At 50.5% G+C, this 115,343-nt stretch carries 104 protein-coding genes and 1 riboswitch (2 of these 105 cut by a window edge); of the genes, 52 read left to right on the top strand and 52 right to left on the bottom strand.

What is annotated here, in order from left to right; all coding sequences use genetic code 11:
* The 3 genes from H9Q13_RS14285 to H9Q13_RS14275 form a co-directional block, all read right to left on the bottom strand.
* Nucleotides 1–848 carry the 5' portion of a GWxTD domain-containing protein gene (locus tag H9Q13_RS14285; protein WP_224744299.1) on the bottom strand. It extends 409 nt beyond the left edge of the window, so only the first 848 of its 1,257 coding nucleotides appear in the window; the start codon lies at nucleotides 846–848; the stop codon falls past the left edge of the window.
* A 90-nt stretch (nucleotides 849–938) separates the two neighbouring features.
* On the bottom strand, nucleotides 939–3,893 hold the full coding sequence (locus H9Q13_RS14280; protein ID WP_191184477.1) for a glycosyltransferase family 117 protein: 2,955 nt from the start codon (nucleotides 3,891–3,893) through the stop codon (nucleotides 939–941).
* A 128-nt stretch (nucleotides 3,894–4,021) separates the two neighbouring features.
* Complete coding sequence (locus tag H9Q13_RS14275) at nucleotides 4,022–4,534, bottom strand: T9SS type A sorting domain-containing protein (protein WP_224744298.1); 513 nt, start codon at nucleotides 4,532–4,534, stop codon at nucleotides 4,022–4,024.
* An 804-nt stretch (nucleotides 4,535–5,338) separates the two neighbouring features.
* On the opposite strand from H9Q13_RS14275, the gene H9Q13_RS14270 reads away from it, so the two are divergent.
* Entirely contained in the window at nucleotides 5,339–5,935 is a 597-nt protein-coding gene (locus H9Q13_RS14270; RefSeq protein ID WP_191184475.1) for a YceI family protein, read from the top strand.
* Here the strand turns inward: H9Q13_RS14270 and H9Q13_RS14265 are convergent.
* Entirely contained in the window at nucleotides 5,928–6,677 is a 750-nt protein-coding gene (locus tag H9Q13_RS14265) for a biotin--[acetyl-CoA-carboxylase] ligase (protein ID WP_191184474.1), read from the bottom strand. The genes H9Q13_RS14270 and H9Q13_RS14265 overlap by 8 nt on opposite strands.
* A 49-nt stretch (nucleotides 6,678–6,726) precedes the next feature.
* Here H9Q13_RS14265 and rsfS point away from each other — a divergent pair, with 49 nt between their 5' ends.
* From rsfS to H9Q13_RS14240, 5 genes are all read left to right on the top strand, one after another.
* The gene (gene rsfS / locus H9Q13_RS14260) at nucleotides 6,727–7,101 is read left to right on the top strand and encodes a ribosome silencing factor (protein WP_191184473.1); all 375 of its coding nucleotides are present in this window, start codon (nucleotides 6,727–6,729) and stop codon (nucleotides 7,099–7,101) included.
* Nucleotides 7,102–7,169: 68 nt separating this feature from the next.
* Complete coding sequence (gene ftsH / locus H9Q13_RS14255; protein WP_191184472.1) at nucleotides 7,170–9,299, top strand: ATP-dependent zinc metalloprotease FtsH; 2,130 nt, start codon at nucleotides 7,170–7,172, stop codon at nucleotides 9,297–9,299.
* A gap of 41 nt (nucleotides 9,300–9,340) precedes the next feature.
* A complete protein-coding gene (locus H9Q13_RS14250; protein ID WP_224744297.1) occupies nucleotides 9,341–9,961 on the top strand; it encodes a LutC/YkgG family protein in 621 nt (206 codons plus the stop codon).
* Complete coding sequence (locus H9Q13_RS14245) at nucleotides 9,945–10,715, top strand: UDP-2,3-diacylglucosamine diphosphatase (protein WP_191184470.1); 771 nt, start codon at nucleotides 9,945–9,947, stop codon at nucleotides 10,713–10,715. The genes H9Q13_RS14250 and H9Q13_RS14245 overlap by 17 nt, the downstream gene beginning before the upstream one ends.
* Nucleotides 10,678–11,541 carry a hypothetical protein gene (locus tag H9Q13_RS14240; RefSeq protein ID WP_224744296.1) on the top strand — a complete coding sequence of 288 codons (864 nt, stop codon included), beginning with the start codon at nucleotides 10,678–10,680 and terminating at the stop codon, nucleotides 11,539–11,541. The genes H9Q13_RS14245 and H9Q13_RS14240 overlap by 38 nt, the downstream gene beginning before the upstream one ends.
* On the opposite strand, the gene H9Q13_RS14235 is transcribed toward H9Q13_RS14240, so the two are convergent.
* Both H9Q13_RS14235 and H9Q13_RS14230 read right to left on the bottom strand, forming a co-directional pair.
* Nucleotides 11,538–11,867, bottom strand: coding sequence for a DMT family transporter (locus H9Q13_RS14235; protein ID WP_191184469.1), 330 nt, complete (start codon nucleotides 11,865–11,867; stop codon nucleotides 11,538–11,540). The two genes, H9Q13_RS14240 and H9Q13_RS14235, sit on opposite strands and share 4 nt — an antisense overlap.
* Before the next feature lie 116 nt (nucleotides 11,868–11,983).
* Nucleotides 11,984–12,856 (bottom strand): GNAT family N-acetyltransferase, encoded by an 873-nt coding sequence (locus tag H9Q13_RS14230; protein WP_191184468.1) that lies wholly within the window; start codon nucleotides 12,854–12,856, stop codon nucleotides 11,984–11,986.
* A gap of 156 nt (nucleotides 12,857–13,012) precedes the next feature.
* Between H9Q13_RS14230 and H9Q13_RS14225 the strand changes: the two genes are divergently transcribed.
* Nucleotides 13,013–14,176 (top strand): zinc-dependent alcohol dehydrogenase, encoded by a 1,164-nt coding sequence (locus tag H9Q13_RS14225; RefSeq protein ID WP_191184467.1) that lies wholly within the window; start codon nucleotides 13,013–13,015, stop codon nucleotides 14,174–14,176.
* Nucleotides 14,177–14,237: 61 nt separating this feature from the next.
* Here H9Q13_RS14225 and H9Q13_RS14220 read toward each other — a convergent pair whose 3' ends face one another.
* On the bottom strand, nucleotides 14,238–15,659 hold the full coding sequence (locus tag H9Q13_RS14220) for a lipopolysaccharide biosynthesis protein (protein ID WP_191184466.1): 1,422 nt from the start codon (nucleotides 15,657–15,659) through the stop codon (nucleotides 14,238–14,240).
* A gap of 360 nt (nucleotides 15,660–16,019) precedes the next feature.
* Here H9Q13_RS14220 and ricT point away from each other — a divergent pair, with 360 nt between their 5' ends.
* The 3 genes from ricT to H9Q13_RS14205 all read left to right on the top strand — a co-directional run bounded on the left by ricT (nucleotide 16,020) and on the right by H9Q13_RS14205 (nucleotide 19,259).
* Entirely contained in the window at nucleotides 16,020–17,495 is a 1,476-nt protein-coding gene (gene ricT / locus H9Q13_RS14215; RefSeq protein ID WP_224744295.1) for a regulatory iron-sulfur-containing complex subunit RicT, read from the top strand.
* Nucleotides 17,488–17,964 (top strand): gliding motility lipoprotein GldH, encoded by a 477-nt coding sequence (locus H9Q13_RS14210; RefSeq protein ID WP_191184464.1) that lies wholly within the window; start codon nucleotides 17,488–17,490, stop codon nucleotides 17,962–17,964. Before ricT ends, H9Q13_RS14210 begins: the two co-directional genes overlap by 8 nt.
* Before the next feature lie 203 nt (nucleotides 17,965–18,167).
* Nucleotides 18,168–19,259 carry an endonuclease/exonuclease/phosphatase family protein gene (locus H9Q13_RS14205; protein ID WP_191184463.1) on the top strand — a complete coding sequence of 364 codons (1,092 nt, stop codon included), beginning with the start codon at nucleotides 18,168–18,170 and terminating at the stop codon, nucleotides 19,257–19,259.
* Between the two features lie 90 nt (nucleotides 19,260–19,349).
* Here the strand turns inward: H9Q13_RS14205 and H9Q13_RS14200 are convergent, their stop codons facing one another.
* Together H9Q13_RS14200 and H9Q13_RS14195 are read right to left on the bottom strand one after the other, a co-directional pair.
* Nucleotides 19,350–19,541, bottom strand: a complete 192-nt coding sequence (locus H9Q13_RS14200; protein ID WP_191184462.1) for a cold-shock protein — start codon at nucleotides 19,539–19,541, stop codon at nucleotides 19,350–19,352.
* A 479-nt stretch (nucleotides 19,542–20,020) separates the two neighbouring features.
* A complete protein-coding gene (locus H9Q13_RS14195; RefSeq protein WP_191184461.1) occupies nucleotides 20,021–20,335 on the bottom strand; it encodes a hypothetical protein in 315 nt (104 codons plus the stop codon).
* Here H9Q13_RS14195 and H9Q13_RS14190 point away from each other — a divergent pair.
* Nucleotides 20,328–21,767: a hypothetical protein gene (locus tag H9Q13_RS14190; RefSeq protein ID WP_191184460.1), complete on the top strand. Its 1,440-nt coding sequence runs from the start codon at nucleotides 20,328–20,330 to the stop codon at nucleotides 21,765–21,767. The genes H9Q13_RS14195 and H9Q13_RS14190 overlap by 8 nt on opposite strands.
* 167 nt (nucleotides 21,768–21,934) lie before the next feature.
* Here the strand turns inward: H9Q13_RS14190 and H9Q13_RS14185 are convergent, their stop codons facing one another.
* From H9Q13_RS14185 to H9Q13_RS14175, 3 genes are all read right to left on the bottom strand, one after another.
* Nucleotides 21,935–22,801: an SDR family oxidoreductase gene (locus H9Q13_RS14185; protein WP_191184459.1), complete on the bottom strand. Its 867-nt coding sequence runs from the start codon at nucleotides 22,799–22,801 to the stop codon at nucleotides 21,935–21,937.
* Nucleotides 22,802–22,909: 108 nt separating this feature from the next.
* Nucleotides 22,910–23,770 (bottom strand): hypothetical protein, encoded by an 861-nt coding sequence (locus tag H9Q13_RS14180; protein ID WP_191184458.1) that lies wholly within the window; start codon nucleotides 23,768–23,770, stop codon nucleotides 22,910–22,912.
* Nucleotides 23,771–23,896: 126 nt separating this feature from the next.
* Nucleotides 23,897–27,850, bottom strand: a complete 3,954-nt coding sequence (locus tag H9Q13_RS14175; protein ID WP_191184457.1) for an AAA domain-containing protein — start codon at nucleotides 27,848–27,850, stop codon at nucleotides 23,897–23,899.
* A gap of 257 nt (nucleotides 27,851–28,107) precedes the next feature.
* Here H9Q13_RS14175 and H9Q13_RS14170 point away from each other — a divergent pair, with 257 nt between their 5' ends.
* Nucleotides 28,108–28,839 (top strand): hypothetical protein, encoded by a 732-nt coding sequence (locus H9Q13_RS14170; RefSeq protein WP_191184456.1) that lies wholly within the window; start codon nucleotides 28,108–28,110, stop codon nucleotides 28,837–28,839.
* A 176-nt stretch (nucleotides 28,840–29,015) separates the two neighbouring features.
* A complete protein-coding gene (locus H9Q13_RS14165) occupies nucleotides 29,016–30,107 on the top strand; it encodes an alpha/beta hydrolase family protein (RefSeq protein ID WP_191184455.1) in 1,092 nt (363 codons plus the stop codon).
* 19 nt (nucleotides 30,108–30,126) lie between these two features.
* On the opposite strand, the gene H9Q13_RS14160 is transcribed toward H9Q13_RS14165, so the two are convergent.
* The 5 genes from H9Q13_RS14160 to H9Q13_RS14140 all read right to left on the bottom strand — a co-directional run bounded on the left by H9Q13_RS14160 (nucleotide 30,127) and on the right by H9Q13_RS14140 (nucleotide 34,644).
* Nucleotides 30,127–31,080 (bottom strand): ComEA family DNA-binding protein, encoded by a 954-nt coding sequence (locus tag H9Q13_RS14160; RefSeq protein WP_191184454.1) that lies wholly within the window; start codon nucleotides 31,078–31,080, stop codon nucleotides 30,127–30,129.
* A 7-nt stretch (nucleotides 31,081–31,087) separates the two neighbouring features.
* Nucleotides 31,088–31,249: a hypothetical protein gene (locus tag H9Q13_RS14155; RefSeq protein ID WP_191184453.1), complete on the bottom strand. Its 162-nt coding sequence runs from the start codon at nucleotides 31,247–31,249 to the stop codon at nucleotides 31,088–31,090.
* 6 nt (nucleotides 31,250–31,255) lie between these two features.
* A complete protein-coding gene (locus H9Q13_RS14150; RefSeq protein WP_191184452.1) occupies nucleotides 31,256–32,911 on the bottom strand; it encodes a sodium-dependent transporter in 1,656 nt (551 codons plus the stop codon).
* A gap of 185 nt (nucleotides 32,912–33,096) precedes the next feature.
* Nucleotides 33,097–34,008 carry an SDR family oxidoreductase gene (locus tag H9Q13_RS14145; protein WP_191184451.1) on the bottom strand — a complete coding sequence of 304 codons (912 nt, stop codon included), beginning with the start codon at nucleotides 34,006–34,008 and terminating at the stop codon, nucleotides 33,097–33,099.
* 12 nt (nucleotides 34,009–34,020) lie between these two features.
* Nucleotides 34,021–34,644, bottom strand: coding sequence for a peptidylprolyl isomerase (locus tag H9Q13_RS14140; protein WP_191184450.1), 624 nt, complete (start codon nucleotides 34,642–34,644; stop codon nucleotides 34,021–34,023).
* Nucleotides 34,645–34,939: 295 nt separating this feature from the next.
* On the opposite strand from H9Q13_RS14140, the gene H9Q13_RS14135 reads away from it, so the two are divergent.
* On the top strand, nucleotides 34,940–36,490 hold the full coding sequence (locus H9Q13_RS14135) for an alanine/glycine:cation symporter family protein (RefSeq protein ID WP_191184449.1): 1,551 nt from the start codon (nucleotides 34,940–34,942) through the stop codon (nucleotides 36,488–36,490).
* 79 nt (nucleotides 36,491–36,569) lie between these two features.
* On the opposite strand, the gene hemC is transcribed toward H9Q13_RS14135, so the two are convergent.
* The 5 genes from hemC to H9Q13_RS14110 form a co-directional block, all read right to left on the bottom strand.
* Nucleotides 36,570–37,523 (bottom strand): hydroxymethylbilane synthase, encoded by a 954-nt coding sequence (hemC, locus tag H9Q13_RS14130; RefSeq protein ID WP_191184448.1) that lies wholly within the window; start codon nucleotides 37,521–37,523, stop codon nucleotides 36,570–36,572.
* 12 nt (nucleotides 37,524–37,535) lie between these two features.
* Entirely contained in the window at nucleotides 37,536–38,663 is a 1,128-nt protein-coding gene (locus H9Q13_RS14125; RefSeq protein ID WP_191184447.1) for a DNA polymerase III subunit, read from the bottom strand.
* Between the two features lie 88 nt (nucleotides 38,664–38,751).
* Nucleotides 38,752–39,957 carry a GlmU family protein gene (locus H9Q13_RS14120; RefSeq protein ID WP_191184446.1) on the bottom strand — a complete coding sequence of 402 codons (1,206 nt, stop codon included), beginning with the start codon at nucleotides 39,955–39,957 and terminating at the stop codon, nucleotides 38,752–38,754.
* A gap of 70 nt (nucleotides 39,958–40,027) precedes the next feature.
* Entirely contained in the window at nucleotides 40,028–40,468 is a 441-nt protein-coding gene (locus tag H9Q13_RS14115; RefSeq protein WP_191184445.1) for a hypothetical protein, read from the bottom strand.
* A gap of 147 nt (nucleotides 40,469–40,615) precedes the next feature.
* Complete coding sequence (locus H9Q13_RS14110; protein ID WP_076420761.1) at nucleotides 40,616–40,861, bottom strand: type B 50S ribosomal protein L31; 246 nt, start codon at nucleotides 40,859–40,861, stop codon at nucleotides 40,616–40,618.
* A gap of 177 nt (nucleotides 40,862–41,038) precedes the next feature.
* On the opposite strand from H9Q13_RS14110, the gene H9Q13_RS14105 reads away from it, so the two are divergent.
* From H9Q13_RS14105 to secDF, 7 genes are all read left to right on the top strand, one after another.
* Entirely contained in the window at nucleotides 41,039–41,548 is a 510-nt protein-coding gene (locus H9Q13_RS14105) for a phosphoribosyltransferase family protein (RefSeq protein WP_191184444.1), read from the top strand.
* Nucleotides 41,549–41,568: 20 nt separating this feature from the next.
* Complete coding sequence (locus H9Q13_RS14100; RefSeq protein ID WP_191184443.1) at nucleotides 41,569–41,907, top strand: hypothetical protein; 339 nt, start codon at nucleotides 41,569–41,571, stop codon at nucleotides 41,905–41,907.
* Nucleotides 41,908–42,028: 121 nt separating this feature from the next.
* Entirely contained in the window at nucleotides 42,029–42,607 is a 579-nt protein-coding gene (locus tag H9Q13_RS14095) for a non-canonical purine NTP diphosphatase (protein ID WP_191184442.1), read from the top strand.
* Nucleotides 42,608–42,692: 85 nt separating this feature from the next.
* Nucleotides 42,693–43,310, top strand: coding sequence for a uridine kinase (gene udk, locus H9Q13_RS14090; protein WP_191184441.1), 618 nt, complete (start codon nucleotides 42,693–42,695; stop codon nucleotides 43,308–43,310).
* Nucleotides 43,310–44,002, top strand: coding sequence for a potassium channel family protein (locus H9Q13_RS14085; RefSeq protein WP_191184440.1), 693 nt, complete (start codon nucleotides 43,310–43,312; stop codon nucleotides 44,000–44,002). The genes udk and H9Q13_RS14085 overlap by 1 nt, the downstream gene beginning before the upstream one ends.
* 43 nt (nucleotides 44,003–44,045) lie before the next feature.
* Nucleotides 44,046–44,417 (top strand): RNA methyltransferase, encoded by a 372-nt coding sequence (locus H9Q13_RS14080; RefSeq protein ID WP_224744294.1) that lies wholly within the window; start codon nucleotides 44,046–44,048, stop codon nucleotides 44,415–44,417.
* Nucleotides 44,418–44,587: 170 nt separating this feature from the next.
* Entirely contained in the window at nucleotides 44,588–47,587 is a 3,000-nt protein-coding gene (gene secDF, locus H9Q13_RS14075) for a protein translocase subunit SecDF (RefSeq protein WP_191184439.1), read from the top strand.
* A gap of 197 nt (nucleotides 47,588–47,784) precedes the next feature.
* Here secDF and H9Q13_RS14070 read toward each other — a convergent pair whose 3' ends face one another.
* Nucleotides 47,785–48,399, bottom strand: coding sequence for a NifU family protein (locus tag H9Q13_RS14070; RefSeq protein ID WP_191184438.1), 615 nt, complete (start codon nucleotides 48,397–48,399; stop codon nucleotides 47,785–47,787).
* A 264-nt stretch (nucleotides 48,400–48,663) separates the two neighbouring features.
* Between H9Q13_RS14070 and H9Q13_RS14065 the strand changes: the two genes are divergently transcribed.
* Nucleotides 48,664–50,055 carry a sodium:proton antiporter gene (locus H9Q13_RS14065; RefSeq protein WP_191184437.1) on the top strand — a complete coding sequence of 464 codons (1,392 nt, stop codon included), beginning with the start codon at nucleotides 48,664–48,666 and terminating at the stop codon, nucleotides 50,053–50,055.
* 86 nt (nucleotides 50,056–50,141) lie between these two features.
* Here the strand turns inward: H9Q13_RS14065 and aroC are convergent, their stop codons facing one another.
* The gene (gene aroC, locus H9Q13_RS14060) at nucleotides 50,142–51,221 is read right to left on the bottom strand and encodes a chorismate synthase (protein WP_191184436.1); all 1,080 of its coding nucleotides are present in this window, start codon (nucleotides 51,219–51,221) and stop codon (nucleotides 50,142–50,144) included.
* Nucleotides 51,218–52,666, bottom strand: a complete 1,449-nt coding sequence (locus H9Q13_RS14055; protein WP_191184435.1) for a BatD family protein — start codon at nucleotides 52,664–52,666, stop codon at nucleotides 51,218–51,220. Before H9Q13_RS14055 ends, aroC begins: the two co-directional genes overlap by 4 nt.
* A 309-nt stretch (nucleotides 52,667–52,975) precedes the next feature.
* Here H9Q13_RS14055 and H9Q13_RS18060 point away from each other — a divergent pair, with 309 nt between their 5' ends.
* Nucleotides 52,976–53,167 carry a hypothetical protein gene (locus H9Q13_RS18060; protein ID WP_224744293.1) on the top strand — a complete coding sequence of 64 codons (192 nt, stop codon included), beginning with the start codon at nucleotides 52,976–52,978 and terminating at the stop codon, nucleotides 53,165–53,167.
* Here H9Q13_RS18060 and queG read toward each other — a convergent pair.
* Entirely contained in the window at nucleotides 53,158–54,105 is a 948-nt protein-coding gene (gene queG, locus H9Q13_RS14050) for a tRNA epoxyqueuosine(34) reductase QueG (RefSeq protein ID WP_224744292.1), read from the bottom strand. The genes H9Q13_RS18060 and queG overlap by 10 nt on opposite strands.
* A gap of 424 nt (nucleotides 54,106–54,529) precedes the next feature.
* Between queG and H9Q13_RS14045 the strand changes: the two genes are divergently transcribed.
* Nucleotides 54,530–55,306: an antA/AntB antirepressor family protein gene (locus H9Q13_RS14045; RefSeq protein ID WP_191184434.1), complete on the top strand. Its 777-nt coding sequence runs from the start codon at nucleotides 54,530–54,532 to the stop codon at nucleotides 55,304–55,306.
* An 81-nt stretch (nucleotides 55,307–55,387) separates the two neighbouring features.
* On the opposite strand, the gene ruvB is transcribed toward H9Q13_RS14045, so the two are convergent.
* The 3 genes from ruvB to H9Q13_RS14030 all read right to left on the bottom strand — a co-directional run bounded on the left by ruvB (nucleotide 55,388) and on the right by H9Q13_RS14030 (nucleotide 60,964).
* Nucleotides 55,388–56,431 (bottom strand): Holliday junction branch migration DNA helicase RuvB, encoded by a 1,044-nt coding sequence (gene ruvB, locus H9Q13_RS14040; protein WP_191184433.1) that lies wholly within the window; start codon nucleotides 56,429–56,431, stop codon nucleotides 55,388–55,390.
* A gap of 397 nt (nucleotides 56,432–56,828) precedes the next feature.
* Nucleotides 56,829–58,007 (bottom strand): acyl-CoA dehydrogenase family protein, encoded by a 1,179-nt coding sequence (locus H9Q13_RS14035; RefSeq protein WP_191184432.1) that lies wholly within the window; start codon nucleotides 58,005–58,007, stop codon nucleotides 56,829–56,831.
* Nucleotides 58,008–58,489: 482 nt separating this feature from the next.
* Nucleotides 58,490–60,964: a TonB-dependent receptor gene (locus H9Q13_RS14030; RefSeq protein ID WP_191184431.1), complete on the bottom strand. Its 2,475-nt coding sequence runs from the start codon at nucleotides 60,962–60,964 to the stop codon at nucleotides 58,490–58,492.
* A gap of 62 nt (nucleotides 60,965–61,026) precedes the next feature.
* Nucleotides 61,027–61,124: riboswitch (TPP riboswitch) on the bottom strand.
* 231 nt (nucleotides 61,125–61,355) lie between these two features.
* On the opposite strand from H9Q13_RS14030, the gene H9Q13_RS14025 reads away from it, so the two are divergent.
* Entirely contained in the window at nucleotides 61,356–61,604 is a 249-nt protein-coding gene (locus tag H9Q13_RS14025; RefSeq protein ID WP_191184430.1) for a hypothetical protein, read from the top strand.
* Between the two features lie 64 nt (nucleotides 61,605–61,668).
* Here the strand turns inward: H9Q13_RS14025 and H9Q13_RS14020 are convergent, their stop codons facing one another.
* From H9Q13_RS14020 to pnuC, 4 genes are all read right to left on the bottom strand, one after another.
* Nucleotides 61,669–62,544: an aldose 1-epimerase family protein gene (locus tag H9Q13_RS14020; protein ID WP_191184429.1), complete on the bottom strand. Its 876-nt coding sequence runs from the start codon at nucleotides 62,542–62,544 to the stop codon at nucleotides 61,669–61,671.
* A gap of 14 nt (nucleotides 62,545–62,558) precedes the next feature.
* The gene (locus H9Q13_RS14015) at nucleotides 62,559–63,080 is read right to left on the bottom strand and encodes an AAA family ATPase (RefSeq protein WP_191184428.1); all 522 of its coding nucleotides are present in this window, start codon (nucleotides 63,078–63,080) and stop codon (nucleotides 62,559–62,561) included.
* A gap of 382 nt (nucleotides 63,081–63,462) precedes the next feature.
* Nucleotides 63,463–63,639 carry a hypothetical protein gene (locus H9Q13_RS14010; RefSeq protein ID WP_191184427.1) on the bottom strand — a complete coding sequence of 59 codons (177 nt, stop codon included), beginning with the start codon at nucleotides 63,637–63,639 and terminating at the stop codon, nucleotides 63,463–63,465.
* A gap of 147 nt (nucleotides 63,640–63,786) precedes the next feature.
* Nucleotides 63,787–64,410: a nicotinamide riboside transporter PnuC gene (gene pnuC / locus H9Q13_RS14005; RefSeq protein WP_191184426.1), complete on the bottom strand. Its 624-nt coding sequence runs from the start codon at nucleotides 64,408–64,410 to the stop codon at nucleotides 63,787–63,789.
* A gap of 109 nt (nucleotides 64,411–64,519) precedes the next feature.
* On the opposite strand from pnuC, the gene H9Q13_RS14000 reads away from it, so the two are divergent.
* The 10 genes from H9Q13_RS14000 (at nucleotide 64,520) to H9Q13_RS13955 (ending at nucleotide 76,155) form a co-directional block, all read left to right on the top strand.
* Entirely contained in the window at nucleotides 64,520–64,837 is a 318-nt protein-coding gene (locus H9Q13_RS14000; protein WP_191184425.1) for a rhodanese-like domain-containing protein, read from the top strand.
* Between the two features lie 238 nt (nucleotides 64,838–65,075).
* The gene (gene guaB / locus H9Q13_RS13995) at nucleotides 65,076–66,545 is read left to right on the top strand and encodes an IMP dehydrogenase (RefSeq protein ID WP_191184424.1); all 1,470 of its coding nucleotides are present in this window, start codon (nucleotides 65,076–65,078) and stop codon (nucleotides 66,543–66,545) included.
* 206 nt (nucleotides 66,546–66,751) lie between these two features.
* Nucleotides 66,752–68,818: a PP2C family protein-serine/threonine phosphatase gene (locus tag H9Q13_RS13990; protein WP_224744291.1), complete on the top strand. Its 2,067-nt coding sequence runs from the start codon at nucleotides 66,752–66,754 to the stop codon at nucleotides 68,816–68,818.
* Between the two features lie 19 nt (nucleotides 68,819–68,837).
* Nucleotides 68,838–69,176, top strand: coding sequence for an STAS domain-containing protein (locus H9Q13_RS13985; RefSeq protein WP_191184422.1), 339 nt, complete (start codon nucleotides 68,838–68,840; stop codon nucleotides 69,174–69,176).
* A complete protein-coding gene (locus H9Q13_RS13980; RefSeq protein WP_191184421.1) occupies nucleotides 69,169–69,579 on the top strand; it encodes an ATP-binding protein in 411 nt (136 codons plus the stop codon). The genes H9Q13_RS13985 and H9Q13_RS13980 overlap by 8 nt, the downstream gene beginning before the upstream one ends.
* Nucleotides 69,580–69,746: 167 nt before the next feature.
* Complete coding sequence (locus H9Q13_RS13975; RefSeq protein ID WP_191184420.1) at nucleotides 69,747–72,056, top strand: peptidylprolyl isomerase; 2,310 nt, start codon at nucleotides 69,747–69,749, stop codon at nucleotides 72,054–72,056.
* A gap of 118 nt (nucleotides 72,057–72,174) precedes the next feature.
* Nucleotides 72,175–73,560 carry a peptidylprolyl isomerase gene (locus tag H9Q13_RS13970; protein WP_191184419.1) on the top strand — a complete coding sequence of 462 codons (1,386 nt, stop codon included), beginning with the start codon at nucleotides 72,175–72,177 and terminating at the stop codon, nucleotides 73,558–73,560.
* A 10-nt stretch (nucleotides 73,561–73,570) separates the two neighbouring features.
* Nucleotides 73,571–74,533, top strand: a complete 963-nt coding sequence (locus tag H9Q13_RS13965; RefSeq protein ID WP_191184488.1) for an AAA family ATPase — start codon at nucleotides 73,571–73,573, stop codon at nucleotides 74,531–74,533.
* A 261-nt stretch (nucleotides 74,534–74,794) separates the two neighbouring features.
* Nucleotides 74,795–75,226 carry a hypothetical protein gene (locus H9Q13_RS13960; RefSeq protein WP_191184418.1) on the top strand — a complete coding sequence of 144 codons (432 nt, stop codon included), beginning with the start codon at nucleotides 74,795–74,797 and terminating at the stop codon, nucleotides 75,224–75,226.
* A gap of 296 nt (nucleotides 75,227–75,522) precedes the next feature.
* The gene (locus H9Q13_RS13955) at nucleotides 75,523–76,155 is read left to right on the top strand and encodes a GNAT family N-acetyltransferase (protein WP_191184417.1); all 633 of its coding nucleotides are present in this window, start codon (nucleotides 75,523–75,525) and stop codon (nucleotides 76,153–76,155) included.
* 5 nt (nucleotides 76,156–76,160) lie between these two features.
* Here the strand turns inward: H9Q13_RS13955 and H9Q13_RS13950 are convergent, their stop codons facing one another.
* The gene (locus H9Q13_RS13950) at nucleotides 76,161–77,273 is read right to left on the bottom strand and encodes a hypothetical protein (protein ID WP_191184416.1); all 1,113 of its coding nucleotides are present in this window, start codon (nucleotides 77,271–77,273) and stop codon (nucleotides 76,161–76,163) included.
* Nucleotides 77,274–77,470: 197 nt separating this feature from the next.
* Between H9Q13_RS13950 and recA the strand changes: the two genes are divergently transcribed.
* The 5 genes from recA to H9Q13_RS13925 all read left to right on the top strand — a co-directional run bounded on the left by recA (nucleotide 77,471) and on the right by H9Q13_RS13925 (nucleotide 82,396).
* Nucleotides 77,471–78,514, top strand: a complete 1,044-nt coding sequence (gene recA, locus H9Q13_RS13945; protein WP_191184415.1) for a recombinase RecA — start codon at nucleotides 77,471–77,473, stop codon at nucleotides 78,512–78,514.
* A 172-nt stretch (nucleotides 78,515–78,686) separates the two neighbouring features.
* The gene (locus tag H9Q13_RS13940) at nucleotides 78,687–79,499 is read left to right on the top strand and encodes a DUF3108 domain-containing protein (RefSeq protein WP_191184414.1); all 813 of its coding nucleotides are present in this window, start codon (nucleotides 78,687–78,689) and stop codon (nucleotides 79,497–79,499) included.
* A 150-nt stretch (nucleotides 79,500–79,649) separates the two neighbouring features.
* Nucleotides 79,650–80,393, top strand: a complete 744-nt coding sequence (locus tag H9Q13_RS13935) for a response regulator transcription factor (protein ID WP_224744290.1) — start codon at nucleotides 79,650–79,652, stop codon at nucleotides 80,391–80,393.
* Between the two features lie 3 nt (nucleotides 80,394–80,396).
* The gene (locus H9Q13_RS13930) at nucleotides 80,397–81,437 is read left to right on the top strand and encodes a sensor histidine kinase (RefSeq protein WP_191184413.1); all 1,041 of its coding nucleotides are present in this window, start codon (nucleotides 80,397–80,399) and stop codon (nucleotides 81,435–81,437) included.
* A 245-nt stretch (nucleotides 81,438–81,682) separates the two neighbouring features.
* The gene (locus tag H9Q13_RS13925) at nucleotides 81,683–82,396 is read left to right on the top strand and encodes an RluA family pseudouridine synthase (RefSeq protein WP_191184412.1); all 714 of its coding nucleotides are present in this window, start codon (nucleotides 81,683–81,685) and stop codon (nucleotides 82,394–82,396) included.
* Between the two features lie 66 nt (nucleotides 82,397–82,462).
* Here the strand turns inward: H9Q13_RS13925 and H9Q13_RS13920 are convergent, their stop codons facing one another.
* Nucleotides 82,463–83,443 carry an NAD(P)H-quinone oxidoreductase gene (locus H9Q13_RS13920; protein WP_191184411.1) on the bottom strand — a complete coding sequence of 327 codons (981 nt, stop codon included), beginning with the start codon at nucleotides 83,441–83,443 and terminating at the stop codon, nucleotides 82,463–82,465.
* Nucleotides 83,444–83,643: 200 nt separating this feature from the next.
* Here H9Q13_RS13920 and H9Q13_RS13915 point away from each other — a divergent pair, with 200 nt between their 5' ends.
* The 6 genes from H9Q13_RS13915 (at nucleotide 83,644) to tsf (ending at nucleotide 88,481) form a co-directional block, all read left to right on the top strand.
* Entirely contained in the window at nucleotides 83,644–84,009 is a 366-nt protein-coding gene (locus H9Q13_RS13915) for a BlaI/MecI/CopY family transcriptional regulator (RefSeq protein ID WP_191184410.1), read from the top strand.
* Between the two features lies 1 nt (nucleotide 84,010).
* Nucleotides 84,011–85,564, top strand: a complete 1,554-nt coding sequence (locus H9Q13_RS13910; RefSeq protein WP_191184409.1) for a M56 family metallopeptidase — start codon at nucleotides 84,011–84,013, stop codon at nucleotides 85,562–85,564.
* A gap of 230 nt (nucleotides 85,565–85,794) precedes the next feature.
* Nucleotides 85,795–86,244 carry a 50S ribosomal protein L13 gene (gene rplM, locus H9Q13_RS13905; protein ID WP_191184408.1) on the top strand — a complete coding sequence of 150 codons (450 nt, stop codon included), beginning with the start codon at nucleotides 85,795–85,797 and terminating at the stop codon, nucleotides 86,242–86,244.
* A gap of 6 nt (nucleotides 86,245–86,250) precedes the next feature.
* Nucleotides 86,251–86,637 (top strand): 30S ribosomal protein S9, encoded by a 387-nt coding sequence (rpsI, locus tag H9Q13_RS13900; protein WP_018476900.1) that lies wholly within the window; start codon nucleotides 86,251–86,253, stop codon nucleotides 86,635–86,637.
* 21 nt (nucleotides 86,638–86,658) lie between these two features.
* The gene (gene rpsB / locus H9Q13_RS13895) at nucleotides 86,659–87,426 is read left to right on the top strand and encodes a 30S ribosomal protein S2 (protein WP_191184407.1); all 768 of its coding nucleotides are present in this window, start codon (nucleotides 86,659–86,661) and stop codon (nucleotides 87,424–87,426) included.
* A gap of 221 nt (nucleotides 87,427–87,647) precedes the next feature.
* The gene (gene tsf, locus H9Q13_RS13890; protein WP_191184406.1) at nucleotides 87,648–88,481 is read left to right on the top strand and encodes a translation elongation factor Ts; all 834 of its coding nucleotides are present in this window, start codon (nucleotides 87,648–87,650) and stop codon (nucleotides 88,479–88,481) included.
* A gap of 68 nt (nucleotides 88,482–88,549) precedes the next feature.
* Here tsf and H9Q13_RS13885 read toward each other — a convergent pair whose 3' ends face one another.
* The 3 genes from H9Q13_RS13885 to H9Q13_RS13875 form a co-directional block, all read right to left on the bottom strand.
* Complete coding sequence (locus tag H9Q13_RS13885; RefSeq protein WP_191184405.1) at nucleotides 88,550–88,792, bottom strand: hypothetical protein; 243 nt, start codon at nucleotides 88,790–88,792, stop codon at nucleotides 88,550–88,552.
* Between the two features lie 66 nt (nucleotides 88,793–88,858).
* Entirely contained in the window at nucleotides 88,859–90,679 is a 1,821-nt protein-coding gene (locus H9Q13_RS13880) for a MutS-related protein (RefSeq protein WP_191184404.1), read from the bottom strand.
* A 30-nt stretch (nucleotides 90,680–90,709) separates the two neighbouring features.
* The gene (locus H9Q13_RS13875; protein WP_191184403.1) at nucleotides 90,710–91,135 is read right to left on the bottom strand and encodes a RidA family protein; all 426 of its coding nucleotides are present in this window, start codon (nucleotides 91,133–91,135) and stop codon (nucleotides 90,710–90,712) included.
* Between the two features lie 159 nt (nucleotides 91,136–91,294).
* On the opposite strand from H9Q13_RS13875, the gene H9Q13_RS13870 reads away from it, so the two are divergent.
* Nucleotides 91,295–92,380, top strand: a complete 1,086-nt coding sequence (locus tag H9Q13_RS13870; protein ID WP_191184402.1) for an acyltransferase family protein — start codon at nucleotides 91,295–91,297, stop codon at nucleotides 92,378–92,380.
* A gap of 142 nt (nucleotides 92,381–92,522) precedes the next feature.
* A complete protein-coding gene (locus H9Q13_RS13865) occupies nucleotides 92,523–94,022 on the top strand; it encodes a sulfatase-like hydrolase/transferase (protein ID WP_191184401.1) in 1,500 nt (499 codons plus the stop codon).
* 91 nt (nucleotides 94,023–94,113) lie between these two features.
* Here the strand turns inward: H9Q13_RS13865 and H9Q13_RS13860 are convergent, their stop codons facing one another.
* The 13 genes from H9Q13_RS13860 to dapF all read right to left on the bottom strand — a co-directional run bounded on the left by H9Q13_RS13860 (nucleotide 94,114) and on the right by dapF (nucleotide 109,628).
* The gene (locus tag H9Q13_RS13860) at nucleotides 94,114–95,274 is read right to left on the bottom strand and encodes a DUF4097 family beta strand repeat-containing protein (protein ID WP_224744289.1); all 1,161 of its coding nucleotides are present in this window, start codon (nucleotides 95,272–95,274) and stop codon (nucleotides 94,114–94,116) included.
* Nucleotides 95,255–95,911, bottom strand: a complete 657-nt coding sequence (locus H9Q13_RS13855; RefSeq protein WP_191184400.1) for a hypothetical protein — start codon at nucleotides 95,909–95,911, stop codon at nucleotides 95,255–95,257. Before H9Q13_RS13855 ends, H9Q13_RS13860 begins: the two co-directional genes overlap by 20 nt.
* A gap of 25 nt (nucleotides 95,912–95,936) precedes the next feature.
* A complete protein-coding gene (locus tag H9Q13_RS13850) occupies nucleotides 95,937–96,494 on the bottom strand; it encodes an RNA polymerase sigma factor (protein ID WP_191184399.1) in 558 nt (185 codons plus the stop codon).
* Nucleotides 96,495–96,833: 339 nt separating this feature from the next.
* Nucleotides 96,834–98,408 carry an L-piperidine-6-carboxylate dehydrogenase gene (gene amaB, locus H9Q13_RS13845; protein WP_191184398.1) on the bottom strand — a complete coding sequence of 525 codons (1,575 nt, stop codon included), beginning with the start codon at nucleotides 98,406–98,408 and terminating at the stop codon, nucleotides 96,834–96,836.
* A 166-nt stretch (nucleotides 98,409–98,574) separates the two neighbouring features.
* Nucleotides 98,575–100,068 carry a Do family serine endopeptidase gene (locus H9Q13_RS13840; protein ID WP_191184397.1) on the bottom strand — a complete coding sequence of 498 codons (1,494 nt, stop codon included), beginning with the start codon at nucleotides 100,066–100,068 and terminating at the stop codon, nucleotides 98,575–98,577.
* Between the two features lie 169 nt (nucleotides 100,069–100,237).
* On the bottom strand, nucleotides 100,238–100,741 hold the full coding sequence (locus H9Q13_RS13835; RefSeq protein WP_191184396.1) for an Hsp20/alpha crystallin family protein: 504 nt from the start codon (nucleotides 100,739–100,741) through the stop codon (nucleotides 100,238–100,240).
* Nucleotides 100,742–100,890: 149 nt separating this feature from the next.
* On the bottom strand, nucleotides 100,891–101,676 hold the full coding sequence (locus H9Q13_RS13830; protein ID WP_191184395.1) for a DUF2490 domain-containing protein: 786 nt from the start codon (nucleotides 101,674–101,676) through the stop codon (nucleotides 100,891–100,893).
* 11 nt (nucleotides 101,677–101,687) lie between these two features.
* A complete protein-coding gene (locus H9Q13_RS13825; protein ID WP_191184394.1) occupies nucleotides 101,688–102,884 on the bottom strand; it encodes a M20 metallopeptidase family protein in 1,197 nt (398 codons plus the stop codon).
* Between the two features lie 124 nt (nucleotides 102,885–103,008).
* On the bottom strand, nucleotides 103,009–103,524 hold the full coding sequence (locus H9Q13_RS13820) for a sporulation protein (RefSeq protein ID WP_191184393.1): 516 nt from the start codon (nucleotides 103,522–103,524) through the stop codon (nucleotides 103,009–103,011).
* The gene (deoC, locus tag H9Q13_RS13815) at nucleotides 103,508–104,179 is read right to left on the bottom strand and encodes a deoxyribose-phosphate aldolase (RefSeq protein WP_191184392.1); all 672 of its coding nucleotides are present in this window, start codon (nucleotides 104,177–104,179) and stop codon (nucleotides 103,508–103,510) included. The genes H9Q13_RS13820 and deoC overlap by 17 nt, the downstream gene beginning before the upstream one ends.
* A 129-nt stretch (nucleotides 104,180–104,308) precedes the next feature.
* Nucleotides 104,309–107,680, bottom strand: a complete 3,372-nt coding sequence (gene secA, locus H9Q13_RS13810) for a preprotein translocase subunit SecA (protein WP_191184391.1) — start codon at nucleotides 107,678–107,680, stop codon at nucleotides 104,309–104,311.
* A gap of 631 nt (nucleotides 107,681–108,311) precedes the next feature.
* The gene (locus H9Q13_RS13805; RefSeq protein WP_191184390.1) at nucleotides 108,312–108,833 is read right to left on the bottom strand and encodes a GNAT family N-acetyltransferase; all 522 of its coding nucleotides are present in this window, start codon (nucleotides 108,831–108,833) and stop codon (nucleotides 108,312–108,314) included.
* A 9-nt stretch (nucleotides 108,834–108,842) separates the two neighbouring features.
* Nucleotides 108,843–109,628 carry a diaminopimelate epimerase gene (gene dapF, locus H9Q13_RS13800; RefSeq protein ID WP_191184389.1) on the bottom strand — a complete coding sequence of 262 codons (786 nt, stop codon included), beginning with the start codon at nucleotides 109,626–109,628 and terminating at the stop codon, nucleotides 108,843–108,845.
* Between the two features lie 102 nt (nucleotides 109,629–109,730).
* On the opposite strand from dapF, the gene H9Q13_RS13795 reads away from it, so the two are divergent.
* The 3 genes from H9Q13_RS13795 to H9Q13_RS13785 all read left to right on the top strand — a co-directional run bounded on the left by H9Q13_RS13795 (nucleotide 109,731) and on the right by H9Q13_RS13785 (nucleotide 112,642).
* The gene (locus H9Q13_RS13795; RefSeq protein ID WP_191184388.1) at nucleotides 109,731–110,624 is read left to right on the top strand and encodes a class I SAM-dependent methyltransferase; all 894 of its coding nucleotides are present in this window, start codon (nucleotides 109,731–109,733) and stop codon (nucleotides 110,622–110,624) included.
* Nucleotides 110,625–110,640: 16 nt separating this feature from the next.
* The gene (locus tag H9Q13_RS13790; protein ID WP_191184387.1) at nucleotides 110,641–111,261 is read left to right on the top strand and encodes a toxin-antitoxin system YwqK family antitoxin; all 621 of its coding nucleotides are present in this window, start codon (nucleotides 110,641–110,643) and stop codon (nucleotides 111,259–111,261) included.
* Between the two features lie 439 nt (nucleotides 111,262–111,700).
* Nucleotides 111,701–112,642 (top strand): Ppx/GppA phosphatase family protein, encoded by a 942-nt coding sequence (locus H9Q13_RS13785; RefSeq protein WP_191184386.1) that lies wholly within the window; start codon nucleotides 111,701–111,703, stop codon nucleotides 112,640–112,642.
* A gap of 75 nt (nucleotides 112,643–112,717) precedes the next feature.
* Here the strand turns inward: H9Q13_RS13785 and H9Q13_RS13780 are convergent, their stop codons facing one another.
* Nucleotides 112,718–115,105 (bottom strand): tetratricopeptide repeat protein, encoded by a 2,388-nt coding sequence (locus tag H9Q13_RS13780; protein WP_224744288.1) that lies wholly within the window; start codon nucleotides 115,103–115,105, stop codon nucleotides 112,718–112,720.
* A gap of 188 nt (nucleotides 115,106–115,293) precedes the next feature.
* Between H9Q13_RS13780 and H9Q13_RS13775 the strand changes: the two genes are divergently transcribed.
* On the top strand, nucleotides 115,294–115,343 hold the start of the coding sequence (locus H9Q13_RS13775) for an Ldh family oxidoreductase (RefSeq protein WP_191184385.1). The gene runs 1,018 nt beyond the window's last position; the window shows 50 of its 1,068 coding nt (coding positions 1–50); the start codon lies at nucleotides 115,294–115,296; its stop codon lies beyond the right edge, outside the window.

Raw genomic sequence — 115,343 nt, 5'->3', positions numbered from 1 at the left:
GTGGTCAGGTATATGAGTGGGGGGATGAGGTCCTGGACTCTAGTCACAAGCGGATAAGCGCCTTCCTGCACCAACAAACCGGATTGGCCCGGCATATCTGCTCCAAACAGGTATAAGCCCTCCTGCTGCAGCCGGATGGTATCGCCGGTTTGCAGGCGAATCGTATCAGCTACGGGGAGTTGCGATGCAGGGGCTGGCTCCTGTTTGGCAGACATAGGAGGCAATGCGGGTTGGAATGCCGGGTTGAAGAGTCGGATGGGGAGTGGCTGTGCCGTTGTGTCGTTGCTGCGCCAAAGCACAAGCTTGTCCGCCGTAGTAGCGAATCCTCTGAATACTGGCCTGCCACTGTTTGCCCGTACCATCAGGTAGTCTTTCTGCAGCATCTCAGGATTCAGGTATAGCCGATGGGAAGTGCCAAGTCGTTCCTGCCCGGCCAGCTTTAGCCATAGCCTTACCTGCATGGAATTTCCGGCGGTTACATGGTTGGCCGGAATTTTCACCGGAACTTCCAGACTTCCCTCGCCCTGCACCTTATGGCTAGCCGTTATCTGCACGGTGTCGCGCAGCAACAGCATGTCCCGCTCCGTGTTGCCAGCCCTGATCACAAAGTCGATGCGGGTAGCACTCTGCTGCAGGTCCAGCAACTGTTTCAGGTCCTCAAACCGGAAAATCAGGTAGAGGCTATCGTGGGCAGCATAATGGGCATGGTGCATGACCACTTCGGGTTGGTCGGGCCTGGTAGTAGCAGCGGGCTCCCGGTACACAGGGGCATAAGATGGGTTAGAGCCGCCGCACGAGGACAACAGCATCATGAAAAAAAAGCAGGAGAAGAGACAGATCTGTTTCATTTACTTGAAAGTAATGCAACAACCACAAAAATGCAAAAGCCGGACATAATGGGTAGTCCGGCTTTTGTACTGTTTAATGCGCTATTTTGTTTAACGGCGCGCGCGCTGCAGATATTGCATGAACACCTGCTGCAGCTCGCCTGCGCGTTCCTCTTCTCCAATTTCCTGCGCCTCGCCTATCAGTTGCTGCATGATGAACAGGTTGGTCTGGATTTCCATTTCGAACAACGGACCTTTAGCCATGTAGTATTCTATCGACTCGCGCGAGCTTTTGGCCATGGACTCCAGCAGGTCTTTGGCGCGTTTTTCGTCGCCCAGGTCGGCCATGAGCGAGATGAACTGCGGCGTGTAATAATCGTATGGCACAGTGCTCGGCGGCAGCTTTTCAAAACAGTAATCCACGATTTCCTTGGCACGGGCATTGTCGCCGCTTTGCATATAGGCCGCAGCCAGCTTACCGAATTTATCACGCGCATTGGCAGCGAAGCGGAAGTAATTCTCATCGTAGAAAACCCCTGGATCGTTGAAATTCCGGAAGCTGAACTTCTTCATCAAGTTCTCATACATCTTCTCTTTGTTCAGGAACCCTGCTTCATCTTCATTGGAGACCTTAACAGGAACCACACGGTAAGCCAGGCCCTCCAGCTGGAAGTAGTCTGACAAGCCCATGAAGTCGGCGCTGTTCACGGTGGTAGAGAAGTAAACCGGGCGCTCCCAATTATTAGTGGCCAGCAGATCCAGTATGATCATGTGCTTCTTCTCGAGCAAAGACTTGTTGATGGTCCACTGCATACGGTCCGTGATCTGATCTTTGTAATCGTTTGCTACAAAACCGGCTTGCTGCACTTTTGCCTTGTCCACGTTCAGGAAGAAATTTTTGGTAGGGAAGCTCATCAAGGTAGACCCATTGCCTGCCTGCACCTGCAAAGCCGGATGGTTCTGGCGCACCAGCCCCACGAATTGTTTTAGGTCTATACCTGCTGCGACCTGCGCTCGTTCCACATACGGCAGGTAATCATTCGTGCCTTGGCGGTAGTTCTCTTTCTCCAACGTTAGTGGCCATGGATCAGAAGCATAGGCCTGGCGCTTCATCTGATCGATGTACCAGTCGGTGTTCAGGTAGCTTAATACAGCCACCCGTACGTCCGTTCTGTAACCTTCCACTTCCTGGGCGTACCAGAGCGGGAAGGTATCGTTGTCGCCGTTGGTGAACAGGATGCCGTTTGGTGCTACAGAGTCGAGCAGGTTTTTGGCTGAATCCACGGAGTGGTAGCGATTTGAGCGATCGTGGTCGTCCCACCCTTCAGCAGCCAGTATAGCCGGCACAGAAAGGCAAACAACTGTTGCGATGGCGGCACTGGTAGTCACGTTGCGAAGCGCCCTATTGAGCAACTCCGCCACACCCAGCACACCCAGTCCAATCCAGATAGAGAAGGCGTAGAAAGATCCTGCAAAGGTATAGTCCCGCTCACGCGGCTCGATTGGCGGCTGGTTCAGGTATAGGGCAATGGCTATACCTGTGAAGAAGAACAACAGGCCCACGATGAAGGCGTCGCGCTCGTTCTTCCGGATCTGGTAGATCAGACCGATAATTCCTATAATTAAGGGCAGCAGGTAGAAACAGTTGCGAGCCATGCTGGTTACCACGCGCTCCGGCACGCCATCGGTTGGCTTGCCAAACCAAAGCACACCGGCCTGCTGCACATCACTCTCGCGCCCTACAAAGTTCCAGAGGAAATAGCGCCAGTACATATGCCCCAGTTGGTAGCGCAGCAGGAAGCTCATGTTCTGCCCGAATGTCGGTGCCTGGCCTTCCTTTAGATCAATCCACTTCTTATACTCTTGCAGGTGCTGCGGCTGATCGCTGTAGACACGCGGCAAAATGGTTTTGTCTTTGCTGTCGTAGATGGTCTCTAGCTTACGACCCATTACGACATACTTTTCATCCCCTTTAACGTAGCGCGGAGCGCCTTCCTCCTGGGCAACCGGCTGCGCATTGTACTGCGGACCGTACAGCAACGGACGGTCGCCGTACTGCTCACGCTTCAGGTAGGAAACAAAACTCAGGATATCCTGGGGATCATTTTCGTCGATAGTCGGGTTGTAAGCAGATCGGATCGGTATGATCATGTAAGAAGAATATCCGATCAGAATAAATATAAAGCACAGGATGACCGTGTTCAGGATTCTGATGTTGTGCTGAATGGAGTAGCGTATGCCGTAGAAAATAGCGACTACTAACAAGAACACAAAGAAGATGATGCCAGAGCCAAATGGTAGGCCAAATGTATTGACAAAGAGGACCTCCACATTACCTGCCAGCGAAGGCAAGCCAGGTATAATGCCCCAAAGAATAGCCATCACAATCACCGCACTGATCAGGAAAGCGATAAGTCCGCCTTTCCAGGTCGGCTGGTACAGTCTGAAGTAGTAAATGAATGCCAGGGCAGGTATAGCCACCAGGTTGAGCAAGTGAGCACCAATGGAAAGACCAATCAGATAGGCGATCAGGATCAGCCACTTATCAGAAAGTGACTCTCCTACCTTAGACTCCCAGCGCAGCATGGCCCAGAACACGATCGCCGTGAAGAAAGAAGACATAGCGTATACCTCTGCCTCCACTGCTGAGAACCAAGCCGAGTCCGTGAAGGTATAGGCAAGCGCGCCAGCTGCACCGGCTCCCATGATCAGCACGAGGTTGCCATTGGTTGGGGCCTCGCCCTCTTTCACCAACAATCTGCGCGAAAGGATGGTGATGGACCAGAACAGGAACAGCACCGTGAAGGAACTGGAGAGGGCCGAAAGCAGATTCACCCACCAGGCTACCTGGGTCGGGTCACTGGCAAACATCGAGAAGATGCGGCCTACCAGCAGGTAGAACGGGGCTCCCGGAGGGTGTGGCACCAATAGTTTGTAAGAACACGCAATAAACTCGCCTGCATCCCAATAGCTGGCTGTAGGCTCTAGAGTAAGCACATAAACTGTCGTCGCGATCAAAAACACGACCCAGCCCACCAAGTTGTTTATCTTCCGATAATCCGTCATAGCAATTTGAAAATATTCAGCTTCGAAAATACTAAATATCTTTGGTGCAGATGCACATTTGGCCAAACTGAAGCAAAAAAAAGCCGGCTGCAAGGCCGGCTTTCATGTTGTCTGAAGTGTGAACACCCTTATCGTTGCAGGATTAACCGCTTCGTTTCCACTGTTTTGTCATTCACAAGCAGGCTGTAGAAGTATACGCCTGCCGGGTATCCGGTCATATCCAGCACAAACACATTGGAGTGCGTAACCGGGAGCTCATGCGTTTCCATCACTTTACCGATCGTGTTTGAGATCTTCAACTTGTAGCTCTCAGACATGCCTACCTGCGACAAGGACACACGGGTGATGCCACGGGAAGGATTCGGATAAGCGTTGATGGAAGGATTGGTTCTGCTTTCGATCGCGGGCATAAAGGCCTGGTAAGAGCTGATCACGTAGTTAGCCGAACTGGCATAGGCCACTTCCGTCAGGTATAGGCTTTTGCCTGCAGCCTCACGGTAGATTTTTGTTCTGGATTTTGTTGGAGCATTCTCAGCCTGCACAATGGTTAGTGCCCGTTTCTCAGGCATTGCTTTCCAGGCAGATGCCCCCCCGGCATTTGGAGGAACTACCCCTGCATCCTTTGCGCGGCCGTCTGCCATAACTGTATATCCCGCTAAATGAGAAAATACGAATACAGCAATTATTATCAATCTGGTAAAAGTACTCATATGTCGCGCCTCAAAATTTTAAATTCTATCTATCATCTGACAGGAAGTCAAAGATATAGCAAAATGCCATTAAATAGAAACCGTTCAATTAAAAATATATCTGCCTTGCAGCAATAAATTGGATCAGACAATCCGGTTACATGGGTGTGCTTTAATTTCCTGTTTCGCTATTACAAGAACCATGCCTGCCAGGGTTTGTTTTTTTAACAGGACCCTAATATACCGTCCCGGGTTGCAAGCGTTGCCAAATAAAATTCAACTAAATCGCAGAGCCCCGGCCACCAAAATTGAACTATTGGATAAACTTCCGTGGGCGGCACTACACATAAAACAACTCGCTAAGTTGAAAATTTTATAAATTCTAAATATTCTTACTCTTCCTCTCCTGGTTCACATCTCTTCACCCATGCCGCTATACACAGCCCAAACAACACTTTTCGGGGTATAACTAAAGCAAGAATATAATAGAACTATAGCCCCATAGATAAAAATCATACAACTTGCTTATTTGCACCCCGTTACACCAAAAAGGCTTCATAAATAGCATTCTACAAATCAGTCCATTTATAAAAAATTATGGAGCCGCTTTTTAAGGTTAGGGCATGCCGTTGCAAACGACAGCCGATCACAGCATAAGTCAAGGCAATTTCTGACGCGTTTACCCAACTAATATGACATCAAAACAGTTAAATTAAATAGAAGGAAAGCTTAAAAAAAGAAGAAGGCGAGGCATGTATGAAGAAGCTACTCCTATTATTAACCTGCCTGTACTGGAACTGCCAGGATGGCGCAGCCCAATCAGGGATTTACAAAGGCATTGGTACGGTTGTATTTGAAGCTGGGGTACCGCTCAGCCTAATCAAAGGAACATCAGAAGCAGCCAAGGGCACCATAGACCTGGAATCCGGCAAATTCCGTTTCGACGTTCCGATCACCTCTTTCCGGTTTTTGAATTCACTCATGCACGAACGTTTCAACGACAAATACATGCAGAGCCACCGCTTTCAAAAAGCCACCTTCACCGGGCAGATCATAGAGAAAAAGCCTTCCGGGACAAACGGCGAGACAAAAGTAACGGCAGTCGGCCTGCTCACCATTCACGGTGTTTCCAAAAAAAGAACAATCACAGGCCTGATCACCCAGGACGCTGGCAGCAACTGGCAACTGGCTTCCGATTTTGCTGTAGAATTGGAGGATCATCACATTAAGGTGCCCCAATTGAGCTCGGGTTACGGGGCCAATACCATGCAGGTATCGCTCCAGATGCCCCTTAAACCTGTCGGGTCAGCCGTTCCCCAAATCGCCGACGCCAAAAAGCTCAGCCTTAAATAATGTAGGCAATTTCCTTGAAGGCAAAGTACCGCAGTTCCCCGTTTATCTCAACAGCCAGCCTACCGTCCTCATCCACGCCCACTATTCGACCTGTCACCCGCTCATTCCCGACGCTGAATGCATGCGCCTCCTGATAGCGGTAAAGCACCTGCAGGTACTCGTGCCGGAGTTTACCCAGCTTGCCACTGCGCAACTCCAGGTATCTTTTTTCCATCATTTCCATCAGCCTGGCCACTAATCTTTTCAGGTCAAGTTGCGTACCTACCACGGCGGCCACCGAAGTGGCTGTATCGATTCCGAAGTGAAGCTGGTTAATGTTTAAACCAATCCCCACGATACTGTGTTGTATGGACAGGCTGTTAACTGTGTTTTCAATCAGAATCCCTCCAAGTTTTTTATCTTCAAAGTACAGATCGTTGGGCCATTTTACTTGCGCCTGCTCCAGCCCCTGCTCGCGCAGCAGGTCGAGGACCGCCAGCGAAACGGCCATATTGAGGTAAAACTGGTGCCTGACAGCCAGAAAGACGGGTGACAGAATTACAGAGAGGGTAATATTTTTGCCTGGGGCTGCCTCCCAGAAGTTACCACGCTGCCCCCTGCCCCGTGTTTGTTCGTCAGTCAGGACCACACAGCCCTCTGTGGCTTTATTTTTGAGGAGTAGCTGCTGGGCCTCTGAGTTGGTGGATTCACAAACCGGCAGAAAAAACAGTTGCTGACCCATAAACAGCGTATTAGGCACCATACATTAAACAGAATTTAGTACTTTTGTAAATCAAATTTAAGTAGTACAAATGAAAGAAACCAAGGCTGAGGCCAATTCAGACATATTGGCAGAGCTTGTAGTAAAAGGCATGCAGGAAAAGAAAGCCAGCGATATTGTCGTTCTTAACCTAAAATCACTCAAAAACGCCGTATCCGATTACTTCGTGATAGCGTCCGCCTCATCTGACACACAGCTTGACGCCATCGCTTCCTCCATCGAAGAAGAAATATACAAAGCCACCCGCCAGAACCCCTGGCAGAGCGAAGGCCGCACCAACAAGGAGTGGGTTTTGCTGGACTATGTAGATGTAGTGGCACACGTGTTTTTGAAAGATAAACGTGAATTTTATGCGTTGGAGGAGCTCTGGGGCGACGCTAACATCAAGCATATAGAATCTGTCTAATCCATTTAAGGAATCCTGAACAAATCAGGATTCCTACCAGTTTTTCATGTAATTGAGACAAAACATTCATGGCAGAAAAAAATAATAAAGGAAACAATAAAAAGAAAAAGCCGATGATCCCGGCCACGCCTCCACGCCCTACCATGCAGCTGTGGATGCTGGCGGTGCTCATTCTGCTTATCTTCGGGCTTACCTGGCTCAACAAAAGCAACGCCTCTGTTGAGACGACGCAACAGGAGTTCGAGGAAATGCTGCTAAGCAACGATGTTCAGAAACTGACCATCGTGAACGGCAAGATGGTGGAGGTATACCTGAAAGAGGAGGCCCTGCAGAACGAAAAATACAGCAAAGACCTTTCGAACCGTGGTACATTCACCATGGACCAAGGCCCGCAATACCATTTCACGATCATCACAGCTGAGTCTTTCAAAGAAGATTATGAAAAGCTTCAGGCCAATATCCCGCGCGAGCAACGTGTACCTTACACGATTGACACCCGCACCGGCTTTGCCGATTTCTTCTTCCAGTGGGGCTTTCTGATCCTGTTGCTGTTCGGTTTCTGGTTCCTGATGCGCCGCGTAACAGCAGGCGGGGCAGGCGGCCAGATTTTCAACATTGGCAAGTCTAAGGCTGCCCTTTTTGACGCCGAGAACAAGGTAAAGATCACGTTTAAAGATGTGGCGGGCCTGGAAGAAGCGAAAGAAGAGATTCAGGAGATTGTTGAATTTTTGAAAAACCCAAGCAAGTTTACAATTCTGGGTGGCAAGATACCGAAAGGCGCTTTGCTGGTAGGCCCTCCGGGAACAGGTAAAACCCTTTTGGCCAAAGCAGTGGCAGGTGAAGCTGATGTACCTTTCTTCTCTTTGTCGGGTTCTGACTTTGTGGAGATGTTTGTAGGTGTGGGCGCTGCCCGTGTGCGTGACTTGTTTAAGCAAGCAAAAGCCAAAGCGCCTTGTATTATCTTCATTGACGAGATTGACGCAATTGGCCGTCACCGAAGCCGTGGTGCTACACCAGGCGGTAACGACGAGCGCGAGAATACCTTGAACTCCCTGTTAGTAGAGATGGATGGTTTCGCAACTGATTCTGGTGTGATTATTCTGGCAGCTACCAACCGCCCTGACACGCTGGACTCAGCCTTGCTCCGTCCGGGACGTTTCGATCGCCAGATCAGCATTGATAAGCCAGACATCAACGGCCGTACCGAGATTTTCGAGGTGCACTTGAAGCCCCTTACCCTGTCTACTGACGTGGATGCCCGTAAGCTGGCGGCCCAAACACCTGGTTTTGCTGGTGCTGAGATCGCTAACGTTTGTAACGAGGCCGCTTTGATCGCCGCCCGCCGCAACAAGAAGGCAGTGGACCAGCAGGACTTCAATGACGCCATCGACCGTGTGATCGGTGGTTTGGAGAAGAAAAATAAGATCATCTCTCCTGAAGAAAAGAAAATAGTAGCCTACCACGAAGCTGGTCATGCGATTGCAGGGTGGTTCCTGGAGCATGCTGATCCGTTGGTAAAAGTAAGCATTGTTCCACGTGGGGTTGCCGCACTGGGTTATGCGCAGTACCTCCCAAAAGAGCAGTTCCTGTATACCACAGAGCAGTTGATCGACGAGATGTGCATGGCTTTAGGTGGACGTGCCGCCGAGGAGCTGGTATTTGGCAAGATATCGACAGGGGCCTTGAGTGACCTGGAGCGTATTACCAAAATGGCTTACAGCATTGTGACGATGTATGGCATGAACTCAAAGATTGGCAATGTCTCCTTCTACGATTCGAAGCAGACGGACATGGCGTTTAATAAGCCGTACTCCGAAGCTACTGCCGAAACAATCGACAACGAAGTGCGCAACATCATTGAGACAGCTTATATCCGCACAAAGGATCTGCTACTTGACAAGCGCCACGAGCTTGAGATTGTAGCCCAGGAACTGCTGCAGAAAGAAATTCTGTTCCAGAGCGATCTGGAGCGATTGGTAGGCAAGCGCCCGTTTGAGGCCCTGACTACTTACCAGGCGCATACAGCAGGCACTGACCGCAGCAAGACCAAGAGCGAGGTAGAGAAGGAACAACATCCGATTGATCTCGGAAAGACAAGTCATCCGGAGCAGAACGGGAATGGCCATGTGCCAGGCACGCCGCTGCAAAATGATGCACCTGCCGATCCGAACGATTCTATCAACTCTAAAACAGCTTGATAACACCAGGCATGTACGAAGCAAAATCGAAAGAAATAGTTTTGAGAAGAGTAAGAGAGGCGCTGGCTAAGTCGGCGCCTTTTCTGCCTCCTACCCCTGACTTCACCTCCCCCCTGCATCAGCGACCTTCCGATGATCTTTCGGTAGAGTTTGCGAAGGCTTTTATCGCCAACAGTGGGCTTTTCGTGTACTGCGAAAACGAGGAGGACTTTTTTGACCAGCTTTTTGCGCTGAAGCGAGAACAAAACATAGAGCACCTGTATGTATGGGAGTCTAACGTGCAGAAGATCCTGTACCATGCAGGTATAGATTTTATAGCAGGGGACGAAGACTTCGTTCAGAAAGCACAGGCCAGCCTGACGACCTGCGAAGCGCTCATCACCCGCACCGGCAGCATATTGGTGAGTTCGGCCAACGCTGGTGGCAGGCGCCTGGGCATTTACCCGGAAACCCACATGGTGGTGGCCAAAGCCAGCCAGTTGGTGCCCGACATCAGAGACGGTCTGCAAAAGGTACGCGACAAGTATAAGGAGAACTTCCCTTCTATGGTATCGCTGGTGAGTGGCCCGAGTCGCACGGCCGACATCGAAAAAACATTGGTAATGGGCGCACACGGCCCGAAACAGTTAGTACTTTTCCTGATAGATGACCTTCCGCATTGACGAGCTAGCCCCTGGCAAAAAAGTCTACTTCGCATCTGATTTTCACCTGGGCGTGCCTGACGCTGAGAGCAGCCGTGCCCGTGAGAAAAAGATCGTGCGCTGGCTGGACTCTGTGAAGCACGACGCGGCGGCTATCCTGCTGCTGGGCGACATCTTCGACTTCTGGTTCGAGTATCGCCATGCGATACCGAAGGGATTTATCAGGCTGCAGGGCAAACTGGCCGAGCTGACTGACGCAGGTATACCGGTGCTTTTTTTCACGGGGAACCACGACATGTGGATGTTCGATTATTTCCCGGAGGAACTCAACATTCCCATCATTCGCGAACCTATTTCCACCACATTCGGGTCTAAACGCTTTTATATCGGGCACGGCGATGGCCTTGGTCCAGGCGACCATACCTACAAAGTGCTGAAAAAGGTATTTAATAATAAAGTCTGCCAGTGGATGTTTGCCCGCCTGCACCCGAACGCAGGTATAGGTCTGGCCAACATGTGGTCGCGCAGAAGCCGCATCAGCAACACAAAAGACGATGAGAAGTTTTTTGGGGAGGATGAATGGCTGGTGCAGTACAGCAAAGAAGTGGAAGCAAGCCAGCACCACGATTTTTACGTGTTCGGGCACCGCCACCTACCGCTCGATATGAATATAAACGACAGCAGCCGCTACGTGAACCTGGGAGAGTGGGTCAATTTTTGCTCTTATGGCGTATACGATGGCAACGACCTTAAACTGGAATACTTTGAGCAATAGGCTATACCTGAGTATGCTATACCTACTGCTGGCGACTTGGGCTATACCTGCCTTTGCCCAGCAGCCGGATTCGACTTTATCGCTCACATTCAGCCACAGCTTGGCAATTTCATCCCCTTCCGCCATCTCCGTTGACCGCAACGGTAGCGTATACCTGCTGGACCAGAAACGCAACCTGCTGATGGTTGACTCGCTGGGAAAACCTGTCAATATCTTCTCTCCGCCAAGCCGTGGTAGAATCACCGCTATAGAGGCCTGGAACCCGATGAAAGTTTTCCTGTTTTACGAAGACCGGCAAGAATTCATGCTGCTCGACCGCTTTATGCGCCCCATCGCCAGCACGCGCCTCTCAGATTTAGGTTTTATGGGTAACGTGCGGGCTGCCACCCTCACTTCAGACGACAGCTTTTGGCTTTTCAATGAGTCGGATTTCACGCTGAGTAAGATAGACTTGCGCTACCAGAAACCCATTGTGGAAACACCCTTGGACCTGATACTGGATAAGGCACGCTTTGATGTACGCTTCCTGCGGGAGTACCAGAACATGGTATACCTGCTGGATTACAATAGCGGCATATACGTGTTCGATAATCTAGGGAATTACAAGAAGAAGCTTCCCTTTACAGGCCTTTCCTATATCGGATTCAAGGGTAACGAGCTCTACTTCGTAAAGGATAACCAACTGCATTTCTTTGATCTTTACAAGCTGCAGGACCGCGCTATACCTTTGCCGGCCGATAAGCCATACCTCTCGGCGCTGGTTAGTTCCGGTATGGTATACCTGTTTAAGAAAGACAGTGCCGATGTGTACCGGCTAAGTCGCTAGTTGCTCTCTGCAAAAAACTTCAGCCCAACCACACCGGCTACAATCATCATGAGGCAGACAATCCGCATCAGTTCTTTGGGTTCGTTTAGAAAGAACATCCCCAACACAGCCGTACCGGCCGCTCCTATACCTGTCCAGATCGCATAAGCTGTGCCAAGCGGCAGGGTTTTCATGGCCTGCGCCAACAGTACAAAACTCAGGATCATCACGATTACCGTCACGATACTCACCACCGGCTTGGTGAAGCCTTCGCTGTATTTCAGTCCGAAGGCCCAGCCGATTTCACATATACCTGCCAAAATCAGGTAAAGCCACGCAGTATTCATTAGTGTATTGGTTTCATGAATGGCCTTTCTCAAAATCATGCCTTTCACCAAAGAGAAGGCCATCAAGCAAAAGGTACCGCAAAGGTAGCAATATACGGGCATAGTAAGTTTATACCTCAATACAGGCGCAACAGCATTTCATACTGGCTCAAGATTCGGTTGAAATGGCTTCGCTCGAAAAATTCCAGCATTATGCGGCAGGTTGTATCGATGTTGGTAGCCATTAAGGCAGGTGCTTCCGTCTGGCCTACCACTTCTCTGAGCAGCGCAGTGGCCACTCCTATGTTGCGGTAGTTTTGCAACACGCCCAACTGGGCAATAGAACCCGTCTTCGGGAAAAACGCCACATACCCTACCAGCAAGTTTTCCTCAAAATATGCTTCCAGCGTTACCTTTTTATCCGGGCTTTTCCGGAAAGCATGTTTCGTATTTTGCCAGGAAGGGCCGATATCGCAGAACTCCGCGTAAGCTTCCCAGTTGGGCCGCATGGTTTTCCGGATCGTGATGTCCTTAGGCTCCTCTCCTGTTAGCAGCAAGTTTTGCTTGGGGCTTCTGAAGCAGTCCAGAGTGCGGGTTGTCTCGAAACCGACGGCTTCATAGGCTTTGATGGCTACCTGGTTCTGATCAATCACCTCCAGCAGGCATTGCTCTATACCGCTTTCTCTGAGTTTGGGAAGCAGAAACTCATAGAGGCGCTGCGTCAGCCGGTTTCCCCTGTGCGCTGGCAGCACGCCAGTGCCGGCATTGTAGGCGGTAGGCTTTCCCTGCCACTCCCCCAGCCCCGTCAGGATAAAACCCACCAGTTTATGATTGTGAAAGACACCGGCACAGAAGGTCGGCTCCACACCTTCCCGCTTGAATTTTATCGCAAATTCCTCCCGCGTCATTTTAATGGGCACCACATAGTCTGCGAATGCAGCCAGAAAGGTATCGTAGAGATCAGGTATATTCTGTTCTTTCAGGAACGAGAAGGTATAGGCAGCTTCCATATGTCAGATGTTCAGTGGCAATCACAGCTATACGTCTTGTACCAACAACGGATGGCAGGTTTCATAAAATAACCCGCCGTGGACGCTTGTCGTTAAACTTGAGTACTGTAAAGTACAAACTTTACCAGGCGCATAAAACAACCTAAAAAATAAACTATGAAAGCAGCAGTATTTCACAAAATGAAGGATATCCAGGTGGAGACGATCGAAGACCCGAAAATCGAGGACGCCCGCGACTGTATCCTTCGTGTTACCTCCACGGCTATTTGTGGCTCTGACCTGCACATCTACAATGGCATGGTGCCCCAACTGAGAGACATGGTCATGGGTCATGAGTTCATGGGCATTGTAGAGGAAACAGGACCCAATGTAAAGAACCTGAAAAAAGGCGATCGTGTGGTAGTGCCTTTTCCGATATCTTGTGGCACCTGCCATTTCTGTAACATGCAGCTGCCTACCCATTGCGAAAACTCAAACCCTGACCACTATGGCCCTGAAGGCGAGATTGTTATGGCGAAGGGTGCCGGTGCCGCTTTGTTTGGCTACACAGATATCTACGGTGGTTACAATGGCGGACAGGCCGAGTACGTGCGCGTACCTTACGCCGACTACGGTCCTCGCAAAGTGCCCGATAACCTTACCGATGAACAAGTCCTTTTTCTCACAGACATCTTCCCCACCGGTTGGGCAGCCATCGACTGGGCGCAGCTGAAAGGCGGCGAAACCGTGGCCGTGTGGGGTTGTGGACCGGTTGGTATCATGGCCATGAAATCGGCCTGGCTGCAGGGTGCCAAACGCGTGATCGGTATAGACATTCAGCCTTACCGCCTGGAAATGGCCCGCAAATCGGCCAACGTTGAAGTGATAAATGCCTCTGAGGTAGATGCTGTGGCTATGATACGCGATATGACGGGCGGCTACGGAGCTGACGTTTGCGTGGACGCCGTAGGGATGGAAGCCGACAGAACCGTGCTCGAAAAAGCCATGAACGTAGTGCAGATGGAGAAAGGCTCCATGAAAGTACTTGAGAAATGCATGGACGCCGTACGGCGCTCCGGCACCGTGACCGTGGTTGGCGTTTACGGCTCGCCTTACAACAATTTCCCGCTCTACAAGTGGTTCGACAAAGGCCTTACCATGCGTGGTGGCCAGGCCTGGGTACACCGCTACATCGACCACCTCATCTCACTGGTGAAGGAAAACAAAGTGGTACTAGACGATATCATTACGCACACCGTGCCGCTGGCTGATGCCTCCAGGATGTACGACATCTTCAACAAGAAAGAAGACAACTGCGTGAAGGTGGTGCTAAAACCATAACAGGTCGGGTTAATACCAAGAAAAGCCGTGAGAAAAATTTCATAAATTTCTCACGGCTTTTTTATACCTGCCATTTCGCCTTCGTCCGGTACTGCATGTAAAGCGCTATACCTGCCAGCAAGGTTAGGAATGTAATACCTGCTTTAACCAACATATGCACCTCTCTTAACTGATAGGCCAGCAGCAACAGCATCATAGTGGCCAACAGCCATGCCATCGGGTAATACGGCAGCTGCGCCAGCTCTTTGTAGGCTTTCAGAAAATACCCTGAGTAGCCCATATACATCAGTGCGGCAAAAGTAGTATAAGCGGCCATTTCAAAACCGTATAGCGGCACCAGGATAAAATTCAGCACAATGTTGCCTATACCTGCCACGCCGGAAATACGCCATAGCTTATTCGTGTGCTCATGGTATGTCAGCAAATTGCCTACCGCCAGGTACATCGGCCTGAAGTTATAGCCCATCAGGATGATAATCGCCAGAGGGTAGGCTTGCTGCAGTTCTTCGTTTCGGATGAGCAGGGAAAACACCTCCTTCATCCAAAGGCTGCCCAGGAAGGTAGCGGCAAAGAAAAGCAGCTGCAGCGAATAGGTGATGGAGCGCATCTGCAGCGCAGCTTCCGGGCTTTTCTCCTGTGCCAACAGCTTCATGTAAACAGGCGTGGCCGCCTGCACCACCGCAAAACTGGCCGACATAAAATATATCCCGAAACTGGAGGCCACATTGTACAAACCAATTCTTCTGATCGGCACTCCTACCGTATCCAGCACCAGCCGGTCGGAAGTGTCGAGCATGAAGTTGGCGAAATGATGGGGCACGACCGGAAGCGACACCCGGAGCGTATGCAGAATGCGCTGCCGCTTATACCTGAGGATAGGCCAAAGCTTTTGCTCAAAAACGATGTAGAAACTAAAGATAAACCCAATCAGCGCTGAAATGAAAGCAGAATAAAACCAGCCCATGTACCCTAGGTGCAGGTATGCGATGAAATAAATATTCAGGAGAACGTGCGCAGTGCCGACAATGAAAGAGCGCAGTGCGATTGGCAAAGGCCGCTGCGCAAGTTGGCAGTACATACCGCTCACCAGGTCGGTGGTTGAAAACAAAAGGATCGGCAGCGCATTTAGCACGGCTATAGCCAACCGGTCATGATGCGCCTCGGCGGGCACCACAAAGTAGAATACCCCCATGACCAGCAGTCCAAAGAATACAGACCAGCCTGTCAGGAAACCGTAGAGCTGGCGCCAAATCCATTGATATCGCGCTGGATATTTCACAAAGCTGTTGCCCAGTACAATCGAGAAACCCAGGGAATGCAGAAAGACAAAAGCAGCGAAATAAGCGGTGACCACCCCGGCAACGCCATAATCAGTGGGCGTGAGGTATTGGGTGATGAGCGGGAGGGCCAGTACGCCTGCCAAACGGGGCACCTGGGCAGCTAGCCCATAGATTGCAGCATGTGACAGAAGTTTTCGAAGCATCCCCTAAAATTAGGTATATTCCATTCACGGCCATACCTGCCTGAGGTCATTTTGATAATTACACGCTCCGTGCCAGGTATAATTCACGTAAAAGCACTAATTTATGCACCCGGTCACATAGCCACACGGGTACAAATGCCGGGGACTTGAGCATAAGCTCAAAAAATTAGTATATTTGTTAATTCAGACAATAAGAAAACAAGAAGCCTCACGGCTATATAGGAGATATAAATAGTGGGATGTAGTTCATGTTCTAGTGGCGGATGCGGAACCAGCGAAAAACCTGGTGGCTGCAAAAGCAACGGCGGCTGTAGCACCGGAGGCTGCAACCGTTTAAACGTGTTCGACTGGCTCAGCGATATGGAAATACCAACCGCGTTTGAGGAGTTCGACATCGTTGAAATAAGATTCAAGGGAGGGCGCAAAGACTTCTTCCGCAACATAAACAGACTCGACCTGACCACCGGCGACCCCGTGGTGGTGGACGTGCCAAACGGGCATCACATAGGTACCGTTTCGCTAAAGGGCGAACTCGTGCGCTTGCAGATGCTCAAAAAGAAGGTAGATAACAATGAGGAGATCCGCACCATCTACCGCATCGCCAACGAGCGCGATCTGGAGAAGCTGCGCGAGGTACAGGAGCAGGAAGCTGCCACGATGTACCGTTCCCGCGAGATCATTCAGCAAACCGGTCTCCGCATGAAGCTGTCGGATGTGGAGTACCAGGCAGACCGCTCTAAAGCGACGTTCTATTACTCCGCCGACGACCGCGTTGATTTCCGTGACCTGATCAAAAAGCTGGCCGAGGAGTTTAAGGTACGCATTGAGATGCGCCAGATCAGCCTGCGCCACGAGGCTGGCCGACTGGGAGGTATAGGCTCCTGCGGACGGGAACTGTGCTGCTCTACCTGGCTCACCGATTTCAAAAGTGTGTCTACCACGGCTGCCCGCTACCAAAACCTGTCGCTCAACCCAAGTAAACTGTCAGGCCAGTGCGGGCGCCTCAAATGCTGCCTCAACTACGAACTGGAAACTTACATGGAGGCACTCAAGGATATACCTACCGTGTCACGTCCATTGCAGACCAAACAGGGCGACGCCATGTTGCAGAAAACGGACATCTTCAAGAAGATGATGTGGTTCGGCTACAGAGGCGACAACAACTGGTACCCGGTTCCGGTGGAGCGCGTGCAGGAAATCCTGAAGATGAACAGCCAGGGCCTGGTGCCCGACATGCTGGTGGAAGAACCCGTAAACGAGCCGAAACAGAACGAGTTTGTGGCACAGGTAGAAGGCAGTCTGGAGCGTCTTGACGACAAATTCAAGAATAAGAAAAAGAAAAAAAAGAAGAAAAAGCCAGGTGCTGAAGGTACTGAGTCCAGGCAAAACGCGCCGGGCCGGGAGCCACGCGAGGGCCGGGAACCTAAGGACCAACGAGGTCCTCGGGAGCCAAGGGAGCATCGGGAAGGCCGCGGGCCACGCGAGAACAGAGGCTCGCGTGAACCAAGAAACGACGCCCAGCCACAGCAAAGAACAACCTCGGGAACTGGTGAGGCACAACAGCCTGCCGAACAGGGTCAGCGCCCTAAAAAGCAGCGCCCACCACGCAACAGAGGCAACAGAGAAGGCCGTGAGAACCGGGATGCAAGGCCGCCCCGTGAAGAGAGGCCTGCCCGCGAAGGAGAGACCAACAGACCTCCACGCGCAGACGTAGCCAAGCCATCCGGACAGCCACAGGCCGAAGGTTCTTCGCAACAGCCTAGAAGGCAGAAATCGCGCAGACCAAACCGAGGGCCAAAGCCAAACCAGCCTAAACCACCGCGTACCGATGCATAAAACGATAGCTTATCTGGCCGCAGCGCTTCTGCTTATGCTGAGCGCCTGCGACCCTGCCAGGGTGTATGAGCAGAACACCGAGATTCCGGATAGTAACTGGACCGTAGACAATGCGCCTGTTTTCCAGTTTGAGATCAAGGACACGACGAAACAGTATAATGTGTACTTCAACGTGCGCTACTCACTGGCCTATGACTATTACAACCTGTATGTCCGTCACCAGTTGACTGCCCCGGACAGCGCCGAGCTCTCCTCTGCCCTGCACGAGCTGCACCTGATGGACTCTAAAACCGGAAAACCTGCTGGCAAAGGCTCCAGCGACACCTATGATTTGCAGATGCTCGCCTTGAAGGGTATAGCGTTTCCGCAGACTGGTACCTACAGCCTCAAGCTGACGCAGTACATGCGGCGCGACCCGCTTCCCAATGTCAAAGCAATCGGCATTCGGGTGGAGGAAAGTGCTGACTAACGATAACAGCTTCACATTTTCAGAGAGAGTCCCGGGCTATACCTTAGCCCGGGACTCTTTTTTTGAGAAAATTACTTGCACGCTCTACTTTTAGGAGATCGTTTAACAACTAACCAAGATTAAGTGCACCCTTTACAACAAAAAACAGCCCGTGCAGGTATGCTGTATATCTTGCTGATATAAAGTTATACCTTGATAGTTGTATGAAACTCGCCCTTCAGATAGCAGGATTTGTCCTGACGCTTTTTTCCTTCCTGCCACTAATAAAATCGCCGCTGTGGTGGATTAGAATCCTTGATTTCCCCAGGTTCCACATCGCTATCTTTCTGACAGCGACTTTGGCGGCCTACCTGGTGCTGTATGGTGCGTCAGGCTTTCTGGAAATTGGGATGTTAGTTATATGGGCGTTGGCTATACTCAACGAGATGCGCTATGTCTATTTCTTCACGCCACTAGCACCCAGAGAGGCGCTCCGCACGGAGGTGGAGACACCGGCCAATACTGTCAGCCTGATGATCTCCAATGTGCGGATGGCCAATAAGAGGTATGAGAAGTTTCTGCAGCTTGTGCTTCGCACTGACCCGGACATTGTGCTCATCAACGAACCTAACCATGCCTGGCATGAGCACCTGCGACCCGAACTGGACAAACGGTATCCTTACGCAATTAAGAAGCCGCTTGAGAATACCTATGGCATGCTCCTGTACAGCAAGTTCAAACTACATGATAGCGATGTCCGGTTTATGGTAGAGGACGACATCCCTTCTTTTTACACCGTGGTGGAGCTTCCTTCGGGTTTACTGTTCGATCTGTATACCGTACACCCCCAGCCTCCGCGCCTGCTCCAAAACACGGAGACCAGAGAAGCCGAGTTGCTCATCGCAGCAAAATTTGTCAAAAAGTCCCCTCACCCGTCGGTAGTGGCTGGCGACCTCAACGATGTGGCGTGGTCTAGTACGACCAAGCTGTTTAAGCAGATAAGCGGGTTACTGGACCCCCGGGTGGGCCGTGGTTTTTTCAATACCTACAACGCCTTCGTGCCTTTGTTTCGTTACCCCCTGGACCATGTTTTCTATGACCCTTCTTTCAGGCTGGTGCACATGCGCCGACTCTCTAAATTCGGGTCCGACCACTTCCCGATTCTGATTACCCTGAACTATGAACCACAGCATCAGGAGGAACAACCCCAGCCCAAGGCCGACAAGGAAGATCACCGGGAAGCCAACGAGTTGATTCAAGAGGGTGTGGAGAAAGGTGAGGAACGAAACGGCGAGAAAAAGGAAGCGAAAGAATAGCCGAACGGGCAAAATAAAAAACCCGCTCAGCAAGCTGAGCGGGTCAAAATAGATGAATGCCCTGCCTAAAGGGCTATATCACTTATTAACTTAGATTTTCTCTACGTTAATTGCATTCAATCCTTTTTTGCCATCTTTCAATTCGAAAGAAACACGGTCATTCTCACGGATCTCGTGGATCAGACCTGTCTGGTGAACGAAGATGTCTTGGTTTGTATCGTCTGCGATGATGAAGCCAAAGCCTTTAGATACGTTGTAGAATTTTACTTTACCTGTTTGCATGATAATGAATTTATAATAATAGAAGCAAAGGTAAAGAATTACTTCAGATAAAATACCAAATTCAAAAAAATATTAACCCTGTCTGAGACAGAAACATAACCTCCTTTTACCGCTGCTATCACCCATGCGCTTCTCCTGTTTCACCAATGGCCGATGTGACCGGGGCATTCTGAAAACTTTTCCTGCCCGCCAGCACTTTGCTTGCTCACCCCTCCCATAAATACCTCGCTGTCCATCCATCAGGCGCTGTTTCTGCAATAACCCTCTATCACAAGGTTCGTATAGCTAAAACGTTCTGTTACACTAAGAAAACAGGTATAACTACTAAATTCTGAAGGTGACAATACGACAATCGCTTGAGTCTGGTCGAGTGGCATCAGTCACGCCAGGATCAAGCACGCAATACATCGCATTACCATTCTATTAATTCTATAACTATAAACTGAGGAGATCAGAACTATGAAAGAAAACGAAAAAAATCAGTCCTCCAGCCAATCCGGCAATATGTCGAGTGGTCTATCATCCGGTACTTCGAGCCAGAGTGGTTCAGAAATGAGTTCATCTAGCCAAGGCAGCATGGGCTCCGGCACCTCTGCTTCTTTAGGCTCCTCATCTTCAAAGAGCGGCAGCAAGACTTCTGGCTCTGATTCTTTATCTTCGTCAGCCAAGGCAAAGTCAGGCTCTAAAACCACTGGCAAAACCTCTGACACTAAATCAGCTAAATCATCTTCATCCTCTTCGAAAGGAAGCAAAAGCAAATCTCCGTCTGGCAGCACAGGCACTTCGATGAGCACTTCGCAGGATAGCGACCAAAATTATGGCAATGTGAGTGGCTCCCAGCAGAGTGGCCAGCAGTATGGCAGCTCGCAGGGCGGCTACGGATCCCAGCAGGGCGGCCAGGACTACGGCAGCCAGCAGGGCTACGGCTCGCAAGGCGGCTATGGGTATGGCTCCCAGCACGGGGGCTATGGTGGCCAGAGTGGCTATGGCTATCAGGGCGACTATGGCTCATCACAGCAAAGTGGTAGCATGCAGCGCGGTTACGGCGATAGCAGCGGCTACGGCTCCTCTTCACAGGGCAGCTATGGCTCGTCTCAGTCTGACTACGGTTCGCAGGGTGGCTATAACTATGGCAACCAAGGTGGCATGGAAGGCAACCGCACCCGTTACCAGGATCAGGACTACGGTGCCTCGAGAGGTGGCATGCAGGGCGGTATGCAAAACAGAGAAGGTGATAATATAGGTGGCCAGAGTTACGGCGGCTCACAGGGCGGTTTCGGCATGCAGGGAAACGCTTCCGGACAAGGCGGCTACGGCAGCTACGATAGCGGCCGTGGTGGTTATGACCAAGGCAGTGGCTACAGAAGCAGTGGCCAGCAAGGCTCGTCGCAAGGCGGCTATGGCAGCCAGGGCGGTTACCAGCAAAGCTATGGACAGGGCGATTATGGCCAGCGTGGCGGACAAGGCGGTTATGGTTCCTCTTCACAAGGTAGCTACGGCTCACAAAGTGGCAGCGGCATGCAGCGCGGCTACGGCGACAGCAGCGGCTACGGCTCCTCTTCACAGGGCAGCTATGGTTCGTCCAGATCATCAGGTATGCAGGGTGGTGGCTACGGCGACCGCGACCGTTATGGCTCTATGGGCTACGGTTCTTCCAGAGGCATGAGCGAGTACGACAGAGATGACTATGGCTCATCCAGAGGTTATGACTCACAGCGTTCTATGCAGGGTGGGTATGGCTCACAGGGCGGCTACGGTTCCCGTGGCGGTTCCTATAACGACGAGTATCGCTCTTCTCGCGACAGAGACAGAAGCAGCAGCCGTTACGACGAAGGACATGGTTCGCAAAGTGGCTATGGCTCTTCACAAAGAGGCTACGGCGGCTCTCATAGTGGATCAGGCTCCGAAAGAGGGTATGGTTCTATGAGCAGCGGTGGCCAAGGTAGCTCTCGCGTAAGCGGTATGGGCGACGGTGGCTATGGTCAGAGTGGCTACAGAGAAGGTGGTTATGGCCAGGGTGGCCGTGGTGGTGACCAAAGCCGATACGGCTCTATGGACAGCGGCACTTCTTACTACAGCGATAACCAGGGCTCTTCATCTCGCGAGAACTATCGCAGTGGAATGGGCAACCAGGATTACTCGCAGCGAGGCCGTTCGCAGTACGATGATGATGATAGCAACCGCTACGAGTCAAGACGCAGCAACCGTTATCGTGACATCGACTAACCAGCATAAAACGCATTAATGCAAGAGCGCCTCTCCTGATTCAGGGGAGGCGCTCTTTTTATACCTGCCGGTACGCCAATTTAGGGATCAAGGAGAATCAGTTGGCCCCTTTTCAATGTTTAAAAGTGTTCGTTTCCAATCATCCAATAAATCAAAGCTTTAGATTCTCAGAAGCACTCGTGATAATCCTTGGCAAACTGTTGAAAGGTATGCGGAGGTCGTCCTGTTACCTCTTGCACGGTGTTGGTGACCGATGATGACTTGCCAGACTTGTGCGCGACGTACAGTTCTAGCATGGCATCCACGATCTGCTCGGGCATGTGCTGCGAGCGCATAGCCTGCCGGGCCTTTTCTTCGGGTATATCCACGAACTGTATCTCCTTGCCTGTTTGTTCACTTAAGTGTGCGGCCATCTCGCTATGTGAAATCGCCTCGGGCCCAGTCAGGTCGTAGATTCTCCCTGCATGCCCATCTGTAGTAAGTGCCTCAATGGCAACAGCCGCAATGTCACGTGTGTCTATGTAACTTACCTTGCCCTCACCGACCGGCATGTAAAATTTTCCTTCGCTGATGATGCTCTCTGTATGATAATTTACCAGATTCTGCATAAAGCTAGCCGACCGCAGAAAGGTATAAGGTATCCCACTTTCTTCTATGTAGCGCTCGATTTCGCGGTGCCATTGTCCGAGTTTTATACCTGGCGAAGCACCGGCACCCAAGGCTGATAATTTAACGATGTGCTTTACCTGCTGCTTTTTCGCTTCATCGACCAGGTTCTTTGCCATTTCGAGTTGGCCCTCCGACAAAGGCGTGATGAGCATTAGCCGATCGATGTGGGTGAAGGCCGCATGCAGCGACTCCGGTTTTTTGAAGTCTATCTCTACAATATCCACATCGGGCAACCGCTTCAGATTTTCCCCTTTAATAATGGAGTGCACACCTGCCCGAACATTCACATCCTGCATGGCGAGTTGCTTCACTATTTCATGTCCGACCGTGCCCGTGGCACCAGTTACCAGTATCGTCTCTTGCATAGTTCTGTAGGTTAAGGGGTTTGTTAGCTATACGTTGCTGCGTCCAAAAACAGTAATTTCTTACTATAACTGAAAAGCTGGCGAATAGGTTAAAGGCAGATATAGCGGCTAGTTCCGGGGTTCGAAGCTGACCAGGTATAGCTTGCCCTTTTCGTTGGTAATGAGCAGCTGTGTGGCAGACAGGTATAGCAACGCCTCCGCCTGCCCGGTGCGTCCCAGCGGCAGGCAGTAGCGCTTGCCAGCGAAGGAGACCCTCTCCTGCTCCGGCTGAAACAGGTATAGGCGCCCATAGCCCAGCAGGGCGAACTCCCGTCCATTGGGCGCTCCATCGGCCGCCGTGATCGCTGACTTCACCCGAATTTCCTCCTGCGGCAGCAAGGTATAGCGCCCATTTTGGGCAGGCAAGGTATAGCGCCGGGTTATCCCCTGGCGGGCTCGGCTTTTTGTAAAAAGGTAAAGGCTGTCGGATCGGTGAAAAAATGCTTCCAGGTCGTAGTGACGGTCATTGCTGTCGAGTGGAGGAAATTCGGTTTGGTCTGCGAAACCAAAGTGCATGGTGTCCTGCAAGGCCATCGTCTCGGATGATAATTTAAATACCCGCAGGTCCCGGCGTGCATTGGCGTTGTTTCCGAAATCTCCGATATACAGGTTGCCTTCCTGATCCTGGGCCAGGTCCTCCCAGTCGCGGTTGGGCAATGGCAAAGGCACCGTTTGCAAAAGCGCTCCTTTCAGATTGAACAGGTATAGCGCTGCTGGCAAATTGCTGTCCGGATGCGTCCAGTAAGTGCTGTCGGTGGCGTGAGCCAGGCCAGAGCTTTCCATGATGCGGCTATCGAGGCGGCCAATGCGCTGCACCTTCACCTTGTAGTCCTTGCGCATCCTTACAAAGTCGCCATTGCGCATGTCAGATGCGCAGCCGCAGAAGGCCGTTTGCAGGTATACATACAGGGTGAACAGTTTGATGAGCATGTTGTTTCGTTATTCGTTGGTCGTTGTTCGTTAATGGTTTCAAGGTTAAATTGTCAAATGTCTAAATTGTTGATTTTCTGTTGCACGAACCAGACAAGTCGCGACCTATTCCCAAGAGGATACTTTCTAACTTTCTAACTCTCTAACTCCCAAACTCACCAACTCTCTAACTATTTTCTCCCGGTCAGCCCAATATTGCCGGCTGTATACCCGCTTGTATGGCCATTGGCGCTGTTGCAGAAGCCGTGGCACATCAGCGTGGGCGTGGCGCACGGAGAGTTGGCTGTAGTAAAGGTCATCGTCCGTGAGCACCACACCTCTGTATGCGCCGGCCTGCACCAAGGTGAGGTCGGCAAAGGGAAGCTCGGTTTGCAACTGCGGCACTTCCTGCATCAAAAGCTCTTTTAGCAGCGGCACCTGCGATGGCATGAGTTCCTGCCTGGGTTTGTACTCGAAGTAACGGCGGCTTACCTGCTGAGCATAGTGCAGGTACTCCCGCAGAAGCTTTGGCCCCGGATGCAGGGTGTTTTCTACTTGCAATTGCTCGGCCCGGATGCTGCTCACAACGATCACCTGCTGCTTTGCCCGCGTGATGGCTACATTCAGACGGTTCTCCCCTCCTGCCTGGTTCAGGCTACCGAATTGCATGGCCATTTTGCCTTTAGCGTCCGGAGCATAGCCCACCGACAGCATGATCACCTCTTTCTCATCACCCTGCATGTTTTCGATGTTCTTGACCAGCACGGTGGGCGGCACAGCTATACCTAGTTCCTGCGCACGCTCCTCCAACAGGTCCTGCACCAACATTTGCTGACTGTAGTTGAAGGTAATCACGCCCACTTCCTCCTGACCCGCCTGCAGCATTTGGAACAGCAACTCCAGTACTTTCTCTGCTTCGGGCAGGTTGGTATTGTCCTGCCACAGCCCCTGCACTTTGATAAACTGAATGGCTGGCTGCCGGGCATTGGCAGCGTGCAACTCCGGTATAAGCTCCAGTCGGTTTCGGTAGAAGTAACGGTTGGAGAAATCGATCAGCTCCGGGTAGCGGCTACGGTAGTGCTGCGTGAGCATGGCCTGAGGCAGGTATAGGCTGCAAAGCTGCAACAGCGACTCCGCCGAGAGCTCTTCCACTTCCTCGTCGCCGGTTCCGCTCCAACGGGCACGGTACAGGTCCGATGGACGGAGCTGTTGCTCGTCGCCGGCCACCACCACCTGTTTCCCGCGCAACATGGCAGGTATACCTGACTCGGCGAAACATTGCGAAGCTTCATCGAAGATCACCAGGTCGAAACAGCGCTCCAACGGCAGCACCGCCGACACTGTTTCGGGAGAGGCCAGCCAGCAGGGTGCCAGGTTCAGAATCTCCTCCCGGAAAAGCGCAAAAAGCTTTCGGATTGGGTACAGACTGCGTTTTTTGCTGACCTGCGCATGCAACCGACGGTAAGTCACGGCATTGCCGAGGCGGTTGAACTCCATGTATCGGTAGGTCTGTTCCCGTAGTCGCGACAACACAATCTCCTGACTCAGTTCCTGCTTTTGCCCAAGGAGTTGCTGCAGTTCGGTTTCCAGTCGGTCCATTTCGCTGCTGTCGGGCATGCGCAGTTCCGGGCTTTGTGCTTCCAGTTCTTGCAGCCAGGCCAGGTACAGGCTGTTCAGGAAAAGCTGCTCCCCTTCTTGGGCAGAGCCTATCCCTTCCTGCAAGAGCTGACGTGCCACTTCCAACTCAGCTTTGGTGAAGGAGGCCTGCAGGGTATCGTGGGCTACCATCGGCTCAAATTGCTGACGGAGTGTTTCCAGCAGTTTTGCCCCATGCGCCTCGTTTATAATCAGTTGCTCTAACTGGGATTTTGGCAGCCACTTTTCCCACTGGCTATACCGCCCATCGAACAGGAGCACGGCCTGCGACAAAGCCTGAAGATGTTCTGATAACTTGGGTTCCAGATGAAGTTTCTCGTGAAACACTTTCTCCCGATGCAGTTGCTTGAGCAGCTTATGAGCAAGCAGCGCCTGTTCTACCGCCTCCAGTTTCCGCAGCATGGGGGTTGGGTTATCCTCCAGGCGTAAGGTATGGCCGATGCTTTTGTTGATGGTTTTGATCAGCTCCATGGCCTGTTCCCGGAGCTGCAGTCGGCGTTGCAGTGCGCCTACGCCCGCTTCCGTGAGCTCCAGTTTATACTTGCCCAAAGTCTCTTTCAGCACTTTTTTGTGCTGCGAAAAGTACCAGCCTAACCCTTTGATGTAGTCGCCGCGCTGCTGTTCAAAAGCGGTGATGGCCGATCTCACCAAAGTCAGCTGCTCTACAGGTATAGCTGCGTCGGGGGTGGGGCAAACCAGGTATAGCTCCTTCAACTGCCGGGCCTGCTGTTTCAGTTCGGCTGCTTTGGCCTGCTTGCGCAGCAGCGGTTGCAGCACCTCCTGCACGCCCTCCTGCTCCAACAAAGTCTGCAGTGCCTCCAAGGTTGGCAGCGCATAGCTATACCGCTCCTGGTTCTCTAGTGTGAAGGCATAACCGCTGAGGTCACTGATGCCTTGCTGCAGTTGCTGGTACTGTTCCCGAAATTCCCGGATGACTTCTTCCTGTTCCTGACGTTGCGGCCACCCGAAGCCCTGCATGCAGTGGCGCTCCTTCCATACAAAGTCAGCATGATCTAGCACAAGGGCCTGTTGCAAATAGGTGCGCAGCCGGGGCAGAAAATCTGCTACAGTTTGGGCTGTAAAATGCTTGAATGTTGCCAGTAGCGCCACATAAGGCCGTTGCAGGCTGCTGCGCAGGTATAGCTCCTTAGGCGTCCAGCCACAGCGGCTGCTGTCAAACAGGGCAAACCGAAAGTTCTCCAGTTTTTGCAGGCACATGTTGATGCCGCGGCTCACCTCCAAAAAGGTGCGGTCGGTATATATGCTGTTGAGCGCCAGGTTCTGTTTTTTGTAAGCGTCGAGTTGCTCTATCTGCAAGAGCAGTTGCTGGTAAATGCTTTTGCGGTCGGCGTTGATGTCGTGCACCAGGGCGGCGAAAGCGCCAAGCCCTTTGGAGGAAAGGCGCTGGTGCACCACGTCGAGCGCAGCCCTTTTCTGGCTCACAACCAGCACCCGTTTCCCCCGTGCCGTGAAATCCGACACCAGGTTACAAATGAGTTGCGATTTTCCGGTGCCCGGAGGCCCCTGCACCACCATGGACCTGCCCTGCTTTACCTGCTGCAGCGCCGCTTCCTGCGATGCGTCCATGGCAAAGGCCGTGAAGGTATGCTGCGCCTGTGCCATCTGGCTTATACCTGCCTCAGCTGCCGCAAACAAATCTTCCATCTCCCGGAGTTCGTCCTGCTCCAGCAGTTCGTCGTAGTCGGCCATCAGGAAGGAGGTGGCCTGCGGGTACAGGCCCAGCACGGCCTCCTGCTCCAGGTATAGCTGGCCGGGTTTCAGGTCTGCCTCGTAATCGGCCTTTTTGTAGTCGCGGAAGGGTTTGAGTTTATCCCTGAAGAACTCCCGCCCCGCATGCACAACCAGCTGCTGCTCTTTTAACAATTCGTATACCTGCGTGCGGAACTCCAGGGGGTGTGCAGGCAGGGTACTCAGGTCCAGTTCCAGCAAGGGCTCGGCCAGCGGCGTGCCCGTATAGTGGGCATAGGCCAGCACAAAACTCTGGTTAAACTGCGGCGGCTGTGCTTCGTCAGGCATGAGCTCCCACTCCTGGGCGGCATTCACCTGCAACTTCACCGGAAAGAAGAGCAAAGGGCAGCGCACTGTTGTGCCGTCCGAGAATTTCCCGTGCACGAAAGGCCAGCCCAGGTATAGCTCTTGGGTTCCGCGTTCTTCAAACACCAGGTCGGACTTTCGCCTGATGTAGCGCAACTGTTTACTGATGGGTGTCACCGGTGCATAGCGACTGTCAGCGAAAGGAGCCAGCACCGCTTTTTTTCCGGCAATGAGTTTTTCCAAAACCGAAAATGCAGGCTTATTATTGATGAAATCCAGCTTCTCTACATCCAGGTGCAGTTCCCGCGACAGGCGCAGCAGCAACAGGGCTCTGTTTCCAGTGCTCAGGTTGACGAGTCGGTGTCGGTAGCTTTTGAGAATGGATTTCATAAAGTGCAATGCTCCCAAAACGGATATCGTTTTGGAATAGTCTGTAGCTATACGGCAAGTTAGCACGAATTGGGCGCACTTGGAACCCCAATCAATTTGTATTTAAGGCATACAGCTAGATGAGCTGGCATCAAACAAGGAACATAAAATATTGTGAGTCAGTTAAATAAATAACAAAGCAATCTAATTACTGACAGAAAATTACCTTATATGCCCTGGTCTGCACACTTCGCCTAAAAATACCGATACACTTACCCATGGATTTAATCAGAAGACTTATTCCGTTCCACTTATACTTCTCGCATTCCGCTTCTAATCTAAAGTATGCAAAGTCAGATAACACAGAAGGGCTGGCCGCTTTCCTCTATACCTTCACGGTGAGCCATGTCATACTTGGAGTTGGATTTTTTTACCTGAGCCTGGACCTCTTTCATCTGTACACTCAAGAAGACGGGTATGTTGAGTACTTAACCGCGTTTCTCCTGCTTTTCACCTCAATATTGTGCTTGTACAAGGCCTTGCAGCAAAAAAACAGACTCCCGAAAATGTTTTTCCTCGTGTCGGCTTTTCTCCTGTTTTTTGGTTTTGGGGAAGAGATATCGTGGGCGCAGCGGATCATCGGATTCGAAACGCCTGATAACCTCGGGAAAGTAAATGCCCAGCAGGAGTTTAACCTGCACAATATCCATCTCTCGGGCGTAAACCTGAACAAGCTGATATTCGGCAAGATACTTTACACAGGAATTTTCATCTACTTTCTGGCTTTTCCGGTGTTCTACCGGCGCAATAAGTGGTTCAGCTCTTTTTTAGACAGGTTCAGTGTGCCGCTGCCAAGCCCCTTGCACAGTTTACTGTATATGCTTTGCTTCTCAACCGCACTTCTGATTCGGAATGGTGAGGTTTGGGAAATACAGGAGTTTATTCTGGCTAGCTTTATCTTTGCAGTATACCTAATGCCTGACAATGAGACTGTACATAGACATGCGTAATTAAAATGGCTTTATTTTGCAATCGCAGTTTTTTTGATTAACCAATAGCAAGCCTCTATCCGTAAGGTATAGCAGCATTTCCTATAGCTGTTTTTATGTCGAACAATTATCGGTATCTGGTAGTTGTATATGGCCCGCTTGCTATAGCTTGCAAATTTTCGCAATATTATTACCCTATGAAGAAGCACCTCATTATTGCGCTTTACTTGCTGTGCGCTATTGTCGCTTTCAGTTCCTGCCGCAAAGACCGCCAGGAAAAGCCGGTCGACCGCATGGACGAATACACGACTTCCAAAAAGTACCCCGCCAAGTTTGCTGATGAAAGCTTGGAAAAATGGCAAGAGCAGATCCCTGAAATTCAGAAGGTCAAAATAAAGTCCACGATCGATGGCAATGAGCAGCCTGCCCTTTTTTACAGCTCAGAAACCGTTGGAAAACGGCCACTACTGGTGATGCTGCACAGTTGGAGCAGCGAGTACCTGCAGCAGGTAAGCATCCCGTTCGCGCTCTGGTCAAAGGAGTATGATTGGGCCTTTATCCACCCGAATTACCGGGGAAAGTTCGATAACCCAGATGCCATGGCCTCCGACCTTGCCATACAGGATATCGTAGATGCCGTGAACTATGCCAAGGCAAATGCCGAGATCGATGAGTCCCGCATTTACATTTTGGGCTCTTCTGGCGGCGCAATGACCGCACTGGTGGCAGCAGGCAAACATCCCGAAATCTGGGCGGGTGTAGTGGCCTGGGTACCCGTATTCGATTTGGTAGACTGGTATGCTTTCAGTCAGAATTACCCCCACCGCGACTATAACCGGCACGTGGCAGCAGCCTGTGGCGGAGAACCGCTGCCTGGCACGCCCGCTGCTGAGGAATGCAAACGACGCAGCCCGAGCACCTACATTCACAACGCAAAAGACGTCCCGATCTTCCTGGCCCATGGCACGGTGGATGTGCTGGTACCCCCGGATCATTCCATCAGGGCATTCAACATACTCGCCAACCCGGAAGACACCATTTCGCAGAAGCAAATAGATTACATCCTGGAAAAACAGGAATTGCCCGAGGGGATCAGAGGCGCCACCAACCGCGATAAGTATTTCGGTACCAAAGACCCCCAAATTGTGTTTATGCGGGAGTCCGCCAATGTGAGGCTGGTGCTGTTTGTGGGCGTGCACGATATGGCCTACAACCCGGGCCTGCTTTGGCTGAACGAGCAGCAGAAGAAGATGCCTGAGACAGCCGAAGTTCCTACGGCGGGTCAGTAATTGACCTCTAGCTCTTTCTTTATATAGTCAGGTACGGGCTGATCTTCTCAAACAACTCCGCCGTTACGATCTTGATCTGTCGGATCTCTGATACCTGCCGGAAAGCACCATGCTGTTCGCGGTAGGCCACAATCGCCCGCGCCACATTGGAACTGATGTAGGGGTGTGCCTTGAGTTCATCGGCGTTGGCCTGGTTAAGCGAGAGTTGCTTTATCGTGACGGACTTCGGCACGAAGGTATACTTCTGCAGGCTGTCCACCGTGGCGGTTGGCAAGCCATACACTTCCTGCACCTGCGCCATGCTGTGAAAACCTCCCAAACCGTCGCGGTACTTTACAATCCTGGCCGAAAGCTTGCTGCCTATCCCTCTGATTTGCTTGAGTGCTGTGGTATCGGCGGTGTTAATATTGAAAGGCGCTAATATAAATCGCTCGCGTGGGCGTGGGTTGCTTGTCCAGTTCGGGTTTGGTGCTGTCCGGTTAACGGCTATATCTTGGTTGCGGCTATACCTACTGGGCCTGGTTTCGGGCAGTTGGATGTGCGGGTATAGCTGCTGAAAAACAGAATCGGGCAGGCCGTAAATTTTGCCCAACTCGGCTTTGTAAGTGAAGTCGCCTACTTTGTTGCGGTAATTGAGAATGCGCCGTGCCATAAATTGGGGCAGGCCAAGCTCCTGCCATTGCGCCTCGCTGAGGTGGTTCGGGTTGAAGGGCTGCAGCGCCACGGGCATTTGGTATACCTGTTTCCTGCCTGGCTTCTCGGGTTGCTTCGCTTCGAGTTGTGCGACCAGGCTATCGAGCAGTTGCCTGTCGGAGGCACTGCCTACTGTTCCAATCTCTGGTTTGGCAAACCACTTAAATAGCAATGGTGCTGCCGTAAGCAGCACCATTATACCTATCAGTACTAAAAAGCCGTTTACTTCACGCTGCGAAAAGCCAAAGTTGCGTCGAATCCAGTACTTTATTTTTCTCATTTCAGTGTTATGCCCGTGGGGCCTGTCGCTCTATCTCGTCGTCGTTGTCGAGGTAAGAGTCCGGCTCCGGTTTAGGGGGTGCATTCAACACCCGGTAGAAAAAGTAAGACATTAAGCCAGTTACCAGAATAATGGTACTGAGCATGACAACAAGTGCAGATGTATTCATAGTTTCCTAAATTCTTCCTTCTCTAACTCTTTTTTTGTACGCGATGTAAACCAGCAGCGCAATGCTCAGGAACACGGCCACCAACAGGGTGCGCGAAGCATTCACAAAGAACAACGTGTCCTGTAACTGCTGAATCACCTCCGGATCGGTTGCCTCGGCGAGTTGGCGCTTCAGGCTACTGTTCTTGATTTTGTTGATGATCGAGCTATCGTCCAGTTCCCATCCGTTGGAAAGGGCACCGGTCCAGTCGCCGCCCTTCGGCGTGATGAGTGAACCGATAAATACCCAAAGCAACAGCAGTGGTGTGATAAACTTGATGATGAACTTATAGAAGTTAGGCACTTTGATATCGGCACCGGAAGTGATTTCTCTCCAACCCTTGTTCATACCAAACACCCACGCAAACAGAATAGATTCAAACAAAGCGAAAACTACCAGCGACACAGTACCTGCCCAGTAGTCGTACTCATCGAACACGCCATACTTAAAGAACAGCACCGTTGGCATACCAAGCAATAATACGATCAGGCCGAAAGACCAGGCGGCAGGCTTGCGTCTCCAGTTAAACTCGTCCTGCAGGAAGCCAATCCAAGGCGTACCCATGGCAAGCGAGGAAGTGATACCGGCAAAGAACAGGAGGCCGAACCACATCACACCGGCTACAGCACCCAGCACATCGCCCCACTGGTAGAACAGGTATGGCAACGTACGGAAGCCAAGCCCCAGACCACCCTGGCTGTTCACCAGTTCTGTCACACCGTCCACGCCCAGGTAACCGATCGAGATCGGGATCAGGATCGCAGCGCCCAGCACCACTTCTACGAATTCGTTCATCCAACCGGCAGACATCGCATTAAGAGCAATATCGTCTTTGGAGCGCACATAAGAAGCGTAGCAGTGGATTGTGCCCATACCTACCGACAGGGTAAAGAAGATCTGACCGGCAGCAGCCAACCATACACTTGGTGACCACAGTTCGTCAAAATTCGGAGTCCAAAGGAAGTTAAGGCCAACAGAACTGTCGTTGATAGCACCGTTTTCGCCTGCTGTAATGGTGAAACCCTTGTAAGCCAGGAATATACCGAACAAAATCAGCAAAGGCATACCGATTTTGGCTACACGCTCCACGCCCTTAGCCAGTCCCTGAGAAAGAATCCAGGTGTTGAGCAGCAAGCAGATCACGAAGAAAACGATTGGCTCGTACGGTATGCCGAAGGTAGATTCGCCCAGGCTCACATACTCGTTGAAGAAGGCTGAAACGCCGTTCTGGTCAAGTCCGGCAAAAGTGCCCCCGATGGAGTGGAAAACGTAAGAGAGCGTCCAGGACTCCAGGTAGCAATAGTAAGAGGCTACCGCGATGTTAGTCCAGATACCGAATACGCCGATGTATTTCCAGAGACGGTTGCGGTGCATGGTGTCCACGATGAAGGGGGTGGAGTGGTGACCGAACTTGCCACCGAAACGCCCCATAGACCATTCAATCCAGAGAAGCGGGATACCCATCACCAGAAAGCATACCAGGTAGGGAATAATAAATGCGCCGCCGCCATTTTGCACAGCCTGCACCGGAAAACGCAGGAAGTTTCCAAGCCCTACTGCGTTGCCGGCCATGGCCAGAATGAGACCCACCCGGGAGCCCCATGATTCTTTGTTAGCACTCATAAAAAGGGGTAAAAGTTGGTTGGTTTAGATTAGTTGGTTAGGTAATTAATGGTCGTGTATTCACTTATTAAAGGCAAATACTGATCGCGCACCAAGGTTAAAGTTCGCAAAATCAGGATTTAAAGCTTACAATTTAAACAATGCTTCTGATTGCACCATATTAAATTCGATATTTTTAATACTCGCTATACCTGAAAATCAGCCTGGCTGGCAACAATGGCTATACCTTCCAGGAAAGTGTGCGGTTTGTAACCTAGTTCTTTTTCGGCTTTGGTGATGATAAAACCGGTGCGGGGCGGGCGTTTGGCAGTTTGCGAAAAGGTACTGGCATCAGCCTTGTCTATCAGCGACTTGTCCAGCTGGAAGTAATCGGCCACGATCAGGGCCATATCGTAAGGCGTGTACATTTCTTTTCCGGAGATGTTATAAATTCCTTCGGCATCGTGCTCAACGGCTAGCCAGCAGCCCATCGCCAGGTCCTCGGCCAGGGTTGGCGTCCGGAACTGGTCATTGACCACCTTAATGACTTTGCCGGCCTGCAGGCTGTCGCGCACCCACAGTACAATGTTGGTACGGCCATAGTCGTTGACCACACCGTACACGAGCACCGTGCGCAAAATGGCCCATTTGCAAGTGGCAGCCTTCACTATCTCCTCGGCCATCAGTTTGGTCTCGCCATAGAAGCTGATCGGGTTGGCTTCCGCCTCTTCGTCGTAAGGTCCGTTCTCGCCGTCGAAAATAAAGTCAGTGGAAAGGTGGATGAGGTGCACGTTATGTTTTTCGCAGGCCTCTACCACATAAGCCACAGCGTCGCGGTTAAGTCTCAAGGCTCCGGCCTGGTCGGTTTCGCACTGGTCCACGTTGGTCATGGCGGCGGTATGGATAAGGTGTGTTGGCTGGAAGTCAGCCACTACTTTTTCTACCTCCTCCCGGTTGGTCACATCCATGGACGCGAAAGGCAAAGTAGGGAAAACCTCAGCCAGTTTGTTGTCGCCACGGCTGGTTGCGAGCAGCGTCACATCGGTACGGGGCAATAGCAATGACGCCAATTTTTGGCCTAACAGGCCGTTGGAGCCTGTAATCAGTATTCTCTTCATCAATAGGGTGAATTAGTGCTGGCTGTAATCGTAGCCGTATTTCTTAGCGATTTTCTTCTTTTTCACTTCCTCTACTTTCACTGTCATGCGGATATCAGAAAGTGGACGGTCGCGGCCGTCCTTGGGCTGCTCAGCAATTTTGTCGATCACGTCCAGCCCGTCTACCACCTGCCCAAACACCGAGTAGGCTTCGTCGAGTTGCGGAGTACCGTGGTGGTTTTCTACGATATAAAACTGGGAGCCACTGGAGGCACGCTGAGGGTTCACGTGGTCGCCCAGTCTGGCACCGGCTACCGCCCCGCGCTTGTGCTTATACTTGGGCAGTATCTCTGCCGGCACGCTGTAGTCTATACCTGCCGGGTTACCCTCCTTTGTTTTCAAATCGCCTCCCTGGATCATAAACCCGTCGACTACGCGGTGAAACGTAGTGCCATTGTAGGCTCCCTCCCGGGCTAGTTTCAGGAAGTTTTCTTTGTGCCTGGGCGTGTTGTCGAACAGAATCAGCTTCATGTCTCCCATTGGGGTAGAAATGGTTACCAGTTGGTCTTTCCCTTTTGGAGCTTTCTGGGCAAATGAAGTGAGCGGCCATAGCGCCAGCAGGAATAGGAGAAGTGTTGTCTTTCTTAGCGGATCCATGTTTCAGGTTTAAATATAAGGTATAAAAATCAGGTCTGAATTTCAAATTTAAGCCTTTTTGGCTCCTTTTCATGTTTTGCCTTCATTTTCTGCAAGCTTATTCAAAAACTTCAATTCTAAGGTATAGCCATTGGGTATTGACTTTTATAAGGCCAAAGCCCAACAAGTCTGTCTAATGCTTGCACTTTTTTAACTTTATGCTGCACCTGCAGAAGCAATTTGGCAGCTTATTTCCTATTTCCGTTAAGTAAAGTTATATTAATGCATGCTGACTAAACTCACCCATCCTTATTTAATGAAAAGAATCCTACTTTTTACCTGTCTTGGCCTCGCTGCTTCCGGCAGTGCGCAGGCACAGGCCACACCAACTACTACCATCGACGAAAAAATTGAAGCAGCCGTAGCCCCTACCGCGCAGTTTATCTCCGATATCATCTTTTATGAAGTAGAGGTAGCGGGCACGGGCATTCCGCTTATTCTGGTCTGGTTGCTGGCAGGAGCGCTGTTCTTTACCGTATACCTAGGCTTTATCAATATTCGGGGCTTCAAGCATGCCATAGACATTGTGCGGGGCAAGTACAACCAGCCCGGGGCTCCAGGTGAGGTATCGCACTTTCAGGCGCTGACGGCAGCCGTGTCGGGCACAGTGGGTCTGGGCAATATTGCGGGGGTGGCTATCGCTATTTCGCTGGGCGGGCCGGGTGCCACGTTCTGGATGATCATGGCCGGGCTCTTCGGTATGTCAACCAAATTCGCGTCGTGTACGCTGGGCGTGAAGTACCGCGATGTGCATACCGACGGCACTGTTTCGGGCGGCCCCATGCATTACCTGAAAAAGGGCTTGCAGGAACGCGGCATGGAAGGACTCGGAAAATTTCTGGCGGCATTCTTTGCCGTGATGTGTATCGGCGGTGCGCTGGGAGCTGGCAACATGTTCCAGATCAACCAGGCAACGCAGCAGTTCATTACCGTGACAGGCGGCGCAGAAGCCTCTTTCTTCGGTGGCGGCAATGCCTGGATGTTTGGCCTGATCATGGCAGTGCTGGTCGGCCTGGTCATTATCGGCGGCATGAAGAGCATCGCTAGCGTAACCGAGAAGGTAGTCCCTTTGATGTGCGGTGTTTACATTCTGGCGGCTATCGTGGTGCTGGCGGCTAATTTCACTCAGATTCCGGCGGCTTTTGTTGCTATTTTTGATGGTGCCTTTAATGCCACGGCCATTGGCGGCGGTGTCGTGGGGGTGATGATACAGGGCCTGCGTCGCGGTATTTTCTCGAACGAGGCGGGTATAGGCTCGGCCTCCATTGCGCACTCCGCCGTGAAAACGAATGTGCCCGTTACCGAAGGCTTCGTGGCCTCACTGGAACCATTTATCGACACAGTGATCGTCTGCACGATGACGGCCCTGGTGATTGTGGTGACAGGTGCTTATACCCAGGACACAGGTGATGGCATTGCGCTTACGTCCTCTGCTTTCGCCACCGTGATCGACTGGTTTCCAATGATACTGGCGGCGGCCGTTATTCTTTTCGCCTTCTCCACCATGATCACCTGGTCCTACTACGGCCTCAAATCCTGGACCTACCTGTTTGGCCACACCAAAGCAGCCGACATCTCTTTCAAAGTGCTGTTCTGCGGCTTTGTGGTGCTGGGTGCCCCGATTCAACTGAACAGTGTGGTTGCCTTCTCCGACGCCATGCTTTTTGCAATGAGCATTCCAAACTTGGTAGGATTGTTTATTCTGGCCCCTGTTGTGAAGAGCGACATGCAGGCTTTCCTGGCCTATGCCCGATCAACTAAAAAACAGCCGCTAACCAAAAAAGCGGTAGAGGCTGCGCAGGTATAGGTATAGGTATAGGCTTTACCAAAAAAGAACGGGCTGCTTGCGTCATGCAGGCAGCCCGTTCTTTTATGTACTCTAGTAGTTATTCTCCTCTTTCCGATCTGATTTCTTTCAGGATTTTATCACCGCCACGCCCCAGGATGGTTTCGGCCAGTTTCACACCAAGCTCTTCTGCCGCTGCCTGAGTGCCCTCGAATTTATCATACAAGTGCTGCTGCCCATCCAGGCTAACTAATCCGCCCTGTATGCTTACTTTCCCATCAGCTGTCAGGGTAGCCAATGCAAACGAAGGTATACTGCAACCACCCTCCATCGTGCGCAGGAAAGCCCGCTCTGCCATCAGGCATACATGGGTGTCGGCGTGGTCGAGTGCGGCTTTTAGCTGTTGCTTCAAATCAGGATCCAGGTCACGGGCGCACTCTACGGCCACACTGCCCTGGCCAGCGGCAGGTATAAACTCATCCTCCGGGAAGGTATGTACGATCAGATCATCGTAGCCCATCCGGAACACACCGGCGTAGGCCAGCATCAACGCGTCGAATTGCCCGTCTTTCAGCTTCTGCAGTCGGGTTTGCAGGTTGCCGCGCGATTCGGCGGTGATTACGTTCGGGTAATATTTCTTGAGCAGGGCCTTGCGGCGAGTCGACGACGTGCCAATTACCACCTGGCTGTCTCGCTCCAGTTTAAAATCGGGGTTAAACGACAGAATCACATCATTCACCTTTTCGCGCTCCATAAAAGCCACCAGTTCCAGATCGGCAGGTATAGACGACTGTACGTCTTTGGCGCTATGCACCGCAATGTCGATGCTGCCGTCGCGAAGGCCTACTTCCAGTTCTTCGGTAAACACACCCTTCGAACCAATCTTATCTAAGGAGCGGTCAAGAATCTGATCGCCTTTTGTGCTGATGATCACAATTTCGGTGTCGAGGCCGGCCGCCTGCAGTTTGTCGGCCACGGCGTGCGCCTGCCACAAGGCCAGCTTGCTCCCGCGTGTACCTATGTTGATCGTTTTTACTGCTGCAATATTTTCCATGATACTGTTTTCTTAATTTGCGTTGCGCAGGTATCCGGCAATCTGGATAGAGCTGTCTACGAATACCATTTTCGGATTGGCGTTCCGTTCAATATGATAATGCGCCTCGTTCAGTTCCTGCGCGAGTTTCCCGGCGTTGTTTTCCGTGATCACTTTGGAGAATTTCTGCACAAAGTCGAGCTCGTTCGGCGGCAGAAAAGCAATCAGCGACTCGTCCACGCCATACAGCATGACCTTGCGAAACAGGTTGAGCGCATAGAGCAGGAAGTTCTTCTGGTTCTCGCGGCCCAACTTCTGAAACTCCTCGCTGCTGTCCACCACCTTATCGAACTTGTAGGTATAGCAGTTGCGCATCCAATCGGTAAAGAAGGTAAAGTAATCGCTGCTGATCTCGCTGGTGAGCTTTGTAGCGGCATTCAGGCTGCCCTCCGCCAATTGCGCGATCTGGTAGGCGGCTGTGTTGTCGAGTCCGTGCTTTTCCTGCAGGTAGGAGATCACTTCTTCCTGCGTGAAGGCCCGCACCTGCACAATCTGGGTGCGGGAAGTGATGGTTGCCAATAATTTTTCGGCCGACTGCGACACTAACAGAAAAAGCGTTTTGGCAGGGGGCTCCTCCAGTAATTTGAGCAAGGCATTGGCGGCAAATGGATGCATCAGCTCCGGCAGCCAGATCAGGACAATCTTGTAATCACCTTCAAAGGCCTTTAGCGAAACCAGCTTCACCAACTGGCGGCTTTCCTCTTTGGAGATATTGCCCTGTCTATTTTCGGCCCCAATATGCTGCATCCACTCGTTGAGTCCCTGGTAGGGGTTGGCCAGCACAAACTCGCGCCAGTCGGTCAGGAATTTCTGGCTCAACACGTCCTTGGTGACGGACTTCGTACTGGTTACCGGCATCACGAAGTTGAAATCCGGATGCACCAGTTTGTTCATTTTCACGCAGCTGTTGCACGTTCCGCAGGAGTCATTGGGTTGTCGGTCCTCGCAGTTGATGTAGGTGGCATAGGCCAGCGCCAGCGCCAAGTTGGCACTCCCCTCCTGCCCCAGAAACAGCTGCGCATGCGCCACATGGTTCTGCCGCACCGAGTTAACAAGCAGCCCCTTCGTTTCCTGATGTCCTTTTATTTGAGAGAAATGCACGTTTGTTAACTGTTAAATGGTTGGATGGTTAAATTGTTAAACTCACATTCCACGGAAACAGCAATTTAACCATTAAACAATTTAGCCATTAGCCTTTCCTATCCCACACCCGGTATTCACGGGTCTGTTCAAAGATTTCGGCCATGATATTTTGCTCTACTTCGTCGTAAGCCAGGCTGCGTCGCTCCATTACCTTCTCGGCTACCTCGTTGGCCTTGCGAAGCTGGAATGTCTCGAAGCCTGAGGCGCCTCCCCAGGCAAAGGATGGTATAAAATTGCGCGGATAACCAGCCCCGAAGATGTTAGCGCTCACCCCAACCACTGTGCCTGTGTTGAACATCGTGTTGATGCCGCTTTTGCTGTGATCGCCCATGATCAGGCCACAGAACTGCTGCCCCGTGTTCTTGAAGCCGCCTTTGGCATAGCTCCAGATTTTCACCTCCGCGTAATTGTTCTTCAGGTTCGAGGTGTTGGTGTCGGCACCCAGGTTGCACCACTCGCCCAGCACCGAGTTGCCCAGGTAGCCTTCGTGGCCTTTATTGGTATAGCCAAAAATAACCGAAGCCGCGACTTCACCGCCAACCTTCGAGAAAGGTCCGATGGTGACGTCGCCGCGCATTTTGCCGCCCACATTCACGTTGCTGCTTTCGCAAATCGCAAAGGGGCCTTTTATGACCGCGCCCTCGTGTATCTGTGCATTCTTGCCAATGTAGATCGGTCCGTTTTCAGCATTGAGGATGGCCGCCCGTATCTTGGCGCCTTCTTCAATGAAAATGTTCTCCTCGCCATACACCATGGTATACTTGTCGCCGATGGGCTGACTCTCACGTCCATCCGTCAGCACCTTGTAGTCACTGCGGATCTGCTCTCCGTTCTGCACAAAGATCTCCCATACCTCCCGGATGATAGCTTCTGGCTGGCAATCCTGCTTCTCATCGAAGGTATGGTTGGCCAAGTCTTCTATGGTTTTAAACTCCTCGTTGCCTGCATGCAGGGCTACCAATAGACCATCATGCCAGAGGCTCTCACCTGCTTGCAAGGCTTTTACTTGCTGCACCAGCTGCGTATCAGGGCAAACGGCTCCGTTCACGTACAGGCTGCCTGGCTGAAACTGCGCGGCGAACTTCTGCTGCAGGTAGGGCTGCGTCAGAAACGAAACGGTTGCCCCCGCGTAGGTCTGCCATTTTTCGGCAATGGTCATAATGCCTACCCGTATACCGGCTACTGGTCTGGTAAAAGTCAGCGGCAGCAGCGACTGCCGGATAACAGGTTCATCGAAGAGAATGATATTCATAGCTACAAAAATAGAAAAGTCTTCCCGAAATAGTTCAGGAAGACAGGCTTAATTACGTGTAATCTTTTCCTCAATAGACGGTCAGCTGGAAAGTCTTCTCTACTTGATCGGCAGGGAAGGACTGGTTTTTGCCAAAGGATTGTTGCCGGTAATTATACCCGCTCCCAACAGACACCTGCTCCTTCTTGTCCAAGACAGCCGGCACTGTTTTCCTGATCACCATTTTGTTGGATCGCACAGGTACATCCTTTAGGGCCATCGTAAAAGTGCTGTCGAACACCACCGTTTGTATCGCGTCAGCCACATAGTTGTTCATTCGGCTGATTACCAACTGTATCCTTATCTCCTCCTCGCCATACTGACTGTAGGAAAAGTCCTGATTGCCGAACACTTCAAAGACCACGGTTTTGTCTACCGGCTCTGGCTCAGGTATAACGTCTTTAGTTTTGTCGCAGGAAGCAAAGGCGAAAAGCGACAGCAAGGCAAGCAGGTGAGTAGTTGTACGTCTCATAGTTCTGGGGTTTGGCAGGCGTTTATATATAGTTTTTGCTATAACAGAAACCGGGCCAATTGCTTCACCTTGGGTAAAAGTAAAAGAGTCTTCCCGATATGCTCAAGAAGACTCTTTTTTTGAAACGTTTTAACCAGGTATACCTGCTTATTTTTTCTTGTAACGTGTGTTGAAACGCTCCACACGACCAGCAGTATCCACGAAGATGTTTTTGCCAGTGTAGAAAGGGTGAGACGCAGAAGAAACTTCCACTTTGATTACTGGATATTCTTTGCCGTCTTCCATTGTGATTTTCTCGTCAGAATTCATCGTAGAACGTGTGATAAATTTGAAATCACTCGTCATATCCTGGAAAACCACCTCTCTGTATTCTGGGTGAATGCCTTTTTTCATTATTATAAACGTTAATTAACCTTAATTTCTGAATCGGACTGCAAATTTAATAAGTATTTTTGAAATTAAAACGCTACTAACCAAATTATTTTACTCATTTGCCATCGCATGCTGTTCCTATCGATAATTATTTAAATTTGCCTCAGGCACAGCACTGTACCTTATACCTATACCTACATGAAGCATTCACAGCAAAATCTGATACTCGACCAAAGCCAGATACGGCAAAAAATCACCCGCATGGCTTACGAGGTATACGAGCAAAACTTTGAGGAACAGACACTTGCCCTGGCAGGCATACACCGCAACGGCTATACCCTGGCTGGCATGCTGGCGGCCGAACTGGAGAAAATTTCGCCGCTTAAGGTAACGCTGCTGCAGGTATCGCTGGACAAAACGGCCCCGCTACAATCGCCTGTCGCCATTACGCCTGAGAATGCCAACCTGGAAAATACTGTAGTCATTATTGTGGACGACGTGCTCAACACAGGCAAGACGCTGGCCTATACCTTGAACGCCCTGCTGCCGCAAAATCCTAAAAAAGTAGAAATTGCCACACTGGTAAATCGTCACCATACCTTGTTCCCAGTGTCTTCTACTTATACAGGCTACTCCCTGGCCACTACCCTGCGCGAGCGTGTGGATGTAGTGCTGCAGGAAAATGAAGTCGCGGCGTACTTGCATTAAGATCAAAACCTAACATCGCCATGCACCTGAACAAAGAAGAAACACGATTCCTTGGCAAGTGGGCTAAAGCAAAAAGGCGCGGCCAGTGGCATTACATTCTGACACGCGGCTTGCTGTGGGGCATGCTCTTGGCAATCGTGTCGCAGCTGTTAAAGGTATGGGATGTGCTAAAAGCTTGGGATACCGCTGCACTTGCCGATGCCTATACTTCTTCCGACTTTTTTGTCAGGTTTTTTATTTACAGCGCAATCGGTTTGGGTATATTTGCCTACCACTGGAATTCCAATACTAAAAGATATATTAAGCTGAAAAATCTGGAACGGCGTTCGCAAGCCGATGCAGTTGCTCCCAAGCAGTAAAGAGTCCCTCAAAATCCTTACATCCGGCAGCACGTAGTAATTAACTTGGCGCTGGAAACTTGCTACATAATCCGGCACCAAAATCCTGGATATCCTTTATTAATCCCGAAAATCCTGATCCATGAAAGAAATCTGCTTCGCCACCAACAATAAAAACAAAGTAGCCGAAGTGAGCCGCATGCTCGAAGGCAAGTACAAGCTGCTGACTTTGGAAGACATTGGCTGCCACGAAGAACTGGCCGAGGAACAGGACACGCTGGAAGGCAACTCGCGGCAGAAGGCGCAGTATGTGTGGGAGAACTACAAAGTCAATTGCTTTGCCGACGACACCGGGCTGGAAGTGGATGCCCTCTGCGGCGAGCCGGGCGTGTACTCGGCCCGCTATGCCGGACCGCAGCGCAGCGACGCCGACAACATCCGCCGCCTGCTCCAGAACCTGGAAGGCCACGACATCCGACGCGCCCGTTTCAGAACATCCATTACGCTATACCTGGACGGGCAGGAGCACCAGTTTGAGGGCACTGTGAACGGCCATATCACCACCGAATGGAAAGGTGATAAAGGCTTCGGATACGACCCTGTATTTACACCTGAGGGGCATGACCGCACCTTCGCCGAGATGAGCCCGGAGGAGAAGAATGCCATCAGCCACCGTGGGGAGGCGATACGCAGGCTGGTGGAATTTTTGAAGGCGCAGTGACGTTTTGGTGGTAAAATTATTAGGCCTGGCAGTAGCCACTTAAGCCTTAAAAGACTAATTTTGTAGCCTGAAACCATAACTTCCAATGCAAAAGCCATTTATCGTCGGAATCACAGGAGGTAGTGCTTCAGGAAAAACCACTTTTTTGAACAAGCTACTCACGTCGTTCTCACCAGAAAATATTTGCCTGATCTCTCAGGACAACTATTACAAAGACCGCGAGCACCAGTCCCGCGACCTCAACGGGGTAGTCAATTTCGACCTTCCCTCCTGCATCGACGACGAAGCCTACGCTCAGGACATCCTCCGATTGAGCAAGGGCGAAACCGTTCACCGCCAGGAGTATACCTTCAACAACCCGAACGTAGTGCCTAAGCAACTGGAGTTTAAGCCAGCGCCGATTGTGGTGGTAGAGGGTATCTTCGTATTTTACTTCGAGGAAATCGCCAAGCTGCTGGACCTGAAGGTATACATTGACGCCAAGGAGTATATCAAGCTGCAGCGCCGCATCGTGCGCGACAAAGTGGAGCGCGGCTACGACCTCGACGATGTGCTTTACCGCTATACCCACCATGTGGCGCCTACTTACGAAAAGTACATCAAGCCCTATAAAAACGACGCAGACATCATCATCCCGAACAACGAGAATTTTGAGCGCGGACTGGATGTACTGACCACATTCCTTAACTCCAAGATAAAATAATGCGACACAAGTTCGTAGTAATCGGCCTGGGTATATTCGGCAACTCCATCGCACGCACACTCGCAGAGCGTGGTGCTGAGGTGCTCGCCATCGACAACGATGAAGACCACGTGGAAGCCATCAAGGACGAGGTGGCCTACGCCGTTGCCCTCGACGCCACCGACATTCGTGCTCTCGAAGCGCAGAACGTGCAGGACATGGATGCGGCCATCGTGGCTATCGGAGAGGACTTCGAGGCCCTGCTGATTACTACGGCTAACCTGCAGGAGCTTAATATCAAGCGTGTGATCACACGGGCATCCAACAAGCAGCAGCGTCGTATTCTGGAGAAAATGGGGGTGCAGGAAATCCTTTCGCCGGAAGGGGAAGTAGGCAAAACCGTGGCTGAGCGCCTGCTGCAGCCCAACATTCGCACCTTCCTGCCGCTGCCCGACAACTACGAGATTGTGGAGATCAATACCCCGCGTGGCATCGCCAACAAGAGCCTGGCCAAGATATCGCTGCGCGAGAAGTACAACCTCAACATGATCACCATTAAGCGCTTCTTTGAGGAGATACAGGATGGCAAACCGACCCAGGTGGAGCACATCATCGGTGTCCCGAAGGCCGACACCATTATCTATCCATCTGATATTCTGATTCTTATCGGAAAAAAGCAGGACATCAAACGATTTATTGATATAAACCGCTAACAGGTTTTATTTTTCGGAGAAAGACGTTACATTTGCTTTCTATATGCCAACCGCATTTAACATATTGCCACATTTCCGGCATCTTTTGATGACCGTAACCCTGCTTTGGGCGCTGATGCTCAATGGCCAGGAAGTGGTGGCGTATAGTTCCAATGCCTCAGGTATACCTGCGCAGCATGCCTCTCACCTGGCAAATGCCCCACAGGAAAAAACCGTTATCAAGCAGAAGGTATCGCTGGAAGGCACAACTTCTTTTGTGGTGCTCAACCTCGAGCAGGACGCCACGGAGCCCACGCCTATACCTGCCTTTGCCATACCTGCCGACGAAGCACTGCCTGCCTATGCGGCCAGAGCGCCCGGAGCCGGTTTTGTAGCCCGCTTCTTCCCTGTTTCCATTCAACCCAACGCTCCCTAAGCGATTTCCTTTCCCCGCAGGCCCGATTCGGACCTGGCCCGTTGCGCATACCCAAAACTCAGGTATGGCGAAACGGTTTCACGGCATTTCTTGGTTCATGTAAGATAGCACCGCTGTGATTGACAGAGCATTACCATTATTTCAACTATACTTTATTTATCAACCAACCCATGCGGAATAAGAATTTTATTATCGTTATGACCCTGATAGTATCGGCGCTTTGCCTGTACTACCTGTCATTCTCGTTCGTTGCCCGCAGTGTGCAGAAAGATGCTGAGGCCTATGCCACAGACGCACAAGGCAACGTAGACCACGCCAAACAACAGTCTTACCTGGACTCGGTGTGGAAAGAGCCAGTTTACAACTTCCTTGGTGCTGAGTATACCTACCAGGAAGTAAAGGAGAGCGAGCTTGGCCTTGGCCTCGACCTTCGTGGCGGTATGCACGTGGTGCTGGAAGTATCTCCGGTAGAGATCATCAAGTCTATGTCTGGCAACAGCAAAGACCCTAACTTCCTGAAGGCCCTTGCCCGTGCGCAGGAAATGCAGAAAAACAGCCAGGAGAAGTTTACTTCCCTGTTCGCTGAGGCCTTCAGAGAGGTAGAGCCGGACGGACGCCTGAGCCGTATTTTCTCTAACACAGCCAACCGTGGCAAGATCAGCTACGAGTCAAGCAACGCCGAGGTGATCGACGTGATTGACGTAGAGGTGGAAGACGCGATCGAGCGTTCCTTCAACATCCTGCGCACGCGTGTTGACAAGTTCGGTGTAAACCAGCCTAACATTCAGCGTCTTGGCAACAGCGGCCGTATCCAGATCGAATTGCCAGGTATAGACAACCCGGATCGTGTGCGCAAGCTCCTGCAAGGTATGGCCAATCTGGAGTTCTGGGAAGTGTGGAACCCTGAAGAGGTTTCTCCTTATTTCTCTCAGCTTGACAACCACCTGAACACCGAAGAGAAGGCCGGACGCCTTAAACTGGGACGTACTTCTATGCAGGCTCCTCAGTCTGCCGCAACACCAGCCGCTACAAAAGACGCAGCCGCTGACGACGTGCTGGCGCAAGCTGCCGCCACTACTGACTCTGCCGCTATCGCTTCCGCTCAGACGGCTGACACGGCCGCTTCAGTCACTGCCCTTGACTCACTGGATATGGGACAAACCGGCGTACTGGCCCGTCTGTTCACGCAGATGCCAGGTGGTATCGGTGCCAACACCCGCGACACAGCCAAGATCAACGAGATCTTCCACAGAGCTGACGTACGTGCCATCTTCCCTCCAAACATGAAATTCCTGTGGGCAGTGAAGCCGCTTGTAGGCGACAACCGTCAGGAATTTGTAGAGCTATATGCTGTAAAGAAAGGCCGTGACGGCAAAGCACCAATGACGGGTGATGCGGTAAACGATGCGCGTCAGGACTTCGACCAGAACGGTCAACCTGAGATCAACATGACCATGACGCCTGCCGGTAGCAAGCGCTGGGCAAAACTGACAGGCGATAACGTGGGCCGTCAGGTGGCGATCGTACTCGACAACTATGTATACTCTGCTCCAGTGGTGCAGGGCGAGATTACCGGTGGTAACTCTTCTATTTCCGGTAACTTCACTATTGAAGAAGCGAAAGACCTTGCCAATATCCTGAAAGCTGGTAAGATGCCTGCCCCTACCCGTATCGTGGAAGAGGCGATCGTGGGTCCATCACTGGGTCAGGAGGCCATCAACCAGGGTCTGATCTCTACAATCGCTGGTTTGATCATGGTAATTATTTTCATGATCGCATACTATGCCCGTGGCGGTTTCATCGCGGACCTTGCCTTGCTTTTCAACGTGTTCTTTATCCTGGGTGTGCTGGCACAGTTTGGCGCCGCTCTTACATTGCCAGGTATAGCCGGTATCGTGTTGACACTGGGTATGGCCGTGGATGCGAACGTACTTATATTCGAGCGTATGCGAGAAGAGTCGCTCAAAGGACTGAGCATGCGTGAAGTGATCAACAAAGGTTACGACAAGGCTTTCTCGACTATCTTGGATGCGAACGTAACAACCTTCCTGGTAGGCTTTATCCTGTACTTCTTCGGTTCTGGTCCAGTGAAAGGCTTTGCTATTACGCTAATGATCGGTATCGCGACTTCCTTCTTCACCTCTGTGTTCATTTCCAGAATCCTGGTAGAGCGTGCCTTCAAGAAGAGCGGCAAGTTGTCATTTGGCACGGTGCTTTCGGCTAACATGTTCCGCAACATCAAGTTCGACGTAATGAAATTCAGAAAGCCAGCTTACGCTTTCTCACTTGGTGTGCTGGTATTCGGTTTCGTAGCGATGTACATCAACGGTGGCCCTAACCTGGGCGTTGACTTTAAAGGTGGCCGTTCTTATGTGGTGGAGTTTGATCAGGCAATTGCCGCTTCAGATGTTCGCTCTGCGCTGTTGGACGATTTTGAGTCTGCCGGTACAGAGGTGAAGACATTCGGAGCTTCTAACCGTGTGAAAATTACCACCAGCTGGTTGGCAGATGACGAGAGCATTCAGGCCGACGAGAAAGTGAAAGCCGCTTTGATGCAGGGTCTGGAGCAATACAGCAACCAAACCCCGGAAGTGTTGAGCTCCTCTAAAGTAGGTGCTACAATGGCCGACGACATTCAGAAAACAGCCTTGGTAGCCATCTTATTGGCGCTGGTTGGTATCTTCATCTACGTGATGATCCGCTTCAGCAAGTGGCAGTTCTCACTGGGTGGTGTAATTGCCTTGTTGCACGATGCCCTCATGATCATTGCGATCTTCTCGATCTTCGACCTATTCGGCGTTTCTTACGAAATGGACCAGGTGTTTATTGCTGCGGTTCTGACCATCATCGGTTTCTCTATCAACGATACCGTGGTAATCTTTGACCGTGTGCGTGAATACATGAACGACAACCCGAACAAGCCACTGCGTGAACTGGTAAACCCAGCACTCATCAGCACGTTCAGCCGTACGATCATCACGTCACTAACCTTGTTCATCGTGGTGGTGATCCTGTTCATCTTCGGTGGTGAGGTATTGAGAGGCTTCTCGTTCGCCATGATTATCGGTGTACTGGCCGGTACTTACTCTTCCCTGTTCATCGCTACGCCAATCGTGGTCGATACCGTGAAAGAGAAAAAGACGCCGGTTGCTTCTGCTAAAGTGGCCTAAGCACACCTGATTCTATAATCTGAAAACTCCCGCCTCTGCAAAGGGGCGGGAGTTTTTGTTTTATGTCTATGCCATACCTGACTGCTTTGACAAATTGTTGAACTACACCTGCTCAGCAATACCTTGCTGGGCTATAATAACATAAAGGCCTGCTCCCTATGCAGAGAGCAGGCCTTTATACCTTATTGGTTGTTTCTTTAGATGGTCACACCGTCAGCCACTACTTCAGTAACTTCAGGCACCATGCGCTTCAACAGGTTCTCTATACCTGCCTTCAGCGTTACAGTGGCAGATGGGCAGCCGCTGCAAGAGCCTTGCAGGTGTACTGTTACCACACCGTCTTTGTAAGACTTGAAAGAGATGTTTCCGCCATCTTGCTCTACGGCTGGACGCACATAGTTTTCCAGCAGATCAGTCACTTTCTTTGCAATAGCCGCGTCGTCCTCCGACACCTCACCGTTTTCTTCAGTGCTTGCAACTGGCTTGTTTGCCTGGAAACCTTCCACGAAGATTGGGCCACCAGCCTCTACATAGGACTTAAGGAAGGTGCGCAGCTCAGGTATAAGCTTCACCCACTCCATATCGGTGCCTTTTGTAATGGTCACAAAATTGCTCGCAATGAAGACACGGGATACATAGTCGAAGTTGAACAGTTCCTGCGCCAGCGGGGAATCAGCAGCACTCTCCAGGTTCGGATAATCCACGCTCTGGCCGTCAGGCAGCAGGCCTACGTTCATCACAAACTTCATGGACTCGGGGTTCGGGTTGGCTTCGGCGTATACCGAAACCGTTTTTTCTTTATTATCTAACATGGATATCAGCGTTTTAGATTAAAACTTTGGCATGCGCCTTTAAGTTTCCAAAATTACTCAATTATTCTGACAAGTGATAGTGCAGCTTATAAGTAGCGTCGCAACATCCAACTCCATATAGCCCCTGCATTTGTCGGGTAAGTCCGCGGTGCAAACGGCCAATTAGCTGGGCCTATCCTGCAATTTGGCTAGCTATTTAGCCCAGAAAATGTAACTTTGTGCGCAGTTAAATTTTTGTTCCGACTTAAACACAGCACGTTTAGCATGCTATACAACTACATCCTGCTAGCGCAAGCCCAGCACGCCTTACCCATGTTCCTGATCATACCTTTCCTGGTTCTGATAGGTATGATTGCTGCCGGCCCGATTTTCTTCGGTCACTTCTGGGAGCACAATTACAAAACAGTGGCCGTTGTACTTGGCCTGACTGTTCTGGCTTACTACCTGCTTGTGCTAGGCGACACCCATATGCCAGTGCACACATTGGCAGAGTATATTACATTTGCGGTCCTGCTTAGCTCACTCTACATTGCGGCGGGCGGTATTTACCTCAATGTCAATGCCAACGCCACCCCTGCCATGAACGTGGCCTTGGTAGCGGTAGGAGCTATTCTGGCTAACTTTATCGGCACCACCGGAGCTTCCCTGCTGCTGATCCGCCCTTTCATCCGACTCAACATTCACCGCATCAAGCCTTACCAGATTGTATTCTTCATCTTTATCGTGAGTAATGCGGGCGGTTTGCTTACCCCACTCGGAGACCCGCCCCTGTTCATCGGCTTTATCAAGGGTGTACCGTTCTTCTGGACTCTGCAGCACCTTTTCACGCCTTGGGTACTTTCCATTATTTTGCTGTGCCTGATGTTCTTTTTTGTGGACCGCCGCAACAAGGAAACGGAATACACGCCACGCCCTGAGGTTGTGGCTAAGAACAACGAAAAGATCGAGTTCCATTTCATCGGGAAGCGCAACCTGGTTTGGCTGGCCATCATCATTGGCGCAGTTTTCCTGGACCCGAACGTGATCGACGGCTTGCCACACATCTACTATGATGGTTCTAAAATCTCTTTCCTGCGTGAAATCATTCAGCTGACTGCCGCCTTTTTATGTTTCCGTTTTTCAAGCAAGACGGCGCTGGCAGGCAACCAGTTCAACTTCCATCCTATCCTGGAGGTGGTGTTCCTGTTCTTCGGTATCTTCTTCACGATGATGCCGGCGCTGCAGCTTTCAGCTGAGATCGCCTCTTCGCCTCAGTTCTCGCAGTACATCACCCCGAACTTCCTTTACTGGACAACGGGTTCGCTTTCAGGCTTCCTGGACAATGCGCCAACCTACGCCAACTTCCTGTCTTTGGGTATGGCCAAGTTTGACCTGGCCCAGAACAGTGTGGCAGATGTGCGCCTGTATGCTTCGGGAACTGGTGCCGCTGGTATGGAAACGCTTATTCAACTGGAGGCCATTTCGCTGGCTGCCGTACTCTTTGGAGCCTTCACCTACATTGGCAACGGGCCAAACTTTATGGTGAAAGCCATCGCGGAAAGCGCAGGCATCAAAATGCCTTCTTTCTTTGCGTATATCCTGCGTTACTCTATCCCTTTCCTGCTGCCCATTCTGGCGCTGGTATGGTTCCTGGTAGTGCACCTGCGACTGTTCTAAAGCTGAAAGTATAGCTATAAACAAAAGAGCCACTCCTAGTTAAAGGGAGCGGCTCTTTTGTTATTTTAGGATATCTGTAAAGCACTTTACAATCTATTCCCCCTTTGCCTCAACAGGAAATCTGCCAGCACCAGCGCGGCCATGGCATCCACGATCGGTACGGCACGCGGGAGCACGCAGGGGTCGTGGCGGCCTTTACCTTGCAAGGTAATCTCCTCGCCGACGTCGTTGATGGTTTGCTGGGGCTGCAGGATGGTGGCTACAGGTTTAAAAGCTACATTGAAGTAAATATCCTGTCCGTTGCTAATGCCCCCCTGTATACCGCCTGAATGGTTGGTACGAGTGCGCACTTTGCCTTGCTCATCTGTATAGAACTGGTCGTTGTGCTCCGAGCCACGCAGCTTCACCCCTTCAAAACCACTGCCATACTCAAAGCCTTTCACAGCGTTAATGCTTAGCATGGCCTTGCCCAACTCAGCATGCAGTTTATCAAACACAGGCTCTCCCAGACCTGCTGGAACACCCTGTACCACGCAACTCACCACACCACCAATCGTGTCGAGGCTGTCGCGTGCGTCTTCTATCAGGCCAATCATGCGGGCAGCTGTTTTGCCATCGGGACAGCGCACTTTGTTGGCGTCTATCTGCGATAGGTCGAGTTGATTGTAGGGCTTGCGCACCTTGATACTGCCCACCTGCGACACATAAGACTGCACCGTTATACCGTAATGCTGCAACAGTTTGGCTGCCAGCGCACCTGCCGCCACACGGGCCACGGTTTCGCGGGCTGAGCTTCGGCCACCACCCCGGTGATCGCGCAAGCCATACTTGGCGGTATAGGTGTAGTCGGCATGCGACGGACGGAAAGCCTGCGCCACATGCGAGTAGTCGTGGCTTGCCTGGTCTTTGTTGCCTACTACAAGCGCGATGGGCGTGCCGGTGGTTTTGCCCTCGAATATGCCGGAAAGTATGGTTACCTTATCTTCCTCCTTGCGAGGGGTAGTGATATCAGACTGTCCGGGCCGTCGCCTGTCGAGTGCCTTCTGTATCTCTTCGGCGGAGATTTCCAGCCCTGCCGGACAGCCATCCACGATCACGCCCACGGCCGCGCCATGCGATTCGCCGAAAGTGGTTATCCGAAATAGTTTGCCGTATGAATTACTCATTTGATGTGTCTAGTCTTTAAGAAAATGAACCCTGACACGGCTAACAGCACCAGTAAGATAATGTTAGTATACCGCTTTATATCTTCCTCTTTGTAAAGGCTGACCAGGGTGTGGTCCTCGTTTTCGATGATCTTGTAAAATGGCCCCAGGTCCCTTGCCAGCATCATCGTTCTGGAGTCAGCTATACCTGTTACCGTCACAGTCAACGAGGAGCGAAGCGTATCGTAGGTGGCTGTCGCCGGGTTAAAGTAAATCCACTGGAAGTCGTCGCCCAGGTTGTAGGTACCCGGCACCCGTCCCAGCACCGAGTAGTCAAATCGTTTTACACCCTGCACGCGCCCTGCCATGCGGGTGATATCCTGCTGCAGGTCCGGTGAGTAAAAGTCCAGCGTACCCGTATTGGCGGGTGTGGGGGGCATGATGGCAGCCAGGTTCCCTTCTCCTTCCAGCTCAAACAGGTAAGTAAAGCTCTTGTTTACCGGTACCGTTTTATTTGACAACCCCTCACGCAAGGTATACTGCCCGACCGGCACCACGTCACGGAGCGGGTGCGGCGGCAGTTCCTTTACAGGTATAGCACGCTCCCGTGCGAAAAAAACTTTATATCCTTCGAGGCGGTCTTCCTGCAAAGTCGGGTTAACGGCCACTTTGTATTTGATCATGCGCAGGGCAAGTTGCGGGAACCGGAGTGGCTCGGTGGTGAGGGGGTAAAGCACCGCCTCATATAGCCGAAAACGCAGGTATGGTTTGCCCTGCACGGTTACCTGCTCCGGCGTTACCTCATCTATCTCAAACACTTCTTCCCAGGCATTGGGCTGCTTTAACTGGCGCAGGATGCCGGTAATCTGGTTGCCGAAGTCGTGGAAATCCAGCAGCCGCTGGTCTTCTTCTGCCAGATAGAAGTAGAGCACGATGTTCAGGCCCTCGCCCACAAACACGTCTTTCTTATCGGTATAGAGCGTCAGGAATGCATTGTCTTCCTGATCCACATACTCTTGCGGGCGCTCCTCTCCCTGCTCGGGCTGCTGTGGAATCAACAGATTGGATAAGTCAGGCCCCTGCGGGCTTGCGGTGGCCATTGGCCCTACTTTAATTTTTATACCTGCCGACTGCAGATTCTGGCCGTTAACCTTCATGGTAAAAGGCTTCAGCTCATAATCGCCTTCTGCCAGTGCGGCATAGTTCTGGGTGATCGTCAGTACGGTGGTGGTTTTTCCGGCGGCTATCACCGTTTTGGTCGAGGAGAATTTGTTGCTCTTTTTGAAGCCTTCGATCTCCGGGAAGGGCGAGTACTCCTTCAGTTGCTGGTCCTGCAGTCTGATGGAAATGGTGAAGTAGGTATTGATAGGCATCGGACTTTTGCCAAGCTCTATACGCGCTTGCTGCGCCAAGGCCGGAACCAGGGCAAACAGGTATAGGAATATGAAGGCAATAGTCAGGCGCATAAGGGTGCAGTCTCAGGCTTTTAGCAAATTTACAAATTCTTACTTCTCCGCCTCACAATAATATCGCACCCATAAAAGACGCGTTCCGCTGCATTGCATGGGCACAGCAACTCGACCCTATACTTTGAGTCAGCAAAATATGAGCAGGCAAGTGACGTTTCCTACAAAGAGCAACAACGCACAAATTCGGGATTTCATGCTATAAACCAGGCCGTTAACTCAATATTTTACAAATCAATCAACTCTAAGTCAACTTTTTACCCTAACTTCGTATATCTAAACAAAATACCTTTTTTTACACTTACCAAAATGCTGGAGTACATTAAAACTATTTTGTTGAAGGTAAGCTTTGACAAGAAGCTGTTTGAAAAAGAACTTAGAAAAGCATTCAAAGTGCTTGTTCCGGAAGAGATAAAACAGCTGAAGCAATGGTGCTATGAAAAATTTTCGGAGATGTACCTTTATGTACTGAACAAGGTCTTTTCCAAGGCTCAGGCCTGAGGGTCTGTGGTTTGCTCAACGAACTGAATATTGCGCAGCAAGCCCTTGTAGCCGGTTCGCTTCACGGCTGACTTCTTAAACAGCTGACTGAAGACTTCCTGCGTAATTTCCTCCCAATCAGATGTTTTCATCTCCTTGAGTTGCGGGTGCGGCTCAAAGGCAGGCTCTTTATGCGGCTTGCTGAAACGGTTCCAGGGGCAAACGTCCTGGCAGATGTCGCAGCCAAATATCCAGTTGCCGAATTTCCCGTTCATTTCCTGCGGCAGCTGGTCTTTCAGCTCAATGGTGAAGTAAGAAATGCACTTGCTCCCATCCACCACATAAGGCGCTACAATGGCATCGGTCGGGCAGGCGTCGAGGCAACGGGTACAGGAACCGCAGTAGTCCTTGATGGGCCCGTCATATTCCAGTTCCAGATCGATGATCAACTCGGCGATGAAATAAAAACTACCTACCTGCGGCGTGATCAGGTTAGAGTTTTTGCCTACCCAACCCAACCCGCTCTTCTTGGCCCAGGCCTTGTCGAGTACCGGGGCTGAGTCTACGAAGCAACGGCCACCTACCTCTCCTACCTCCTCGTTGATATACTGCAGCAGCGTCTTCAGCTTGTCTTTGATGACAAAGTGATAATCCGTTCCGTAAGCATACTTCGACACTTTGTAAGTCCCTTCGTTGGGTTGCTGGCTATCCTTTTCGGGAAAGTAGTTCAGAAGCAAAGACACTACCGACTTGGCTCCCTCCACCAACAGCCGCGGATCGAGCCGCTTGTCGAAGTGGTTTTCCATGTAGTGCATCTGCCCGTGCATGTTCTGCTTCAGCCAGCTCTCCAGTCGTGGGGCCTCCTCTTCCAGAAAATCCGCTTTGGAAACGCCACAGTACATGAAACCCAGTTCCTGCGCTTTTTGCTTAATAAGGTATGTAGTTTGTGCTTTGTTCAAAATATGTAGGTCGCTCAGGTATAGCTATACCTTGGAGAGAACAAATTTACGGTAAAATAAAGTTTATTGATACATACACGATATTTTACAAATCAGATCACAAGAAATACTCATTTAACTAACTCTGTAGCTGAGGAATAACCTGCATATTCTTATCTCAACAAACCTACCTAAGTGCAATTTTCCACAAAATGCACAATTTATCCACAAAATTGATACACGACATATCTAACAATGCAATTATTACTATCTTCACATTTAGCTATTTAAATAAGAGCACGTTAATACTCCTGAAAAAGAAATACAGCAGTTAAAAATGGGTCCCTAATTTAAGTTAAGTAGAGTGTCGGGCATGCTTGATAGCCTTAGAGTTTAATATTAAACAAGAAGTTCTTTTGTACATCTAAAATTTACCCTTCTAACAATGGTAAACATCCATTATTCCCCGAAAGGAACCCCATATGTATGGGCAAGCGATCTACATGCTCATTTAGAGATTGACTCTCCATTAAGTGAATGGTTCTCTCATATACTAGGGTATGGCTTTGTGCTTAACGAAGACTATAGCTATCACCCTAAGCAGATTGCTTTACCTGACGGAGACTATAATGAGAAAAAGGAATGGGCTGTGCAACTAGATATGGCAAAGCACATAGCTATGATCCAGCGAACAGACAAAGGCAAAGCATTACGAGATTATCTTCTGCGCCTTGATAGTGAGGTTAATGAAGGGGCTAGGCTGAATCACCTACAGATATCAGCATTATTTGATCTTTGTAAGGTTATGGGCTTCTTCTCTGTACAAAAGATGCTTCAAAGTGAGCATTTTGAGTTTATGGAAAGGCCAAAAAATTGGTGGGATTATCGTGCCAAGCTTTTTGGATACTCAAAGAAGCAGCTTCAAGACATGATGCAGGCAATAGGAAAAAAGTATACATCAGAGCGGCAGGCATTACTACACTTGAAAAAACATGAGCTCATACGACAAGCTACAATAGACCTGTTTATAGCAATGGGTAAATCAACTATCTATGCAAAAAACATGGGCAGCTTTATGGAGACAATTGCTAAAGAACTGAAGCCCGAAATTTATAATGATAATGGTCTTTTAATTGATTTCAAAAGTCCATCTCAAATAAAAACAATATCTCTACTAAAGAATAAAAATGATCGCGCTAAACTATTAGGTAGCTTGGCCTAGATTTCTAGTTCTGGAATAACACTACAAAAACAAAAAAACAGGCCTTCGGCCTGCTTTTTTCCAATATATCACAAACAGCTTTTATTCAGCCTGATCGAACAGCCCGCCGGATACCACTTGCGTGGGTGGTACTTTACCAAGGTGGCGGTAAGCGGCTTCGGTCGCCTCACGACCACGGGCCGTACGCTTAATGTAACCTTCCTGAATCAGGAATGGTTCGTAAACTTCCTCAATAGTTTCTGCCTCTTCACCGCAGGCCGTCGCGATGGTGGATATACCTACCGGACCGCCTTTATACTTGTCGATGATGCAGGACAGAATGCGCTTATCCATATCATCCAGGCCGTTATGGTCCACATCCAGTGCAGCCAAGGCGAAGCGGGCAATCTCCACATCAATGGTACCATTGCTTTTCACCTGGGCAAAGTCACGGGTACGACGCAGCAGGTTGTTGGCGATACGCGGCGTACCACGGCTACGGCGGGCAATCTCGAAGGCGGCGTCCTCGTGTATGGGCGCACCCAACAAAGCCGACGAACGCTTCACGATAGAAGTCAGCAGCTCGGCATCGTAGTACTCCAGACGGCTGTTGATACTGAATCGGGCACGAAGCGGAGCCGTCAGCAAGCCGGACCGCGTAGTCGCACCAATGAGTGTGAACGGGTTCAAGCTAATCTGCACGGAACGGGCATTGGGGCCAGAGTCCAGCATGATGTCGATCTTGTAATCTTCCATCGCCGAGTACAGGTACTCCTCCACAATCGGGTTGAGTCGGTGTATCTCGTCAATGAACAGCACGTCGTTCGGGTCGAGGTTGGTGAGCAAACCTGCCAGGTCGCTTGGCTTGTCCAGCACCGGTCCGGAGGTCATTTTTATCCCTGCGTCCAGCTCGGAGGCAATGATATGCGACAATGTGGTTTTACCCAAACCCGGAGGTCCGTGTAAGAGCACGTGGTCCAGGGCCTCGCCTCGACGTTTTGCTGCCTGCACAAATATCTTGAGGTTCTCCACCACCTTTGCCTGACCAGTAAAGTCATGGAAACTGAGGGGGCGGAGTGCTTTATCGATGTCTTTCTCAGCTGGCGACATGTAGCCGCTCTCGCCTGTCAGATAATCTTCTCTCATAAAATATGATGTATTCTAATTAGCGCTTTTGCTATACCTAAAGGTAACAGTATCAGCGTTGCTTTCGCTCCATTTCTGCTGACGAATTTACTGAATTTTGCTAATTATTTTATAGTAATCAGCCATAAATCTAATATCATTAGTAATTCATCTGAATTAGGATTTACAGTATTTTAAAATTTACAGGATTTTTATAGCCGTTTGGTTCAAACCCTTTTCTTACCTATCGAAAGTTATGGTAGACCTTCTCACTACATTTTATTTCTATGTGAGAAATCCTGAAAATCATTATTAATCCTGTAAATCCTGATTCAGACAACAAAGGCAGCCACCTGCGCAGCTGCCTCTCCATGTTTTTACGCTACCCGATTAACGAGCAACGCATAACGATCAACGATTACTTAAAGGCAGGTATACCAGTGATATCGGCACCTGTGATGAGCAGGTGAATGTCGTGGGTTCCTTCGTAAGTAATCACCGACTCCAGGTTCATCATGTGGCGCATGATCGGGTACTCGCCCGTGATGCCCATACCGCCATGAATCTGGCGTGCCTCGCGGGCAATGTGCAGGGCCATGTCCACGTTATTGCGCTTGGCCATGGATATTTGCTGCGTGGTGGCTTTGCCTTCGTTTTTCAAGGTGCCAAGTCTCCAAGCAAGCAATTGCGCTTTGGTAATCTCTGTCAGCATTTCGGCCAGTTTCTTCTGCGTGAGCTGAAAAGCACCGATGGGCTTGTCGAACTGAATACGCTCCATGGCATACTTGCGGGCCGATTCGTAGCAGTCAATCGCTACGCCAATAGCACCCCAGGCTATGCCGTAGCGGGCAGAGTCGAGGCAGCCGAGCGGACCGCGCAGGCCTTCCACGTTAGGCAGCAGGTTTTCTTTCGGCACTTTCACATTGTCGAACACCAGCTCGCCGGTGCAGCTAGCGCGCAGGCTCCACTTGTTGTGTATCTCTGGCGTCGTGAAGCCTTCCATACCGCGTTCCACGATCAGACCTTTGATGCGGCCCTCTTCGTTTTTGGCCCACACTACGGCCACCTGGCATTCCGGTGAGTTGGAAATCCACATCTTGGCGCCGTTCAGCAGGTAGTGGTCACCCATGTCTTTAATGTTGGTCGTCATGCCGCCCGGGTTAGAACCGTGGTCTGGCTCGGTCAAGCCGAAACAGCCCAGCCATTCGCCACTAGCCAGCTTGGGCAAAAACTTTTTGCGCTGTTCCTCAGAGCCGTAGGCATAGATCGGGTACATCACCAGCGAGCCCTGCACCGAAGCGGTGGAGCGCATACCAGAGTCACCACGCTCGATCTCCTGCATGATGATCCCGTAGCTGATGTAGTCCAGCCCGCCGCCGCCGTACTCGGCAGGTATAGTAGGGCCAAAAGCGCCCACATCCCCAAACTTCTTCACGATCTCGGAAGGGAAATGCGCGTCCTGCGCCCACTGCTCGATGTTCGGGGAAATCTCACGCTTCACGAAGTCGCGCAAGGTCTGGCGAATAAGGATGTGCTCCTCGGTCAGTAAGTCGTCGATATTATAGTAGTCAGGGGCTCCTGATGATTCGTAGGCCATAGCTTATTGTGTTGTTTTAAGGAAAGGGTAATACGCAAATATAAAATTTAAAATCAATTGTCAGAATCAAGATTTACAGGATTCAAGGATTTACAGGATTGAGTATGCTGGCGTTGAGTACACAGTCCTTTCAGTGTCTTTCAGTCCCATGGTAGTCTTGTAGAATCCCTAGCATACAACAGGCTCTCCACCTTAACGGTTTCGGACCTTTTAGATGAATTGAGATTTTAAATCAACCTAAGTATCAGCTATTGCGTGTATCAGGACCCGGCCACAATTTAGACAGGTCTTGACTTACCCTACAGGTATAGTTAATCAGATTAAGAATCTTAAGCATGAAACTACCGAAAACTATACCCAAGCAAATCCATAGAATCCTGCTCTCCTTTTATTCTTGAAAATCCTTCCCAATACTGAAAATCTTGCCCAAAGAAAAAGCCCCACCAACTGGCGGGGCCTTTCTCACTAAAAATCAATCTATTTTAAAATCTTAACCCTATAGAGGCTAAATAATTACGGGTGGCCTGTGGGTAGTAGAAGTTCTCAGTTACTTGTCCGCCACCCGCGATGTAGCTAAAGGTATAGCCATTGGCGGCGTAGCGCTCATTAAAGACATTGCTCACCAACAGGCCCAGTTCCAGCCCCTTCAGTACACCCGCAAAGCCAGTGGTATAGCGCAGGCGCAAGTCGCCAACCTGGTAGGCAGGTATAATGCGGTCTTCACTCTGTGTATTGTCGAGGTACTGCTTGCTCACAGTTTTGTAAATAAAGGCCGCTTTCAAACCTTTCAGCACTTCCGCTTCCAGCTGTGTGGCCGACACAAAATCCGGCGAGAAGGCAATAGCGGTTTCATCGTAGCGATTTAGAGCCTGACCGCCCTGGTCGTAGTCGTCGATGTACTCCTCAAAATCGCGCACTTTGCTCTGACTGTAGCTCAGGTTGCTGTTCAGGCTTGCGAAAGTGCCTAAGCGTAACGCTCCAGCCAGCTCTATACCTTGCCGGTAACTCCTGTCGATGTTAGTGCGGGTATAGGCGCCCACGTCATTAATCTCACCGGTCAGCACCAACTGGTTTTTGTAGTCCATGAAAAAATAATTCGCCTCCACATTGGCACTCAACGCACGGCCTGCCAGATTGCCGAGGGCTAGCTGACCACGGTAGCCTGCTTCCACGTTGCGCAGTGTCTCGTGCTCCGGGCGGCTGTTTGCGGTCGACTCCGTAAAATCGTCGCGTACCGGCTCGCGGTTGCCGATGGCGTAGGATGCATATACCTGATGGCCTTTTTTGAGGTCGTAGCTTACACCTGCCTTCGGGTTGTAAAAGGTATAGTCTACTTCCTGCTCCAGGTTCTCGAAGTTGTTGTCGATGCCCTCGAAGGTATAGTTGATCTTGCGCACCTGCATGTCACCGAACAGGCTCAGTTGGTCCGTAATGCTATAAGTCACCTTACCAAACAGGTTGAAGTCCGTTTTCACGGCATTGTTGTCATAGTAGCGATCGCGAATGTTGGACGTGGAAGCATACCGTGCCCAGATCACTTCACCGAAATGGTCTCCGTCATACCTGTTCCAGGCACCGCCCAGCGTGGCACTTAACCGGGAATCCGGGTTATACTGCAGGGCATAGGTCGCACCATAGAAATCGTTGTCGAGCCAGCGGCGGCGAATCAGATCTGTGCGGCTGATCACCTGGCCACCGATCGTCACGTTTGGCAGGCCATACCTGGAGAGTTTATCGTTACTGCGGAACTGCTCATAATAACCACGACCATAGGTATAGTGCAGCGCTCCTGAGAAGGTAAGGGCCGGCGAAAAGTCATGCGACAGGTGCAGCTGGTAATGGTCCTGCTGGTAGTTGTCGGTTTCGTTGTCGTAGGTATAGAAGTTGTACCGGCGGCCGGCGGTGCGCAGGTTTTCCAGGTCGCTCCCCGCAATGCCGTTGCGGTCGATGTAGGCTTGCAAGTCGGCTTCATTGCCATACACCAGCGCCTCCGGCGTACCGTACCAGGCCTGATAGGTTTTTTCCTGCCCGGAGAAGGTCACAAATTTCACTGTAGTCTTGTCGCCATAATAACCACCAGAAAAATACAGTGATTTCAGATCAGAGAAGGCACGGTCGATGTAGCCATCGGACTTGATGCGCGACAGACGGCCATCGAACGCGAACTTGCCGTTGATGAGCCCGGTACCGAACCGCACGTTGTTCTTCCAGGTGTCATAAGAGCCGTAGCTGTTGTCGGTTTCGGCGTAAGCTTCGCGGCGTACCTGCTGCGTCTGGATGTTGATGCTGGCACCAAAGGCACCTGCCCCGTTGGTAGACGTGCCCACACCACGCTGCACCTGCATATCCTCCACAGAAGAGGCAAAATCCGGCATGTTCACGAAGAAAGTACCGTGGCTCTCAGAGTCGTTGATCGGTATACCGTTTACAGTCACGTTGATGCGGGTGATATCGGAACCACGAATACGGATGCCGGTATAGCCCACGCCTGCGCCCGCGTCGGAGTTCACGACCACCGACGGCGTCTGCTCCAGCAGGTAGGGCAAATCCTGCCCGAAGTTGCGCGCTGCAATTTCCTCGCGGGTCACGTTGGTAAAACTTGTGCCGGTTTTCTCATTGGCGCGCGTAGCCGATACCAACACCTCGCTGGCACTCAGGCTGGTCTGCTGCAAGGCTATGTCTACTTTTGTATCGACAAACAGGTTGATTGGCCTGGATACCTGGGCAAAACCCAGGTAAGACACCTGCAGGGTATACTTACCTTCTGGCAGGTTCTGAAACTCAAAGTAGCCGTCAGGGCCGGTGGTGGTGCCGGTGCTGCTGCCTGCCAGCACCACGGTGGCTCCTGCCAACGCATTGTCTTTGGCAGCGTCTGTTACGCGTCCGCTCAGTTTGTGCTGGGCAAACAGCTGCAATGGCAATAGCACGACTGCCATCACAATCAGTAAATTTTTCATTGGATTGTAAAAAAAGAATAAGTTGAAACATACAGACCTGCCAGGGGTCGGCAGCCTGCTACATTGTTTCCCCGCGTTTTTCCCTTCGCCGGCATTACCCGGATCAGGTTCAATGGGTATGATCTCAGCCCGTTGTTATAAGGCACCCCTAAACTGACGCAAAGGTATACCTGTTTTTCAATGAAAACAAAGCCTTACAGCACAAAGAATGGCAAGTCCTGTCAGCCGGGTGGCAAATGGCGGCTTAATTTTAACCAAAGTCGATAACCACATCCCGCCAAACTACGTTCTAAACATACGGGCACATTTTCCTGCATCCGCTCGGCTGCAGCTGGTTTGGCCAAGAAAATATGCCGGCTGAACAAAAATTTTAAGATTAAGAAGAAATGTGATGATGATCAGCTTACTGTATACCTTAGCACTGCTAACGATACTGGCATATTATGCATTCGCACCACGCAAGAGATTCAGAGGGTCTTCCTCTACTGACAATGACGATGACGGAGGTGAGCCGCTGGGCGATGATTTGCCAGATCTGGACCTGCCACCCGGTATATCATTGCCCATCAATGATTATGAACCGAGATATGACCTGAGACGCATCAAGGTCCCCAAGTTTCCGGAACCTTCCCTGCAATGAAAACAAAAAAGTCCCCTGCTCTATCTACCGAGCCGGGGACTTTTCTTTTGAGGGCCTGCTTGATCTACAAAACCTCTATGGTGTAGGTGCGCTCGAACGCCTGTTCGGGGCCGAGTTTGTTTATCCCTTCCTTCTCTTCCAGTTCGCCTGTCTCGTCGGCGCGGCCCGCTATACCGCACCAGGGCTCTATGCACACATAGGGCGATGGCCCCGGCTTAGCCCAGATACCCAGGTATGGGAAACCGGGAAAGGTGATCTCGACCCGGCGCTGGTTAGTGCGGCTGCCCAAGGTGAGTTTCTCCGAATGCAGATTCTTAAAAACAAGCGCGTCCTTGTCGAAGTAGCCGTGTTTAAGCGGCAGTACTCGCTCTTGCTCCAGTACGCGCTCCGTGTCTCCGCTCTGCAGCCCGTCGTCGGTCAGCAAATAACGGTAGAGTGTTTCCTCTTTTTCAAACTCAATGAAATAGTCTGAGTACTGCTCCCCCGGGTAGAAGGGCACATTGAAGCCCGGATGACCGCCAATTGAAAAGAACATGGCTTTTTTGTTGCGGTTGAGCACTTGGTATGTAACCGACAACTTGTTTTTCTCAAGCTTGTAAGCGATCAGCAACCTGAATTTGAAGGGGTATACCTGTAGCGTCTCTTCGTCGTCTTCCAGCTCAAATACCAATTTATCGTCCTCCTCCTCGATCAGCTTAAACTCCTTGTGCCGGGCAAACCCGTGGCGCTTCAAAGCAAATATTTCGTTGTCGTAGGTATAGGTGCCCTCCGGCAGTTCGCCCACTATCGGGAAAAGATTGGGCGCGTGGCTGCCCCAGATGGCGGGGTCGGCCTGCCAGATGAGCTCCAGTTTTTCGTCTAGTTTGATGAAGTGCTGCAACTCGGCCCCTTTACTCTCAACGCCGACTCTAAAATTATAATTCTGCAAATAGTATAGCATGGCAAGGTATCGTTTTATGGGTGCTGCCGGAGCATGTTGTCTACATGCCGCAGCGCCTTTTCCAGGCGGGAGGCATGCTGTCCGCTCACCTCCACATAAGGCACCTGCAGGGCTTCCAGCTCGCGTTTGTACCAATCGTAGAAGTACTGCCGCAGGTGCGGATGCTCCCGCTGCGGATCAGGCTCCCACGGCAAATCAACGCCCATGAGCAGGTAAAGGTTGTAGTCTTGCTGCTTTAGTTGCTGCAATACCCAGTCCGGGCAGCTGCCAAAGGCGTGCTCGCTCCAGATTTTGATCACCAACAGGTCGGTATCCACAAAAAGCAAGTCGGTGGCCTGTTGGCTCAGGCGCTCTTCCAGGGCCAGCTGCCCCCGGGCAATTGCCTCTATGTCCTGTAAGGTATAGGGCCTGCCCAGCGCCCCGATGTAGGTGCGGGCATACTCGGGCACCCACACGGTGTTGTAGTGTGCGGCAAGCTGTTCAGACAAAGTAGATTTGCCCGTTGACTCCGGCCCGGTGATGGCGACTTTCAGCATGGGACAAAGGTATGGCAAAATTCGAAACAACGCCGCTGACCACGAAAAAGGCTGCCGCTGGCAGGTTTCCCCACCGGCGACAGCCCAGGTTTAACAGCCTCCTACTGTTATGCCTCAAAACATTCCGGATACAGTTCAAGCCTTGTATCCAGCATTATCTTCATGCGCAAGAAACTAACAGTTAGCTATTTACTATCTATACTATAGATCATATCATTTCATCCATCCGCTTCACTACAAAAAAGGATAGCAACCGAATTGACTGGCTAATGTAGCCTTCGGAAGGGTAAACAGTCAGGAGTTTGCGACACAAAAAAGGGATACATTTCAGAAATGTATCCCTTGTAAAATTGAAGGCATGAGTTGGGGTGCTTCTGGGTGGTTAGTTTTCTGTGAAGCTGTACCCGTAGAAGTTGTATACCTCTACCTCTTTGGGGCGTTTGTCGCCGTGTTGGCTAAGCAACAGGCGCTTAGGGCTCTCGTCTGGTGACTCATAACCCCACTTCATCCGATTTTCATACTTGAGTTCGTCTGGCAATTCAATCTTTCGGTTCTTCATACGTAGTGTCATTGTAGCGTTGAACATAGTACTCGCTTACTTTGGCGCACTAAACTCTCAAATATTGCCTAAGCTACTTGCATTTACGAGATAGCACCTCTTTCAGATTGTATAACATCAGGACATTAAGTATAATTTTACTAACAATTACACCTTAACCCGGGCTGGAGCGTGTTTTTCCAGGTCTCGTTTCCAGTCCAGGTAACCGACAGTGGCCAGAATCAGGAAGACAAAGTACAGGAAAGCAGTCAGGTACAGCTCTTTGTAGAGGTATACTCCCACGTACACCACGTCCACGACCAGCCACACCAGCCAGTTCTCCAGTCGTTTTCGGGCCATCATCCAGTAGGCCATCAGGCTCACAGCTGTGGTGGCGGAGTCGGTATAGGATAGGTCGGCGTCGGTATAATTATCTAGAAAGTAGCCCAGGCCGCCTGTAAACACAACCACCAGTGCGATTAACACCCACAGTTCGCGCTGGCTTACCTTGGTTACCTGGCGCTCGGTATGGCCCTTGCCGCCGTAGAGCCACTCATACCAGCCGTACACGCTGCTGATGATGTAGAAAACGCTCAGCCCCATGTCGGCATACAGGCGGGCATCCAGGAAAACAAACACATAGGCCGTCACGCTCACGATGCTGACGGGCCATGTCCATATATGCTGCCGGGCCGCCAGCCATACGCCTGCTATACCTGTGATCACTCCTATTACTTCGATCAGGCTCATGGCCTGCAGCGCTTCTGCTACGCTTGTGTAAAAATCTGACATCTATACCTGCTCCCGTTCTGTGCTTTGGCTTAATTTGTTGCTAAGTTTGCAAATCAAAACCAAACGGCCAAGGCTACAGGTATAGCATAGCGGCCAGCAACTGAAAACCATGGAAGAGATCACAGCACAGGAACTGAAGGAAAGACTGGGGCGCAGCGATAAAATGCAGTTAGTGGACGTACGCGAGCCGGCGGAGTTTGAGATATGCAACCTGGGTGGTGAGCTTATACCGATGGGCGAACTGCCTAAGCAAGCCAACCGCATTCGCCGTGATATACCTGTCGTAGTCATCTGCCATCACGGGTTCCGCAGCGCCCAGGCCATCAACTACCTGAGCCAGCGCCTGGGCTACGACAACCTGCTCAACCTCAAAGGCGGCATCCACGCCTGGGCCATCCAGGTCGACCCAAGCATGGCCGTGTATTAGGTAACCGATCAGTGTGTCCCTGTCGGGGATGCTGCCATTTCACGCCATAGGTATAAAGGTTAGGCGCGGGCCTAACAGAGCCAAGTTGCTGCTTATCCTGCCAGTGTTTCTATCCTGTGAAATCTTAGGGCAGAGGCTCTACAGAAGGATCTGAAATAATTCTCAGGCCACTTGCTATATTATCCGGATTAATTTATGTAATTTTACGCGGCAAATAAGGACCCTTAAATTATTTGCCATGATCTCTGATCAATCCAAGATTGTTTTCGAAGCCCTCACCTACGATGACGTGCTTCTGCTCCCGGCTTACTCCGAGGTGCTCCCCCACAACACTGATACTTCCACACAGCTTACCCGCAATATCCGCATCAACATTCCGCTGCTTTCCGCTGCCATGGACACCGTGACAGAGGCCGAGCTAGCCATTGCGATGGCCCAGGAAGGTGGTCTCGGCATTATCCATAAAAACATGTCGATCAGGGCGCAGGCAGAACAGGTGCGCAAGGTGAAGCGCTCCGAAAGCGGCATGATCCTCGACCCGATCACCCTGCAGGAAGACGCGACATTGGGCGACGCGGTGCGCATCATGAACGAGAACAAGATCGGCGGTATCCCGATTACCAACGGCCACGGCAAGCTAACCGGCATCCTGACCAACCGCGACCTCCGTTTCGAGAAGGACCTGACCCAGCCGGTAAAGGCAGTCATGACGACCGAAAACCTGATCACGGCTGAGCGGGGCACCGACCTGGCCAAGGCCGAAGATATCCTGCAGCAGTACAAAATAGAAAAGCTGCCGGTGGTAGACGGCGAGGGCAACCTGGTGGGCCTGATCACCTACAAAGACATCCTCAAGAAGAAAGACCGCCCGAATGCCTGCAAGGATGAGTTCGGACGCCTGCGTGTGGGCGCCGCCGTTGGCGTAACACCTGACGTGATGGACCGCATCAAAGCCCTCGTAGAGGCAGGTGTGGACGTGATCAGCGTGGACACGGCGCATGGCCATTCCAAAGGCGTACTCGACGTGGTGCGCAATATCAAGAATACCTTCCCGAAACTGGATGTGATTGCCGGCAACGTAGCAACCGCTGAGGGTGCCAAAGCCCTGGCCGACGCTGGAGCCGATGCCGTGAAAGTGGGCGTAGGCCCAGGCAGTATCTGTACCACACGCGTAATTGCAGGTATAGGCGTGCCACAGCTCACAGCTGTCATGGAAGCCGCCAAAGGGCTGCAGGGCACCGGTGTTCCGGTGATTGCTGACGGTGGCATCAAATTCTCGGGTGATGTGGTGAAAGCACTGGCCGGCGGCGCAAGCACCGTCATGATCGGCTCGCTGCTGGCCGGCACGGAAGAGGCTCCGGGCGAGATGCTCATTTACGAAGGACGCAAGTTCAAGACCTACCGTGGCATGGGCTCGATCGAGGCCATGGAAGAGGGCTCGAAAGACCGCTACTTCCAGGGCAATGAGAAAGACAGCAAGAAACTGGTGCCAGAAGGCATCGTGGGACGAGTGGCCTACAAAGGCATGGTGGCTGAAGTGATCTACCAGTTGGTGGGCGGTATACGCGCCGGCATGGGTTATTGCGGTACCCCGGACATCCCGAGCCTGCAGAACGCCCGCATGGTGAAAATAACAGGGGCTGGCCTGCGCGAAAGCCATCCGCACGATGTGCAGATCATGCGCGAGGCTCCTAATTACAGCCGCTAACAATCACAACCAGCATTTGACAAATAGAAGTAGGTTAGTTCCCGGGCTAACCTACTTCTTTGTTTTTACGTTATGCTAGGTGTTCTTAAAAAACTCACCTCGACAACTTGGCCAAAGAGCATTTTTTTTTCTTACCTTACAGGCTGATAAAGTCTCGGGCTAGCCATATTCTGTCGCCAAAGAAACTAAGCACGGTTTACCGTTTTATGCTTTACAGAACCAACGCGAAATCCTTATTTGTTACTGCTGCCCTCATCAGCTGGTCGCTGCTACTAGCCAATGTGCTGCTGGCCGCTGAGAGTATGCGGCAGGAAAGCTCCGAGGGGCTGGCCCTGCCCTATATCAACAACCTCCTGATCGTTATTTTCATTGTATCTGTTTTCGGTTACCAGCGCCTGAGCGCCGACAATCTAAAGGGAATCGACTTCATCAGTTACCTCTGGAACATCTTTGCCAAGGCAGGTATAGCGGCCTATCTGAGCGTTGCGCTTTACATGGGGTACCGGCTGGTTGTCAACTACACCAGCGTACAGTCTCCTTTGCTGCTGCACATGGTCTACCAAGTCAACTTTGGCCTGCTCGTGCTCTTTCTCGCGAAAGCTTTTTACATCTGGCGCCAACTCCTGCTCTACCATAAAAACCGGTTCCTGCAGATAGCCTGGGACTGGTATGAGCTGTTGCTCTTTGCCACCCTGCTTCTGACGCTGCTCAACTTCAACTACAGCAGCTACATCTTTCTGCCGCTGCTGATTTTGCTGGCCTGCTATACCTTATTCCTGTGCACCAACCTCAAGTGGGTGGCCTACCTGACTTTCAACAAGAAGGGCCGGTCGCTGGTACTACTTTTGGCGATACTGCTGGCCTGTTACATCTTCTCAGACTTTTTCTACGATTTTGCCGACAGCCCTGCGCTCGCCATCGACTATTCCGATGTGGGATTCCTGGTGCTGGCTATGTTCTTTGTGAGTTTGTATACCCTGGCCGCCTTTCTGGTGGCGCTTTTCAGTTTGCCTACCTCGAGTGTGTTCGAACAGAAAAGCGAGGACCTGCTCAATTTCCAGCGCCTGAGCCAGTCCATACAGCAGGGCCAAAGCGAGACACAGGTATACGAGATGCTTTTTGACAGCACCCTGCGGGCGTCCGACGCCAGCGCGGCCTGGCTGGAGGTATTCCAGGGCGATGAGCCGAAGGTCTGGCGGCAGCTCACAATTGAGGAGGAGCAGATCAAGCGCATACGCCATTTGCTGCTGGCCTATAACATCCAGAACATAGACTACATTAACAACAACCTGGATCGCAACCCCGGCTTCCGCGACCTCACGCTGCCCTGGAAATCGCTCATCATACTGCCGATCAAGTCCAAGAAGCACCTGTTTGGCGTGCTATACCTGCTAAAGGACATCGAGCAGGGATTTGACCGGGAAACGGTGAACGTGCTGCGCACTTTTACCAACCAGACCATCCTTACCATCGAAAACCTGCGCCTGGTGCATGAGTCGCTGCAGAACGAGCGTTACAAGGAGGAACTCAAAATCGCCTCGCTGGTCCAAGACAGCCTGATTCCTAAAAACTTTCCGAGTGATAGTTGGTTTGAGATAGCGACCCACGCCAAGGCAGCCAAGGAAGTAGGAGGTGACTTCTATGACTTCCTGCAGCTGAGCGAGTCGCGCATTGCCATTATCATTGGCGACGTGTCAGGCAAAGGTATTTCCGCCGCTTTCCACATGGCCCAGATGAAGGGTATATTCCATGGCCTGATGCAGCAGGACATGCCACCGAGCGAGTTCATGAAACAGGCCAACAATGCGTTGGGCAGATGCCTTGAGAAAACCTCTTTTATTACTTCTGCGCTATATATCATTGATTACCGCATGAAAGGCTTTATGTTTGCAAGAGCCGGCCACTGCCATACCCTGTATTACAACTCCATGATGGATGATACTTTCTACTTCCAGACGGACGGACTGGGGCTCGGCATCATCCGTGACAAAAGCTACAACAACCACGTGCGGGAAATGTACTACGACTACAACCCCACCGACGTGATGGTGATCTACACCGACGGCATTGTGGAGGCGCGCAACAAGGAGAACGACGAGTATGGGGAGGAGCGCCTGCGCTATATGCTCACCCAGACTTACCATCTGGAGGCGGAAGACATAAAATGCGCCATTATCAACGACCTGGAGGATTTCACGGGCCCGACAGAGAACCTGTACGACGACCAGACCCTGCTTGTTATTAAGTTTAAACCTACTCAACCTAGTGAATAATTACACGTAAAGGATTCCGATGAAAATTACACACGAAATCAAAGACACGACTATCATCATCACCCTGGATGGTGAACTGGATGCAAGCTCATCAGTTATACTCGATGAGGAGCTATCTGACCCTGAGATTATGACCTACAGCAAAATTCTGGTGGACTGCGAAAGCCTGAATTACATTTCATCTGCCGGTCTTGGGGTGTTTATCTCTCACCTGCAGCGCTTCGAGGACGCGCAAATAAAGCTTATTTTTTATAACATGCAGGACAAAGTGCGCAACGTATTCGAAATCCTGGGCCTGGACCTGCTCATGACCATTGTTTCGGATTACGAAGAAGCCATGACCATTGCTGATGAATAATACGATTACAGTAAGCTGTACTAAAAAAAATCTTAAGCCAATACGGGATTTCGTCACGGATTATCTGGCCGGTTTCACGCTGTCCGATATTCTAATGAACCAAATCGTATTGGCCGTGGATGAGATATGCGCCAACCTCATCATTCACGCCAACCAGGAGGATCCATCCAAATCCATCTCACTGAACGTAAGCGAGAAAAGCGGCATGCTGCGGTTTGAGATCACGGATAATGGGGTGGCTTTCAGGCGCTCCGAATACAAGGAGCCCAACATAGAAGAGCACGTCCGGATCGGAAAGAAGGGGGGCGTAGGCATTGCCCTCGTCAACCGCATCATGGACAAGGTAGAGTTTGAAACCGCTGGCAATAAGAACACTTGCCTCCTATACAAAAAAATTAAATAGGCCTGACCTGCACACTTTTAGCGCCTTTTCCCCGTTATCCTGAACGAAATCGCATGCAATAGGATTATAGTCATACTTTTTGATTAATCTGTCAGAAAAAATAACTAAAATTGCATGATCTGACCTCAGTCAGGGCAAAAACACAAGCGTCCGTTTATAATCTACTTATGCGCAGCAATCAACTACTTGTTGCGGCAGCGGCCCTGCTAATGGCTGGCTGTACCGCAACCAGGCAGAATGACAAGCAAGAACCCATCATTGCGACTATTGGATCTCAGCCAATCTATACCTCGGAGTTCCAGTATGTATACGAGAAGAACAATGGCGGCAATGAGGACGCCTACACACGCCAAAGCGTTAGCGAGTACCTGGACCTGTATACCCGGTTCAAGCTCAAAGTAATGGAAGGCGAGAGCCGCGGCCTGGACACCACCATGGCCTTCCGGCGGGAACTGGAAGGGTATAAGGAGCAACTGGCCCAGCCATACCTGACCGAAAAGAGCGTGACCGACAAACTGGTGCAGGAGGCCTACGAGCGTCTGCAACAGGAGGTGAACGCCTCGCACATCCTTATCGGCCTCCCCTCAGACCCCGACCCGCAGGACACACTGGCCGCCTATAATCAGGCACAGGACCTGCGCAAACGTATAGCAGCAGGCGAGTCTTTCGATAAACTTGCCAAGGAATTCTCTCAGGATCCATCGGCCGCAGAGAACGGCGGCAACCTGGGTTACTTTACGGCCATGCAGATGGTGTACCGCTTCGAGGACGCTGCCTACAAAACACTGGTTGGCCAGGTATCTATGCCGGTTCGCACACGCTTTGGCTATCACCTGATCAAAGTAAACGACAAACGCCAGGCGCAGGGCGAGGTAAAGGTGGCGCACATTATGGTGCGTGCTACACCCGGCATGCCAAAAGCAGACTCGCTGGCAGCCAAGCAACGCATAGACGCCATCCACAGACGCGTGGAGCGCAAAGAGAACTGGGACAGGCTGGCCGCTGAATTTTCTGAGGATGCCAACTCCGCCAACAACGGAGGGGAACTGCCTTGGTTCGGTACTGGCCGCATGATTCCGGCCTTTGAGGAAGTAGCCTTTGCATTGAAAAAAGAAGGTGAGGTATCCAAGCCTGTGCGCACGCCTTACGGCTGGCATATCATCAAATTGGTAGGCAAGCAGACCCTCCCTCCTTTTGAGGACATGGAGCAGAACCTGCGTAACAAAATCGCCAAAGACTCTCGCTCAGAGTTGAATAAAACGGCCTTCCTGAAACGCATCAAAACGGAGAACAACTTCTCGGAGAATGCAGCGGCCAAGACGGCAGCCATAGGAAAGGCTACAGATGAGTTGCTGAAGGCGAAGTGGGATTACGATGCAGCAGACAAATTACTCAAATCTACTTTGTTCACAATACAGGGCAAGCCCTATACTGTGGGTGAGTTCTTTACGTTTGCTAAGTCAGAGCAGCGCCCGCGCAACACTGGCACTGCCGCGCATTACATGAATATGCTGTATGACAACTACGTTAACAAGAGCCTGCTGGAATACGAAAGAGCCAACCTCGAAAACAAGCACGTCGACTACCGCATGCTTGTGAGAGAATACCACGATGGCATCCTGCTGTTCCAACTCATGGACGAGAAGGTATGGTCCAAAGCAGTGGAGGACTCGGTGGGCCTGAAAACCTATTTTGATCAGAATAAAGACAAGTATCAGTGGAAAGAGCGTGCGCATGCCACTGTTATAAGCGCCGCCAATAAGGAACTGCTTGCCAAAGCGCAGCAGCAACTTGGCCAACGACGCTACGAAGTACGCAACGGAAAGCCCGCAGACATCATGTTTGAGGTAAACAGCGCAAATCTTAGCAAAGAAGCACTGGCCAAACTGAACGAGCTGGCAGAACGACTAAAGAACAATCCAGAGTTGTCGCTTGAGGTGAACGGCCATGTCGACGCCCGCGAAGCAACTGGCAAAGGCGATCTATCGGCAGAGCGTGCTAAGAGCATCGTTGCCTACTTAACTAAGCGGGATGTGCCAACAGAACAGTTAGCACAGAAGGCATTGGGTAAGACAAAGCAAGCAGCCTCTGACAATACGGAGACGGGTCGCCGCCGCAACCGAAGAGCTTCTTTTGCACTTTACTCATCTGATTTGAGCGTACTGGCCGAGAATCTGAACGCAGGGAACCCACTGGGTGTGCAGATTTCGGAAAAGAGGTTCCAGAAGGGTGAGAACAAAGCCGTGGATGCCGTGAACTGGGAAAAAGGGGCCTACAACACAGAACTCAACGGCCGCCAGTACTTGGTGATCGTGCATGAGATATTGGCTCTGGCCCCTAAAAAACTTCACGAAGTAAGGGGTCAGGTTACCGCTGATTACCAAAACTACCTGGATGAGCAGTGGGTAAAGCAGCTTCAGGAGAAAAACCCGGTTTCGATCAACCAAACGGAAGTAGAGAAAATCATCAAGAAATAATTGCGCTTCAAAAAAGCTCCCATTTATAGGTGGAGCTTTTTTTGCTTAGAAAAACTTAAGAGATTGCAACCCGGTCCTGTAAGAGGACGGGTATAGATTACCGGCACTCAAACCAATCATGCATAACACAACCATAACATCACAAAGTATTCAAAGATCGCTGGCCCTGGTCCTGCTGAGCCTGCTTTCCACCTTCACTGCCTACGGTCAGATACCGGTACAGAGGAAACTTGACGGCATCATCGCCAAAGTGGACAATCATATTATTTTGCGGTCTGAGCTTGAGTTTAGTTACCTGCAGTACCTGGCCCAAACCAAAAAGCAGCCTAGCCCGAACGATGAGCAGCTGAAATGCGAGATTTTCAAATCCATGGTGCAGGAGAAACTATTGCTGGCACGCGCCGAAGTGGACTCCGTGACTGTAGAAGAAAGCATGGTGTCCAACGAACTCAACCGCAGAATAGACTACCTGGCATCGCAGGTGGGCGGAACCGAGCGTCTGGAGCAGTACTACAACAAAAGCCTGAAGCAGCTCAAGGACGAACTGCGCCGCACTGTGCGTAACCAGATGGTTTCTGAAAAGATGCAGCGCCAGATAACCGAAAAAGTAACGGTAACCCCAAAGGAAGTTCGTCGCTATTTCAACCAGATCCCGGCTGACAGCCTTCCCTACTTCTCGAGTGAGGTAGAGCTAGGGCACATTGTAAAATATGCGCAGGTGAGCCGCCAGCAGAAAGCCGCCGCCCGCCAACAACTGGAGGAACTGCGCAACCGGGTATTGGCAGGTGAGGATTTTGCAACCCTGGCTAAAAAATACTCCCAGGACCCGGGCTCAGCCGAAGATGGCGGGGAGCTGGGATTCTTTAAGAAAAAAGAACTTGTACCGGAGTACGAAGCGGCTGCTCTCCGACTGGAGCCAGGTCAGATGTCCAATGTGGTAGAATCCATGTTCGGTTTCCACCTGATCCAGCTGATTGAGCGCAAAGGCCAGGAGTTTAATACACGTCACATCCTGATCAAGCCTGCCACCGCCACTGTTGACATACAGGACGCCATGGCTGCCCTTGACAGCGTGCGCACGCTCATTGTAAACGACAGCATCACTTTTGCAAAAGCGGCGAAGGAGTTCTCTGACGACAAAAACACAAAAGACAACGGCGGCATGCTGCAGAGCCGCATGACGGGCAGTACCTATACACCGATGGACGAGGTGGACCCAAGCGTTTTCTTCGTGATCGACACCATGAAGGTAGGCGATGTGTCCAAGCCGGTTGCTTTCCGTACCGAGGATGGCAGGGAGGCTGCCCGTATCCTATACCTGAAGTCTAAGTCATCGCCTCACATGGCCAACATGCAGGACGACTACCAGAAGATATCCGCGGCTGCCCTTGCCCAGAAAAGAGACAAAGCGGTGGATGAGTGGTTCCGGAAAAACATTGATACCGTATACATCGAAATCGACCCGGAATACGATCGTTGTAAAGTGCTACAGCTAACGCAATAGATAAAATATGATGCAGTATACCTCTGACAAAGAAGCAGCCGACGCGTTACACCGCGCCTACCAGGACCTTACCTCCGAAATATCGAAAGTAATAGTAGGCCAGGAAGAAGTGGTGAGACTGGTGCTGACAGCCGTTTTTTGTCAGGGGCACTGCTTGCTGGTAGGCGTTCCGGGGCTTGCCAAAACCCTCCTGATCCAGACCATTGCCTCTTCCCTGGACATGTCTTTCAGCCGGGTGCAGTTCACGCCCGACCTTATGCCTTCCGATATCCTGGGAGCCGAGACGCTGGACAAAGACCGCAACTTCAATTTCGTAACCGGCCCGATCTTCGCCAACATCATCCTGGCTGATGAGATCAACCGTACGCCTCCCAAGACCCAGGCTGCCCTATTGGAGGCCATGCAAGAGTACGCTGTGACCGTAGCCGGGAAGCGTTACGAACTGCCCAGACCGTTCTTTGTGCTGGCTACTCAAAACCCAATCGAGCAGGAGGGCACGTACCCACTGCCCGAGGCGCAGCTGGACCGTTTCATGTTCAACATCACGCTGGGTTACCCAAGTTATGAGTCAGAGCTGCAGATCGTAAAGAACACGACAGGAGCCCTTCGCACAACACTCGACAAGATCCTCCACGCGAACGACATCCTGGCTTTCCAGCAACTGGTACGCCGCGTACCGGTGGTTGACAATGTGGTGGAGTATGCCGTGAAACTAGTGCACAAGACCCGTCCGAACACCGAAATGGGCTCGAAGCAGGCAAGCCAGTACCTGGAGTGGGGCGCAGGCCCGCGTGCCTCCCAACACCTGATCGTGGGCGCCAAGTGCAATGCCTTGCTCAACGGCAAATACTCCCCTGATATCGAAGATGTACAGGCAGTGGCTCTTCCTATACTCCGTCACCGCATCGTGCGCAACTTCAAAGCCGAGGCAGAGGGCATAACAGAAGAACAGCTGATACGGGAGTTGCTGTAGGTATAGCTGGTTGAATTGTCGGTTGCCAAAAAAGAAACTAGGTATAGCGAAGGCTTTACATATTAGTTGGACCATCAGCATTGTTCACACTGCTCGATCTTTAAAGGATTTCAACAACTTAGTCGTTTAACCTATCCTCGACTAACAATTAACAGTCAGCAATCAATAATTTAGCGATTTAACCAGCAAACAATTTAGCAATCTAACCTTATTGGTGTAATTTTGCGCCCGTACTGATTTTTTCACATTACCCAAAGACTTATGGAAGCGGCTGCGCTATACGTTCGCTTTAAAGATAACCTGGCCACTATACTGGGAGCACTCAACAGCAAATTGGAGGTTCGCTCCATGCCCTACAATGTGTCTGTTCCGTTAGAAGTAGACCTGCTGGCTGACATCCTGCGCCTACATGGACTGGACTTCAGATCCGAGACGCCGGGCGCTGCCCGCCTGGATGATTTCACCCGCTGGTTCCAGCAGCATGAGAACCAGGTGATGGAAGTGCTGCAGCGTGTGATGGAAGACAAACGCGCTTACATGAAAACAGCTGGCGGTACGGTGTTGCAAAAAGAAATGCTGATCAGAAGGCTGGAATTCTTCAATGAGACGGCCCATACCCTGGACGTGATGATGAGACAGCAGCAGCTCCATAGCCCGAAGCACTTCAGCTATCCGTTCCTGCTGAACCAGTAAGGCATAAAGACTAATCATTAAAAGAGCGCCCGCAGGTATAGAACTGTGGGCGCTTTTCGTTTATAGAGACGCTATACCTGTTGCCTATGCTAGCTAACAGCCCCCACGGTATATGGCATTCCTAATGCTGGCTTTCATGCTGCTGTAACATCAAAGTGCACTCCCCTTTCACAAGACTTTCGGACAATTCTACTCCTGGCTGATACAAAATAAACAAAACACGTTTCGGGCTCTTAAGCGTATGAATAAACAAGGAAGGCGGCTAATGATAGTCCTTTCCTGAAAAAACGTTTGATATGAGCTTCCTCTACAACATCCTACCCGATTCATCCGAAGAACGACTGGACACCCAGCATCTGGTACTTCGCCCCTATGCAGAGGGCGACGAACAGGAGTTTATGAGCCTGATCCAGGAAAATACCGCAGCCCTCCCCCCTGCCTTCAGCGGTAGATTAGCGCGGGTACGTGTGTTGGAAGACGCCCGTAACCAACTGGCCCAGCTCCGCACCGACTGGGACAACCGCCGCCAATTTGACTTTGGCGTTTGGCTGAGAGACAACAAAACTTACATTGGTGACATAGCCCTTAAAAATATTGACCGAAGCGTACCAAAAGCCGAAGCAGCCCTTTACTTCACTGGATGGCCCGACACAGCCTTGTTTGCCCAGGAAGCGCTCCGGGCCGTACAGCACTTTGCATTCGAAAACCTGAAACTCAACAAGGTATACATTCGCTGCACCCAGGCCAATTTGGGCTATGCAACGTTGGCCGAGAACTGTGGCTTCCTAAAAGAAGGGGTATTGCGCAGTGATTTCCGGGGTGCCGACTCCGAAGAGTTGCTGGACCTGACCTACTACGGAATGACACGCGAGGACTATGAGCACACCATGCAGCGGCTCAAAGAAAACAGTACCGAAACTGCAGTATAGCTAGCCTACTTTCTGGGCTTCCCCACAAAGAAATCGGTATCGAAAGTCAGGTATAGGGCATTGGAAAACTCCAGCTTCGGATTGTCCAGGTCTAAGACGGGCTCCAGGCGCAGGGACAGGTACAGGTCTTCCAGCAATTCAACATCCTTTGTCAGGCGCAAAATCAGCAGGTGACGGTCTTCCTGCACATAGTCGGGGTTTTTGTAGGTGGTAGAAGCCGACTGGAACAATTTGCCACCCAACTCGGTGACATACCCACTGCCTCGCCAGTAACTCAGCATCACATCCTGATACTTGGTATCTATTCCGGCGTTCAGGTATAGGCCGCCTCCAGTCTTAAAGGGCAACTGGTAGGTATTGGAAAAATCTTTGAATCCCAGCAAATAGTTTTTGGTATAAACCCGATGCAGGACCTTGTGTGGTAACTGCCGCTCCAGTGCTATACCTACCGCAGCGTTTACCACTGTAAGCAGCGGCAAGTCGGAGTTATCGATCTGGCCGCCTTTGTGCTGGGCTGTGAACTGTACAGGTATAGAAAGCCTCACCGAATCGCCCGCTACCCTGCCGGGCCTGTGTAGCAATTGTAAAGCCGAACTGATGCCGCCTGCCACCTCTTCCCGGTCCGGGTCAGCCCGGTAGATCATTTTGCTCCAGTCTATCCAGGCATCCAGATCCACACGGTGCGTTCTGAGCAGGAATTGCATGCCATTTTCCAGGCGGTTGTTGATCACCCGCTCGAAATCATAAAGCGGCTCGATATAGTTGTGGTTGAGATTGCTTTCCAGCGTGCCGAATACGAAGGCCCAGTTCTCTCGCTGCACCTTCACTGCGAAGGTTGGCTGAATGTCCTGATAGCCCGAACTTCCGAAGTCCTTCCACAGGAAAGCCCCTGCATCAATTCGCACCGAAGCGGCAGGATAATAACTTACCCGAGGCAGCAAATGATACCCAAACAAGGTATAGCCATCGGCAATGCGGTTGAAATACTCATTGTTTTTGGAGAAGCCGAATGCATGCAACCCAATTCTAACCTGGTTAGCATTTTCAGGTTTAACGGGCATACGCATTTGCAGCGCATCGTTGTTTAACTGCCCATAGGCTAAACCACTGTATAACATCAGGAAGCCGCAAAACAAAAGCCTTAAATAACTCATAAAAAAGTAGAAGTAATGGCACAAAAAGCCAACAAAAGCTGTTGTAACAAGACGGCAATACTCAACTAAAAAAATTAGCAAAATACCTTTGACTTTTTTTGCAAATTGATTTTGAACGTCGTAATTTCACCATCAATATAAAGCTATTTAATTAAACACACATGAGCGTAAGCAACGAAAAACTAAAAGCCCTGCAGCTGACGATAGACAAGCTTGACAAGACTTATGGTAAAGGCACTGTAATGAAGCTAAGCGATAACAAAGTGGAGGACATCCCTGCTATCTCTACCGGCTCGCTTGGACTCGACATTGCTTTAGGAATTGGCGGTTTGCCGCGCGGCCGTGTCATTGAGATCTACGGTCCTGAATCGTCTGGTAAAACCACGCTTACCATGCATGCTATTGCAGAGGCGCAGCGCGCCGGTGGCCTGGCCGCCTTTATTGACGCAGAGCACGCATTTGACAAGGCATACGCCGAGAAACTAGGTATAGATACTGAAAACCTGTTGATTTCTCAGCCTGACAACGGAGAGCAGGCCTTGGAGATCGCCGATCACCTAATCCGTTCAGGCGCTATCGATATTATCGTAATTGACTCCGTTGCTGCCCTCGTGCCGAAAGGCGAACTGGAAGGCGACATGGGTGACAGTAAAATGGGCTTGCAGGCACGTTTGATGTCACAGGCATTGCGCAAGCTGACCGGTACCATCAACAAAACCGGCTGCTGCTGTATCTTCATCAACCAGCTACGCGAGAAGATCGGGGTGATGTTCGGTAACCCGGAAACCACTACTGGTGGTAACGCTCTTAAATTCTACGCTTCCGTGCGTTTGGATATTCGTCGTGTTGGCCAGATCAAAGAGTCTGCCGACAACATCACTGGTAACCGTACCCGCGTCAAGGTGGTGAAGAACAAGGTAGCACCTCCATTCAAAGTGGTAGAGTTCGACATCATGTATGGCGAGGGAATCTCCAAAGTAGGTGAGATCCTTGACCTTGGTGTAGAACTGGGCGTAGTGCAAAAGTCAGGCTCATGGTTCTCTTACAACGGCGACAAGCTGGGCCAGGGCCGTGACGGTGTGAAGCAGATTCTGCTTGACAATCCGGAGTTGCAGGAAGAGATCGAAGGCAAGATCAGAGCCATCGTGAAAGGCGAACCAGAGAAAGTGGCCGCCGCACTGGAAGACACAGCCGGAGCTGAATGAACCTTGTTCTCCGATAATAAGTAATGCAAAAAGGTGCTATGCGACATAGCACCTTTTTGCATTTTATGTTGTTGGATGTGTGAAGACAAACTGCTATCTTAGTACAAAGACCTGCTTTGGTATAATAGTTGATTATTCAAATCAAAACATTGCAAGTCTTAAATTACAGCGTATGAAAAGGATCTTTCCTGCAATAATCTTACTCATAGTGGTGCTCTCCGGTTTTGCAACCAAAGAATCGTTGCGCACCGTACCCAACGAAAGCTTTAGCACCGGCGAAGTGCTGAAGTACAAAGTGCACTATGGCCCGATCAATGCAGCTGAGGCGGTTATCGATATCTCACCCAACCTGCACCGAATAAACGACAGGCTCACCTACAAAGCGACTGTCTACGGCAAAACGACCAGTTCTTTTGATCTTTTCATCAAAATCCGCGACACCTGGCAATCCTATATTGACACAGCTGCCATCTTGCCGCACCGCTCTTTCCGCAACATAGAGGAGGGCAGTTATCGCAAGCGCGAAACAGTGGATTTTAACCACTATACCAACACCGCTCAGGTGGAGATGAAAAAGAAGAACAAAGACAAAAAGAACAGCACCCACAAAATACCGCAAGGGGCGCAAGACATTGTCAGTGGTTTTTATTATCTGCGCACTTTAGATTATAACAGGTTTAAGCCCGGCGATAAGTTTACGATCAAAGGCTTTTTTGATGAAGAAGCGTTTGACATGGTGGTGACTTACCAGGGACGTGAAACCATCAGCACCAAAGCAGGGTCGTTTAGGGCCATTAAACTGGTACCGAAAATGCCGCAGAACAAACTGTTTGACGGGGAAGACGCCATTACCGTATACCTGTCAGACGACAAGAACAAAATACCGGTCTTGATCTCGGCAGAAATGTTTGTAGGCGCCGTTAAGGTAGACCTGTATGAGCATAAGAACCTGAAACACAAACCCGCCCTTGTAGCACAGAAATAAGAAAAAGCCAGCTATACCAGCTGGCTTTTTTAGTGGTTGGCACCCCGACAATGTTAAGAAACTATTATGATTTGCCTTAGTAAAGTTATTGTAGCACCCGAAACAATATATTTGCGTTGAAACAGGGCATAGCCAATGACCAACAGCCCCATGCCTACTCATTTTAAAAACGCCGTATCCATAACCAAAACACTGACTGTGCAGACACCCAACCAATCCCACTATAAAATACTGGTAGTGGACGACGATCCGGATATCGTAGAACTACTCCACTACAATCTGACCCGTGAAGGCTATGAGGTAGCACAGGCCGAAAATGGAAAGAAAGCCATCGAAGTGGCCCAGTCTTTTAAACCGGATGTGATCCTGATGGACGTGATGATGCCCCTGATGGACGGCATAGCCGCCTGCCGCCAGTTGCGTGAAGACAACGAATTCCGGAATACGCACATCATTTTCCTGACGGCCCGGGCCGAGGAGTTCTCAGAAGTAGCCGCTTTCGATGCCGGTGCCGACGACTTCATCACCAAGCCCATCAAGCCACGTGCCCTCCTCAGCCGACTGGCAGCTTATGCCCGTCGCGACGCACACCAGGAAGAACAGGAGAAAGTGATCGAGATCGGAGGACTGCGCATAGACCGCACCAGTTTTGCGGTGTATAAAGACGAGCAGAAAATCACATTGCCGAAAAAAGAGTTCGAACTGCTGGCTTTCCTGGCTACAACCCCTAACAAAGTATTTACACGCGAAGAATTGCTCAATAACGTATGGGGCAACGATGTATATGTCATAGCCCGCACAGTAGATGTGCATATCCGGAAGGTGCGCGAAAAAATCGGGGAGGACAATATTAAAACCATCAAAGGGGTTGGCTATAAGTTCAACACCGATTAAAACATGAACCTGAACTCCCGCACGCTTGCCCTTTTAGTGTCATTGGCAGTGGCCCTTGTGCTTACTGCCTTTTTGGCTTTAGCCAGTTATTTTTCATCCAAGGGGCTGATGGCGGCCCTCGTGCTGGTCTTCATCTGCTGTTTTTTGCTGATATACCTCTCCTACGAGGCGCTTGTGTTCCGGGAGATCAAGAACGTTTATTCCAGTCTGGAGAAGATCAAAAAGCAGGAATACCGGAAAGTGGAAGGCCGCTCTCTCTTTACCGCCGACCCACTCAAAAAAATAAAGGACGACATTTACCTCATAGCCGAGCGCAAGCAGCAGGAAATCGATGAGTTGAAGCACCTGCAGGTGATGCGCCGTGAGTTTCTGGCCGATGTGTCGCATGAGCTCAAAACCCCGATTTTTGCAGCCCAGGGCTTCATCCATACCCTACTAGATGGCGCTATGGACGACCCCAAGGTGCGCGACAAGTTTCTGCAGAAGGCCGCCAACAGCCTCGACGGACTGGATACGCTGGTGCAGGACCTGATCAGTATTTCGCAGTTTGAGAAGGGTGTAGTAAAAATGGAAAAACAGGATTTCGACGCGGTGCAGTTGGCGCACGAAGTCTTTGAGCAATTAGAACAGAAGGCTTCTAACCGTAACATCAGCCTGCATCTGGACGTGGACCCTGGAGAGAAAGTCATGCTGCACGCAGACCCGAACCGCATCCGGCAGGTATTCATCAACCTCGTGGACAATGCCATTAAGTATGGCCGCACGGGTGGTAACATCTGGGTGTCGTTTGCAGAGGGCCGAAAACGCTATACCATCACGGTAAAGGACGACGGCACAGGTATAGGACAGGAACATATCAACCGCATCTTCGAGCGCTTCTACCGCATTGACAAAAGCCGTTCGCGCGACAGCGGGGGTTCTGGACTCGGACTGGCCATTTCCAAGCACATTATCGAGGCGCACCGCTCCATTATCGCCGTGAAGAGCGAGCTAGGCAAAGGTACAACGCTGAGGTTTAAGCTCACAAAGGCGAAAGGGGCTTGATTGCTAATTGTGTAAAGGCAGTTTCAGTACCCGCTTAGGTGCCTGGGTTGTTTTAAGGGTAAATTTAGAGGCAGGTAAGATGCCATAAGACTGCGAACGCTTATCCTGCAACAATTTAACCATGAAGCCATTTAACAATTGACAATCAACAATTAGCAACCATCAATCAACACCCACCAAATTTGCGTATCTTTGCAGGTCGTACAGCTAAGGTATAGCTGTGCCATTTAAAGATAAAGTTTAGAATGAAATACCCGGTTTTTAAAGACCTGATCATATTTGAGGATGAGGACTTCCTGGTGGTGAGCAAACCACCTTTTCTGGCCACTCTGGAAGACCGCACGCCGAATACCACCAACTTACTGAAACTCGCCAAGCAGCACAACCCCGACCTGCAAGCCTGCCACCGATTGGATAAGGACACGTCGGGCTGCCTTGTGTTCGCTAAAAACCCGGAGGCTTACCGTCACTTGTCTATGCAATTTGAGCACCGCCAAGTGTATAAGGTATACCATGCCGTAGCCTGGGGCGTGCATAAATTTGAGGATGAGCTGGTGAAGCGCTCTATTCTGGCAGGCGCGAAGGGTGTTGCCAAGCTCACGCCACAGGGCAAACCAGCCGAGACTTACTTCACAACGCTGGAGAATTACAGCCGCCATACCCTAATCGAGTGCATGCCGGTAACGGGTCGTTTGCACCAGATACGCGTGCACCTTGCTTTTTTGGGAGCGCCTATTGTGGGCGACTCGCTGTACGGAGGCGAGCACCTCTACCTAAGTACCCTGAAGCGCAAGTTCAACCTGAAGCAGCAAACTGAAGAGCAACCGCTTATCAAGCGCTTTGCCCTGCACTCGCATACCATTGGCTTTAGGTTGATGAACGAGGAACCTATCAAAATAGAGGCGCCATACCCGAAAGACATGGCCGTGCTGATCAAGCAACTCAGGCAGTATAACTAGCCGAAAAAAACAAAGGGGACTGATGCGGTATCAGTCCCCTTTGCTCTTTTATAAGGTATAGCCATTCTAACTTACCCGTAGCACGATCTTGCCAATGTTCTTATTGGCTTCCATGTAACGGTGCGCTTCAGCCACATCTTTCCAGTCGAACACAGAATCTACTACAGGTTTAATTGAACCGTTCTCAAACAGAGGCAGAGCGAAGTTGCTCATGTCCTGGGTGAGCTTTATCTGGTAATCGCGAGTGCGGGAACGCAGTGTAGACCCGATTACCTGCAGCCGTTTGATCAGGATCTGTCGCAAGTCGAAGTCCTCTACCTTGCCACCGCCCAGGCTCGCCAGCAAAATCATTCTGCCGTCCAGGCGCAGGCACTCGACGTTTTGTTTAAAGTATGGCCCGGCTATGAAATCCACGATCACATCCACCCCTTCTGAGTTGGTGTAGGCCAGTACTTCGTCCTCAAAAGGCACTTCTTTATAGTTTATCGCTTTGTGAGCACCCAGTTCCAGACAGGCTTTTACTTTTTGCTCAGAGGCCGTCACCAGTATTTCGGCTTGTAAGGCGCGTGCCAGCTGTATACCTGCTGTGCCTACGCCGCTGGCTCCCGCATGAATCAGCACCCTTTCCCCTGCCTGCAGCTTACCGAGCCATACCAAAGCTTGCCAGGCTGTCAGAAAGACCTCAGGTATAGCGGCCGCTTCCTCCATGCTGAGGTTGTCAGGTATAGCCATGGCCATTTCCTCGTGCAGCACGGCGTACTCGGCATAGCCACCGCCCGGCAACAAGCCCATCACCTTATCGCCCTTCTTGAAACGGGTACAGCTTATACCTGCTTCCACCACCTCCCCGGCCATTTCAAGGCCCAGTAACGGACTTTCACCCTTCGGGGGCGGGTACTTGCCTTGCCGTTGCAAGGTGTCGGCACGATTGAGCGCTGTGGCATTCACGCGCACCAGCAGTTCGTACGGTTTAGGCAATGGCTGTTCGTATTCCCCCAGCACCAGTTGCTCTGGTCCGCCGGGCTGCTTCAAGATAATGGCTTTCATTTCGGTCAATTTACAAAAATAGGTGGCTATACCTTAAGACGCCGACAGAAAACAGATGTTTCCTGATTATGGATAAAACCGCCTTCAGTTAAGCTAATCAGCATATTTTACCTTACCAATAAAAATAACTAAAGAATTACCGCACAAACACTTGACCTTATTACGAAAGTTTCGTAATTATACGAAAACATCGTAACACTATGGAAAAGCTGACGCAACAGGAAGAAGAAGCCATGCAGGCGATTTGGTCGCTGGATGGCGGATTTATAAAGGAGTTCCTGGAAAAGTTGGACGAACCCAAGCCACCTTATACCACCCTGGCCTCCACGGTGAAAAACCTGGAGAAGAAAGGCTTTTTGCAGAGCGAGAAGTTTGGCAACACCTACCGCTATACCCCGCTCATCAAAGAAGAAGACTATAAGAAACGCTTTATGAAGGGCTTCGTGGGCGATTACTTTAAGAACTCCTACAAAGAGCTGGTAACTTTTTTTGCGAAGGAAAAACAGATCAGCGCAGAAGAGTTGAAGGAAATTATTGACATGATCGAGAATAAAAAATCGAAATGATATGCCGACCCTGCTCCTATACCTACTGAAAGCGAACGTAGCCCTGGTGCTGTTTTACCTGGCCTACCTGCTGGTGCTTCGCAAACTCACCTTCTACCACCTCAACCGGCTTTTCCTAGTGTTCGGCATCGTCTTTTCTGCGGTCTACCCGCTGATAGACCTTTCTGAACTGTTTAGCAGGCACGAAGAACTGGCCGTTATGCAAAGTTACGCCGTGGTGCTGTCTGCCTGGTCACCCAACGCTATACATGAGCAAGCAACAGCATTCGACTACTGGCTTATACCTGTCGCCTTGTTCTGGGTAGGCTGTGCCTTTATGACCATAAGGTTGCTGCTGCAGTTTGTCTCGCTTTATAGCATTCACCGTGCATCGGTACCTGCTTCCTACCAGGGCGTGGGCTTCCGCAAAGTGCAAGGTATAGCAGAGGCATTCTCTTTCTGGAAAACCATCTACCTGAATCCGGATCAGCACCGCTCGCCCGAGCTGGAATCGATACTACGGCATGAGCAGATCCACGTGAACGGCTGGCATACGCTGGACGTGCTGCTGGCCGAACTGAGCACTGTGCTTTACTGGTTTAACCCGGGTGTGTGGCTCATGAAAAAGTCCTTGAAGGAAAACCTTGAATTTATAGCCGACCAGCATGTTGTAGATGCTGGCGTCGACAGAGTATCTTACCAATACCTCTTACTGAAAGTTGTAGGCGCCACACAACCTCAGATTGCCAATCAGTTTAATTTTCCATCACTTAAACGAAGAATTGCCATGATGAACAAAAACAAAACCTCACTGAGCCACATGGCCAGGTATGCCGTGCTTATACCGCTGATAGCGGCGCCAACGCTCATGCTGTCTGCAAACAGCAAAATGTCAGAGCCAATTACCTTGCCCGTGCAGCAGGAACCGAGCGAGCCAATTACAGCCCTTCCGGATTCGGTTATCTATTACATCGACGGGAAAGAGGACACCGATAATGCCCATAAGAAACTTGACCCGAAAGCGATTAGCAGTATCAATGTTTACAAAGGAGAAGGTGCTAAAAAAGTAACCGGGAACAGGGCCGCCAAAGGCGTAGTTTCTATTATCACTGAAAAGAACAAAAATTCGAAGCCGGTACAGGAGTTCCAAAAGAAATTCCCAGCGCCGCCTAAACCGGGAACGCCTCCACCACCGCCTGCCCCAGCACCAGGCACGCCTCCGCCGCCACCTGCCAAAGAGCAGCTACCTCCTCCACCTCCGCCTATGAAAGGTGATGCTGATGAAGCGTATACCTACATTATAGGGATAACAGACGACTACTATAAAGATGCAGCCAATCTCCCGGAAGACCACAAAGCTTTTCTGAAAAGGAACCCTAATGTGAAGCACGTTGGCTTCAAGTTCAACAACAGGAAGGAGTACGATTTGCTTTCGTTTGTGGTATACCTGAAGTCCGGCAAAACAGAGGTATACGATTACAACAGGAACCCACGCATACCTGCCGCAGAAGCCAAATATGGTCAGCTGCCCGGTCTGCCACCTCCCCCGCCACCGGCCAGAGCTTCTGAAAAATAATACCGTCGCTTAACTAAAAGGCATCGGCCTGAAGAATCCTCTTGTTTCTTCAGGCCAATGCCTTTCTTATCTGGCTATAAATCCCAGCTTCTCCACTATTCCTCTGTGTTCCAGTATATTTCTAACACAAGTATTGCATATCAAAATTATACCTTCTATCTTTGTGTCCATTTTCGAAGAACTGTCGAGAAATAGTCAATTGTTAAATAAATCGCTTACAACCACCAAAAATGAATCATTTAAGTTTTAAGACTCAGTATGTCAACAAGAAGACAGCCAACAAAGGCTGGGTGATTGTGGATGCTGGGCAAGGAAACCTGGGTCGCGTGGCGTCTGAAATCGCCAAGATCCTGAAAGGCAAACACAAGCCTTCGTACACGCCAAATGCTGACTGCGGCGACAACGTAATTGTTATCAACTCTGATAACGTGCGTTTCTCTGGCCGTAAGTGGGATCAGAAGTACTACCTGACACACACTGGTTACCCAGGTGGTCAGAAGAAGACTTCTCCACGTGAGCTAAAGGCTAAATCATCAACGCTGCTTGTAGAGCGCGCTGTTCGTGGCATGTTGCCAAAAAACAGCCTGGGTCGCGAGCTGTTCAGAAATCTTCATGTTTTTACAGGAAGCGAGCACCCGTTTGCGGCGCAGCAGCCTAAAGAATTAACCCTCAACATCTAATAATTAATGGAAGTTATCAATACATCTGGTAGAAGAAAAACCTCGGTGGCTCGTATCTATATGACGGCCGGGCAAGGGAATATCACTATTAACGGTAAAGATATCAAGGCATACTTCCCTGACGAAGTATTGCAAACTATTGTGAATCAGCCGTTTCAAACCTTAGAAGCTATTGGCAAGTACGATGTTACTGCTAATCTAAAAGGTGGTGGTGTAAGCGGCCAGGCTGAAGCACTTAGACTTGCTATCGCAAAAGCACTGGTAGTAGAAAACGCCGAGACTAAATCAGCACTCCGCAAAGAAGGATTCGTAACCAGAGATCCTCGTATGGTGGAGCGTAAGAAGTTCGGTAAGCGCAAAGCGCGTCGTTCATTCCAGTTCAGTAAACGTTAATATTAAAGGTGTATCAACAACATGGCAAGTACTAATTATAAAGAATTACTTGAGGCAGGTGTTCACTTCGGTCACCTTACCCGCAAGTGGGATCCGAAAATGGCTCCGTATATCTTCATGGAGAAGAACGGTATCCACATCATTGACCTGAACAAAACTTTGGTTGCGCTTGAAGAAGCTACTTCAGCTATCAAGAACATCGCCAAGTCTGGTCGTAAGATCCTTTTCGTAGCTACCAAAAAGCAGGCACAAGACATCGTTACTGAAGAAGCGAAGCGTCTTAAAATGCCTTATGTGACAGATCGTTGGTTGGGCGGTATGCTGACTAACTTCGCGACTGTTCGTAAGTCACTTAAGAAAATGTCTACCATCGACAAGATGGTAAAAGACAACACAGCTTATGCAGCTATCGCAAAGCGTGAGCGTCTGATGCTTTCTCGTGAGCGTGAGAAACTGGAGCGTGTTCTTGGCGGTATCGCTGATCTTTCAAGACTCCCTGCAGCCCTTTTCATTGTTGACGTGAAGCGTGAGCACATCGCTGTGAAGGAAGCACACAAGTTGAACCTACCTGTATTCGCAGTTTGCGATACAAACTCAAACCCTGAGCTGGTTGACTTCCCAATCCCTGCAAACGATGACGCTTCTAAGTCTATCGCCCTGATCGTTTCTATCATGGGTAAGGCAATTGAAGAAGGTCTGTCTGAGCGTAAAGTGGACAAAGAAGAGACTGAGCGCAAGCGTTCTGAAGAAGAAGGCATTAAGGCCAAGCAGGAAGCAGACGAGCAATAATCTCTAATGCATATTGCATTTTAAATAAACTGAACATTGGGCTCACAGGCTTCAATGTTCAGTTTGTTTTAGGGCATAGGAGAGACACAAGACATCTGAAGCAGGACACAAGACTTTAAATTTGCGTGTCAGGAAGCAGTCGAGGTTTAAAGTGAAGCTCTCCGGTAAACCCAAACAAGAACATTCGTAATTCTTAATTCATAATTCTTAATTATAGAAAGATGGCTATTACAGCACAAGACGTTAACAGACTTCGCCAGGAAACTGGTGCAGGTATGATGGACTGCAAAAAAGCGCTTACTGAAGCTAATGGTGACTTCGAAGCTGCAAAAGATATCCTGCGCAAGCAGGGACAGAAGATTGCCAGCAAGCGTGCTGACAATGTTACTTCTGAAGGTTTAGTTCTGACGCAGGTAAGCGAAGATGGCACTAACGGTAAAGTAGTTGCTGTGGCTTGCGAAACTGAGCCAGTATCTAAAGTAGATGATTTCAAAAACTTGGCTAAAACTATCTTGGAGACTGCTGTTTCTACCAACGCTTCTTCTAAAGAAGAGCTGTTGGCAGCACCACAGGCTGACGGTCGTTCCCTGCAGGACCACATTACGGATCTGATGGGTAAGATCGGTGAGAAGATCGATGTAGTTTCTTACGAGAATGTAACTGCAGAGAAAGTTGTAGCTTACAACCACTCTAATGGCAAACTGGGTGTACTGGTAGGCCTTAACAACACAAACGGCACGGACGTGACTGAAGTTGGTAAGGACATCGCCATGCAGATCGCTGCCATGAAGCCAATCGCGCTTGACAAAGACGGCGTTGACGCGGCTACCATTGAGCGTGAGATCGAGATCGGCAAAGAGCAGGCGCGTGCTGAAGGCAAGCCAGAGCAAATGCTGGAGAAGATCGCTCAAGGTAAACTGAACAAGTTCTACAAGGAGAATACACTATTGAACCAGGAGTTCGTAAAGGACCCATCGCTTACTATCACGCAGCTGCTTGACAAAACAAGCAAAGGCCTGACTGTAACTGAGTTCAAGCGTGTGGCTATCGGCTAATCTCCATTAGCTTAATAATAGAAAAGGCTCTGATTTCTCAGAGCCTTTTCTATTATTAAGCCTACACCTTACCCATTCCTTCTTACCGTCGATACGAAAGCGTCGCGCATATCCTGGAAGCGGTTGGTAACGGCAGACAAAAACTCTTCGTCAATGAGAGCTTTAGCGGCCTTGTCGTCGCCGATCTCCATTTCACTTATCTTGTAGGTCTGCTCAAAGTCTCCTTTCTCAAATTTCAGCAGGTACTTTCCGTTCCAGGAAAGCAAGGTGATCTTCATTTCTGGATGGGCTATGTCGTCTACTACTCTCATCGGTTTATATGCTTTATAAAATGATCTAATGTGCTAACGTAAAATCAGGCTTCGGGTACACACTATTTATCCGGTTGCGTCAGTCCGTTCCATTTCTATACCCATCAGTTGCATGAGCTTGCTGGCGTTAAAACTGCGGCAAATACCACGCTGCAAGGTATAGTCGAACAAAATTCTGTCGCCTTCGATGGTGCTGTTGAAACTGTAGTTCTCTACACTACCCGGCAGCTCCTGCTCCATGGCACCGAGCTCCAGATCGTGTGTCGAGATCAGGCCAGAGGCATTGCGGCGGTGCAACTGCCTAATCAAGGCCATGGCTCCGGCGTGGCGGTCACGGGAGTTGGTGCCTTTGAGTATCTCATCGAGCAGGTAAAAGACAGGCTCCTCCCCTTCCGTCATGTTGAGCAGGATGCGCAGGCGTTTGAGTTCGGCATAAAAGGAGGAGGTATTTTCAGCCAGGTTATCGACGGTGCGCATAGCGGTGTATACCTGCATAGGAGCCACCGTCATACGCTGTGCGCATACGGGAGCCCCCATAAAGGCCAACACCATGTTTATGCCAACAGTACGCAGGAAGGTTGTCTTGCCCGACATGTTGGAACCCGTCACCACGATCGTTTTGCCAGCGCCCTGCATCTGGAAGTCGTTGGCGATGCGATCCACAGTAAAGATCAACGGATGCGCCAGCTGCTCGGCATCAAATACGAAAGGCATTGCGCTCAGCTTAGGTATAGCAAAATGCGGATGGGCATATTGGAAAGCAGCCATACTGGCCAATGCCTCGAACTCAGCTAACAGATCCAACGCTTTTTCTACTTGGTCTAGATGCTGTGCTTTCCAGGACTCCAGCCGGTAGATCCACACAAAATCCCACATCAGGATTGTGTTCAGGAAAAAACTCATCAGGGTGCTTAGCCGCCAGGAGAAATAATCGATGATGTTGGCTACTTTGCCGATGGCCTCCGAAGCTGAGGTATTTCCTTTGTATAACCTGTCTCTGATTTCTGCGAGAAGTGGTGCTGTAAAGGTATACTGTTCCATGTGCCGCAGTTGATCGGTATAGCTTTGCATCGCCTCGTACATCCCTATGCTCTTGTCATAGTACTCATCGCGCACCTTCTGAAACTTAAGTCCCAGCAAATATTGAACAGCTAAGAATGCCACTGGTATGTAACCGGAGTAACCATAGAGCCAGGCGGCAATGGCAGCCAGCGTGAGGACAGGCAGCAAAAAAACCAATACTTTTAGAAACGGGTTCTGCTTGTAAAATGCCTGCTGACGGAGCCAGTTAAAGAATTCCTGGCTATGGCTTTCGGCATGTTTGTAATGCATGGGCTTTACAAGCGCCTGCTGCAACCATTCCTGCTGCTTGGGTTGCGTCAACTCTGCCACAGCGTCCTGCCTCTGCAATACTTCAGTAGACGGGGCAGCCTGTTGGAGCCACTGTGCCAACCTGAGCTTGCCAATACTGGTCACAGAGCGGTTTATGAGTTGAAAAAGGGAATTGCTGCCAAAAATATCCAGGTCAGAGGTATAGGCATGGTGGTCGTCTTTAAACATAACGCCCCCATCGAACTGGTCCAGCCGCCCATGCAGGCGCTCAATTTCCTGTAGGTTAAGTTTACCGAGTAACTGTAGTTGTTTATACCTGTAGTCGAGTCGGCTGTGCCAGCGCATGACCAGCAAAAACAGGATATAAAACCCGAATATGCTGACAATGCCACCGCTTATATTGCTGGCGTTGAAAAAATACCAGGCAACACCAGCTCCGGCTACAAACACGACTACGCGTAACCAGGACACGGTACGTGATTTTCCGGCTGCCTGCTTTTCCTGCTCCGCATAGTCCGCAGCTCGTTGCTTGAATTCTTCTTCTCTGTTATGCACGTAATTCCTTTTCAGATGCCAAGGTGTAGCCTAATCGATCGTAGCGATACACTTCAGCTCAATGGCAATGGGGGTTGGCAGTTTGTTTATCTCTACTGTGGTGCGGCAAGGCTGGTTGTCCTTGAAATACTCGGCATAGATGCGGTTGTAAGTAGCGAAGTCATCTTTCATATTGGTCAGGAATACCGTAACGTCAACGAGCTTGTCCCAACCGGAGCCGGCATCTTCCAAAATATAGCGCACATTCTGGAACACCGAGCGACATTGAGTTTCGATATCGTAGGACGTGATGTTGCCTGCTTCGTCCAGCTCTACACCGGGAATCTTCTTTGTGCCACGCTCCCGCGGTCCAACTCCTGACAGAAAAAGCAGATTGCCTACACGACGCGCATGCGGGTACAACCCCACCGGCTCAGGCGCTTTGGATGAGTTAAGGATGTTATTTTCGTTTGCCATAGAGTAGACACTTTGATACCAATTTGCTTATTATTCAAATCTACGAACGCCTATCGACTTTTACATCGGAGGGCGATTAATAAATTAAGCTATAATCTAATTACCTTTAAGACAGTTATTGTTCCAAACCTGACCGCTGAAATTTTGCCCCTTAGTGAAATGCTGATTAAGAGAATAACTTTAGGTGATGCTGCTTTCCTGAAAGGTATAGCCATTCTCATCATCATGCTGCACAACTATTTCCACATTCTGGATAAGGCCCCTGGAGAGAACGAGTTTTCATTCTCCGATCCGACCGTCTACACTTTTCTGTATAACTTAATTACGTCACCTCTGGATATCTTCAGGCAAACGTTTTCATTTTTTGGTCATTATGCAGTTCAAATATTCGTTTTTCTCAGTGGGTATGGGCTTGCGATACAATATTCGCAGGACAGAAACATCAAATACGCACAGTTCTATTTAAAACGCTTCAAAAAGATTTACCCTGTACTGTTTTTCGCAGTAGTTCTTCTTTTTATTTATAAAACTACAATTACGCTCCTCTTCCCGGCCAAGGCAATGGATCTGGCTACTTTCGCTTATGAAGGTTTTTTCAAGTTACTGTTAGTCTCCAATTTGATACCTGACCAAGCACTCAGCATTTCGGGGCCATGGTGGTTTTTTGGGCTCATACTCCAGTTATACCTTATCTCTCCTTTCCTCCTGAAGTTAAAGAGAGACACTTATCTAATTGCCTGTATCGTTATTCCCTGGCTAATCCAACTTGCTTTTATTGTATCTCTGCCAACCGCAATTCCTTTCATCCGTGTCAACTTTCTGGGGCATTTACCTGAATTCGCACTCGGGATCTACCTGGCACGCAAAAGCATCATCTCCATGCGACTCCTACCGTTCGCACTTGCTCTTCTTATATTCGGATTAGGCTCGTTCAGTCAATACTTCTGGCTGCTGGCGTTTTTCAGCGTGCCTTTTATCGCTCTTGCTTTTTATTATTATACCGCTCCTTCCAAGCGTAGTATTTTTGCGAAAGCAATTACTTTTTTTGGTAACAACTCATTGTATTTTTTTGCTGTTCATGGCCTGTGCCGCAGTCCTTTTGTAGCATTAGGCAACCGCTCTATAGTGTGGTCTTTAATTGCCGCTGTTGCATACCTGGCTGTGGTATTCGTTTTTACAATGGTATTTAAGTTTATAGTCAACAAGTTAATGAGTCTCGTGGCTCCCGCTTTACAAAAAACCTGAAGAGAAAGAGATGCGATTGCCTTCCAAAATTATTTATACTTCTCTGCTCTATCTTTTCCTCTGCCTCTTTATCGTCACAGTAGAAATGCGGCCGGGCAGGGTGTACCAGGTCTTGCAGATGCTGTTGTTTCAGGGCAGTGTCATGAGTTTGACACTATACCTGTTGGTGTTCTGCTTTACTGCCTGGGCCATGCAGGTAGCACTTTTCAACAGCTACAGAACTGCTCGCCTTATCACTGCCGGACTTTGGCTCCCATTTCTTTTCATCAGTTTGGTCTATCGCTTTATATCTGGCTATAACTACAATTATGCCGACGCCCATACAGCCTTAAGCAATACATCATTGCTAAGTTCTGCCATTCAAAACTATGCATTGCCTGTTTTAGGTGCGCTGGCAACAACTATGGGGGTAGCAGCGGTGTTGCGGCTTGTAACTAAACGGTTTCGGTATACCTATCAGGCTAGTTATGCATTAGCACTGTTACCTGCTGTTCTGCTGGGTTATTGGTATATAAACAGAACACTGGGTGTTATCGACGACCTGCCTGCTTTATACAGGGTTCCATTGAGTACGCTCACGGCCTACAACCATGCGCTGCCTCAGACTCAGCGCGAACCCGTTAAGGTGGTACCCAAACACCCTGGCGCAAAACACCTGTTCCTGATAGTCGATGAAAGCATAACAGGGAGTGCACTTTCGCTTAATGGCCAGGAAGCCAATACAACTCCCTTTCTTAAAAGCGTTGCACCGGAACTTCAGAACTTCGGAATAGCGTCGGCCTGCACTAACTATAGTGCCGGCAGCAACATTGCGCTTATGAGCGGGCTACAGTCCCATGAGCTCCCCGACAAAGATAGAAAGGCTTTACAGCAGCCCAGTATATTTCAGTATGCCAAGAAGGCCGGCTATACGACCTATTTTGTAGACATGCAGATGGGGCGAGGCATTCTGCAGAATTTTATGACGCTGCATGATCTGGAAAGCGTTGACCATTACCTTTATGTGACTGAAGAGCAACTTGAACAGCCCTACTACGAGCGCGATTTTTTCATTGCGGATCTACTCCTTAAGCTTTCTAAATCTGATGAGAAGGTTTTTGTATATGCCAATAAAGTAGGCGCTCATTGGCCTTATGCCCGTACTTACCCGCCCGACTCTACTTTTTATAGACCTGTATTATCGGAGCGAAGCATTTTGAAGAGTCGTAAAAAGTCAACCAATACGTATTTCAACTCCCTCAGATGGTCTGTGGACAGGTTCTGGGAAAAGCTAATGGGTGGCATAACACCTCAGGATAGTACTTTCATAATCTATACTTCGGATCATGGTCAGGACTTGTCTGGCGATGGCATCAGCATTACACATGCGAGTGTCTCCAATGTGTCTCCTGTTGAGGCTAACGTTCCGTTGTGGTGCTTGGATAAGTCTGGCTATACTGCCATGCTTACAAAGCCAAAACCCAACCAGCAGACACATGCCCAGATATTTCCGACACTGCTGATGCTTCAAGGCTATGCCCCGAGCCATATAAGAAGCAGGTATGGCCCCACGCTATATGAGTCGCCTCCCGCTAATCGTGTCTTCCTGAGCGGCGATATTTTTGGACGGGGAGCTAACTCGATTATTCCTTTCCGTTATTAATCAAAAAAAGAGCCGGCTCACAAGCCGGCTCTTCTCACCTTAAACAAACACTTATTTTACAAACTCTAATGCTATATGTTTCATAATCAGGCTATCGCGTAAACTTCACGTCGCCATATTTAGAGACTATGCTCACGGAGGCTTTAGACGAAGCACTGCCAAATTTGCCTTTATATACTGCTGAGGTGTGGCTTTTTTCGAGGGTAGTGTATTTCACCAGTGCCTTATTAACATTGAAATTTCCGAACTGCACATTTACATCGAAGTCAAATGTGGTGTTGTCGTCAAAATTCAGGTATATCGGGCTAAACCCACTGGCCACATTTATTTTACGAACATTTTTACTGACATTATCCACGCGGAGCGAACCATACTTTAATTCAAGGTCAAGGGATTCTGCCAGACTGCCGATCTTAAAGTCACTGAATTTAGAAGAACCCTTCAGCCCATTGGTACTTTCCATGTTGAGATCAGAATAGGCAATATGTACCTGACCACCGTTTATATAACCACAGCGACCTGAGCCATAGGCAATACTGACAGAGTTGGATGCATTACTCAATCTATCGGATTTGAGTGATCCGTATTTTACATTCACATCTACTTTTCCCTTCAAAGCGGCTAGATAAACATCTCCAAAGCTATTTTTAACAGTTAATGCGTTTTCATCAGGCATACTGATTGTGTAGTTGATCTCAAAACTTCTGGTCCCGCCATGGTTCTTTATGGACTCCATCTCGGTTCTCACAAAAACAGTGTTCTCACTACGCTTGTCAGCTATGCTTATCTTATCGAGAAGTTCTTGCGCATTTTTCTCCGAACTCGCTCTGCTGATTATCTCAACCTTCACCTGTATTTCATTTCGATCCCAGGTATTCACATGCACCCTCCCGAACTTGTTTTCGACATTAAGTACATCTGACTTGTTCACCTTATAGGTCTTCTCAAAGGTCTTGCGTTTCTCGGAGTCATAGGCAGTTGCTTCCGCTGTGCACTCTGGGTTACTCGTGCTGGCAGGGCCCGTCTGCTCAGGTATGGCAGGAAGGGGCGTAACTTGCAAAACTTGATCTGGAGTATAGCTAGCAGTGGCAGGGACAGTTTGCACAGCCAGTACCGGTGCCGAGATTGGCGCAACTGATATAGCAGATGGGCAAGGTGTCTCCGGGGCTTCGGGCTGTGCAAGCACCAGGGCAGGCAGCAAAGCCAGCAGGCAAGTTAAGTTGCGCAGAGCGTTAAATAGTAGTGGTCTCATTGTATTCAGGTTCAGTATTGTCTTGTTTTTGAATTTGTTCTATTTTCTGAAGCACTTCCAACTGGCGGTTCAGTACCTCGATCCGTATCTGCAGGTTTTGGATCATGGCTCCCATCACCTGATCAGTGTTCGGGGTAGTATAGAGTTGGTTCTTAAGTTGAGTATAGCTACTGTCGAGTCGGGCAAGTTCGCGGTCTATACTGCGGGCTTCATCCAGGCCAAGCACTTTCACATCGTAGTCACTCAGCTCTTCACGTTTCTGCTTAATCTGATTCGTGTAATACACCTCCACCTCGGCCAGTTCAGGCGCGATCTGGTTGAGTTGTACTTGCTCACTTGCAGCCGCCATCGTGTTATTTGAAACAGGGCTGTTTTGCTTCACCATCCAAAGCGTGAGGCCGCAAGCCAACAGCAGCACAATGGTCGCCGCTACACGCATAAACAATAAATCGGTGCTGAAGTTAAGTCGCTCCCCGAAGCTAATGCTAATCATTTTGGCTTCTTTGCGGGTAGCCTGCTCCTGGGCAGACTGCGCATTCAGTTCGCTACAGATCTCCTGCCACAGCTCCGGCCGGGGTTCGAACACATCGAAGTCCTCCCGGTTTTCGTTCACAAATTCCTTTAATCTATCTTTCATCTTTGCTCCTCTATTATTGTAAAGTTCAAACCATGGTCTCAGAATCTTTTATGATATCCAACAGCTTCTTTCGGGCCCGGCTATACTGCGATTTCGAAGTGGACTCGCTTATGCCCAGTATCTCCGCAATCTCGGCATGGTCAAATCCTTCGAGCAGGTATAGGCTAAGCACAACGCGGTAGCCGTCTGGCAATCGCTGGATGGCTCTGCGGACTTTCTCTACCTGCCACTCAGTGTCGTCGCTCTCCTCCTCGTCAGGTATGTCGCCTGCTATGCGCTCTTCCAAAGGCACCAACTCAGAGCGGCGCTTTCGGATGGCATTGACGGAGGCATTGATAACGATTCGTTTGAGCCAGCTCCCGAATGAAGCTTCTGCTTTATAAGAATGCAGGTTTTTGAAGGCGCTCATGAACGCTTCCTGTAACACGTCCTCGGACTCGGCATAGTCGTTGGTGATGCGCATGCTCACGTTAAACATGGCTTTGGAGTAAAGTTTGTACAGCTCATACTGGGCACGGTTATCCCCTTCCCTGCAGCGCTGCACTACCTGAGCATTTACATCCTGAAAAGTGCTTTTTTCCAAAATTGCCTCGTTTATCGTTCTTTTTGCCTCGTTCGTCGACTAGTTAGCCTATTTCATCCTATATCTTCCTTCTCCTTCATTCTATCTGCACTAAAGACACAAGCAAAAGCGTTGGGTTGCATCAAGTTGCAAAATATTTCCAATAATTTTCCGTTGCTAACACTTCAGTGGAAAAGGTGTGCGCATTTTTCAGGTATAGCCACAAAAAAAGCCAGCCCCGGACGGGACTGGCTGTGTCAGAATCAGGATTTACAGTATTTTAAGATTAACAGGATTTTATCACTGAGTGACTCTTAAAAATTTTCAGACTCTAAATCTGCACATACTGAATCCTGATCATTAACCAATATCAAACTTAATGCCCTGGGCCAAGGGAAGCTCACGGCTGTAGTTGATGGTGTTAGTCTGACGGCGCATGTAGATCTTCCAGGCGTCGGAACCAGACTCACGGCCACCGCCTGTGTCTTTCTCGCCACCAAAGGCTCCACCAATCTCGGCACCGGACGTACCAATGTTCACATTGGCAATGCCGCAGTCAGAACCCCAATGCGTCAGGAAAGCTTCTGTCTCGAGTAGGTTAGAAGAGAAGATAGCCGAAGAAAGGCCTTGCTTCACACCGTTCTGAATCTCAATGGCGTCTTCCACGGCACCACTATACCTGATCAGGTATAGGATAGGAGCAAATGTTTCTTCCTGCACCATGTGGTAATGGTTTTCGGCCTCTACAATAGCTGGTTTCACATAGGTACCGGTTGCGTATTGCTCGCCTTCCAGTACCTCGCCCCCTGTCAGCAGTTTGCCGCCTTCACTCTGCACGTGTTCCAACGCATCCTGGAAAGCCTTCACGGCGTCTTTGTCAATCAGTGGTCCTACCAGCGTGGTGTCATTCAGCGGGTGTCCGATCGGCAGGTTCGGGTAGATTTTGAGCAGGCGCTCTTTTACTTGGTCGTATACATTCTCGTGGATGATCAGGCGACGGGTAGAGGTGCAGCGCTGGCCACAGGTACCCACGGCCCCAAACACCACGGCACGCAGCGCCATCTCGATGTCAGCATTCTCGGTGATGATGATGGCATTGTTACCCCCCAACTCCAGCAAAGATTTACCAAGACGAGCTCCCACGGCCTCGCCTACCTTCTTACCCATACGGGTAGAGCCTGTTGCCGATACAAGTGGTACGCGTGTGTCATGTGCCATCAGGCTACCGATTTCTGCATCGCCGATGATCACATTAAATATACCTTCAGGCAGCTCATTATCGGCCAGCACGTCGCGGATGATGTGCTGACAGGCGATGGCCGTCAATGGTGTTTTTTCGGATGGTTTCCAGATAGTCACGTCGCCGCAAACGGCTGCCAGCATGGCGTTCCAGCTCCAAACTGCTACCGGGAAGTTGAAGGCAGAAATAACACCAACTATACCTAGTGGATGGTACTGCTCGTACATGCGGTGCTGCGGACGCTCCGAGTGCATTGTGAAGCCGTGCAACTGACGTGATAAGCCTACGGCAAAATCGCAAATATCGATCATCTCCTGTACCTCGCCCAGGCCTTCCTGCAGGATCTTGCCCATCTCGTAGCTCACCAGTTTGCCCAGTGCTTCCTTGTGCTCACGCAGCTTGTTACCGATCTGTCGCACGATCTCGCCTCGCTTCGGAGCTGGTACTGTGCGCCATACCTTAAAAGCCTCCTGGGCAGTTTTCACCACCTGTTCGTAGTCGTCGGCAGTGGCCATGTTCACACTGGCGATCAGGCTGCCGTCGGCAGGTGAATAGATGTCGCGGGTGGTTTTGTTGCCTTCGCCTCCCCAGTTCAGGCCGGTGCTATAGGCGGGGTTCAGTTCTTTGATGCCCAGTTGCTGCAGTACATCGGCAATGGCTTTTGTCAGGGGCATTTCATCTATGGCTTGTTTCATAATTCTATTTGTTAATCTTGGTTTTAATGATCACGGGTGTTTTGTGTAAGCTGTACCTGTACCCCAGGATAGCTCAGCAGCATGAAGATAGGCCTTTTTTTGCTTCTATTAAAACAAAAAAGCTCCTGCAATACTGCAGAAGCTTTTTGCTTAGAGCGATCCGGCCTTAGCGTTTCCCGATCGGGTAGTAGGCTTTCAGACCATCAGGGTATACGCCCTCTATATAAACCACACCGCTATCAAAGTTCTTCAGATGTTTCTCCACATCAGCCGGCACATTCACTGCATACTTGTCGATTCGGGTGATGATGAACCCGTCTTTCATCCCTGTATCACGGAACTTGCTTTTGCCAATGTTGCTGATCTTGGCACCACCGTCTATACCTAGTTTGTTCATTTCCTGCTTGCTTACGGCCTCAAAAGTAGCACCGTCAAACGTCACAGCGTTAGCTGTACTGCGCTTTGAGATCTCGGTGCTGTTATTCAGACTGCGAAGCGTGACATTGGCCGACCGGGACTTGCCATCGCGCAGGTAATCCACTTTCACTTTATCGCCAGGTCGGTAACGGGCTACCTGCTCCAGCAGCTGCGAGCTACGGGCTACCTTTACATCGTTGATGGCTGTGATCACGTCTCCGTTACGCAGACCAGCTTCTTTGGCACCGCCCTCCCGCACTTCTTCCAGGTATACCCCATTCAGAGTGTTCAGGCTCTTTTCCTTGGCCAAAGCTGCATCAATCTCCCGGATTGTCGCTCCGAGCAATGCTCGCTGTACTTCACCATACTTGAGCAGGTCATCCACCACTTTACTTACAATAGCAGAAGGCACAGCAAAAGAGTAACCGGCAAAAGAACCAGTCTGGGAGGCAATCGCTGTGTTGATACCTACCAGATCGCCGTTCAGGTTAACCAAAGCGCCACCACTGTTGCCCGGGTTCACAGCCGCGTCCGTCTGGATGAAAGACTCAATACTAAGGTCATCATTCTGACTAGTGCGCAGTATATTGATGTTACGGCCTTTGGCACTCACGATACCAGCCGTCACTGTGGAGGTCAGGTTCATGGGGTTACCCACAGCCAGCACCCACTCCCCTACCTGCAAGTCGTCAGAGTTACCGTAGCGAACGATCGGCAGTTTATCGGCATTGATCTTGAGCAGCGCCAAATCGGTAGTCGGGTCTGTACCAACCAAGGTGGCTTCGAATTTGCGCTTGTCATCCAGCACCACCTCTATTTTGTCGGCCCGGTCGATCACGTGGTTGTTGGTCACAATGTAACCGTTAGAAGCGATGATCACGCCAGAACCGGAGCCCATCTGCGGGCCACGCGGCACTCGCTCCCCAAAGCCATCGCCAAAGAACTCCCGCAGGAAAGGATCCATGGGCGTGTTGCTGCGCTGCGTGGATCGCACGGTATATTCGGTCGTAACGTGCACTACCGCCGGAGTGGAGACTTGTGCTGCTTTAATAAAGTTAAGCCCTTCCGGCACCACGGCATTGCTGCTGCGCATGTCGCTTGTATAACGCACGGTCGGGTACTGACCCTGTATTTCTTCGGTTTGAATAACGTTGTCTTCCAGCAACTTATAGCTACCTACTGCAACGCCACCGCCCAACATGGCCGAAAGCGTGAGGCCAACGATAAACTGTTTCGTCTTCATGTATTGAATTCCTTTAAATTGACGTATTTTAAATATTACGAATTATCTATATTATAAACTTATAACGCTAATATACTATACGGCAGTATATGTGGTCAAGGTAAATCGCAAGGTTTAACACTTTTATAACAAAAAAGAGGCCAGTTTCGTGGCCTCTTTTTCATACTGCTTATTTGTTCTCTTTTCCGTTTTCGGTTGCCACTACCCGCTTTTGTTTCGACTGGGTTTTGGCTTCCTCACCGCCCGATATGGCAATCTGTCGCTTCATGGTCTTTTGCTCGTCCTTTGGCACTGTCACCATCAGAATACCATCCTGCAAATGGGCTGCAATCTTGTCCGGATCAACATTGTCGGGCAAGTAGAATGTGCGTGAGAACGTACCATATTGGGTTTCCAGCATCTGGTAACGGCGGTCTTCCTCTTTCTTCTCGAAGCGACGCTCACCGGAGATGGTCAGCTTCCCTTCCTGGAAATCAATTGCCACATCCTCTTTGCGAATGCCGGGCAATGCGATCTCCAACTCATAGCCATTTTCTGTCTCGCAGGCATCCACATGCGGTGTGAATCCGGAAAATCCTCTTGTGTTTACAGACTCATTAAAGAATCTGTCGAGCATCGAACTGAAAGTCTGTGGCATCTCTTGCTGCATGCCATTGTATTTTCTTAATACCATAGCTACCTCCTATTTTTGATGTTATGAATAAATCAGATTCACAAGAGGTATAACCAAAATCAGACCATTCGCCTTATTTTATAAAATCATGAAATAATGTCATTTTTAAAAAGCCTATAATCTGACATTCCTGTCAATTTTTCATTTCTCTAATAGGTATAGCTCCCCGTGGATATGGCTCTGTTGAATGCATACTTCACTTCCAAACCAAAGATCGGTGAGATGCGGTTACGCTTGTCTGTATACCCCTCCTGAATCAACACATCGTTTTCATCATATTTCGGTCCCACTTCCACAAAGTAGTAATCAGTTTGCCGCAGGAAGTAAGGTGTTATGCGCAGTTTGTCGTTGAGCTCATAAGTCAGATTGAGGCGAAGTCTGGTTCGGTCAATCGTGCGCACGTCTCGGTCAGCGTTATCATCCCCCAACTCTTTGTTTACAAAAAGCTCGAAAGATGCAGATGGCGTCAGGAACCGTTCGCCCAATGGAAGCCGCTTACCTAGTTCAGCCATTAGCCTGAAGCGGCCAAAGGGGTCGCGTTGCTCCTGATTGACATATTCTACCATGGCCTGCTTATTAAAGAACAGACTCTTGACGGTACCGCTATGACGCACAAAACCCGTGAGGAAATTGCTCTTAGGCATGTCTTCCACCGCATACCGGTAGATGGCCCCGGCACGCCAATGGTCCGTAAAGGTATGCTCGTAGCCTAATGCCAACTGTACCCGCTCAAAATTACCCAGCATCTTCACACCGTTGTAGCGCTTATCTGTATTGATGCGGTATTGGTTTTCCAGAAAAAGGAGCCCGTTCTCGCCCAGTCCGTAGCTCAGCTGCAACTCTGGCCAAATGGCGGTAGGTGCTGTGATCTTGCTCTGTGCAGTGCCCAGCAGTGGCATAGCTGCCAGCAAAAGTATAAGGTATAGGTTCTTCATATCGCTCAAAACTAAACTTTTGACTGCAACTCTTGCACGGCCAGCCAAGCCATCAGGCCACTGCCCACTTCCAAAGCCGATTCTTCAATATCAAACGTAGGCGTGTGCACCCCGGAGGTGATGCCCCGCGCTTCGTTGCGTGTGCCTAAGCGGTAGAAGCAAGCCGGTACTTCCTGTGAGTAATAGGCAAAGTCCTCGGCTCCCATCCACAGATCCAGGTCAACCACATTCCCGGCGCCCAGGTATAGCTCTGCTGCCTCGCGGGCTCGGGCTGTCAACTCCGGATCGTTTTTCAGGAAAGGGTAGCCAAACTTGATGTCAATGTCGCAGCTGCCGCCCATGCTTTCGCAGAGCCCCTCTGCCAGTTTGCGTATACGCTGGTGCGCCTCTTTGCGCCATACCTCATCCATCGTCCGGAAAGTGCCTTCCAGTTTTACTTCGTTGGGTATAACATTGGTAGCGCCTAAGGCTTCCACTTTGCCAAACGAGAGCACGGTCGGTACTTTCGGACTGGCATGGCGGCTCACGATTTGCTGCAATGCCACGATCAGGTGCGAGGCGATCAGTACGGGGTCTACGTTCAGTTCCGGCAGTGCCGCGTGGCCCCCTTTCCCTTTCACCGTAATGTAGATTTCGTCGGCACTGGCCATGTACATACCTGAGCGGAATCCCACCTTACCGGCTGGTAGCATCGGGAACACATGCTGCCCAATGATGCCGCCCGGCGCCGGCTGCTGCAGCACGCCCTCTTTGATCATAACGGAAGCGCCCCCTGGAAATTTCTCTTCGCCCGGCTGGAAAACCAACTTTACGGTACCTTCAAATTCGTCGTGCAATTGCTGCAGAATGCGGGCGGCACCTAGTAAAGAGGCCGTGTGCACATCGTGGCCGCAGGCATGCATCACGCCTGCGTTTTTGGATTTATACGCTACCTGATTTTGCTCTGTGATAGGCAATGCGTCCAGGTCAGCCCGTAGGGCGATGGTTTTGCTTTCGGGGTTTCGCCCCTTGATCAAGGCCACGACGCCGGTTTCTGCCATGCGCGTGGTTTCCAGCCCAAAGTGTTGCAACTGCTGCTCCACATAGGCAGCCGTGTTATGTTCTTCAAAAGAAAGCTCCGGATGGGCGTGTATATGGCGGCGTATACCTAATGTGTCGTTGCTGTAGGCTTTGGCCAGGTCTTTTATTTTCTGACTTAACTGATTCATGCAGGTTGTATGCTTCGGAGCAAATGTGAGCTCCCGGGGTATTTATCACTAAATATAAAAAGAAAAAACGTTGCAGCCACTGTAGCAACTGCAACGCTCTTATACCTATAACAGCAAAACTGCCCTAGTTTTTAGGTATATTGATTTGGTCCTGCACGATATGTGCATTCGGGATCAGGTCAAGAATCTGGTTGAGTACTTGCTGGGCCTCTATACGGCTGAAATAGTCGCCAATTTTGAGCCGGAAGTGAGGCTGCTGGTAGGTCAGATAGTCTTTTTGCTCCGGCACTCGTGCGATGATGGCTTTGCGCAAACTCATAACCGTTTGCCGCTCGGATCCATTGTAAGCCAGAATCCGGTACCCCTGTGCATACTTTATGTTCTTGTTCACGCTGGCAACAGAGTCCATCAGCACAGCTACCTTGCTGTTTTCATGAGCAGTGGGCTCTACACGGGCAACCGGCGCTTCCATGTCTTCAACCGGATACTTCGGGCGGTATATGCTCACATCATCCATCACCTTCGCACTGGTTGCGACTCCCTCGTCACTGTCAGGACCCTTACGCGCTCCCTTTGAAGGAGAACAGGCAGCTGACAGGGTGATAATGAATACCAATAATAAATTAAGCGCTTTTTTCATGTTTCACAATTTGTATACTGGCAGAGCAACCTAGTCGGTCGGCTCCCGCCTCAATTAACGCCTGGGCATCAGCATATGTTTTGATTCCGCCCGAAGCCTTTATTTTAATGTGGTTTGGCAGCACCCGACGCATCAATTGAATATCCTCTACCCTAGCTCCTCCTGAAGCAAAACCGGTAGATGTTTTCACGAAGTCTACCTCGGCTGATGCGCAGATCTCACAGGCTCTCTCTATCTCCTCTTTGCTTAGCAGTGCCGTCTCAATAATTACTTTTAACTCAGCCTCTTTCAGGTGACAAAACTTGGCCATATCGCTCAGCTCATTTTCTACCTCCTCATACTTCCCTGACTTAAATGACGAGATATTCATCACCACATCTATCTCAGTGGCTCCGTCGGCAATAGCCTGGTGAGTTTCCAGAAACTTTACTTTGGGGTGCTGGTAGCCTAACGGAAAGCCAACCACGGTAGCCACTTTAACCTGTGTACCCGGCCCGAGGCGCTCTACTGCCTGCTGCACATAGCAAGGCGGCACGCACACTACCGCAAAGCCATAACTGCGTGCTTCGTCACACAGCTGCATTACCTGCTCCTGGGTAGCGTCGGGGCGCAATAATGTATGGTCTATATAAGGTGCGATTTCTTCTCCTGACATAGTGGATTCAATTAAAAAGTAAAGGACATAAAGCAAAGGATTTCCCCCCTGTCTCCTATGTCCTTTGTCTGGTTAATGCTATAAAAATAAGTGCATCCACCTGCTTTTAAGCAAATGGATGCCTTTTATTTAATCTTCGATCAGTACGCAGCGGTTATGCAGCAAGTCTTCCTCTACGGTCTTGAACTTCACGTCCTTTACCACACGGCCATCGTGGTACTGTACGCTCACGCGGTCGTTGCGGCCTGCCACCTTTTGGGAATGGGCCGGCATGATACGCTCTGGTTCCGGAGCCGGTCTGGAGGTAGCGCCGTCGCTTCCTTCAAGCGAAGAGTGAACCTCTTCTTTTTGCTCATGCAACACAGGCGGTTTCGGCATTTGCTGCGGACGTGGCGGCTGCACATCTTCTGGTGCCTGCACAGGTATAAAGGCATGGAACAGGAATGACACCGTCTCCTCGTTTACCTTGCCGATCATACGCTTGAACAGTTCGAACGACTCAAACTTGTAGATCAAAAGTGGGTCTTTCTGCTCGTATACCGCGTTTTGCACAACCTGTTTCAGGTCGTCCATCTGGCGCAGGTGGTCGGTCCAGGCCTGGTCGATAGTACCCAACGTAATGATCTTCTCCATGGCACGGATCAGCTCCATGGCATGCGACTCATACGTTTTGGTCAGGTTAGCCACGGCAGCCAGCTGGCGTTTGCCATCTGTGAACGGCACGGCCACGTTCTCGATCATCGGCCCACGGTTTTCGTGGATGTTGGAGATAATCGGGAAAGCCTGCTCGGCGATCTGCTTGTTCTTCGTCAGGTAATGGTTCAGGGCTTCGTTATACAGGCGCTCCACCAACTGGTTGGCCTGCACTGACTTGAACTCATCTTCTGTAATGGCTGTGTTGATACCGAAAACGCGGATGATGTTCAGCTCGAAGTTCTCGTAATCGCCGGTGTTCTTGTAGTTCACCACCATGTCTTCGCTGATATCATAGATCATGTTCCAGATATCCAGCTCCAGACGCTCGCCATACAGGGCATTGCGACGGCGCTTGTACACTACTTCACGCTGGGCGTTCATCACGTCGTCGTACTCGAGCAGGCGCTTACGCTGACCGAAGTTGTTTTCTTCCACCTTCTTCTGCGCACGTTCAATCGAGTTGGTGATCATGGAGTGCTGGATCACTTCACCTTCTTCCAGACCCATGCGGTCCATCAGGCGGGCGATACGGTCAGAGCCGAACAGGCGCATCAGGTTATCCTCCAGCGATACGAAGAACTGGGAAGAACCTGGGTCACCCTGACGACCGGCACGACCACGCAACTGGCGGTCTACGCGGCGAGACTCGTGGCGCTCTGTACCAATAATGGCCAGACCACCTGACGCCTTCGATTCCGCTGTCAGCTTAATGTCGGTACCACGACCGGCCATGTTGGTCGCGATCGTTACCGTACCTGGCTTACCAGCTTCGGCCACTACTTCAGCCTCTTTCTGGTGCATTTTAGCATTCAGTACCTGATGCTTGATCTTGCGCAGCGTCAGCATACGGCTCAGGAGCTCGGATATTTCTACCGAAGTGGTACCCACCAGCACCGGACGGCCTTTCTCGGTCAGCTCCACAATCTCGTCGGCTACGGCATTGTATTTCTCACGAGTAGTTTTGTATACCTTGTCATGCTCGTCTTTTCTGGCAATTGGGCGGTTAGTAGGTATAACCACTACATCCAATTTGTAAATGTCCCAGAATTCGCCTGCTTCTGTCTCGGCTGTACCTGTCATACCTGACAGCTTGTGGTACATACGGAAGTAATTCTGGAGCGTCACTGTGGCGTACGTCTGTGTGGCGTCTTCTACCTTCACATTCTCCTTCGCCTCGATGGCCTGGTGCAGACCGTCAGAATAACGGCGGCCTTCCATCACACGCCCCGTCTGCTCATCCACAATTTTTACTTTGTGGTCTGGCGTCACGATATACTCTGTGTCCTTCTCGAACAAAGTATAAGCCTTGAGCAACTGGTTGATGGTATGCACCCGCTTCGACTTCTCCTGGAAGTCAGCGATCAGCTTCTCTTTGGCGTGAAGGGTTTCTTCCTCAGAAAGCGACTTGTCGTTCTCGATGTTGGCGATCTCCGTTCCGATATCCGGCAGGATGAACAGCTGTGGATCTTCGCCCTGGCCCGTGATCAGGTCAATGCCTTTCTCGGTCAGTTCGATCTGGTTGTGTTTCTCGTCAATGGTGAAGTAAAGTGGCTCGTCAGCCTCCGGCATCATGCGGGAGTTGTCCTGCAGGTAGTAGTTCTCTACTTTCTGCATGATGGCACGGTTACCCGTCTCACTCAGGAACTTGATCAACGGCTTGCTCTTCGGTAGACCACGGTAAGCTCTGAAAAGCGAAAGGCCACCATCTTGTGTGTTGCCTTCCTTGATCAGGCGTTTGGCTTCTGTCAGGAAGTTAGTCACTACTTTGCGCTGGGCGTCCACCAACATGGCAATACGCGGCTTCAGCTGGTAGAACTCATGCTCATCGCCACGCGGCACCGGACCGGAAATGATCAATGGTGTACGGGCGTCGTCAATCAAAACGGAGTCAACCTCATCGACCATGGCGTAATGGTGCTTGCGCTGTACCAGGTCTTTAGTCTCACGCGCCATGTTGTCGCGCAGGTAATCGAAGCCGAATTCGTTGTTGGTACCGTACGTAATATCGGCACGGTAGGCATTGCGGCGGGCTTCTGAGTTTGGCGTATGCTTATCGATACAGTCGATCGTCAGACCGTGGAACTCAAACAATGGTGCCATCCATTCGGAGTCACGACGGGCCAGGTAGTCGTTTACGGTTACCACGTGCACACCACGTTTCGATAAGGCGTTTAGGAAGGCCGGCAGCGTTGCCACCAACGTTTTACCTTCACCAGTTGCCATCTCCGCGATCTTACCCGTGTGCAGCACGATACCACCGATCAACTGCACATCGTAGTGCAGCATGTCCCAGGTGATCTCATTGCCGGCAGCCACCCACTTGTTCGCCCAGATGGCTTTGTCGCCGTCGATCTGCACGTTTGGTTTGGTAGCGGCCAGGCGCTGGTCCATCTCGTTGGCGGTTACCACCAATTGGCCGTTCTCTTTCCAGCGGCGGGCCGTTTCTTTCACAATGGCAAAACCAACAGGCAGCACTTCCATTAGCACGACCTCCAGCTCCTTATTGCGGTCTTTCTCCAGCTCGTCGATCTCAGAGAAGATATTTTCTTTCTGCACGATGTTCAGCTCCGGCTCATCGGCCACTCGCTTGTGCAAAGCGGCGATTTTTTCATCGATCGGCTTCAGACGCTCATCAATGATGCCTTTTATCTCGACTGTCTTCTGGCGAAGCTGGTCATCAGTCAGACTGGAAAGCTTCGCGTACTCTTCGTTTATTTTGGATACGTAAGGTACAACCTCCTTTATATCTCTGTCGGACTTGGTTCCGAATAGTTTCGCAACGGTTTTACCGAAAAAATCAAACATCTGTATTGTTGTTCTTAAATGAAATCCTGCGTTTGCAATATCGTCAAAAATAGCTGTTTTTCTGATATATCTAAAGCTCTACACTAAAACAATACCAGAATGACGACTGTATAGTGTATCTGCCATATTTGCCGATGCGCTATACCTATCCTCCCAACAAAGCCAAAGCCGCGTAAATTCCTATGCCAGAATGGGGAAAAGCCGGAATGGCTGTGGCATTGTGACAGGGGGGTAATTGCTGATTGTTATTTGATCTGTACCTTGCTAGTTTAGCAACAGCCTTAAATCTTGGCAACTTGCAATGTCTTATAGCTTGGCTTGTCCAGCCGGGCCCAACTTTTTTTCTTGACAAAAAAAGTAGGCAAAAAAGTCAAGACGCTCCAAACTCGCTGAACGCTCAAACAGTGGAGCGTCAAAGAGTGCACATGGCTCAAGTCATTTGTATGTAGTTCACGTGCGAATTACTCTTGCTGTACCTGCCAGTGGTCATGTGATACAGGGCTTATACCTGTAAATCAGTACGGCAGAAAAGTCCCCCTTCGAAGGGGGCAGGGGGATGACAAGCGTGCACGAAAATCCTGCTAATCTTAAAATCCTGTAAATTCTTGGGGTAGGGGCCCTATGTAAAGATTCAGACAAACAACCGCTGCATCTCCACTACATCGTCCCAACTCCCGTCAGGCCTGCGGAGCCACTCCTTGCGTATACCCACTTCCTTGAAACCGGCATTTTTGAAAAGCTTGATGCTGGTATGGTTAGTAGCCGTGACAGAGCAGTATACCTGGTGCAGTTGCAGGGTGTTTTGACAGTAGTGCAGGAGCAAGTTGAGCGCATCGGCGGCATGCCCCTGGCCGCGATAGGGAGCTGACACCACAATGCCTATACCTGCACGGCGGTGCAGCGGGTCAAAATCGAATAGGTCGATGGCGCCGATAGCTTCGCGGTCGTGCTTGCAGATGACCAGCCGGAGTTGCTTGATGGTATAGATGTCGAGGGCGGCGTTCTCGAGGTAAGCTTCCAGCACAAACTTAGAATAGGGCGTGAGCGTATTGCCGACGTGCCAGACGGATGTGTCGTTTTCCAAGGTATAGAGGAAGTCCAGGTCGGTGGGCTCAAGGGCGCGCAGGAAGGTATGGTCAGACCGCAAAAACATGGGCCGCGGCTATACCTTCTCCGGAACCGGCACCGTGCCTGTAAATACCAGCCTGGCCGGGCCGCTCAGGTATACATAACGGAAACCCAGGCCATGCTGCTCGAATGACACGCTCAGATTTCCGCCCGGCGTTTTCACCGATACGGGGCTTTCCATACCTGTCAGGCCTGCCACCAGCGCACAAGCCGTTACACCTGTCCCGCAGGAAAGCGTTTCATCCTCCACGCCACGTTCATAGGTGCGTACATAGACCTCACTTTCTGACAGTCGCTGCACAAAATTTACGTTGGTGCCTACTGCATTAAAGCGCTCGTTATACCTGACAACACGGCCCTCGGCGTATACATCCAGGCTTTTCACATCATCGACAAAGCGCACATAATGTGGGGAGCCTGTGTTCAAATAGAAGTCCACTCCTATTCTTTCCACGTTGGTCACATCCCCCATCTTCAGCTGAATCTCTTCGCGCTCGATGGTTGCCTGGTGCTCGCCGTCGGCAGCCAGGAAATAAGCTACGTCCTCGATCACACCCAGTTGCTTGGCAAAGCGCACCGTGCAGCGGGCTCCGTTTCCGCACATAGACCCCAGTCGTCCGTCGGCGTTGAAGTACACCATCTCGAAATCGTAATCCGGGTGCTCCTGCAGCAGAATCAGTCCGTCGGCGCCAATGCCAGTGCGTCGGTTGCAAAGGCCTTTGATCAGCTGTTCGTCATCGGCATGGAAGGTCAGTTTCCGGTTGTCAATCATGATGAAGTCGTTGCCGGTACCCTGGTATTTATAGAAGCTTAGTGGCATAATATAGAAACATTTAAAACAGCTGATACGTGCAATTTTCAGGCACGGCATATAATTCGTAATTTGCCGCTATTACACAAGCCGGATATAAACAGCAAATATATGTATTCCTTTTTAACAACAGAAAACTGGGCTGACTACGAATTGGTTGACTCCGGAAATTTCGAGAAACTTGAGCGCTTTGGCCAATACTATGTGGCACGCCCCGAGCCGCAGGCCATCTGGGACAAGCACTTGCCGGAAGAAGAATGGCAGCGGATGGCCAATGCTTTTTTCACGCGCGACAAAGGCAGCCAGGACAAAGGCCAGTGGAAGCTCAAAAAAGGAATGCCGGAGCAATGGTACATCAACTACCAGTACAACGACCTGAAACTGCGCTTCCGCCTGGGACTGTCTTCGTTCAAGCACGTGGGCCTTTTCCCGGAGCAGGACAGCAACTGGAAATTCATTTATGACAAGACCCGTTCGCTGAAGACTAAAACGCCGAAGGTGCTCAACATGTTCGCCTATACCGGTGCCGCTACCCTGGCCGCCAAAGCCGCCGATGCCGACGTAACCCACCTCGACTCGGTGAAGCAGGTCAACTTCTGGGCCCGTGACAACATGGAAGCCAGCGGCCTTGACAATGTGCGCTGGATCGTGGAAGACGCCATGAAGTACGCCCGTCGCGAAGTGAAGCGCGGCAACACCTACAACGGCATCATTCTGGACCCGCCCGCCTATGGCCGCGGCCCAAACGGCGAGAAATGGCAACTGGAAAACGAACTGAATGAGCTTATTAAACTCTGCCACCAAATGCTCGACAAAACCGATTTCTTTTTGGTGATCAACCTCTACTCCCTCGGCTTCTCAGCTCTGATTTTGGACAACCTGATGCGATTGACGTTTGGGGAGCAAATTAAGAATGAAGAACTGGGTGAGATATACCTTCATGACCGTGGGGAGCGGAAATTGCCGCTGGGGACTTTCTTTCGGTTTAGTTCGGAGGGGAGGTAGTTAAAACACTATAAAGATGCTTACGAAGAAATTCAGTTACTACTTCCTGTTAGTCCTTATGATGATATTAAACATCAGATGTGACACGAACAAACAAAGGATTGTAAAATACTATTATGATGATGGGGGGATAGAATCAGAGATACAGGTCACCGGTAACAGGATGAACGGGATATCTAAATATTATTATCCTAGTGGTAAGCTGCACTTGGTAGCGTCTTACGTTAATCATAAACTAGACGGTGAAGGGCGTGAATACTTCGAGGATGGTAGCTTGAAATCTGTGAAAAATTTCAAAGATGACTTATTGCACGGCTGGGTAATGGAATATGATGAGGGGGAGATTCTAATGAACAGAACAGAGTATAGCAATGGAAGAATAGTATTTAATGTTTCCTTCTATCCTACTGGAGATACATTGGCTATTCATGAGAATGGGAGAACATTACTATTCTTTGAAACAGGAAAAGTAAAGCACGTTCTATGTGCAACTGAAACGGAAGTCTTTAGTGCGGTTCAGTTCAACGAAAATGGGGATATCGTGAAGAGAAAGGGCCAACTTGATTGCCTTTCCAAAAATGATTCTATATTGTTAGAAACACAGTACCCTGACTGGCATAAGAAGGAAGCCTTATAACTCTGCAAATATCATTCTACAAGCCTAAATGTAACACTTCGCAACTAAAGTTTTTAAGATCGGGTAGGTCGAGACGCAATAGCTGATAAAATAATACTATCAAAACTTACGCCTCAGTTCCATATGAACATTAACATCCAACAACAAATATGATACTAATAAAAGGTGGATTATCGTTCGGTATGCTGTCCAGTCTTCTCGGGGCATTCTTAGGCGCATTGGCAATTTTTGTATGGTCGCATATCTATGTCTCTAAAACCCCGTTTTATAATTTGAGTTATACCAATTACTCGGCAATACAGAAAGTATTTATATACCTGTTATTTCTGACATTCGCTCTTATATCTACGGTAGTAGCTTTTTATATTCTCTTGTTTCTAATCGGGGCAATTTTTGCCACTTTTGACACCATGTAATTAGTATCTAACTATTCCCCCTCATGACCAAACGCCTCGCACTCATCGACATGGGCACCAACACCTTTCACCTCCTCATCACGGAGGTAGACGAAAGCGGTAACCGCACAGACTTCGTGAAGACCAAGCTGCCGGTGCGGCTCGGGCAGGGCGGTATCAGCAAGGGAGCCATTGCGCCGGAAGCCTATGAGCGGGCGCTCAAAACGCTGAAGGATTTCCGGAAGCAGATTGATGAGTATGGCGTGGAAACGGTACGAGCCATGGCGACCAGCATGGTGCGCAACGCAAGCAACGGCGAGGACTTCATCAAGGACATTTACAAGCAGACTGATATTCAAGTAGAGATAATCGATGGGGAACGTGAAGCGGAGCTGATCTATTATGGCGTGCGCTCGGCTGGTGTGTTGGATGAGCAGACTTCCCTGATTATGGACATTGGCGGCGGCAGCGTGGAGTTCATCCTTTGTAACAGCCAGGAGATCTTCTGGAAGCAAAGCTTCGAGGTGGGTGCCCAGCGTCTCATGGACCAGTTCTATACCCAGGACCCTATACCTGCCGAGCAGGTGGAAGCCGAGAAACACTACCTCACCCAAAAACTACAGCCCCTTACCGAAGCCGTAGCCAGGTATAAACCGGCTCGGCTTGTAGGCGCTTCCGGCACCTTCGACACCCTTTGCGATATAGATGCCCTGCGCCGTGGCGACAACTCACGCCAACTGGCCCAACCGGCAGCTTCTACCCTCGAGATAGCGGACTATTACAAAATCCACCAGGACTTGCTTCACAAAACCCACGACGAGCGACTGGCTATACCTGGTATGCTGGAAATGCGCGTCGATATGATTGTGCTGGCCAGCATTATTGTAGACTTCGTGCTGGAGACCTACGAATTGCAGGAGATTCGCGTGTCTGCCTACGCTCTGAAAGAAGGCATTTTGCAAGAGACATTTGAAGGCCATGACTAACTCACAACATGCTGATAAAACAAGAAAGCCTGCTCACATCAGCAGGCTTTCTTGTTTTATCAGAGTGGCTATACCTTAGTTCTTCGCCAGCTTCTTGCGCTCTTTTTCATAGGCCTTGCCTAATTTCTTGAGCTTCTTGTCTCCTTGGGTATAGCCAGCTGCCTGCACTTTTGGTGCATCTGTCTGGCCGCTTTGCACATCTTTTATGGCGAGCTGTATACCGAGTTGCTCCTGCACTTTTGTTGTTTTACCTTTCGCATAGCCCTTGTTGAGCAAATTCATTAGCAATTGCAATGCGGCTTTTTCCTCCTGCATGGCCGTAAAGTGCCCCACAACGGTTGCAGTAAAAGGTAGTGTATGCTGCTCGCGTGCATAGTTGTAGAGCGAAATATGGTCAAGTCCAAACCGGCCAACAGACTGCGCCAGGTAGTGTTGCTCCGCCGCGCTATACTTCTGAATAGCGTCGGTATACCTGCCGATGGCTACCATCCTGTTCACATCTTCCAACATGCGCTGGTAAGCCGCTGCCGCGGCAATGGTGTTACGTCCATCCTCTGCCGTGAAAGTCGCGATCATGCAGGTGGCTTTGGAACCGGCCGCTTTGATGGCTGCCTGGTATGCCATATCGGCTGCAATGAACTTTCGCTCCTTGATCAGGCCTTGCGCATTCTGGTAATGTCTGTCGTAGTCGGCCTGTACGTTGAGGCACTCCTGCGTAAAAATCCGGTCGCGCAGCTGCACATACTTAGCCTGCACCTCGGCGTCCTTTTCTAAAGCATACCTTGTGCGCATACTCTCTGCCGCTGATGCTATCGCTCGGGCATCCGCCAGTCGGTTGTTCATGGCTTGCGCATACCCATCCGTCAACTGGCTTAACAAAACGGGTTTGGCTGCCTGCTGCAACAAACTGTTCAGCTCGCGAATTGGCTGAAAGGTATAGCTTTGCTCCAGTGCAAGCGCCGCCTCAAACTGGTTGAGCGCATACGGGTAGTCTTTGGCTTTCATCGCCTGTCGTCCTTTATCAATGTGCTGCACATAATACTGGTACTTCACCTGCCCCTGCAATTCGGTAGCATCCGGAGCGTCGTGCAGAATGTAGTCGTACTGTTGCTGGAAAGCAATAGCCTCGTCAGCCAGCTGCTCTGCACCCGCCAAATCGTTGCGCCCCAACAGGCGCTTCCCCTCTTCCACTATACCTCGGTAGTAACCATAGACGGCACGGCTTTCGCCATCGTTCAGGGCGGGCATGTTGCAGCGCAGTCCCCCAATGGTGCTGCAAAGCGTACGGGCATCCGCATAGGCTGCCACAGCACTGTGGTAATCACCTCGGCTGTTAAAGGCGTGACCCTGGGTCACAAACGCACTGTAAATGTCGTGGGCCAGGCCAAGGGCCATTTGTTCCGTCTCCGGGTCTACGCGCATCTGGGTGAGGATGTCGCGGGTTCGGCCAGCGGCTTCGTGCAGGTTGCCAGCCATAAAGTCGAGCCGGGCCAGTTGCAGGTGCGCTGGTGCAAAGCGCGGATTCACCTCCAGTGATTTCACAAAATAGGTACTGGCTGCTGCCAGGTTATTGCGGGCCATCAGGCTAATACCCCGGTTATAAAACTGCTGATCGAGCGTAGCCAAGGTATGGTTAATGGCACGTCGGCGTTCTTTCAAAAGCTGGTTCAACTGGTTTGATTTTGAGGTATAGCGCTGCGGATCGTACTGGTTCAGGCCGAGCTTTTCAGTGAAGCGTTTCTCCTGCAGCTTTTTCAGCATTTCTTCCATGTCGCGCAGGCGCTGGTCCTGCTGCTTAATGCGGTCCACATCATCGGGGTTAATGAGCGTGATATCCTGCAAGGCTTTACTCAGAGTGGCATCGGCGGCATAGTAGTCTTTGATGAGGTCGATCTGGTCCTGCACTTTGCGCACATCGGCAGTGGTATAAACCAGCTCCATCCCCTCCACTTTCAAGGTATAGCCCTGGCTGTTGCTCGTGTCGGGCACAGTAGTTTCGAGCGCGATCACCCCATTCTTGGTTAAGCCCACTGCAGGCAGGTTGTATCGCTTCAGCTCTTTCTGCTGACTGCTGAGCAACCTGACCGTCATCTTCACCTGCTCCGGCAAAAGTGCGCTTCCTAAGTCAAAGCCCCGGTAATGTACATCGCCGGTTATGCTCACTTTCTGAAGCTGTACCCTGAGCTGCAGCACCTCTCCTGCATCGGCTATGCGGGCGTGTCGCTCCATGCGCACCACGAACTCCGGCTTACGGGTCGGCCGGCCTCCTGCTTTGCCGGAAGTGGTTCCTCCATCGTTAAGAAGTTGGATGATACTGTTGCTATGGGTTTGACTGCTGTTGCCGGCTGGCATCTGTTTTACCAGGAATGCTTCTGATACAGTTTCTTCAAACACAAGCCGGCTCTGCGCCTGCATCACAAAGGCTGCTGTGAGGATCCAGATAAGTAGTAGAGTTCTTTTCATAGTACTGGGATTATACCTGCCTTCGTCATGACAAAATCTATTCCATATTTCTAACACCCTCCGAAAGTATAGAAAATAATATATATAAAAGGCATACAGTGCTCTAAAATCCCTTGCCAGCAATCGCTGCACTAATTGTAAGGCATTGGCCTGATTATTTTTTAATTTGCGACCCTAATCTGTTTGCTATGTACCCATACCGACACCTCTTTGACTTCACCCGCGAGATTTTCCTCAA

The sequence above is a fragment of the Pontibacter aquaedesilientis genome (assembly GCF_014773225.1).
Taxonomy (GTDB): domain Bacteria; phylum Bacteroidota; class Bacteroidia; order Cytophagales; family Hymenobacteraceae; genus Pontibacter; species Pontibacter aquaedesilientis.
This window is presented reverse-complemented; position numbering and strand designations above follow the sequence as displayed.

Bases quoted from the DNA above. Each gene is read 5' to 3' on its own strand.
- H9Q13_RS14185 (WP_191184459.1), bottom strand. From the start codon at position 22,801: ATGCAAGAGACGATACTGGTAACTGGTGCCACGGGCACGGTCGGACAT.
- H9Q13_RS13935 (WP_224744290.1), top strand. From the start codon at position 79,650: ATGCCTACTCATTTTAAAAACGCCGTATCCATAACCAAAACACTGACT.
- tsf (WP_191184406.1), top strand. From the start codon at position 87,648: ATGGCTATTACAGCACAAGACGTTAACAGACTTCGCCAGGAAACTGGT.
- H9Q13_RS14180 (WP_191184458.1), bottom strand. From the start codon at position 23,770: ATGCTCATCAAACTGTTCACCCTGTATGTATACCTGCAAACGGCCTTC.
- H9Q13_RS14000 (WP_191184425.1), top strand. From the start codon at position 64,520: ATGGAAGAGATCACAGCACAGGAACTGAAGGAAAGACTGGGGCGCAGC.
- guaB (WP_191184424.1), top strand. From the start codon at position 65,076: ATGATCTCTGATCAATCCAAGATTGTTTTCGAAGCCCTCACCTACGAT.
- amaB (WP_191184398.1), bottom strand. From the start codon at position 98,408: ATGAAACAAGCCATAGATGAAATGCCCCTGACAAAAGCCATTGCCGAT.
- H9Q13_RS14020 (WP_191184429.1), bottom strand. From the start codon at position 62,544: ATGCTATACTATTTGCAGAATTATAATTTTAGAGTCGGCGTTGAGAGT.
- H9Q13_RS14100 (WP_191184443.1), top strand. From the start codon at position 41,569: ATGCACCTGAACAAAGAAGAAACACGATTCCTTGGCAAGTGGGCTAAA.
- H9Q13_RS14220 (WP_191184466.1), bottom strand. From the start codon at position 15,659: ATGCTTCGAAAACTTCTGTCACATGCTGCAATCTATGGGCTAGCTGCC.
- H9Q13_RS14205 (WP_191184463.1), top strand. From the start codon at position 18,168: ATGAAACTCGCCCTTCAGATAGCAGGATTTGTCCTGACGCTTTTTTCC.
- H9Q13_RS13980 (WP_191184421.1), top strand. From the start codon at position 69,169: ATGAATAATACGATTACAGTAAGCTGTACTAAAAAAAATCTTAAGCCA.
- H9Q13_RS13930 (WP_191184413.1), top strand. From the start codon at position 80,397: ATGAACCTGAACTCCCGCACGCTTGCCCTTTTAGTGTCATTGGCAGTG.
- H9Q13_RS14175 (WP_191184457.1), bottom strand. From the start codon at position 27,850: ATGAAATCCATTCTCAAAAGCTACCGACACCGACTCGTCAACCTGAGC.
- H9Q13_RS14070 (WP_191184438.1), bottom strand. From the start codon at position 48,399: ATGTTAGATAATAAAGAAAAAACGGTTTCGGTATACGCCGAAGCCAAC.
- H9Q13_RS14030 (WP_191184431.1), bottom strand. From the start codon at position 60,964: ATGAAAAATTTACTGATTGTGATGGCAGTCGTGCTATTGCCATTGCAG.
- H9Q13_RS14085 (WP_191184440.1), top strand. From the start codon at position 43,310: ATGCGACACAAGTTCGTAGTAATCGGCCTGGGTATATTCGGCAACTCC.
- H9Q13_RS14210 (WP_191184464.1), top strand. From the start codon at position 17,488: ATGCATAAAACGATAGCTTATCTGGCCGCAGCGCTTCTGCTTATGCTG.
- H9Q13_RS14105 (WP_191184444.1), top strand. From the start codon at position 41,039: ATGAAGCATTCACAGCAAAATCTGATACTCGACCAAAGCCAGATACGG.
- H9Q13_RS13915 (WP_191184410.1), top strand. From the start codon at position 83,644: ATGGAAAAGCTGACGCAACAGGAAGAAGAAGCCATGCAGGCGATTTGG.
- dapF (WP_191184389.1), bottom strand. From the start codon at position 109,628: ATGCCACTAAGCTTCTATAAATACCAGGGTACCGGCAACGACTTCATC.
- rsfS (WP_191184473.1), top strand. From the start codon at position 6,727: ATGAAAGAAACCAAGGCTGAGGCCAATTCAGACATATTGGCAGAGCTT.
- udk (WP_191184441.1), top strand. From the start codon at position 42,693: ATGCAAAAGCCATTTATCGTCGGAATCACAGGAGGTAGTGCTTCAGGA.
- H9Q13_RS13990 (WP_224744291.1), top strand. From the start codon at position 66,752: ATGCTTTACAGAACCAACGCGAAATCCTTATTTGTTACTGCTGCCCTC.
- H9Q13_RS18060 (WP_224744293.1), top strand. From the start codon at position 52,976: ATGCTGGAGTACATTAAAACTATTTTGTTGAAGGTAAGCTTTGACAAG.
- rpsI (WP_018476900.1), top strand. From the start codon at position 86,251: ATGGAAGTTATCAATACATCTGGTAGAAGAAAAACCTCGGTGGCTCGT.
- H9Q13_RS13840 (WP_191184397.1), bottom strand. From the start codon at position 100,068: ATGAAGACGAAACAGTTTATCGTTGGCCTCACGCTTTCGGCCATGTTG.
- H9Q13_RS13860 (WP_224744289.1), bottom strand. From the start codon at position 95,274: ATGAGACCACTACTATTTAACGCTCTGCGCAACTTAACTTGCCTGCTG.
- H9Q13_RS14275 (WP_224744298.1), bottom strand. From the start codon at position 4,534: ATGGCAGACGGCCGCGCAAAGGATGCAGGGGTAGTTCCTCCAAATGCC.
- H9Q13_RS13920 (WP_191184411.1), bottom strand. From the start codon at position 83,443: ATGAAAGCCATTATCTTGAAGCAGCCCGGCGGACCAGAGCAACTGGTG.
- hemC (WP_191184448.1), bottom strand. From the start codon at position 37,523: ATGGAAAATATTGCAGCAGTAAAAACGATCAACATAGGTACACGCGGG.
- H9Q13_RS14270 (WP_191184475.1), top strand. From the start codon at position 5,339: ATGAAGAAGCTACTCCTATTATTAACCTGCCTGTACTGGAACTGCCAG.
- H9Q13_RS13830 (WP_191184395.1), bottom strand. From the start codon at position 101,676: ATGAAGAACCTATACCTTATACTTTTGCTGGCAGCTATGCCACTGCTG.
- ricT (WP_224744295.1), top strand. From the start codon at position 16,020: ATGGAAATACCAACCGCGTTTGAGGAGTTCGACATCGTTGAAATAAGA.
- pnuC (WP_191184426.1), bottom strand. From the start codon at position 64,410: ATGTCAGATTTTTACACAAGCGTAGCAGAAGCGCTGCAGGCCATGAGC.
- H9Q13_RS13960 (WP_191184418.1), top strand. From the start codon at position 74,795: ATGGAAGCGGCTGCGCTATACGTTCGCTTTAAAGATAACCTGGCCACT.
- secA (WP_191184391.1), bottom strand. From the start codon at position 107,680: ATGTTTGATTTTTTCGGTAAAACCGTTGCGAAACTATTCGGAACCAAG.
- H9Q13_RS13785 (WP_191184386.1), top strand. From the start codon at position 111,701: ATGACCAAACGCCTCGCACTCATCGACATGGGCACCAACACCTTTCAC.
- H9Q13_RS14155 (WP_191184453.1), bottom strand. From the start codon at position 31,249: ATGAATACATCTGCACTTGTTGTCATGCTCAGTACCATTATTCTGGTA.
- H9Q13_RS14080 (WP_224744294.1), top strand. From the start codon at position 44,046: ATGCCAACCGCATTTAACATATTGCCACATTTCCGGCATCTTTTGATG.
- H9Q13_RS14025 (WP_191184430.1), top strand. From the start codon at position 61,356: ATGATGATCAGCTTACTGTATACCTTAGCACTGCTAACGATACTGGCA.
- H9Q13_RS14150 (WP_191184452.1), bottom strand. From the start codon at position 32,911: ATGAGTGCTAACAAAGAATCATGGGGCTCCCGGGTGGGTCTCATTCTG.
- H9Q13_RS14280 (WP_191184477.1), bottom strand. From the start codon at position 3,893: ATGACGGATTATCGGAAGATAAACAACTTGGTGGGCTGGGTCGTGTTT.
- H9Q13_RS14115 (WP_191184445.1), bottom strand. From the start codon at position 40,468: ATGAGACGTACAACTACTCACCTGCTTGCCTTGCTGTCGCTTTTCGCC.
- H9Q13_RS14170 (WP_191184456.1), top strand. From the start codon at position 28,108: ATGGATTTAATCAGAAGACTTATTCCGTTCCACTTATACTTCTCGCAT.
- H9Q13_RS13975 (WP_191184420.1), top strand. From the start codon at position 69,747: ATGCGCAGCAATCAACTACTTGTTGCGGCAGCGGCCCTGCTAATGGCT.
- H9Q13_RS14225 (WP_191184467.1), top strand. From the start codon at position 13,013: ATGAAAGCAGCAGTATTTCACAAAATGAAGGATATCCAGGTGGAGACG.
- H9Q13_RS13925 (WP_191184412.1), top strand. From the start codon at position 81,683: ATGAAATACCCGGTTTTTAAAGACCTGATCATATTTGAGGATGAGGAC.
- H9Q13_RS13855 (WP_191184400.1), bottom strand. From the start codon at position 95,911: ATGAAAGATAGATTAAAGGAATTTGTGAACGAAAACCGGGAGGACTTC.
- H9Q13_RS13865 (WP_191184401.1), top strand. From the start codon at position 92,523: ATGAGTTTGACACTATACCTGTTGGTGTTCTGCTTTACTGCCTGGGCC.
- H9Q13_RS14015 (WP_191184428.1), bottom strand. From the start codon at position 63,080: ATGCTGAAAGTCGCCATCACCGGGCCGGAGTCAACGGGCAAATCTACT.
- H9Q13_RS13965 (WP_191184488.1), top strand. From the start codon at position 73,571: ATGCAGTATACCTCTGACAAAGAAGCAGCCGACGCGTTACACCGCGCC.
- H9Q13_RS14265 (WP_191184474.1), bottom strand. From the start codon at position 6,677: ATGGTGCCTAATACGCTGTTTATGGGTCAGCAACTGTTTTTTCTGCCG.
- H9Q13_RS14010 (WP_191184427.1), bottom strand. From the start codon at position 63,639: ATGAAGAACCGAAAGATTGAATTGCCAGACGAACTCAAGTATGAAAAT.
- H9Q13_RS14245 (WP_191184470.1), top strand. From the start codon at position 9,945: ATGACCTTCCGCATTGACGAGCTAGCCCCTGGCAAAAAAGTCTACTTC.
- H9Q13_RS13885 (WP_191184405.1), bottom strand. From the start codon at position 88,792: ATGAGAGTAGTAGACGACATAGCCCATCCAGAAATGAAGATCACCTTG.
- H9Q13_RS14135 (WP_191184449.1), top strand. From the start codon at position 34,940: ATGAAAAGAATCCTACTTTTTACCTGTCTTGGCCTCGCTGCTTCCGGC.
- H9Q13_RS14120 (WP_191184446.1), bottom strand. From the start codon at position 39,957: ATGAATATCATTCTCTTCGATGAACCTGTTATCCGGCAGTCGCTGCTG.
- rpsB (WP_191184407.1), top strand. From the start codon at position 86,659: ATGGCAAGTACTAATTATAAAGAATTACTTGAGGCAGGTGTTCACTTC.
- H9Q13_RS14110 (WP_076420761.1), bottom strand. From the start codon at position 40,861: ATGAAAAAAGGCATTCACCCAGAATACAGAGAGGTGGTTTTCCAGGAT.
- H9Q13_RS13940 (WP_191184414.1), top strand. From the start codon at position 78,687: ATGAAAAGGATCTTTCCTGCAATAATCTTACTCATAGTGGTGCTCTCC.
- H9Q13_RS14230 (WP_191184468.1), bottom strand. From the start codon at position 12,856: ATGGAAGCTGCCTATACCTTCTCGTTCCTGAAAGAACAGAATATACCT.
- H9Q13_RS13790 (WP_191184387.1), top strand. From the start codon at position 110,641: ATGCTTACGAAGAAATTCAGTTACTACTTCCTGTTAGTCCTTATGATG.
- H9Q13_RS14165 (WP_191184455.1), top strand. From the start codon at position 29,016: ATGAAGAAGCACCTCATTATTGCGCTTTACTTGCTGTGCGCTATTGTC.
- H9Q13_RS14095 (WP_191184442.1), top strand. From the start codon at position 42,029: ATGAAAGAAATCTGCTTCGCCACCAACAATAAAAACAAAGTAGCCGAA.
- ftsH (WP_191184472.1), top strand. From the start codon at position 7,170: ATGGCAGAAAAAAATAATAAAGGAAACAATAAAAAGAAAAAGCCGATG.
- H9Q13_RS14235 (WP_191184469.1), bottom strand. From the start codon at position 11,867: ATGAATACTGCGTGGCTTTACCTGATTTTGGCAGGTATATGTGAAATC.
- H9Q13_RS14055 (WP_191184435.1), bottom strand. From the start codon at position 52,666: ATGCGCCTGACTATTGCCTTCATATTCCTATACCTGTTTGCCCTGGTT.
- H9Q13_RS14065 (WP_191184437.1), top strand. From the start codon at position 48,664: ATGCTATACAACTACATCCTGCTAGCGCAAGCCCAGCACGCCTTACCC.
- H9Q13_RS13955 (WP_191184417.1), top strand. From the start codon at position 75,523: ATGAGCTTCCTCTACAACATCCTACCCGATTCATCCGAAGAACGACTG.
- recA (WP_191184415.1), top strand. From the start codon at position 77,471: ATGAGCGTAAGCAACGAAAAACTAAAAGCCCTGCAGCTGACGATAGAC.
- H9Q13_RS14200 (WP_191184462.1), bottom strand. From the start codon at position 19,541: ATGCAAACAGGTAAAGTAAAATTCTACAACGTATCTAAAGGCTTTGGC.
- H9Q13_RS13985 (WP_191184422.1), top strand. From the start codon at position 68,838: ATGAAAATTACACACGAAATCAAAGACACGACTATCATCATCACCCTG.
- H9Q13_RS14190 (WP_191184460.1), top strand. From the start codon at position 20,328: ATGAGCACTTCGCAGGATAGCGACCAAAATTATGGCAATGTGAGTGGC.
- H9Q13_RS13970 (WP_191184419.1), top strand. From the start codon at position 72,175: ATGCATAACACAACCATAACATCACAAAGTATTCAAAGATCGCTGGCC.
- H9Q13_RS14160 (WP_191184454.1), bottom strand. From the start codon at position 31,080: ATGAGAAAAATAAAGTACTGGATTCGACGCAACTTTGGCTTTTCGCAG.
- H9Q13_RS13795 (WP_191184388.1), top strand. From the start codon at position 109,731: ATGTATTCCTTTTTAACAACAGAAAACTGGGCTGACTACGAATTGGTT.
- H9Q13_RS14035 (WP_191184432.1), bottom strand. From the start codon at position 58,007: ATGGCCTACGAATCATCAGGAGCCCCTGACTACTATAATATCGACGAC.
- ruvB (WP_191184433.1), bottom strand. From the start codon at position 56,431: ATGAGAGAAGATTATCTGACAGGCGAGAGCGGCTACATGTCGCCAGCT.
- H9Q13_RS13870 (WP_191184402.1), top strand. From the start codon at position 91,295: ATGCTGATTAAGAGAATAACTTTAGGTGATGCTGCTTTCCTGAAAGGT.
- H9Q13_RS13820 (WP_191184393.1), bottom strand. From the start codon at position 103,524: ATGAAAAAAGCGCTTAATTTATTATTGGTATTCATTATCACCCTGTCA.
- rplM (WP_191184408.1), top strand. From the start codon at position 85,795: ATGAATCATTTAAGTTTTAAGACTCAGTATGTCAACAAGAAGACAGCC.
- H9Q13_RS13825 (WP_191184394.1), bottom strand. From the start codon at position 102,884: ATGAATCAGTTAAGTCAGAAAATAAAAGACCTGGCCAAAGCCTACAGC.
- H9Q13_RS14240 (WP_224744296.1), top strand. From the start codon at position 10,678: ATGGCAACGACCTTAAACTGGAATACTTTGAGCAATAGGCTATACCTG.
- deoC (WP_191184392.1), bottom strand. From the start codon at position 104,179: ATGTCAGGAGAAGAAATCGCACCTTATATAGACCATACATTATTGCGC.
- H9Q13_RS14045 (WP_191184434.1), top strand. From the start codon at position 54,530: ATGGTAAACATCCATTATTCCCCGAAAGGAACCCCATATGTATGGGCA.
- H9Q13_RS13875 (WP_191184403.1), bottom strand. From the start codon at position 91,135: ATGGCAAACGAAAATAACATCCTTAACTCATCCAAAGCGCCTGAGCCG.
- H9Q13_RS13910 (WP_191184409.1), top strand. From the start codon at position 84,011: ATGCCGACCCTGCTCCTATACCTACTGAAAGCGAACGTAGCCCTGGTG.
- H9Q13_RS13805 (WP_191184390.1), bottom strand. From the start codon at position 108,833: ATGTTTTTGCGGTCTGACCATACCTTCCTGCGCGCCCTTGAGCCCACC.
- aroC (WP_191184436.1), bottom strand. From the start codon at position 51,221: ATGAGTAATTCATACGGCAAACTATTTCGGATAACCACTTTCGGCGAA.
- H9Q13_RS13835 (WP_191184396.1), bottom strand. From the start codon at position 100,741: ATGGTATTAAGAAAATACAATGGCATGCAGCAAGAGATGCCACAGACT.
- H9Q13_RS13780 (WP_224744288.1), bottom strand. From the start codon at position 115,105: ATGAAAAGAACTCTACTACTTATCTGGATCCTCACAGCAGCCTTTGTG.
- H9Q13_RS14140 (WP_191184450.1), bottom strand. From the start codon at position 34,644: ATGGATCCGCTAAGAAAGACAACACTTCTCCTATTCCTGCTGGCGCTA.
- H9Q13_RS13950 (WP_191184416.1), bottom strand. From the start codon at position 77,273: ATGTTATACAGTGGTTTAGCCTATGGGCAGTTAAACAACGATGCGCTG.
- secDF (WP_191184439.1), top strand. From the start codon at position 44,588: ATGCGGAATAAGAATTTTATTATCGTTATGACCCTGATAGTATCGGCG.
- H9Q13_RS14145 (WP_191184451.1), bottom strand. From the start codon at position 34,008: ATGAAGAGAATACTGATTACAGGCTCCAACGGCCTGTTAGGCCAAAAA.